Annotated in this window: 84 protein-coding genes and 1 tRNA gene; 43 read left to right on the plus strand and 42 right to left on the minus strand. The window is 32.0% G+C overall.

Annotated features, from left to right (window positions below; all coding sequences use genetic code 11):
* Together VDP25_RS15860 and VDP25_RS15865 are read left to right on the plus strand one after the other, a co-directional pair.
* Positions 1–327 (plus strand): OmpA family protein (locus VDP25_RS15860; protein WP_334471408.1); only part of this gene is annotated, 327 nt, incomplete at its 5' end.
* 146 nt (positions 328–473) lie between these two features.
* A complete protein-coding gene (locus VDP25_RS15865; protein ID WP_334471410.1) occupies positions 474–686 on the plus strand; it encodes a hypothetical protein in 213 nt (70 codons plus the stop codon).
* 226 nt (positions 687–912) lie between these two features.
* Here the strand turns inward: VDP25_RS15865 and VDP25_RS15870 are convergent, their stop codons facing one another.
* The 5 genes from VDP25_RS15870 to VDP25_RS15890 all read right to left on the minus strand — a co-directional run bounded on the left by VDP25_RS15870 (position 913) and on the right by VDP25_RS15890 (position 5,500).
* Positions 913–3,330 carry a protein-disulfide reductase DsbD family protein gene (locus tag VDP25_RS15870; protein WP_334471412.1) on the minus strand — a complete coding sequence of 806 codons (2,418 nt, stop codon included), beginning with the start codon at positions 3,328–3,330 and terminating at the stop codon, positions 913–915.
* A gap of 135 nt (positions 3,331–3,465) precedes the next feature.
* Positions 3,466–3,879, minus strand: a complete 414-nt coding sequence (locus VDP25_RS15875) for a rhodanese-like domain-containing protein (RefSeq protein WP_215924505.1) — start codon at positions 3,877–3,879, stop codon at positions 3,466–3,468.
* A 17-nt stretch (positions 3,880–3,896) separates the two neighbouring features.
* On the minus strand, positions 3,897–4,214 hold the full coding sequence (locus VDP25_RS15880; RefSeq protein WP_215924506.1) for a rhodanese-like domain-containing protein: 318 nt from the start codon (positions 4,212–4,214) through the stop codon (positions 3,897–3,899).
* A gap of 130 nt (positions 4,215–4,344) precedes the next feature.
* Positions 4,345–4,956, minus strand: a complete 612-nt coding sequence (locus VDP25_RS15885) for a thioredoxin family protein (RefSeq protein WP_334471415.1) — start codon at positions 4,954–4,956, stop codon at positions 4,345–4,347.
* A gap of 7 nt (positions 4,957–4,963) precedes the next feature.
* Complete coding sequence (locus tag VDP25_RS15890) at positions 4,964–5,500, minus strand: TlpA family protein disulfide reductase (protein WP_334471416.1); 537 nt, start codon at positions 5,498–5,500, stop codon at positions 4,964–4,966.
* A gap of 102 nt (positions 5,501–5,602) precedes the next feature.
* Here VDP25_RS15890 and VDP25_RS15895 point away from each other — a divergent pair, with 102 nt between their 5' ends.
* The 11 genes from VDP25_RS15895 (at position 5,603) to VDP25_RS15945 (ending at position 15,955) form a co-directional block, all read left to right on the plus strand.
* The gene (locus VDP25_RS15895) at positions 5,603–6,061 is read left to right on the plus strand and encodes a MarR family winged helix-turn-helix transcriptional regulator (RefSeq protein WP_215924509.1); all 459 of its coding nucleotides are present in this window, start codon (positions 5,603–5,605) and stop codon (positions 6,059–6,061) included.
* Between the two features lie 2 nt (positions 6,062–6,063).
* Positions 6,064–6,633 (plus strand): YceI family protein, encoded by a 570-nt coding sequence (locus tag VDP25_RS15900; RefSeq protein WP_334471418.1) that lies wholly within the window; start codon positions 6,064–6,066, stop codon positions 6,631–6,633.
* 328 nt (positions 6,634–6,961) lie between these two features.
* Positions 6,962–8,362 carry an anthranilate synthase component I family protein gene (locus VDP25_RS15905; protein WP_334471420.1) on the plus strand — a complete coding sequence of 467 codons (1,401 nt, stop codon included), beginning with the start codon at positions 6,962–6,964 and terminating at the stop codon, positions 8,360–8,362.
* 40 nt (positions 8,363–8,402) lie between these two features.
* On the plus strand, positions 8,403–8,975 hold the full coding sequence (locus tag VDP25_RS15910) for an anthranilate synthase component II (RefSeq protein ID WP_334471422.1): 573 nt from the start codon (positions 8,403–8,405) through the stop codon (positions 8,973–8,975).
* Between the two features lie 319 nt (positions 8,976–9,294).
* Entirely contained in the window at positions 9,295–10,287 is a 993-nt protein-coding gene (gene trpD, locus VDP25_RS15915) for an anthranilate phosphoribosyltransferase (protein ID WP_334471423.1), read from the plus strand.
* Positions 10,284–11,078, plus strand: coding sequence for an indole-3-glycerol phosphate synthase TrpC (trpC, locus tag VDP25_RS15920; RefSeq protein WP_334471425.1), 795 nt, complete (start codon positions 10,284–10,286; stop codon positions 11,076–11,078). Before trpD ends, trpC begins: the two co-directional genes overlap by 4 nt.
* Positions 11,079–11,131: 53 nt before the next feature.
* Positions 11,132–11,746, plus strand: a complete 615-nt coding sequence (locus VDP25_RS15925) for a phosphoribosylanthranilate isomerase (protein WP_334471427.1) — start codon at positions 11,132–11,134, stop codon at positions 11,744–11,746.
* 328 nt (positions 11,747–12,074) lie between these two features.
* Positions 12,075–13,256, plus strand: coding sequence for a tryptophan synthase subunit beta (gene trpB / locus VDP25_RS15930; protein WP_334471429.1), 1,182 nt, complete (start codon positions 12,075–12,077; stop codon positions 13,254–13,256).
* A gap of 237 nt (positions 13,257–13,493) precedes the next feature.
* On the plus strand, positions 13,494–14,177 hold the full coding sequence (locus tag VDP25_RS15935) for a cell division ATP-binding protein FtsE (protein WP_215935056.1): 684 nt from the start codon (positions 13,494–13,496) through the stop codon (positions 14,175–14,177).
* Positions 14,178–14,180: 3 nt separating this feature from the next.
* The gene (locus VDP25_RS15940) at positions 14,181–15,035 is read left to right on the plus strand and encodes a glycosyltransferase family 2 protein (protein ID WP_334471433.1); all 855 of its coding nucleotides are present in this window, start codon (positions 14,181–14,183) and stop codon (positions 15,033–15,035) included.
* On the plus strand, positions 15,035–15,955 hold the full coding sequence (locus tag VDP25_RS15945) for a glycosyltransferase family 2 protein (RefSeq protein WP_334471434.1): 921 nt from the start codon (positions 15,035–15,037) through the stop codon (positions 15,953–15,955). Before VDP25_RS15940 ends, VDP25_RS15945 begins: the two co-directional genes overlap by 1 nt.
* On the opposite strand, the gene VDP25_RS15950 is transcribed toward VDP25_RS15945, so the two are convergent.
* Positions 15,952–16,389 (minus strand): sugar 3,4-ketoisomerase, encoded by a 438-nt coding sequence (locus VDP25_RS15950; RefSeq protein ID WP_334471436.1) that lies wholly within the window; start codon positions 16,387–16,389, stop codon positions 15,952–15,954. The genes VDP25_RS15945 and VDP25_RS15950 overlap by 4 nt on opposite strands.
* Positions 16,368–17,459 (minus strand): glycosyltransferase, encoded by a 1,092-nt coding sequence (locus VDP25_RS15955; protein WP_334471438.1) that lies wholly within the window; start codon positions 17,457–17,459, stop codon positions 16,368–16,370. Before VDP25_RS15955 ends, VDP25_RS15950 begins: the two co-directional genes overlap by 22 nt.
* A 108-nt stretch (positions 17,460–17,567) precedes the next feature.
* Between VDP25_RS15955 and VDP25_RS15960 the strand changes: the two genes are divergently transcribed.
* Positions 17,568–18,707, plus strand: coding sequence for a glycosyltransferase family protein (locus VDP25_RS15960; RefSeq protein ID WP_334471440.1), 1,140 nt, complete (start codon positions 17,568–17,570; stop codon positions 18,705–18,707).
* A gap of 2 nt (positions 18,708–18,709) precedes the next feature.
* On the opposite strand, the gene VDP25_RS15965 is transcribed toward VDP25_RS15960, so the two are convergent.
* The 10 genes from VDP25_RS15965 to typA all read right to left on the minus strand — a co-directional run bounded on the left by VDP25_RS15965 (position 18,710) and on the right by typA (position 30,988).
* On the minus strand, positions 18,710–19,999 hold the full coding sequence (locus VDP25_RS15965; RefSeq protein WP_334471442.1) for an O-antigen translocase: 1,290 nt from the start codon (positions 19,997–19,999) through the stop codon (positions 18,710–18,712).
* A 13-nt stretch (positions 20,000–20,012) separates the two neighbouring features.
* Positions 20,013–21,320 carry an O-antigen translocase gene (locus VDP25_RS15970; RefSeq protein ID WP_334471444.1) on the minus strand — a complete coding sequence of 436 codons (1,308 nt, stop codon included), beginning with the start codon at positions 21,318–21,320 and terminating at the stop codon, positions 20,013–20,015.
* The gene (locus VDP25_RS15975) at positions 21,321–22,448 is read right to left on the minus strand and encodes a DegT/DnrJ/EryC1/StrS family aminotransferase (RefSeq protein ID WP_334471446.1); all 1,128 of its coding nucleotides are present in this window, start codon (positions 22,446–22,448) and stop codon (positions 21,321–21,323) included. It lies immediately after the preceding gene.
* Between the two features lie 12 nt (positions 22,449–22,460).
* Positions 22,461–23,378, minus strand: coding sequence for a hypothetical protein (locus VDP25_RS15980; protein ID WP_334471448.1), 918 nt, complete (start codon positions 23,376–23,378; stop codon positions 22,461–22,463).
* Positions 23,379–23,380: 2 nt separating this feature from the next.
* On the minus strand, positions 23,381–24,826 hold the full coding sequence (locus VDP25_RS15985; protein WP_334471450.1) for an MBOAT family O-acyltransferase: 1,446 nt from the start codon (positions 24,824–24,826) through the stop codon (positions 23,381–23,383).
* A gap of 31 nt (positions 24,827–24,857) precedes the next feature.
* Positions 24,858–25,775 carry a GNAT family N-acetyltransferase gene (locus tag VDP25_RS15990; RefSeq protein WP_334471452.1) on the minus strand — a complete coding sequence of 306 codons (918 nt, stop codon included), beginning with the start codon at positions 25,773–25,775 and terminating at the stop codon, positions 24,858–24,860.
* A gap of 233 nt (positions 25,776–26,008) precedes the next feature.
* The gene (locus VDP25_RS15995; RefSeq protein WP_334471454.1) at positions 26,009–27,502 is read right to left on the minus strand and encodes a hypothetical protein; all 1,494 of its coding nucleotides are present in this window, start codon (positions 27,500–27,502) and stop codon (positions 26,009–26,011) included.
* Positions 27,499–28,878 (minus strand): class I SAM-dependent methyltransferase, encoded by a 1,380-nt coding sequence (locus VDP25_RS16000; protein ID WP_334471455.1) that lies wholly within the window; start codon positions 28,876–28,878, stop codon positions 27,499–27,501. Before VDP25_RS16000 ends, VDP25_RS15995 begins: the two co-directional genes overlap by 4 nt.
* Positions 28,868–29,080: a hypothetical protein gene (locus VDP25_RS16005; protein ID WP_334471457.1), complete on the minus strand. Its 213-nt coding sequence runs from the start codon at positions 29,078–29,080 to the stop codon at positions 28,868–28,870. The genes VDP25_RS16000 and VDP25_RS16005 overlap by 11 nt, the downstream gene beginning before the upstream one ends.
* A gap of 108 nt (positions 29,081–29,188) precedes the next feature.
* Positions 29,189–30,988 (minus strand): translational GTPase TypA, encoded by a 1,800-nt coding sequence (typA, locus tag VDP25_RS16010; RefSeq protein ID WP_334471458.1) that lies wholly within the window; start codon positions 30,986–30,988, stop codon positions 29,189–29,191.
* Positions 30,989–31,199: 211 nt separating this feature from the next.
* On the opposite strand from typA, the gene VDP25_RS16015 reads away from it, so the two are divergent.
* The 4 genes from VDP25_RS16015 to VDP25_RS16030 all read left to right on the plus strand — a co-directional run bounded on the left by VDP25_RS16015 (position 31,200) and on the right by VDP25_RS16030 (position 33,876).
* On the plus strand, positions 31,200–31,559 hold the full coding sequence (locus tag VDP25_RS16015) for a hypothetical protein (RefSeq protein ID WP_215924531.1): 360 nt from the start codon (positions 31,200–31,202) through the stop codon (positions 31,557–31,559).
* A 120-nt stretch (positions 31,560–31,679) separates the two neighbouring features.
* The gene (gene kdsA, locus VDP25_RS16020; RefSeq protein ID WP_334471544.1) at positions 31,680–32,483 is read left to right on the plus strand and encodes a 3-deoxy-8-phosphooctulonate synthase; all 804 of its coding nucleotides are present in this window, start codon (positions 31,680–31,682) and stop codon (positions 32,481–32,483) included.
* 70 nt (positions 32,484–32,553) lie between these two features.
* The gene (locus VDP25_RS16025) at positions 32,554–33,411 is read left to right on the plus strand and encodes a hypothetical protein (protein ID WP_334471462.1); all 858 of its coding nucleotides are present in this window, start codon (positions 32,554–32,556) and stop codon (positions 33,409–33,411) included.
* Positions 33,412–33,876 (plus strand): GNAT family N-acetyltransferase, encoded by a 465-nt coding sequence (locus VDP25_RS16030; RefSeq protein ID WP_334471464.1) that lies wholly within the window; start codon positions 33,412–33,414, stop codon positions 33,874–33,876. It abuts the gene before it with no gap.
* Between the two features lie 19 nt (positions 33,877–33,895).
* On the opposite strand, the gene VDP25_RS16035 is transcribed toward VDP25_RS16030, so the two are convergent.
* Positions 33,896–34,495, minus strand: coding sequence for a DUF1684 domain-containing protein (locus tag VDP25_RS16035; RefSeq protein ID WP_215924534.1), 600 nt, complete (start codon positions 34,493–34,495; stop codon positions 33,896–33,898).
* A 115-nt stretch (positions 34,496–34,610) separates the two neighbouring features.
* Here VDP25_RS16035 and VDP25_RS16040 point away from each other — a divergent pair, with 115 nt between their 5' ends.
* Positions 34,611–35,582 (plus strand): YpdA family putative bacillithiol disulfide reductase, encoded by a 972-nt coding sequence (locus tag VDP25_RS16040; RefSeq protein WP_334471467.1) that lies wholly within the window; start codon positions 34,611–34,613, stop codon positions 35,580–35,582.
* 21 nt (positions 35,583–35,603) lie between these two features.
* On the opposite strand, the gene VDP25_RS16045 is transcribed toward VDP25_RS16040, so the two are convergent.
* Positions 35,604–36,047, minus strand: a complete 444-nt coding sequence (locus VDP25_RS16045) for an Lrp/AsnC family transcriptional regulator (RefSeq protein ID WP_215924536.1) — start codon at positions 36,045–36,047, stop codon at positions 35,604–35,606.
* A 117-nt stretch (positions 36,048–36,164) separates the two neighbouring features.
* Here VDP25_RS16045 and VDP25_RS16050 point away from each other — a divergent pair, with 117 nt between their 5' ends.
* Entirely contained in the window at positions 36,165–36,560 is a 396-nt protein-coding gene (locus tag VDP25_RS16050) for a hypothetical protein (protein ID WP_334471469.1), read from the plus strand.
* 54 nt (positions 36,561–36,614) lie between these two features.
* On the opposite strand, the gene VDP25_RS16055 is transcribed toward VDP25_RS16050, so the two are convergent.
* The 4 genes from VDP25_RS16055 to VDP25_RS16070 all read right to left on the minus strand — a co-directional run bounded on the left by VDP25_RS16055 (position 36,615) and on the right by VDP25_RS16070 (position 42,162).
* Positions 36,615–37,229, minus strand: coding sequence for a DEAD/DEAH box helicase (locus VDP25_RS16055; protein WP_334471471.1), 615 nt, complete (start codon positions 37,227–37,229; stop codon positions 36,615–36,617).
* Between the two features lie 54 nt (positions 37,230–37,283).
* On the minus strand, positions 37,284–37,823 hold the full coding sequence (gene sigZ / locus VDP25_RS16060) for an RNA polymerase sigma factor SigZ (RefSeq protein ID WP_334471473.1): 540 nt from the start codon (positions 37,821–37,823) through the stop codon (positions 37,284–37,286).
* 245 nt (positions 37,824–38,068) lie between these two features.
* Complete coding sequence (locus tag VDP25_RS16065) at positions 38,069–38,542, minus strand: OsmC family protein (RefSeq protein ID WP_334471475.1); 474 nt, start codon at positions 38,540–38,542, stop codon at positions 38,069–38,071.
* A 206-nt stretch (positions 38,543–38,748) separates the two neighbouring features.
* The gene (locus tag VDP25_RS16070) at positions 38,749–42,162 is read right to left on the minus strand and encodes a methylmalonyl-CoA mutase family protein (RefSeq protein WP_334471477.1); all 3,414 of its coding nucleotides are present in this window, start codon (positions 42,160–42,162) and stop codon (positions 38,749–38,751) included.
* A 145-nt stretch (positions 42,163–42,307) separates the two neighbouring features.
* Between VDP25_RS16070 and purU the strand changes: the two genes are divergently transcribed.
* The 3 genes from purU (at position 42,308) to VDP25_RS16085 (ending at position 44,305) form a co-directional block, all read left to right on the plus strand.
* Positions 42,308–43,162 (plus strand): formyltetrahydrofolate deformylase, encoded by an 855-nt coding sequence (gene purU, locus VDP25_RS16075; protein ID WP_334471480.1) that lies wholly within the window; start codon positions 42,308–42,310, stop codon positions 43,160–43,162.
* A 143-nt stretch (positions 43,163–43,305) separates the two neighbouring features.
* Complete coding sequence (locus VDP25_RS16080; RefSeq protein ID WP_215924543.1) at positions 43,306–44,016, plus strand: DUF4197 domain-containing protein; 711 nt, start codon at positions 43,306–43,308, stop codon at positions 44,014–44,016.
* Positions 44,017–44,107: 91 nt separating this feature from the next.
* Positions 44,108–44,305: a Lacal_2735 family protein gene (locus VDP25_RS16085; RefSeq protein ID WP_334471482.1), complete on the plus strand. Its 198-nt coding sequence runs from the start codon at positions 44,108–44,110 to the stop codon at positions 44,303–44,305.
* A 331-nt stretch (positions 44,306–44,636) separates the two neighbouring features.
* Here VDP25_RS16085 and VDP25_RS16090 read toward each other — a convergent pair whose 3' ends face one another.
* Genes VDP25_RS16090 through prfA form a run of 3 tightly spaced genes read right to left on the minus strand, consistent with a single transcriptional unit; the run spans position 44,637 to position 47,396 of the window.
* Positions 44,637–45,410 (minus strand): ABC transporter substrate-binding protein, encoded by a 774-nt coding sequence (locus tag VDP25_RS16090; protein WP_334471484.1) that lies wholly within the window; start codon positions 45,408–45,410, stop codon positions 44,637–44,639.
* Positions 45,411–45,470: 60 nt separating this feature from the next.
* Entirely contained in the window at positions 45,471–46,286 is an 816-nt protein-coding gene (gene pyrF / locus VDP25_RS16095) for an orotidine-5'-phosphate decarboxylase (protein ID WP_334471486.1), read from the minus strand.
* Positions 46,287–46,319: 33 nt separating this feature from the next.
* A complete protein-coding gene (prfA, locus tag VDP25_RS16100) occupies positions 46,320–47,396 on the minus strand; it encodes a peptide chain release factor 1 (protein ID WP_215924547.1) in 1,077 nt (358 codons plus the stop codon).
* Between the two features lie 412 nt (positions 47,397–47,808).
* Between prfA and VDP25_RS16105 the strand changes: the two genes are divergently transcribed.
* Positions 47,809–48,474 carry an ABC transporter ATP-binding protein gene (locus tag VDP25_RS16105; protein ID WP_334471489.1) on the plus strand — a complete coding sequence of 222 codons (666 nt, stop codon included), beginning with the start codon at positions 47,809–47,811 and terminating at the stop codon, positions 48,472–48,474.
* A gap of 17 nt (positions 48,475–48,491) precedes the next feature.
* On the opposite strand, the gene VDP25_RS16110 is transcribed toward VDP25_RS16105, so the two are convergent.
* The 5 genes from VDP25_RS16110 to VDP25_RS16130 form a co-directional block, all read right to left on the minus strand.
* Positions 48,492–49,496, minus strand: coding sequence for a DUF3078 domain-containing protein (locus VDP25_RS16110; protein ID WP_334471491.1), 1,005 nt, complete (start codon positions 49,494–49,496; stop codon positions 48,492–48,494).
* Positions 49,497–49,509: 13 nt separating this feature from the next.
* Positions 49,510–50,688: an AIR synthase related protein gene (locus VDP25_RS16115; RefSeq protein WP_334471493.1), complete on the minus strand. Its 1,179-nt coding sequence runs from the start codon at positions 50,686–50,688 to the stop codon at positions 49,510–49,512.
* A gap of 46 nt (positions 50,689–50,734) precedes the next feature.
* A complete protein-coding gene (locus VDP25_RS16120; RefSeq protein ID WP_334471495.1) occupies positions 50,735–51,409 on the minus strand; it encodes a Curli production assembly/transport component CsgG in 675 nt (224 codons plus the stop codon).
* A gap of 175 nt (positions 51,410–51,584) precedes the next feature.
* Entirely contained in the window at positions 51,585–51,722 is a 138-nt protein-coding gene (locus tag VDP25_RS16125) for a hypothetical protein (RefSeq protein WP_334471497.1), read from the minus strand.
* 225 nt (positions 51,723–51,947) lie between these two features.
* A complete protein-coding gene (locus VDP25_RS16130; RefSeq protein ID WP_334471499.1) occupies positions 51,948–54,134 on the minus strand; it encodes a glutamine synthetase III family protein in 2,187 nt (728 codons plus the stop codon).
* Between the two features lie 178 nt (positions 54,135–54,312).
* Between VDP25_RS16130 and VDP25_RS16135 the strand changes: the two genes are divergently transcribed.
* Positions 54,313–55,338: a glutamine synthetase beta-grasp domain-containing protein gene (locus tag VDP25_RS16135; protein WP_334471501.1), complete on the plus strand. Its 1,026-nt coding sequence runs from the start codon at positions 54,313–54,315 to the stop codon at positions 55,336–55,338.
* 58 nt (positions 55,339–55,396) lie between these two features.
* On the opposite strand, the gene VDP25_RS16140 is transcribed toward VDP25_RS16135, so the two are convergent.
* The gene (locus tag VDP25_RS16140) at positions 55,397–56,347 is read right to left on the minus strand and encodes a calcium/sodium antiporter (RefSeq protein ID WP_334471503.1); all 951 of its coding nucleotides are present in this window, start codon (positions 56,345–56,347) and stop codon (positions 55,397–55,399) included.
* A 165-nt stretch (positions 56,348–56,512) separates the two neighbouring features.
* Here VDP25_RS16140 and VDP25_RS16145 point away from each other — a divergent pair, with 165 nt between their 5' ends.
* Positions 56,513–56,872 (plus strand): BlaI/MecI/CopY family transcriptional regulator, encoded by a 360-nt coding sequence (locus VDP25_RS16145; RefSeq protein ID WP_334471505.1) that lies wholly within the window; start codon positions 56,513–56,515, stop codon positions 56,870–56,872.
* A gap of 1 nt (position 56,873) precedes the next feature.
* Positions 56,874–59,129, plus strand: a complete 2,256-nt coding sequence (locus tag VDP25_RS16150; protein ID WP_334471507.1) for a M56 family metallopeptidase — start codon at positions 56,874–56,876, stop codon at positions 59,127–59,129.
* 76 nt (positions 59,130–59,205) lie between these two features.
* Here the strand turns inward: VDP25_RS16150 and VDP25_RS16155 are convergent, their stop codons facing one another.
* A complete protein-coding gene (locus tag VDP25_RS16155) occupies positions 59,206–61,167 on the minus strand; it encodes an endonuclease (RefSeq protein WP_334471509.1) in 1,962 nt (653 codons plus the stop codon).
* Positions 61,168–61,733: 566 nt separating this feature from the next.
* Between VDP25_RS16155 and VDP25_RS16160 the strand changes: the two genes are divergently transcribed.
* Entirely contained in the window at positions 61,734–61,886 is a 153-nt protein-coding gene (locus tag VDP25_RS16160; protein WP_215924558.1) for an SsrA-binding protein, read from the plus strand.
* Positions 61,887–62,107: 221 nt separating this feature from the next.
* A complete protein-coding gene (locus VDP25_RS16165; protein WP_334471511.1) occupies positions 62,108–62,536 on the plus strand; it encodes an organic hydroperoxide resistance protein in 429 nt (142 codons plus the stop codon).
* Positions 62,537–62,688: 152 nt separating this feature from the next.
* On the opposite strand, the gene VDP25_RS16170 is transcribed toward VDP25_RS16165, so the two are convergent.
* A tRNA-Arg gene (locus tag VDP25_RS16170) sits at positions 62,689–62,762 on the minus strand.
* Between the two features lie 85 nt (positions 62,763–62,847).
* On the opposite strand from VDP25_RS16170, the gene VDP25_RS16175 reads away from it, so the two are divergent.
* The 6 genes from VDP25_RS16175 (at position 62,848) to VDP25_RS16200 (ending at position 67,081) form a co-directional block, all read left to right on the plus strand.
* Entirely contained in the window at positions 62,848–63,483 is a 636-nt protein-coding gene (locus VDP25_RS16175) for a Crp/Fnr family transcriptional regulator (protein WP_334471513.1), read from the plus strand.
* Positions 63,484–63,541: 58 nt separating this feature from the next.
* Positions 63,542–64,099 carry a YeeE/YedE family protein gene (locus tag VDP25_RS16180; RefSeq protein ID WP_334471515.1) on the plus strand — a complete coding sequence of 186 codons (558 nt, stop codon included), beginning with the start codon at positions 63,542–63,544 and terminating at the stop codon, positions 64,097–64,099.
* A 2-nt stretch (positions 64,100–64,101) separates the two neighbouring features.
* Positions 64,102–64,518, plus strand: a complete 417-nt coding sequence (locus VDP25_RS16185; protein WP_215924562.1) for a DUF6691 family protein — start codon at positions 64,102–64,104, stop codon at positions 64,516–64,518.
* Between the two features lies 1 nt (position 64,519).
* Entirely contained in the window at positions 64,520–65,323 is an 804-nt protein-coding gene (locus tag VDP25_RS16190) for a sulfite exporter TauE/SafE family protein (protein ID WP_334471518.1), read from the plus strand.
* A 70-nt stretch (positions 65,324–65,393) separates the two neighbouring features.
* Entirely contained in the window at positions 65,394–66,800 is a 1,407-nt protein-coding gene (locus VDP25_RS16195) for an MBL fold metallo-hydrolase (protein ID WP_334471520.1), read from the plus strand.
* Between the two features lie 11 nt (positions 66,801–66,811).
* On the plus strand, positions 66,812–67,081 hold the full coding sequence (locus tag VDP25_RS16200; RefSeq protein WP_334471521.1) for a heavy-metal-associated domain-containing protein: 270 nt from the start codon (positions 66,812–66,814) through the stop codon (positions 67,079–67,081).
* A gap of 68 nt (positions 67,082–67,149) precedes the next feature.
* On the opposite strand, the gene VDP25_RS16205 is transcribed toward VDP25_RS16200, so the two are convergent.
* Entirely contained in the window at positions 67,150–67,422 is a 273-nt protein-coding gene (locus tag VDP25_RS16205) for an ATP-dependent Clp protease adaptor ClpS (protein ID WP_334471546.1), read from the minus strand.
* 63 nt (positions 67,423–67,485) lie between these two features.
* Positions 67,486–68,319, minus strand: a complete 834-nt coding sequence (prmA, locus tag VDP25_RS16210; protein ID WP_215924567.1) for a 50S ribosomal protein L11 methyltransferase — start codon at positions 68,317–68,319, stop codon at positions 67,486–67,488.
* Positions 68,320–68,391: 72 nt separating this feature from the next.
* Here prmA and VDP25_RS16215 point away from each other — a divergent pair, with 72 nt between their 5' ends.
* The gene (locus VDP25_RS16215) at positions 68,392–69,594 is read left to right on the plus strand and encodes a porin (protein ID WP_334471522.1); all 1,203 of its coding nucleotides are present in this window, start codon (positions 68,392–68,394) and stop codon (positions 69,592–69,594) included.
* A 115-nt stretch (positions 69,595–69,709) separates the two neighbouring features.
* Here the strand turns inward: VDP25_RS16215 and tpiA are convergent, their stop codons facing one another.
* The 4 genes from tpiA to VDP25_RS16235 form a co-directional block, all read right to left on the minus strand.
* The gene (gene tpiA, locus VDP25_RS16220) at positions 69,710–70,459 is read right to left on the minus strand and encodes a triose-phosphate isomerase (RefSeq protein WP_334471523.1); all 750 of its coding nucleotides are present in this window, start codon (positions 70,457–70,459) and stop codon (positions 69,710–69,712) included.
* 85 nt (positions 70,460–70,544) lie between these two features.
* Positions 70,545–71,621 (minus strand): ABC transporter permease, encoded by a 1,077-nt coding sequence (locus VDP25_RS16225; protein ID WP_334471524.1) that lies wholly within the window; start codon positions 71,619–71,621, stop codon positions 70,545–70,547.
* Between the two features lie 147 nt (positions 71,622–71,768).
* The gene (locus VDP25_RS16230) at positions 71,769–72,863 is read right to left on the minus strand and encodes a BT_3928 family protein (RefSeq protein ID WP_334471526.1); all 1,095 of its coding nucleotides are present in this window, start codon (positions 72,861–72,863) and stop codon (positions 71,769–71,771) included.
* A gap of 95 nt (positions 72,864–72,958) precedes the next feature.
* Positions 72,959–73,501 (minus strand): DUF1599 domain-containing protein, encoded by a 543-nt coding sequence (locus tag VDP25_RS16235; RefSeq protein ID WP_334471528.1) that lies wholly within the window; start codon positions 73,499–73,501, stop codon positions 72,959–72,961.
* Between the two features lie 180 nt (positions 73,502–73,681).
* Here VDP25_RS16235 and folP point away from each other — a divergent pair, with 180 nt between their 5' ends.
* From folP to VDP25_RS16260, 5 genes are all read left to right on the plus strand, one after another.
* Positions 73,682–74,509, plus strand: coding sequence for a dihydropteroate synthase (folP, locus tag VDP25_RS16240; RefSeq protein ID WP_334471530.1), 828 nt, complete (start codon positions 73,682–73,684; stop codon positions 74,507–74,509).
* A gap of 3 nt (positions 74,510–74,512) precedes the next feature.
* Entirely contained in the window at positions 74,513–75,217 is a 705-nt protein-coding gene (locus VDP25_RS16245; protein ID WP_334471532.1) for a hypothetical protein, read from the plus strand.
* A gap of 107 nt (positions 75,218–75,324) precedes the next feature.
* Entirely contained in the window at positions 75,325–76,107 is a 783-nt protein-coding gene (gene cdaA, locus VDP25_RS16250; protein WP_334471534.1) for a diadenylate cyclase CdaA, read from the plus strand.
* On the plus strand, positions 76,107–76,898 hold the full coding sequence (locus tag VDP25_RS16255; RefSeq protein ID WP_334471536.1) for a DUF3667 domain-containing protein: 792 nt from the start codon (positions 76,107–76,109) through the stop codon (positions 76,896–76,898). The genes cdaA and VDP25_RS16255 overlap by 1 nt, the downstream gene beginning before the upstream one ends.
* Complete coding sequence (locus VDP25_RS16260; RefSeq protein WP_334471537.1) at positions 76,895–77,677, plus strand: DUF3667 domain-containing protein; 783 nt, start codon at positions 76,895–76,897, stop codon at positions 77,675–77,677. The genes VDP25_RS16255 and VDP25_RS16260 overlap by 4 nt, the downstream gene beginning before the upstream one ends.
* 10 nt (positions 77,678–77,687) lie before the next feature.
* Here VDP25_RS16260 and VDP25_RS16265 read toward each other — a convergent pair whose 3' ends face one another.
* Positions 77,688–79,457, minus strand: coding sequence for an ABC transporter ATP-binding protein (locus VDP25_RS16265; RefSeq protein WP_215924578.1), 1,770 nt, complete (start codon positions 79,455–79,457; stop codon positions 77,688–77,690).
* Between the two features lie 53 nt (positions 79,458–79,510).
* Complete coding sequence (truA, locus tag VDP25_RS16270) at positions 79,511–80,260, minus strand: tRNA pseudouridine(38-40) synthase TruA (protein WP_334471538.1); 750 nt, start codon at positions 80,258–80,260, stop codon at positions 79,511–79,513.
* 100 nt (positions 80,261–80,360) lie between these two features.
* Between truA and VDP25_RS16275 the strand changes: the two genes are divergently transcribed.
* Both VDP25_RS16275 and VDP25_RS16280 read left to right on the plus strand, forming a co-directional pair.
* Positions 80,361–80,852 (plus strand): metallophosphoesterase family protein, encoded by a 492-nt coding sequence (locus VDP25_RS16275; RefSeq protein ID WP_334471540.1) that lies wholly within the window; start codon positions 80,361–80,363, stop codon positions 80,850–80,852.
* A gap of 21 nt (positions 80,853–80,873) precedes the next feature.
* A complete protein-coding gene (locus VDP25_RS16280; RefSeq protein WP_334471542.1) occupies positions 80,874–81,080 on the plus strand; it encodes a hypothetical protein in 207 nt (68 codons plus the stop codon).
* The last annotated feature ends 86 nt before the right edge of the window (positions 81,081–81,166 follow it).

The raw sequence follows: 81,166 nt of genomic DNA on the forward strand, positions 1-81,166 counted from the left end.
AAGTCTAACATTACAGCTCAAGCTGCTTTTGAATTAGATAAATTAGTTCAGATTATGAAAAAATATCCTGAAATGGTTATTAGTGCAACATCACACACAGATGAAAGAGGTCCTGAAGCCTACAACACAGGTCTTTCTGATCGTAGAGCAAAAACAACAGTACAATACGTAATATCTAAAGGTATTGATGCCTCTCGTATTTCTGGTGTTGGTAAAGGTGAATCTGAACCTAAAATAGATTGTTCTGCAGGTTGTACTAAAGAACAACATGCCGAAAACAGACGTTCAGAGTTCCTTATTGTAAGTGGTACTCCAATGACCGAATAAAAAAAACATTAACTGAAGCGCAGAAATTAAATCTTAAGTTTTTGCATCTAATTGAGGTTATATTAATAGCTATATCTCTGCGCTTCTTTATAAAAAAGAAAACTAATTACACCGTATTTAATTAAATACATCATAAACAGTTTATTGTGAAAAAGACGTTATCTCCTAATACTATTATTCACCAAGATTCATTAAAATTTGAATTAATAGAGTTCTGCAAAAAAAACCAACTATTAACTTATGGTAGCAAAATAGAATTGGAAAAAAGAATAACAGCTTTTTTAAATGGACAAATAGAAAAAGACAAAAGCATACCTTCTCTTAAATGCAAAAGAAGAATTATAAAAAAAGTTATCTAAAATGTAATTTGTATCGGTTTTCAATACAAAATAACTAAACCTAAAGAATTAACCTGCATTTTATAGTTCGCATTTATATTTCTATAACACTACACTAGCCTATTAAGGTTAATATCAATTCTATAAAACAATAGAGAATAGCACACATTAGAAAAACAAAACACACTTACAAAATCATTGTAAAAAAATGCTCAAAAAGAGAGCATTCTGTTTTTAGTTTCGTGCTTTAATCTTTAAAATTTGCAATACCTTCTTTTAACCAAGCATTATAATCATCAATATTTGGGGTATAAGCAACCGGTTCGTTTAGGTTTTCTTCATTATGATCCATCAACACATAATAAGGCTGCGTATTAGTTTTGTATTTAATAGTTTGCATTTCGCTCCATAGCTGTCCTTTATTTTTCAGTTTTTTACCTGGTCTTAATTTTGAATCTGGCGCTTCTCCTTCAGGAAAATCTATTTGTTCATCAACGTATAAAGAGATAAGTACAACTTCGTTTTTAAGCTTAGACAAAACCTTAGGATCTACCCAAACATTTTGCTCCATTTTACGACAGTTGACACAAGCCCAACCTGTAAAATCTAACATCACAGGTTTTCCTACTTTTTTGGCATAAGCTAATCCTGTTTCATAGTCATTAAATGCTAAAATATCATGTGGTGCTAATAAATGGGCTCCTTCAGGAATATCAGTTGAACTTACAGAACCGCCACCTTTAGAATTCCCTACTCCATATGGTGATTCAGAATAATCCAATGGAGGCGGAAAAGCACTTATAATTTTTAAAGGAGCTCCCCAAAGTCCAGGAATCATGTAAATGGTAAACGTTAGCGTTAGTAAACCAAATAATAAGCGTCCTACTGAGATATGCTTTAATGGTGAATCGTGTGGTAATTGTATTTTCCCAAAAAGGTACAACGACAGTGTTCCAAAAATAGCAATCCAAATAGCAATAAACACTTCACGTTCTAAAACATGTAATTGCAGCACTAAATCGGCCTGCGACAAGAATTTAAACGCTAGGGCTAATTCTAAAAATCCTAAAACGACTTTCACAGTATTTAACCAGCCTCCTGATTTTGGTAAAGAATTTAACCAACCCGGAAAAGCAGCAAATAAAGCAAACGGTAATGCGATTGCAGATGAAAAGCCTAACATACCAATAACTGGAGCTATTCCACCTTTAGAAGCTGCTTCCACCAAAATAGTTCCTACTATTGGTCCTGTGCAAGAAAACGACACAATGGCTAAAGCTAAGGCCATAAAAAAGATGCCAACAAGTCCACCTCTATCAGCTTGTCTATCGGCTTTATTTGCCCAAGAATTTGGTAATACAATTTCAAAAGCACCTAAAAAAGAAATGGCAAAAACCACTAATAGTATAAAGAAAATTAGGTTAAACCAAACATTTGTGGCTAAGGCATTTAAAGCATCCGCCCCAAAAATTGCTGTTATGATTGTACCTAATAAGACATAGATTACAATAATTGATAATCCATAAATAATAGCATTTCTAATTCCTTTAGCTTTAGACTGGCTTTGTTTTATAAAGAAACTTACCGTCATAGGTATCATTGGAAATACGCATGGTGTTAATAATGCGACAAAGCCTGAAAAGAAAGCAATAATAAAAATAGACCATAAACCTTTACTTGACTCGTCGTCTTCTGTCTCAGAAGCTATCATATCTGTTGTTGCTGCAACAGTTTGAGTTAAATCGTATTCTAAATCTATATAGGTTGGCGCTGTACACTGAGTATCATCACAAGACATAAAACCAACCTCTGATACGACTTTAGAAATTGTAGCGTCTGAAATTTTAATTTTCTGCCTGAATTGCGCCTTATTTTTAAAGTATTTAATCTTCATATCGAAGACCTTGTCTATACTTTCATTCCCTTTTTCTTCGTTGGTAGATCCCACTAAAGTAACACCTTCTTTTAAGGTATAGTCAAAACTTGTTGGAATTGGTCCACCATCAGCAACATTTTGTGAATACAATTTCCATCCTTCATCTATTGTTGCTGTAGAAACCAAAATCAATTCGGAATCATTTATTTTTTCAACAGAAGTACTCCATTTTACGGGCTCTAAGATTCCTTCTAAACTACCCATTGCGTTTGTAGTAGCACCTGTTAAATCCAGAGACATTTCTGCAGAGTTAGCTTCTACAACCTCAGCGTCCTTTAAATTATACTGAAGGTCTATATAGCTTGGCGGCAAACATTTTTCATCGTCGCAGACCATAAACTCAACCTCCCCTTCTACTAAGGACAATTCCTTATTTAAAACTTTAATACGTTGTCTAAATTCTGCTTTACTATCGAAAAATTTAATTTTCATCTGAAAAATAGGATCATCTACTGTCTGACCTTCATCTTCAGAAGTTTTACCAACTAATTCAAAATTTTCATTTTCTGTATATGAAAAACCTGTGGGAATAGGCCCATTGTCGGGTACACTTTGTGAATACAAATGCCACCCAGAATCAATAGTTGCTATAGAAATAAGGTTATATTCTGTATCGGAAATTTTTTCAACTTTGGTTTCCCATTTTACGGGATCAAAAACTTGAGAGAATAAATTAAATGAAAAACAAAATGCAAAAAGGCTAAGTAGTAGTACTTTTTTAATCGTCATAAATAAAGCATTAAAACACAAAAATAATTGAAGTGTTTTTATTAATAATTAACAATCTACTAATTTATAAAAACCTTAGGAATTTCGTTTGTTTTTACAATAAAAAAACCGAACTAGATGTTCGGTTTGTTTGTTTTAAGATTTAACTTCAATCTTTATTTTATCGGAATGCTTCCATTTGGAAATTCCTCCTTCTAAATCGTATATTTTTTCAAAACCAGCATCTTTCATTTTTTTAGCACATTTAGCACTTCTCCCTCCTGACTTACAATACAATATTACGGGTTTCTTTTTATCTAATTTATTAATGTCTTCATCAAAAGTTGGAGACATAAAATCTATATTTTGAGAATTGGCAATATGAATTTGTTCGTGTTCTTTTGGAGTTCGCACATCAACTAATTGAACATCTTCCAACTCTAGAATAGATTCCATTTCTTCAGCCGTTACTAACTTTACTTCAGTAGTATTATCGAGTTTTTTATCTAAACAGCTTACATTAAAAACCATTGCTGTAAAAAGACAACAGATTACAAATACTTTTTTCATAATTATTTGAATTAAAATTAGTCTTTAAAGGCAACATCTCCTTGCCATTCACTAAATCCTCCAATTAAATTATAAGCGTTATTAAAACCTAATTGATTCATTATTGCACAAGCCTGACCACTTCTACCACCAGATCGACAATACACATAATAGTTTTTAGTTTTATCTAACTCTTCAAGCTCATAAATAAAACCTTGACCTTTATAAATATCTATATGAATAGCATCAGTAATTATACCCATATCAACTTCTTCTTGTGTTCTAACATCTAAAACAACTGAATTATTGTCTTCTTCAAGTTGTTTTTTCCAATCTTCTTGGGATAAATCTGCCATAGTCTTCTTAATTATTAGTGCAAAATTAACATTTCATTGTGATATAGACGTAAAAAAACCCGAAGTGTTACATAACGGGTTCATTTTTTAACATATCTAATCTAAAAAGCACAAGCTCATGTCTATCTAATTACACTTTAATAGTACAACCTATTGCTTTTGTTTCCTTTACTTTAACGTCTTCTCCTTTTAATAAGGCATCAACCGCATTTTCTACATATTTTACTTTTACAGCTTTCGCATCTTGGTAATTATCGTCTATCGCCCCAATATATTTTACTTCGTTACCTGCTGTTGTTTTTTCTAAAATGTAAATATGTGGTGTCTTAGTTGCACCATATTGCGGATAAATTTTCTGACCTTTATCTGTTAAATAAGGAAACGTAAAGCCTTTAGATTTTGCTCTTTCTTGCATTGCTTTCATGTTGTCACCAGGCATAACATCTGTATTGTTTGGCATAATAGCAATAACAGGAAAACCTTTAGAAGCATATTTTTTATTTAAAGCCTCTATTCTATCTTCATAAGCTACAGCATAAGGACATGTGTTACAAGTAAAAGTCACAATAAAGCCTTTTGCATCTTTATAATCTGAAAGTGAAACCATATTGCCATCAATATTCTCTAGATTAAAATCTGTAGCCATATCTCCAACGTTATACCCCTGACCATTTAATTTTGTTGTAACAGCAGATAGTGTAACTAACACTACCATTACCGTTAGTAATTTTAATATCTTCATCTGTTTATTATTTTAAAAATTGTTTGAGTTCGGTTTCTAATTCTTGTTGCGTGAATGATTTTTCGTAAAACTGTCGTTTGTCATTATTGTAAATAATTGTCGCTGGTATTGCACCAGACCATTCTTCTGCTATTGCTGGAATCCATCGGTTTTGATCAACATCATCTAAAGCAACAACCTTAGCTTTTAAATTATTCTTTTCTATAAATGGCTGTAAGGCAGTGTCGTATTTATTTGGAAAATCTAAACTCACCAATAATAGCTCTACACCTTTGTCTTTATACTTTTCATTGACAGCCTCAAAATAAGGCAATTCTTTAATACAAGGTGCACACCAAGTTGCCCAAAAATTTACAATATGAACTTTACCATCCGTTTTATTAAGTAAAGGTGCTAAACCATCATAATCATAAACCTCAAATTGACGATCTGCCTCTAATTGTGCTACATTAGGTACGACCTCAGGTTTTATAATCTCATTTGTAGTAGATGTATCCTTACACGACATCAAGATTAATAAAACTAAAACTGCTACTTTTTTCATCTTATAAATTTATTAATCAAAGTCTTTAACTTTATAAATTTAACAAAATATTAATTTTATATATCAAGAAAAGCTATACATTTGTATATACAATTGTTGTATATGAAAGAATTGAATGACATATTAAAAACAAAAGCTGATTTACCGATATCAAGAGCGACAGTAATTAACATTTTTCATACCACCACTTGGATAAAAGATGATTTGTTATTGGAGCTAAAACCTTTCGATTTATCCTTAGAACAATTCAATGTGCTTAGGATTTTAAGAGGTCAAAATGGAAATGCCATAAACTTACAAGACATACAAGAACGTATGGTAAATAAAATGAGTAATACCACTAGATTGGTTGATAAGTTGATAAAGAAAAAATTTGTAAAACGTACGATTTGCAAATCCAACAGGAGAAAAGTTGAAATCGTTATTACAGATTTAGGTTTAGAAACGCTAAAAACAGTAGACCCAATTATAGATCACACAGAAAAAAACATTACAAAAAACTTAACTCAAGACGAGTTAACACAATTGAACACCCTTTTAATAAAACTTAAAAACAAATAATTATGAAAAACAGAAATTCAAACATTGCCATGCTATTAGTTTTAGCATTATCATTTATGTCTTTTACGACATTAAAAGACAAAACCGTAAAAGTTGAAGAGAGCTCAGTAATATGGAAAGGCTATAAAGTAGGTGGAGAACATACTGGAACGATTAATCTAAAAAGCGGTACTTTATCATTTGATGGCAAAACGTTAACTGGTGGAAATTTCACTATAGATATGACCTCTATTAATACCACAGATTTACAAGGAGAATACAAAGGAAAATTAGATGGTCATTTAAAATCTGATGATTTCTTTGGTGTAGAAGAATTTCCTACAGCAACTTTAGAAATTACATCTGTGACAGGTAAAAATGGTACTTTTAATGTAAATGCAGATGTTACTATTAAAGGAAAAACGGAAGCGATCTCTTTTCCAATGTTAATTAAAGGCAACACAGCAACCGCAAGTTTAAAAATTGATAGAACAAAACATAACATCACTTACAAATCGCCTTCTCTTTTAGAAACCTTAAAAGATAAAGCTATTTATGATGACTTTGATTTAAATGTAACCCTTAAGTTTTAATCCCCCAATAACTAAATTTAGTAACATTTAAATTTTGATTCCTGTTTTAGTAAAAAAAACTAATACAGGAATCTTTTTTTCTTAAAGTGTTTGAAATCCGAAATTTGATTTCTATCTTTGATGTTCAGATGAAAATAAATACAAATCATACTTGGTGGTGGAATTTCTCAAACTTACGTTCGTGAAATAATCCTTGGTATGTAATACTTAAATAAAAAAAGGCTTGTCATTCACGACAAGCCTTTTTTTTTATTTAACAAGGCTTCAGAAGCTATTAAATTGAAACCTATCTCTGCCTAAAGAGATATCAAATTGAATTTGACATAAAATGAAAACATTTAGTTTAAACACACATTATAAAAAAATCTTAGCAGACACCATTACTCCTGTGAGTATTTATCTAAAAATTAGAGATAAATTCCCCAATAGTATTCTTTTAGAAAGTAGTGACTACCATGCTAACGACAACAATTTTTCTTATATATGTTGCAATCCTATTGCTTCTATAAAAGTTGAAGGCAATACAATTTACCAAACCTATCCCGACGGTAGTTCTAAAAATAGCCTTATTGAAAGCGACGGTGTTGTTGAGGAAATTCACAAATTCACACAACGTTTTAAAGTGGATTCAAATAAAGAATTCAAATTTATTAATAATGGAATTTTTGGATACACCGCATATGATGCTATTAAATATTTTGAAGACATTGAGATTTCAAAAAAAGACCATTCAGTGTCTATTCCTGAAATATACTATGCTGTATATCAAAACATCATCGCTATAGATCATCAAAAAAATGAAGCGTATATTTTTGCGCATTGTTTTCATAGCGAAAATAATATTGACGACATTTTACAATTGATTCAAACCAGACAATACGCTTCTTACGATTTTAAAACGAAAGGCAGTATTGAGTCAAATCTTACAGACGACGAATATAAAGCACACGTAGAACTGGCAAAAAAACATTGTGGTCGCGGAGATGTCTTTCAATTGGTACTGTCTAAACAATTCTCGCAACAATTTAGTGGTGATGAATTTAATGTTTACAGAGCCTTAAGAAGTATTAACCCTTCCCCTTACCTATTCTATTTTGATTATGGGAATTTTAAAATATTTGGTAGCTCACCAGAAGCACAATTAGTGGTTAGTAATGGTAAAGCCGAAATTCACCCTATTGCTGGTACTTTTAAACGAAGTGGAAACGACCTTAAAGACGCGCAATTAGCTGAAGAATTAATAAAAGATGATAAAGAAAACAGTGAGCATGTCATGTTAGTTGACTTAGCCAGAAACGACCTAAGTAGAAACGGAAGCAATGTTACTGTCGAAAATTATAGAGAAGTACAATTCTTCTCTCACGTGATACATTTAGTAAGTAAAGTTACAGGTACAATTCACAAAAACACCGACACCATGCAAGTGGTTGCAGACACATTTCCAGCCGGAACTCTAAGTGGAGCACCAAAACACAAAGCCATGCAGTTGATTGAAAAGTACGAAAAAACGAGCAGAGGTTATTATGGTGGAGCTATCGGTTTTATGGATTTTAACGGTAATTTTAATCATGCCATTATGATTAGAACATTTTTAAGTCAGAATCATAAATTATTTTGGCAAGCAGGAGCAGGAATAGTTGCCAAATCTGAAGCTGAAAGTGAATTGCAAGAAGTTTATAATAAGCTTGGTGCTTTAACAAAAGCGATTGAACAAGCTGAAGAGATTTAAAATATAATTAAAAAGATACCTGCTTTCGCAGGCATTTAAGATGAAAAAAATATTAGTCATAGACAATTACGACAGTTTCACATACAATCTCGTTCATTATTTAGAGGACTTAGATTGTGAAGTCACCGTAAAACGAAACGATAAACTAACGCTAGAAGACGTCGATGCTTTTGAAAAAATTGTGTTGTCTCCAGGACCTGGTATTCCAGATGAAGCTGGTTTATTAAAACAGATTATAGAAACTTATGCACCAACCAAAAGTATCCTAGGTGTTTGTTTAGGGCAACAGGCTATTGGAGAAGTTTTTGGTGGTTCATTAGAAAATTTAGATAATGTGTATCATGGTGTAGCCACTAGCATTACACTTTCAGTGGATGATGAATCCCTTTTTAAAGGCTTAGGTAAAACTTTTGAAGTGGGCAGATATCATTCATGGGTCGTTAATGCCAATTTACCAGATTGTTTAGAAGCCACGTCTTTTGACGACAACGGTCAAATAATGTCATTAAGACATAAAGTTTACGACGTTAAAGGTGTGCAATATCATCCGGAATCGGTGTTGACGCCAGATGGAAAGCGGATTTTAGAAAATTGGGTAAACAGTGAGAAGTGAGAAGTGAGAAGTGAGAAGTGAGAAGTGAGAAGTGAGAAGTGAGAAAAAATTAAAATATAATTTGGGAAGAATATAATATTTAGTAAAAATTAATGTCCCAAATTTCGACATCGTCGGAAACATCAAAAATCAGAAATAATGAACGAAAGAACGAAGATGCGAGGCGTAGCCTCAAGCACGAAGTTCTGAAAGTGAATGATGCTTTAGCAATTTCCTATTTTTGATTGTGATTTTTTGGTTCGTTTTGTATCAAGACAAAATGAACAGAACTAAAAAAGATATTTAATTAAAAAGATATTCCGTTTTACGGAACATTGATATGAAACAATTATTAAACAGACTCATTAACCAAGAAAGCATCTCTAGTGAAGAAGCAAAAAACGTCTTGGTGAACATATCCGAAGGAAAATATAATCAAAGTCAAATTGCATCATTCTTAACCGTTTATATGATGCGAAGTATCACCACGGAAGAACTTCGCGGTTTTAGAGATGCATTATTAGAGTTATGTATTCCTGTAGATTTAGACAATTACGAGACTATCGATTTATGTGGAACCGGAGGTGACGGAAAAGATACTTTTAATATTTCAACCTTATCTTCATTTGTGACAGCAGGTGCAGGAGTCCATGTTACGAAGCATGGTAATTATGGTGTGTCTTCGGCTTGTGGGTCTTCAAATGTTATGGAATATTTAGGCATAAAATTCACAAGTGATACCGACTTTTTAAAACGTAGTATAGATGAAGCCGGAATATGCGTTTTACATGCACCTTTGTTTCATCCTGCAATGAAAAATGTAGCCCCAATCCGAAAAGAATTAGGTGTAAAAACCTTTTTCAATATGTTAGGCCCAATGGTCAATCCTGCATTTCCAAAAAATCAAATGGTTGGTGTTTTTAATCTTGAATTATTGCGATTATACAGTTACTTATATCAAGAATCGGATAAAAACTATGCCATAGTTCATGCTTTAGATGGTTATGATGAAATCTCGTTAACAGGAAAAACGAAAGTGATTTCTAATACTTCAGAAACCTTATTTGAACCGCATGACTTAGGCGTGAACCAAATACAACAATCTGAAATTTTTGGCGGAAACAGTATCAAAATGGCTGCCGAAATTTTTAAAAGCGTTATCAATTATAAAGGTACAGAAGCACAGCACAATGTGGTGTGTGCTAACGCTGGACTAGCCATTGCTACGGCCAAACAAATTTCACATAAGGAAGGATTTGAATTGGCCAAAGAATCGCTTGTTAGTGGAAAAGCAAAACAGAGTTTAGATAAACTAATTGAATTAAGCAAATGAACATCTTAGACAAAATAGTAATAGACAAACGCAAGGAGGTTAATCTTAAAAAAGAACTAATTCCTATTAAAGCTTATGAACAACTACCTTATTTCGGAATGAAAACAAGGTCTTTGTCTGAAAAATTAAGAGCAAGTCAGACTGGTATTATTGCAGAGTTTAAACGTAAGTCACCTTCTAAATCCATTATAAATGATACTGCTTTAGTTGAAGATGTTGCCTTTGGTTACGAAAACGCAGGAGTATGTGGCATGTCTATTTTAACGGACGAGATTTATTTTGGTGGCTCCATGGACGACTTAATGATTGCCCGAGAAAATTGCGAATTGCCCTTGCTTCGAAAAGAATTTATTATTGATGAATATCAGATTATTGAAGCCAAAGCCATTGGTGCAGATGCTATTTTACTAATTGCAGCCATATTAACTAAAGCTGAGATTAAGCAGTTTTCTGAATTAGCCAAAAGCCTAAATCTAGATGTGTTATTAGAAGTCCATAACGAAGACGAATTACACAAGTCTATTATGCCTTCTTTAGATATGCTAGGTGTAAACAACAGAAATCTAAAAACATTTGAAGTCAGTTTAGACATCTCAAAACAATTGAGTGCATTGATACCTAACGATTTTGTAAAAGTATCAGAATCAGGTATTAGTTCTGTGGACGCCATCAAAGAATTACAGCCTTATGGCTATAAAGGTTTTTTAATCGGCGAGAATTTTATGAAAACAGATAATCCTGGAGCAAGTGCTAATCAATTTATAAAAGACCTAGCAGGTCTCAATACATAATAATTTAAAAAAGTCGAATGCGTGATGAGATTCCCGCTTTCGCGAGAATGAAGATGAAACTAAAAGTCTGCGGAATGAAATATAAGGAGAACCTAGAAGCTGTGGCTAATTTGCTACCAGACTATCTCGGTTTTATATTTTATAAAAAATCAGCCAGACATTTTGATTCTAGTATTCCTGAATTGCCAAAATCAATTAAAAAAGTTGGTGTTTTTGTGGATGAAGAACTAGAAATAGTGAAAGACACTATTAAAAAATTCAACTTACAAGCCGTGCAATTACATGGTCACGAATCGCCAGAATATTGTGCAGCAATAAACACTGTTGAAGTTATAAAGGTGTTTAGCATTAAAGATGAATTCAACTTTGATGTGCTTCAACCTTTCGAAAATGTCTGTGATTATTTTTTATTCGATACCAAAGGAAAATTACCAGGCGGAAACGGTTACACGTTCAACTGGAATGTATTAGAACAGTATCCATCCACCAAACCTTATTTTTTAAGTGGTGGTATTGGATTACATGAAATTAAAAAAATAAAAGAATTCAAAGAAAGTCCGGCTTCAAAGTTCTGTTATGCTATTGATGTGAATAGTAAATTTGAAATAGAACCTGGATTGAAGAATATTGAAGAATTGAAATTATTTAAAGATAAATTAATAGTATAGTTTTAATGAGAAGTGAGAAGTGAAAAGTGAGAAGTGAAAAAAAATTAAAATATAAATTGGGAAGAAAACAAAATTCAGCAAAAATTAATGTCCCAAATTTCGACTGCGTCGGAAACATCAAAATTCAGAAATAATGAGCGAAAGAATGCAGGTGCGAGGCACAGCCTCAAGCACGAAGTTCTGAAAGCGAATGATGCTTTAGCAATTTCCTAATTTTGATTGTGATTTTTGGTTCGTTTGCATCAAGGCAAATGAACAAGAAAAAAAAAGAAACAGATTGCCACATCACGTAAAAAACGTGATTAGCAATGACGATAATAAAACAATCATGAGTTACAAAATCAACGAAAAAGGTTATTACGGTGAGTTCGGTGGAGCATACATTCCCGAAATGCTTTATCCTAATGTAGAAGAATTGCGTCAAAACTATTTAAAGATTATGGCTGAACCTTCGTTTCAAGAAGAGTTCAATCAACTTTTAAAAGATTATGTGGGTCGTCCTTCTCCACTCTATTTTGCGAAACGTCTTTCAGAAAAACACAATACCAAGGTCTATTTAAAACGTGAAGATTTAAATCATACTGGCGCCCACAAAATCAACAATACCATTGGTCAAATTCTAATGGCAAAACGTTTAGGTAAAAACAGAATTATTGCCGAAACTGGAGCTGGTCAACATGGAGTTGCAACCGCTACCGTTTGTGCTTTAACAGGTATTGACTGTGTGGTTTATATGGGAGAAATTGATATTGCTCGTCAAGCCCCAAACGTCGCCCGAATGAAAATGTTAGGAGCCAAAGTGGTTCCAGCATTATCTGGTAGCCGAACGTTGAAAGACGCTACTAATGAAGCTATTCGCGATTGGATTAATAATCCGGTTGACACCCATTACATTATTGGTTCTGCTATTGGACCTCATCCGTATCCAGATATGGTGACGCAATTTCAGTCTATAATTTCCGAAGAGATAAAATGGCAATTAAAAGAAAAAGAAGGTCGAGAAAACCCAGATTATGTTGTGGCTTGTATTGGTGGAGGAAGTAATGCCGCAGGAACCTATCATCATTTTTTAGATAATGAAGATGTTGGTATTATTGCTGTAGAAGCTGCTGGAAAAGGCATTCACTCAGGTGAAAGTGCCGCGACTTCTGTTTTAGGAAAAGAAGGTATTATACACGGTTGCAAAACCTTATTAATGCAAACCAAAGACGGACAAATTACAGAGCCCTATTCTATTTCTGCAGGGTTAGATTATCCTGGTGTTGGGCCGTTACATTCGCATTTGTATAAAACAGGTCGTGGTGAATTTTATTCAGCAACCGACGATGAAGCTATGAATTCTGGTTTAGAATTAACGCAATTGGAAGGTATTATTCCGGCTATTGAAAGTTCGCATGCCTTGGCTATTTTTAAACATAAAACCTTTAAACCTAGCGACGTTGTTGTGATTAGTTTATCTGGTCGTGGTGATAAAGATTTACAGAATTATATCAATTATTTTAAGCTGTAGAAGTTGAAATTGAGTTTAAAAATGAAGTTAAAGTTGAATGTTTATTTTTGATTACATTTTATAGTTTTTATTAAAAACACCACTAAGAGCTACGTTCGGTAATTTCTAATCAAAACATATTTTGATTCTTATTAGCCTCAAGGAGACAATTTGCTATTGAAGAATTTGGCTTTTTCAATTTGTCATTTGAAATTTTAAGCAATACATTTACAGTTACCAATTATTTATATTTAAAATATGTCCGAAACGGTTTTAGAACTTAGAGATGCTACGATTTATCAAGGTGACAGTATGGTGCTGTCTAAGGTGAATTTTGAAATGAAGAAAGGAGATTTCGTCTATCTTATTGGGAAAACAGGAAGTGGGAAAAGTAGTTTCATGAAAACGCTTTATGGTGATTTACAACTAACAGAAGGTGAAGGCTCTGTTGTTGATTTCAATTTAAAAACCATGAAAGAAAAAGATATTCCGTTTTTAAGACGAAAATTAGGTATTGTTTTTCAAGATTTTAAATTATTACCAGATCGTACGATCATAGGCAACCTAGAATTTGTATTAAAAGCAACAGGTTGGAAAGAAAAAGACCGTATTAAAGATCGTATTGATGTTGTTTTAGATAAGGTAGCCATGAAGACTAAAGGTTTTAAATACCCTCATGAACTTTCTGGTGGCGAACAACAACGAATTGCTATTGCACGTGCTTTGTTAAATGACCCTGAATTGATTTTAGCAGATGAGCCTACCGGAAATTTAGATCCTCAAACCAGTATTGAAGTCATGGAAGTATTGCAAGACATTAATAAAAATGGGAATACCATTTTAATGGCCACACACGATTATGCTTTACTTTTAAAATATCCGAGTAAAACTTTAAAATGCGACGAAAATAAAGTGTTTGAAGTTGTGCAACGTAAAAGTTAGTCCATGCTTTCAATCTTAATTCCTTGCTATAATTACGACATACTTCCCTTAGTAAGTGAATTACACCAACAAGTTAAAGCCCTACCTATTGAGTTTGAAATCTTGGTATATGACGATGCTTCAAATTCTAAATTTAATAAAACCAATGCTTCAATTAACAACTTAGAAGGCTGCTGTTTTAAAATACTTTCTAATAATATCGGTCGGAGTAAAATAAGAAATCTACTAGGTAATGATGCCTCTTATGAGAATTTGTTATTTATGGATGCAGATACATTTCCTCAACAAAAGAATTTCATCAAAAATTATCTCAGTCATGAAAATGAAAAGGTTGTTTATGGTGGTATAACAAATGAAGTTGAAGTACCTGAAAAACCATACAAATTACGATGGCTTTACACAAAAAAGAGGGAAACGCAATCTATATGTTCTTCTAACTTTTTAATTAAGAAGTCTGTTTTTGTATTAAACCAATTTGATGAGACCTTAACAACATATGGTTATGAAGATGTTGTCTTTTTTGCTGGCTTAAAAGAGAATAACATCAAAATAAAAACGATACAAAATTGGGCTGTTCATCGTTGTCAAGAAACTGCTGACAACTATATTTCTAAATTAGAAACTGGTCTTCAAAATTTATTATACCTTATTGAAGGCAATAAATTAGCACAAGACGAATCTAAACTTCACAAGTTTTATGCATTAGCTCGAAAATTTGGAATGGTCCCAGTTGTGGTTCTTTTATTTAAAACATTAAAAAAGGGTTTAATTAAAAATTTTAATTCGTCCCATCCTTCTATAATTTTGCTCGATTTTTACAAACTTGGTTACTTTTGTCTTTTAAAAACTAAAAAATAATGTCGTTTTTCTCAGTTATAATAACAGTTTACAATAAAGCTGAGTGTATTAAAGACACAATAAATAGTGTTTTAAATCAGTCTTATAAAGATTTCGAAATTATTATAATTAACGATGGTTCTACTGATAAGAGTGAGGACATTATTAAAACTTTCAACGATCAACGTATCAATCTTATAACAACAAAAAATCAAGGAGCGTCAAAAGCAAGAAATATTGGTATTGAAAAAGCTACAGCGACATATATTGCTCTTCTTGATGGTGATGATACTTGGGAAATTGATTATTTAAAACACATACATAACGCTATTTCGAAATTTCCCGACATAAAAATTTTCACAACAGGAATTTCCCATAAATACGACAATAAAACGGTACCAGTTAGTTATAGTTTTAAACAAAAAGAACTTTATAAAATCCGCGATTTTTTTCAGTCAAGTTTAGACTTTCATTTAATTACTAGCTCTAGTGTTGTCTTTGATAAGTCCATAATTAGCAAAACCGGACTTTTTGATCCTTCTATTATTTCTGGTCAAGATACAGATCTATGGATACGTTTTGGCTTACACTTTAAAATTCTATTTATAAATAAACAACTTGTTTACTATAATTTTGATCCCACAAGCTTATCTAACACAACTTTTAATCTTAGTAAGAAACCAAAGTTTGACAATTATTTTAATGAAGAAAAAAACAATATATATCTAAAAGTATTTTTAGACAATAACAGGTATGCAATGTCTATTCTAAGCAAGCTGCTAAATGATAAAAAACACTTTTTATATTACACATCACATATAAATCCTAAAAATTTAAACTTTAAACAACACTTCTTGTTAAAAAGCCCAAAATGGCTCTTAAAACTATTGCTTAAAGTAAAGTCTTTAAAAGGTGAAAAGGTATATTATCCTAATACCTAAATCTGAGATTTAAAAACCTCATAATCTCGGATATATTCTCCTTCATTATACTCTGTAGATGCTAGAACCAAACAGACTGAACCTGAGGAAAAATTATCTATTTCTCTCCATATATGTGTTGGTATATACAACCCTTGGTTAGGTTTATTAAGCATGATTCGTTTTTTGGTTTTACCATCATCTATAACAACTTCAAAACTGCCACTTAATGCAATAATAACGGATTCTTGTTCTTTATGAGCATGTCCTCCTCTACTGCTTTCTGTAGGCACATCATACAGATAATAAACACGTTTAATACTAAAGGGAATGGTGTCTTTTTCTATAACCGCTAAAAAACCACGTTCGTCATGAACTTTAGGAATATCAATTAATTTTACACTATGTATTGTATTCATGTTATTGTTTTCATTTACTTTAAAATGGATTGCCATTGCATTGCAATCTTTGCACTAGAAAATTGAGTAACACTTTGTTGTGCATTAGACTTACATTGCAAGTATAAATCTTTATCATTAATTAAACTATTCATTGCCTTTGCTAATGCAAGTGGATTATGATTTTCTACCAAAAGACCGTTGTATTTATTTACAATAACCTCATTAGGTCCCGACTTGCAATCTACCGCAATAACAGGCACATTAAGCGATAAAGTTTCAGGAATTACCATAGGAAACCCTTCGTACCTACTACTTAGGACCATAAACAAACTCTTTTTTACAAACGGGTATGGATTTTTTTCAAACCCTCGAAATATTATAGAATCTAAAAGTCCGATGCTTTGAACGTACGATTTTAAACGTTCTTCATCTAATCCACTGCCTAATACGAGTAGTTTAACTCCATTACTTGAAAGTTCAGATAGTTTATAAGCATCAAACAGTAATTTCAAATTTTTATGTTCATCATCCAATCTACCATAAAAGATAATGTATACGCCAAGGTTTATTTCAACATCCTGACTTGCTTTTGTTTTAATATCACTAAAATTAAAGCCATTATAAATAGTGCTTATATTTTTAAGTTGGTATAATTCTCTAAATTTTATCTCGGCTGCTTTAGAAACAGCAACCATAATTTCATTCTTGTACAAATACTTATTCAACCACTTGTATGCCGTAAATGTTTTTTCAGTTTTATAATTGTGTATTACATAAACTGTAGGTAATTTATAAATGAATTTTGTAATTACAAATTCTCTATAAGCCTGTGTTCGTGCTCTTCCATCTATAATAACATCAATTTTATTGGTTTTTAAGAACTTCTTAAAGATTCTAAGTCTATTTATTCTACCTAAAAAGGTATCATCCTTCAACTTTATATTACCAAGATTTAACAAAGTGCCTTTGTATTTATAATCTACAAATTCTAAAATAGTAACGATATAAACGTCATATCCCAAATCACTTAACATAACAGATAATAAAGCCGAAGATTTTTCCGCACCTCCTTTTCCTAAAGAAGAAGCCACAATACAAATTTTTTTTTTATTAGCTTTAATCATTAACGAGTATCTTTGAGACAAATGTAACATCCATATTTTAATTATAAGCACTCAGTAAGAGTATTTAGAAGGTGTTCTATCATAAATTAAAATTACAAGTTATAACGTATGAAAATTTTATTGGTTGGCGAATATAGCAGGCTTCATAATTCTTTAAAAGAAGGATTAGAATTACTTAACCATGATGTTACAATTGTGGCTGCAAAAGATGGCTTTAAGAATTATGATGTGGACTTCCCTATTTATAAAACATATGAAAAAGGATTTCTAAGAACATTCAAAAATCTTATTTATAGATTTACTAAAATTGACCTTGAATCAATTCAAATTAAAAAACAAATCATTAATCTGAAACCCAAACTCAGTGATTTTGATGTTGTTCAATTTATTAATGAAGCCTCATTTTTATGTACTGCCACTATTGAAAAAGAGATTTTCGATTTAATTTCAACTTGGAATAAAAACGTTTTCCTATTGTCTTGTGGTACCGATTACATAAGTGTGAAATATGCGTACGATAAAAAATTTAGATATTCAATTCTAACTCCTTATCTAAATGGAAAAGATCAAATTTTAAGCTCTTATGGTTTAAAATATTTAGAGCCCGATTTTGTAGAACTTCACCATCATATTTATAAATCTATCGTTGGAGTTATAGCATCCGATTTAGATTATCATTTACCTCTATTAAATCATCCTAAATATTTGGGACTCATTCCAAATCCGATAAACACGGAACAATTAGAGTTTAAACCATTAAAAATTGAAGATAAAATCGTCATATTTCATGGTATAAATTCAAATAACTATTACAAAAAAGGGAATGATATTTTTGAAGAAGCCTTAGCGATTATAAATCAAAAATATGCAGATAAAATAAAAATTATAACTGTAAGAAGCTTGCCTTATAACGAATACATAAAAACCTATAACGAAGCACATATAATGCTCGATCAAATTTATGCTTACGATCAAGGGTTTAATGCTTTAGAAGCTATGTCCAAAGGGAAAGTTGTTTTTACAGGTGCAGAAAAAGAGTGGCTAGAGTATTATAATATTAAAGAAGATACTATTGCTATAAACGCTTTACCAGATGCTAAAACCATTGCAACTAAATTAGAGTGGTTAATTCTTAATCCTGAAAAAATTCTTGAAATTTCGATACAAGCTAGACGCTTTGTAGAAACACATCATGATTATAAAACTTGTGCTGAGAATTACCTAAAAACGTGGCAAAATCATATTTGAAACTACTCCGTTTTTGAGGCCGTTTGATTGTAATAACCTCTAATTACAAAAACTACGACTATAAAGTAGATGATATACCTTACGAAATGCGCAATAACAATGCCTTCTGTACCATAGTACTGAATAAACACTTTTGACAATACAAAAAACAATCCTAGAGAAATTATTTCAGTAAACACAAAACTTTTTACGAGTCGTTTAGCTAAAAACTGATGGGATAAGACTAAGGCGCCTAATCTTACAAAATCACCTAATAATTGCCATTTAAACAAAGGTTTCATTCCTGTAAAATCTGGGTAGATAAAGAGAATAATATAATCTTTCAGAATATAAACTAAAAGCATTCCCAGTCCAAAAATTGGCAAAATGGTTTTATAAATATTAAGTACTTCAATCTTAAACTCATGCTTATTATGGATACTCGCGAATTTTGGTAACACATACAGCGTAAATAATCCTGTGGCAAACACCATATAGTTTTTAGAAATAAATGTAATTGCGGTCCAATACCCAGCTTCATTAATGTTTATTTCATCTGTGACCAAGGTTCTTATATTCAACTCTATATAATTCAACAAAAATGAAGATATAAAAGACATTAATGTAAATGCCAATAACTTATTTTTATAAATAAGGCTAAGCGTTAAAGACTTAAACTTTACATAGGTTTTTAACGTTTTTCCAAATACAAATGCCAAAACAACTAACTGAATCACTGGTGCTAGTACAATGGCTATAATTACTCCTTTTAATTCTGAAGTATATAAACCAATAACAACAGCAACGGTTGCTAAAAGATAACTAATGAGTTCTATTTTAGCATAGCGTTTATAATCTGACAAACCACTAACTACAGCATTAACCACACGGCTTCCAGCAACAAAAGGCACAATAACCGCTAATAACTGAAAAATATAAATATACTCCTGAGAATGAAAAAGGTAGTTGGACAAATACGAGGCCCCAAAAAATAAAACAGCTGCAGAAACAACGGAACCAATTATAGCAAAAATGGTTACAGTTGAAAATACTTTTGAAAGTTCTGGCTGATTGTTTTTAAATTCAGCGACATACTTTACAACACCATTAAATGTTCCTAAGGTAGATGTACTTGTGAGCATTGCTAAAACATTCCTCACCTGACCAATACTAGCATAACCAGCTTCTCCAACAGTAACCGCAAGTAAACGCTGAATAAATGCAGAAACTATTAACCTAATAGTAATAACCACTGCATTAAGTGATGTAATCTTAAGCACTATATTATTACTAATAAATTTTGGAAGCTTCACTTGTTGGTTTTTATTAATTATCTAGGCCTTCTTCGGTAATAACCCCAAACAAAGAACTGCTAAAAAGTAATAGTATTATTCCAAAGTACATAAAATAGCTTAAGCAGTGTCCCATTACTGCGCCTTTAAGTCCAAATTCATCAATAAGATAAATACTAGAAAAAAACATAACAACAAATAAGAACACTTCTAAAATAAGAAAGTGAGCAAACATCTTTTTTGCCAAAAATTGGTAAGCAATAACCATAGAAAGTACACGTGCAATATCTCCTAATATTTGGTAACCAAATAAATCTTCAACAGGTTTAAAGTCTTCAGTAAACAATAAGTTTACTAACAGAGATCTACTAAGGTAAATAATAAGTAACAACACTAAAAACACAGGCATTATGGTTTTATAAAAGCTAAAAACTTCTTTTCTAAATGCTGTTTTTGAATTGATTTCAGAAAATCGAGGTAAAATATACAGTGCCATTAACGAATTAATAAACATGAGATAATAATCTGAAACTCGAGTCATCGCTGTCCAATATCCAGCAGATTTTATTCCTACCTCATCAATGAGATAATTCCTAATTATAATCATAACAATAGGTAAAGCAATAGCACTAACCAAAGCCATTATCATATATGGGCTCAGTTTATTTAAAATAGACAAACTTACTTGAGTAATCTTAATTGAAGACACTAAGCTTTTTCTGAATGCGATACCTACAATAGTAATAAGTAAATTTAATGCTGGTGTTATAACAATAGCCAATAATGCGCCATCAATATTCTCTTGATAAATAAGAATTAAAGTCACTAAAAGCCCTAAAATTTGACTAAGAATATTAATAAGCAGTAAAAATTTATGCTTAGAAAACCCATTCATAATGGAAAACGCAAACATGTTTAAAGCATAAAACGGTAAGACAATCGCCAAGGTTTCAATGACATAAATATAGTTGTAGTTTGAAGAAAATATAATATCGTTTATAAAGCCTGCATTGAAATAACATACAAAAGCCAAAAACACAGAAGAAAAGAATCCGAAGTAAAATACTGTAGATAAAGTCTTGGTAAGCTCAACTGCATTATCTTTAAATTCATTAACAAATTTAACGACACCTTTGTAAAGACCTGAAATTGCTAAGGATTGAATGGCACTTAAGAAATTTCGTAAATTCCCAATAAGGGCCATACCTTGTGGACCTATGTAAATAGCTATGAACTTAGAAATTAAAATTCCGGCAATAATCCTAAGACTAAGATTAGCCATATTTAAATTCGCAGCCTTTACTAAAACTTCGTCATTTATGTAATTAAAAAGCTTTTTCAATTAGTAGATATTTAAAATGTCTATAACAGTTTGAATGTCTTTATCTGTCATTACAGGACTTATTGGCAAACTTATAATTCTTTTATGAATCTTTTCTGTAAGCGGCAGATTAAAATACGAAAATGTTTGCAAGGCTTTTTGCTGGTGTGGTGGAATTGGATAGTGGATTAACCATTCAATAGCATTTTGATCTAAAAACTTAGTAAAATCTGCTCTATCCTCAACCTCAACAACAAATGCATAAAACACATGATTCTGAGAGCCATCGTAAAACGGAAGTTTAATTTTTAAATTATTAACTCCTTTTAAATAAGCTTTTGCAATTGTACGTCGTCTTTGATTGTCTTTATCTAAAGTTTTCAGTTTGATACTTAAAAAAGCTGCTTGCATATCATCTAAACGGCTATTGTATCCCACAATTTTATTGGTGTACTTTTCCTCGCTTCCATAATTACGTAGCAATTTTATAACTTCAATAAGTTCTGAATCATTGGTTGTAACTGCTCCTCCATCTCCGAGTGCACCCAAGTTTTTACTAGGATAAAAACTAAATGCTGCGGCATCTGAAAGGTTACCTGCTTTAGGTGAAATTGAAGTTGAAGTTGAACTGTCCTTTTTAGAATTTAAAATTGCTCCATGTGCTTGAGCTGCATCTTCTATGAGCAATAAGTTAAAATCAGACGCTATTTGCTGTAATGCTTCAACCGAAGCTAATTGGCCGTATAAATGTACCATAATAACAGCCTTAGCTTCTACAAATAAGCTGTGATCAGTCTCTACTGAGATATTATAAGTCTCAGAATTAGGCTCAACTAAAACAGGAATAAGTTCGGCATGTAAAACCGACAAAATTGTGGCAATAAAAGTATTTGCAGGTACTATGACCTTATCTCCTTTTTTTAATTTTCCGAGACGTATATACCCTTTTAATATCAATGTGAGGGCATCTAATCCATTTGCTGTACCTAAACAATGTTTAGTTCCACAATAAGTAGCAAATTCATTTTCGAATTTAGAGACATTATTACCTAATATAAAATGAGCATCGTCCAAGGATTTACTGAAAGATGCTTGAAACTCATCTCGAAAACGGTTGTTGATTTTATGTAGGTCTAGGAATTTAATCATATTCTAAAGTAATCAATTATAAGTTTGTTTTATAAAATCATCTAAAAACAAACTTAACTTTTTTGCACCATTTGTATTTAAATGGTCTGCATCGTAAAAGTCATCTGTATTAAAGCTTTCATTTGACATTAAATTTAAATAACTGCAATTATTATAGCTGTTATCCATTTTTAAACCCGTTGAAATTACCTTATCTAATTGCTCCTTATTTAAGTGCGCTATGTAACTTTTATAGGCGGGCAAGGTAACAATTATCACTTTAACATTTTGAGCATTACAGAGATTAACTATTTTCTCTAGATACTCGATATTTTCTATAACTAAATTATCATCCTCCGCAGTATGTTTCTGCGCAACTATTTGCCCTAATTCTTTTAAAGATTTACCTCCATTAGACTTCTTTAAAAAAGCCCAACCAGAATTCTCTACAGATATAGGTACTTCGTCTTTAATATAATAATTCTTAAGACGTTTAAGGTTGTTTTCTAGCTTTACACTAAGTACTTCACTATTAAATTTCAACTTATTAGACACTTTTAAGTTATAGTATAAATTATAATCCTTAAGTCTCCATGCTTCTTTAGTTTCACCAAGTTGTTCATGCAATGTGGTATATGACAAACGTATTACAACCGTTTTTAGTTTAGGCAATTCGTCTATATATTTCTGCAACAATAAATAATCTAAATCTATACTTTGCGAAACATGAGCTAAGTTGTAGGTTTCGTCTAAAAAATATTCTGGATTAATACCATACAAACTATGAGAACTCCCAAGAATAAGCGTCTCAACAGCTTCCTTTTTTAATTCTATTTGTTCGCTTTTTAATTTATAATCATTAGGAATTTGTCGTAACGAAAGTTCCATACTAATAATTATGATTATCACAGGACATATAAAAAACAAGGTATATATTATGAACTTTTTCATATCTAAAACTGAAAGTAAATAAATTGTTGTTCTTCACCATTGAAATAGAAGATGAGAAACACTAATACATAATAAAACGCAATACGATATTGTCTTTTATAGCTTGAAAAAATATGTTCCAAAGCATGTTCTTTAGCCCTACCAATCCATTCAATCATAAAAAAGAATGCTATCAGAATTAACAATATTAGAGCATCAGAAGCATTAGATAAATTTGGAAGACTAAACACTGAAAATGAAAAAATACCAGACAAAAACGCTACTGCACTTGTCAATGAATCTGCCCTAAAGAAAATCCTAGCAAAAACTAAAAACAGAAAGGTATGAAACATACCAAACAGCTCTTTACTATCAGGAAACCACCGATTATTTGCAATAACTGACGTATACTTTGTGTTTTTACCTTTAATAATATAAGGTACAAAATGCAAGGCATTAATAAATCCATAAACAACAAATTTCCAATGTGCGCCATGCCATAGACCAATAACTAAAAATATAGCAAAGGTATTGCGTAATTGCATCCATTTACTTCCTCTACTTCCACCTATAGGAATATAAAAATAGTCCTTAAACCATGTTGTTAAAGAGATATGCCAACGCCTCCAAAATTCTGCTATGTTTCTAGAGAAATATGGAAAAGCAAAGTTTTTCTTCAAGTTAAATCCAAACAATCTTGACACTCCAATAGCAATATCTGAATATCCCGAAAAATCACAATAAATCTGAATAGTAAACAAAAAAGCGCCAAACAACAACGTACTCCCTGAATAATTAGCATGGTTTTCAAAAATATCATTTACAAAAACAGCACAATTATCTGCAATTACCATTTTTTTAAAAAGTCCCCAAAGTATTTGTTTTAACCCATCTGTGGCTTTTATATAATTAAACACACGTCGCTTTTCTACTTGAGGCAAAAAGCTCGAAGCACGTTCTATAGGACCTGCAACCAATTGAGGAAAGAAACAAATAAACGAAGCAAATGCAACTAGATTAGTTGTTGGCTTTATTTTGTTTCTATAAATATCTATAGAATAACTCATTGTTTGAAACGTATAGAAACTGATACCTACAGGTAAAATAATATTGAGGTAATTGAGGTCTAAATCTCTTCCAAAAAGCTGAAAAGCAGCATTGAAATTTTCTATGAAGAAATTATAATATTTAAAAAAACCTAGGATACTTAGATTTAGTAAAATACTCAAAGTTAAATAAGCCTTTTTAGATTTTAAATTGGTTTGTTTTTCAATTGCTAAACCAATGCTATAATCTATTAAAGTACTTACTATTATTAGTCCTAAAAAACGCCAATCCCACCATGCATAAAACACGTAACTGGCAATTATTAATAAAACATTTTGAGATTTTAAAGACTTAAAAACAAACCAATATAGTATAAATACAATGGGTACAAAAATTGCAAAATCTATGGAATTAAATAGCATTATTTTTTATTCAGTATAATAAAAGTTAAAATCATGCTTTTACTATTTGAAGCGACTTATGAGCTGCTGTTTCAACAATATACGTATTTGCAGTATGGCTACGAGCACCACAGCTTTCTTTCCAGAAGATAAGACCTTCGTTTATTTTTAGACCATTATCTTCACTTGATATATTAAAGTCGAAATAACGTTTATCCTCGCACATTTTATTAATAATATAATCGTACGCTAAATCTAAACTTCCAAATGAGTTTTTATCCACATTACCAGAAACATATTGCGGATGCACTGTGGTTTCGGTTAAAAAAACGGTTGTGCCTGCAACCACTTTATGATCCTTATAAATATTTACTTGTTTGATATTATCTGGAAAACGTGACGCTAATAATTCTATTTCTTCTAATGTATGTACAGGTAAAATGTTGTGTTTACTTTTTAAATTAGGAATTAGTACTTCATTCCAAAACCCAGCAAAATTAGAATCAACTTTTAATTCTAAATTTGCTCTTATGGCTTTATTAATGCCTTCTCTTCTGTTTTTTTGAAAACGTAATTTATGAGCATAATCAATAACCATTAAAACATCTTTCTTAATTAGTCTAGCATTTGCTTTATAGAGAAAATAATCTAATTCATCTGATGGCATTTTATTATAAAAAGTTGGAATCACCTTAATTTCCAATATTTTTAAGCCTTCATTTTCATAAAAAGCTAGCATAGTTTTAAAAGCTTCAAAAGCATAGAAAAACTTGGATGTATCTTGAAGCACAAAACTCCCATAAGTTAATCCTTGATGAGAAATCACTGTATCACCTACAACATTTGCAGGCAACAATGCATAAAGTTTATCTTCTTTATAAATCAATATAGAGCAATCTTCAAAACGATCACTGTGATAATCCATAAAACTGCGCTGAAACAAGAACGTTGCATTTTTTGCTGTTTTCACAAACGCATCCCATTCTGATTGTAACGCTGGTTGGTATTTTTTTACTGAGAAAATAATCTTTGCTTTTTAATTGGAGACTAAGGTAAATAAAAAACTACGAGTGATATTAATTATGATGGGTAATTGTTTAAAATAGGAGTTCTTGTAAATAAAAACTTTTAGAATTAGTTTTATATTACATTTATTTAAACTCAATAACTTATTACGTTATCAATATAAGTTAACTAAACTATTTAGTCTGTCAAATTATTGAAAACAAATCTCCCGTTATCATCAATATATTCGTAGTAATTAGCACTTCCACTTTCTTTTAAAGGTAAGAAGCTAGAATTCGCTACAGAATTAATAAGTAAATCTTCATTTTTACTTAGTGTATAAAATATATATCTAAACAAGTTAACATTAGATTTATACATTAAATCCTCTGAATCAACATCTTTTGGCCACTTTATACTTAACATACTACTAAATGCCGATTTGATTTCTAAATTATTTTGCTTTCGCTCTATAGACTCCAAAGTATAATCTAGACCAACATATCCACCGTGATCTGCAACAATAATAATTAAGGCTTGCTCATCAAATTGATTTATCTGAGATACGATTGATTTTAACCAATCATTGGCTATTTCTAATTTATCTAAATACTTCGTTCGCTCTATAACTTTACCTTCAGATATATCTTTTCTATGGCTTATATGACCTGGAACGGTTTTTTCAATAAAAAAGAAATTTTTAGATTTTGATAAGGTATCTAAAACAGTTTTAAAATCAGACAACATATCGACATCATGGAGGACACCGCTTTTATAAAATGAAGTTTGAGAAGGTTTAATATTACAATAATCAAAAAACATCGGTTCTCTATCGATTAGAAAATAGGAATTATCGGTTATTAAGTGCGACTTATAGTTGTTCGCTTTAAGAATGTTTAGCACATTATTATTTTCACCTATAATTGCGTTGTTAGCACCATGCGTTTTTAAGGTTGCTTTATCTGTATTAGAATAGTAATGATGTTGCATGGTAAACATCGATGCATTAGAAGTATATGTTGAGTAGTAATTACTTCTAAAGTTACTGTAATTAGTAAAACCCTCTAATCCCAACCAAGCTTCAAATACGGAATTATCATAACGATATGGTTCTTTGTTTATTTCTGAAAAATTGACGTAGCCATCGGGTTGAATTACAAAAATATTAGGCGTTTTTACAAATGTTGTATTTAATTCTTCTGGAGATAGCTTTGCCCAAGTGCTGTTGTCTTGTTGCATTTCAAACATTAATTTTGGCACTAAACCAATCATACTGATTACAGCAAGTAACATCTGGATTGCAACTATTTTTTTGAGGTGTTTTGCAATTACAAAACCTAATACAAATGCGATTATCAAAAGGAGAAGTAACATTTTTCTATTTAGGCTTAATACTAAAAAACCTATAAGCCCAAAAAACATAACACTATTTAAGATAGATAAACCATAAGGTCTCATCGGTTTAAAAAGCTTCATTTTATAACAAACGGACCAAATAAAGCGTAACACCAGTGGTAATACAATGCAAATACCTGCAATAAACAACAATTGCTGCCATGATGCTGCTATGGCTAAATTATTGTTGTAATACTGAAAAAACGGATACAAACCAGCAGCTACAACCACAAGAGTAGCGTATTGCTTACTATTCTTTAAAAAATTTTGAATTGGTCCTGTTATTTTTGAAATCATTTCTTTTTCAGTAAATACAATACACGTTCAGAGTTTTGGATTTCTTTTTTCTCTACAAGTTCAAAATAGTTTAAATAAGAAGATTCAAAATTATAAATATTGTAAAATTCAAAATAATGTTTAAAATCTGCTTTATTATTTAATAGTCGTTGTACCCAAGAATCGTCTCGTTTCGGAAATTCAATAATTAAATATTTAGAAAAAGAACTAAAAAACTTAGCCGACGCATTAAAAGGTACATTACCAGATAAAGACATGTGGTGAATTACAGCTAGTGCAAAAACAATATCTGGTTCAAAAGCTTCTATTCTCTTTAAAAAAGAATCGCGTTCTGTATTGTTTAAACCAATGGCTGGTGAAGGATTTAAAACATCTAATAAAAAAGCCAACATAAATTGCTCCTTTTTTAGTTTCGAGGTTTTATGGTTAAAATCTACCGCGTTATTATCGATATCACATACCAAGGCAATTTCAACCGAACGCTCTAATTTTCTAACAAATGTACCATCATTACCTCCTACATCAATGAGTCGTTCTGGTTTTAGCGTATTTACCCAAGTATTTATAATGTCTGATTTTTTTACAAAAGCATCATTAGTATAGTTGATTTTATCGTAATAATTTCCCCATTCCGAATGTTCCTTTAGGTCGATTTTTTTTATATAATCGTAAAGGCTTTGAATGATATTAAGTTGCCCTTTTTTAGATAAGGTGGCTTGTTTTGCTTCTCCTTTATAATCTTCGTTGTGCTTATCTTCTAATTTTGCCAATAAATGAATATTAGAATACAAAACAGGACTTAACTTAGTTTTCAACGGTAACATAGAGCTAATCATTTTTACAGGAATACCATCCATAAAATTGCTCAATAATTTTAATTGCTGAGCTCCATGATAATGTGCTAACACTAACGGTCCAAAAAAATGGGTAATGAATTGCTTATAGGCTCTCCAAGGGGAATCCTCAGTATAAAAGTCGAATGATAATGTGTCGATAAATACGGCTCTACCTTTATGGAATGTTATATTAAAAGCAGAAGCATCTTTTAAGGAAAAACCGTGTTCTAAGCTATACTTTTGAAGCTTTAAAGTGAGTAAAGCGGCTTCTTTATACATATTGAAACTCCATTCGTAAGGATACGTAACATATGGAATTTTTTCTGCTTGAATTATTATCTTTTCGGGAGTATTTGAAAGCTCTTCATGCGGAATTAATAAATTATTTTTAAACAAGACGTCATAAAACCCACTATCTGTTAGTGCTTTATATTGTTTAAAATATATAGGATTTATAACTCTTTTTATGTTTCCATTCTCCACAAAAACATAACCAGAAGGATCCCTAAATGAAGAAGGATGCGCGTTTTTAACGTTCACTAGAGTTTCGGTTTTCTGTATCTGAATCCTTAACCTCAATATCATCAAAAACATCATCTTCCATAGGCTTTGCCAACCCTAAAAACAATTTGATCTTATACATTAAATTCTTAGAAAAGAGTACGACTCCCGCAACTGCAGCTATAATAGCTTGTATAATCATAGCTCCTAAACCAGGATCGAAATAAAGTAAATGATGCATTTGGATTCTTTTTAGTAAATATACAAAACTTATAATATTATGATGTAAATAAAAAAGAGAAACACTTTTCAGTATTTCTCTTTTATAAATCTATCAATTAATTTGTAATTACATATTCTTATTACGCTTACGATCTACTTCTTTTAAATAGATTTTACGTATTCTTAAGTGGTTAGGCGTTACTTCTACATACTCATCTTTCTGAATATATTCTAAAGCTTCTTCTAATGAAAACTTAATAGCTGGTACAATCTTAGCTTTATCATCTGCTCCAGAAGAACGTACGTTACTCAACTTTTTAGTTTTAGTAACGTTAACTGTCATATCATCTCCACGAGAGTTTTCACCAATAACCTGACCTTCGTAAATATCTTCACCTGGATCTACAAAAAACTTACCTCTATCTTGTAATTTATCAATAGAGTAAGGAATGGCTTGTCCGTTTTCCATAGATACTAAAGACCCATTTTGACGTTCTGGAATTCCACCTTTTAACGGTTTGTAATCTGTAAAACGGTGTGCCATAATAGCCTCACCTGCAGTTGCAGTTAATAATTGATTACGTAAACCAATAATACCACGAGAAGGTACTATAAATTGACATACCATACGGTCGCCTTTAGCTTCCATACTTATCATTTCACCTTTACGCATCGTAACCATTTCAATAGCTTTACCTGAAACATTTTCTGGCAAATCAATAGTCATTTCTTCAAAAGGCTCACATTTAACTCCATCAATTTCCTTGATGATTACTTGCGGCTGTCCAATTTGAAGTTCATAACCTTCACGACGCATTGTCTCAATTAAAACAGACAAGTGTAATACACCACGGCCAAAAACCATAAATTTATCTGCACTATCTGTTTCTTCAACACGTAATGCTAAATTCTTTTCTAACTCTTTAGTTAAACGGTCTTTAATATGACGAGATGTTACAAATTTTCCGTCTTTACCAAAGAAAGGCGAATCGTTAATAGTAAATAACATGCTCATTGTTGGCTCATCAATAGCAATGGTTTTTAAACCTTCAGGATTTTCAAAATCGGCAACAGTATCACCAATTTCAAAACCTTCTAAACCTACAATAGCACAAATATCTCCCGTTTGTACTTCTTCTACTTTTAAACGTCCTACACCTTCAAATGTATGTAGTTCTTTAATCTTACTTTTTACAATTGAACCATCTCTTTTTACTAATGAGATTTGTTGGTTCACTTTTAAACTACCTCTTGTTAAACGACCAATAGCAATTCTTCCTGTAAATGAAGAAAAATCTAAAGATGTAATTAACATCTGAGTTGTTCCTTCTTCAAATTTTGGTTCAGGGATATGCTCAATGACCATATCTAATAAAGGCTCAATATTTTCAGTTTCATTTTTCCAGTCATCACTCATCCAGTTGTTCTTTGCAGAACCATATACTGTAGGGAAATCTAACTGCCACTCTTCAGCACCAAGTTCAAACATTAAGTCAAAAACTTTCTCATGTACCTCATCTGGTGTACAGTTTTCTTTATCTACTTTATTTACAACCACACAAGGTTTTAAACCTAAGTCAATTGCTTTTTGTAGTACAAAACGCGTTTGAGGCATTGGTCCTTCAAAAGCATCTACTAAAAGTAAAACACCATCAGCCATATTTAATACACGCTCTACTTCTCCGCCAAAATCGGCGTGACCAGGTGTATCAATAACATTGATTTTAGTGTCCTTATATATAACAGAAACGTTTTTAGAGGTAATTGTAATCCCTCTTTCACGTTCTAAATCGTTGTTATCAAGAATTAAGTCCCCTGTGTTTTCGTTCTCACGAAACAATTGACAGTGGTACATAATCTTATCTACCAATGTGGTTTTACCGTGATCGACGTGCGCAATAATTGCAATATTTTTAATCTTAGCCATAACTGATGCTGATTTTTAAGCGTGCAAATGTACGGTTAATTCTGCTTTTTTCGTTAATTAAATGTTATATTTTAATTATCAAGCAATTTGAGTTCATATCTTTAGTTAAATAATTGATTTACAATATAAAGCCTATCTGTAAAAACCAATCGTTAATTAGGCGTTTATAACTGTAGTTTTAAAACCCATTTAAACCTTTAATTATTAACAAATGCAAACCATTAATAAATTCACCAAGTTTATCCCTTACCTCTATTTTTTATCGGTAATTACCTATTGGTTTACTACTATAAATAAAACGGAAGGTATTTCTGCTTATCCTATTTTATTATTTGGAATTCCTTTTTTATGGCAACTTATTACGCCTAATAGGAAGCTAAACTTCTCATTAGGAATTGTTTTTGTTTGCTTATCTTCTTACCTAATACTCGCTTATCTTTTTAACTTACTCAATATTATTCATTGGACAGATACAGCAAGAAAACTACTTTTCTACGGTGGTGTTTTAGTGGTTGGTAATTTTGTAATGTCGCTTTGGATGATACGAAATAGTATAAAAAAAGCATTTTAAATATTAAAAAAAGCCCTGAATTTTATACTCAAAACACAAATAACTAAAAATCTTGGTCCCAACTAAACATTCATAATCGTATCTTTGCACCTTAATTTTAAGTTTAAAGCTTTGATAACAATCCCAAAATTAAAACACACGAAATCCAATAATTTCTTTCTACTTTGTGGCCCTTGTGCTATTGAAGGCGAAGACATGGCACTTCGTATTGCAGAAAAAGTCATAAAAATTACAGACAAACTGGAAATTCCTTACGTTTTTAAAGGTAGTTTTAAAAAAGCGAATCGAAGTAGAATTGATAGTTTTACAGGAATTGGGAATGAAAAAGCTTTAAAAATACTAAGAAAAGTTTCTGAAACTTTTGATGTTCCAACAGTGACAGATATTCATGAAGCATCTGATGCGGCAATGGCAGCAGAATATGTAGATGTATTACAAATTCCTGCATTTTTGGTGCGACAAACCGATTTGGTTGTTGCGGCAGCTAAAACAGGTAAAGTTGTTAATTTAAAGAAAGGACAATTTATGAGTCCTGAAGCCATGAAACACGCTGTACAAAAAGTAAAAGATGCGGGAAACGAAAAAGCATGGATTACAGATAGAGGAACAATGTTTGGCTACCAAGATATGATCGTAGATTTTAGAGGTATTCCAACCATGCGCCAATATGCACCAACAGTTTTAGACGTTACACACTCATTACAACAACCTAATCAAAGTATTGGTGTTACAGGTGGACGACCAGATATGATTGAAACAATTGCTAGAGCTGGCGTTGTAAATAACGTAGATGGACTATTTATTGAAACCCATTTTGATCCTGCAAACGCCAAAAGTGATGGAGCAAATATGTTACATTTAGATAATCTAGAAGGTTTACTAACTAATTTGGTGGCCATTAGAAAAACTATCAATTCATTTTAATTTCATTTTCTAGACATATTTTGTAAGCAATCTTATTTGATTGTGACTATCTCTTTTTTACTCCAAGCTTATGACAATTAACTTTAATAGGGCCTTAATTATTGGGGTTACGCTTTTTTATTCAACCTTAGGTGCACAAACACAAGAAAGTCCAAAATACACGTCTTCTAATAAAGGTAAATTCTTTATAAGTTGGGCCGGAAATAGAGATTCATATTCAAAGTCCGATATAAGGTTTAAGGGAAAGGATTACGACTTTACAATTAAAGATGCTACAGCTAAAGACAAACCTAAAGGCTGGCATGTAGATTATATAAATCCAACACGGATAACTATTCCGCAAACTAATTTTAAGCTCGGGTATTTTATTTCTAATCATTATATGGTTTCATTTGGAATAGACCACATGAAATACGTAATGAACCGAGACAAATACAGAACTGCAGATGGTTATATCAATTTACCTGAAGATGAATTAGGAAGCACCTACAATGGAGTTTACAATAACGAAACCTTATTTGTTTCTTCAGATTTATTAAAATTTGAACACACAAACGGTCTTAATTATGTCTATACTGAATTTGCCCGATACGATGATATATCCTCAATCTTCGGAATTAAAAATACGGATACCTTTCAAATAAATATCACAGAGGGATTGGGTGCAGGTGTGCTTTATCCTAAAACCAATACTACACTTTTACAAAAAGAGAGGTACGATGAGTTTCATGTATCTGGCTATGGTTTATCTGTTAATGTTGGATTAAATTTTACTTTATATAAACACTTTTTTGTTCAATTAGAGGCAAAAGGTGGTTATATAGACATGAATGATATAAGAACCACAAATGATTCTGCAGATAGAGCAGAACAGCACTTTTTATTTTTTCAACGTATAATTGCTTTTGGTGGCATTTTTAGAATATAAATGATACAGGTTAGACAAGCACAAATAAAAGACAGTCTAGAAATTAGATCAATTTTTAGAGATACTATTATTCATGTTAATGCAAAAGATTACTCAGAAAAACAGATTGCTACTTGGGCTTCTGGTGCTGAAGATATTGAACAATGGGAAGAACGCATTAATACACTCTATTTTATTGTTGCTGAAATAGAAAATAACATTGTAGGATTTGCCTATTTAAAAAATGGCAATTATTTAGATGGCCTTTTTGTTCATAAAGATTTTCAACGTCAAGGTATTGGATCAAAATTATTACGAATTGTAGAATCTCAGGTTATGATGAATGATTTTGAAGTTATTAAATCTGATGTAAGTAAAACGGCTTTACCTTTTTTTGACAACAAATATTACGACGTAATCAAAAAGCAAAAGAAGAATTATAAAGGCCTTGTTTTTGAGAATTATTTGGTTGAAAAACTATTTTAACCAAACTAAAATTCTGTAATTATTTTACAAAATCCTTAACTCCTGCTTTAATTTCTATATCAACATAATTAACTCTTGGCACTATTGGACAAGAAAATTTTTCATTGTACACACAAGCTGGATTGTAGGCTTTGTTAAAATCAATTTCTAAAGTATCTCCATCAGGTATTTTTAAATCTAAATAACGCCCCCCTCCATAAGTTGAATCTCCATTGGTCTGATCTAAAAAAGGTAAAAACAAATAATCTTCAAAACCTTCCGTCTGCATTAATTCTTCACCTTGATACACGTTTAATTGAAATGATTGTCCTTTTATTTCAAACATTACAACACCATAAATACGCTCCTTAGAAAGTCTATCATCTGTTGTTTTCATATTAAACCACTCACTATCTGGTGTACGTTTTAATACCGCTTTTACAACAAACGTAGAATCAAATTTAAAAAAGTCTAAACCTTCAAATGTTTTTAAATCTTTTGCTTTTAAGGGAGATTTTGAAGCATCCTTAAACTCTGCATTCATTTTTTTCTGAAATGGCGTTTCGTCAACAATCCTTTTTTTACTTTCAGAACAACCAAACGTAAAGATGACCAAAAAAAACAATACCAAATTCTTCATTTCAAATTAATTTAAACTTCAAAAATACAACATATAGAATTTCATTTTAGTTTTATGAGATATTTAATAGTATACATTTTATAATTATCTACTTTAAATGTAATTTTAAACACTTATGAAAGAATTAGATTTAGACGTTTTAATTATTGGAGCAGGCCCAATAGGAATTGCCTGTGCTTTAGAATGTAAAAGGCGAAACTTAAATTATGTTGTACTTGAGAAAGGTGCTTTAACCAACTCATTATTTAATTATCCGTTAAACATGACCTTTTTTTCAACGTCTGAAAAATTGGAAATTGACAACATTCCTTTTATCAGTAACAATCCCAAACCAACACGAAACGAAGCTTTAGAATATTACAGACGTGTTAGTACTTCTAACTTATTAAAGATTCATCTTTATGAAAAGGTAACAGAACTCAACAAAACACCAAACGGGTTTACTATTCAATCTAACAAATCATTATACAATGCTAAAAATGTTATTATAGCGACTGGTTTTTATGACATCCCTAACCTCTTAAATGTAGAAGGTGAAGATTTACCAAAAGTGTTTCATTATTACAAAGAAGCACACCCTTTTTCGCTACAAAACATTGCCATTGTGGGCGCCAGTAACTCATCTGTAGATGCCGCTTTAGAAATTTATAGAAAAGGCGGAAACGTTACCATGATTGTTAGAGGTGATGGCATTGGAGAACGCGTAAAATATTGGGTAAAACCAGATATTTTAAACCGTATTGAAGAAGGAAGTATTAAAGCCTATTTTAATTCTGAAATTAAAAGCATAAAACCTTCCGAAATTATTATAAATACTCCTGAAGGTGAAAAAATAATAGCTAACGATTACGTTATTGCATTAACAGGCTACAGACCCAACTTTGAATTTTTAGAAAACGCTGGAATTGATTTTTCAAAAGATGGCAAATCCATTCCAAATTACAATCCAGAAACCATGGAGTCTAATGTAAAGGGACTTTATTTAGCCGGAGTGATTTGCGGAGGAAAAGAAACCCATAAATGGTTTATTGAAAACTCTAGAATACACGCGAAACGGATTACTAAACATATAGATAAAAACAGATAAATTTAGATTTACCTAAAACACTTATTTTACAGGTTTTATTTCACTGTATTTTATAACATGAGACAGCACAATTTGAGTCTTTGTTTCTCCGTATGTTATAAGCTGATCTATAAAAGCTTCTAAGTGTTTTTGATTTTTTAGAACAACTTCCATTACAATGTTTTCATTTCCTGTAATTCGGTAGCAATTCACAACCTCATCATAAGTTTTAACCTTAACCAAAAACGGTTTTAGCATTCCCATAAATGCACGTAATGTAATTAAAGCTTTGAGTTGATAACCCGCTTCAAAAGGAGACACAAAAGTGGTATAACCTTGAATAATTTCGGCATCCTCCATTTTTTTTATACGCTCAGAAACCGCAGGCGAACTAATACCTACACGTCTTCCGATTTCGGCATTAGACATACGTGCATTTTCTTGCAAGCACTTTAAAATCTTCCAATTTAAATTATCTATATTCATTTAAAGAAACTAAGGTAAAATAACATCAATATTAAAGTAAATATACAAAACGACTTTAAATATTAAAGTTCAATTTCATTTTTAGTGCTTAAATTCGTGTGTATTGCTATTAAAATTATGAGTTACCACCTACCATCGCATTTTTCCGAATTGCCTGTTTACCAAAAGGCTATGGACATTATTGTACTTTCACGAAGTATTTCAACCTACCTCAATCAAGATTTATCATATTTGAATGCTGATGGTTCAGAGGATGAACATATTTATTTTACAGGAGATATTATACAGCAATCTACTAATCTGGCGCCTCAAATTATTAGCGCAGAACAAGAACGTTGTTCTCACAAAAAAAGTAAACATTTAGAAAGTTTAGATCGCCTAACCACTCGGTTATATAGTAATTGTAGGCGGTTAGAAAAATCGAATAGTAATGGAAGGGATTATTTACCTATTCTTAGAGGTGAATTAAAAAAGTTTAGAAAACTAAAGCGTCATTGGATGATGACCTTGTAATGCGCCATAACGCAGCTCTGCTCATGTCCTCTCGGAATTAATTCATCGTTTATATTATTTGCTCTTTATTAGGTGCGCATTACTCATAAAAGCATTTTGGTAGTTCTTTATTCTAGAATTCATATCATCTGCAATAATTACAAACTGACATTTATTAAGACTCTCTGATAATCGTAAAATATGATTATAAGCATTATTTCGACCTAAATAATCGGCATCTTCAATAGCAAATAGCTGAACTTCTCCTAAATGAATTCCATTTAAAAAATAAAGTTTACTCAGACGAGACGGAGTTGCGATTACAATATCTTGCCCATAATACACTTCTGTTTTCTGCTTTTCAATATCGTATTCATCATAAAGCGCATAAATTCTTAAATCTGTGTTTTTGGTAAATCTTTCATACTCCTCCATTAATTTTAGAACATCAGCTTTATCTTTTGCAACAATAATTGCACGCGGAGAATCCTCATAAGCAGCTGCTTTTAATTTATGAATAGCAGTAATTATGAGTGCCGTACTTTTACCACTTCCTTTTGGTGCAATGACATAAGCATCTGATCCCCCTTTTAAAATGGGTAATACTTTTTTCTGAAGCGGATTTGAAGTTTCATAACCAGCGTTTTCTAAAGACTCTTTTAATAAAGGATGTAATTTTTTGAAAGACATGTATGCAATTTTTAATAGTAAATTAAAGATTTACTAATGGCTGCAAAGATACCATTAATGACAGACTTTACAGTCGGCTTTGTCTTGTATTTCTCCAACTAAATGGCCGTCTTCGTTCATTTTAAAACCACAGCAATCCATAAAACCTTGTGCAATCTGTTTTCTTGCACGTTGAATTTGAGATTTCACTGTAGGTAATGATAAGTGTAACTGATTGGCAACCTCTTGTTGTTTTAAACCTTTAATATCGGATAAAAACAAAGGGTCTCTATATTTTTTAGGCAAGCTTTTTATAATACCTCTAAGGCAATCTTGCTCAGAATGCTGATGAGTTTCTGGTTCTGATGCTACTTCTAAATCATCTACAGGAAGTTCTTTTTTACGCTCTCTGAAATAATCTAAAATGGTATATCTAGCAATTGAAAACAACCATGATTTTAGCTTGTCTTCATCTTTTAAAGTATGCAGTTTCGTATGAACTTTAATAAAGGTCTCCTGAAGAATATCTTCTGTAATCACAGAATTCTTAACCTTACTTAAAATAAAGTGTCTTATATCTTCTGCATAAATACCCCAAACATCTTTCGTAGTCATATTCTAAAGTAATTAAAATTAGTTCGGACACAAAACTTTGCATCCGAACTAACACTAATTTAACAATTGCAATTTGTACATGTACAATTATCGCATGTACAGTTTTGACAATTTCCTTTTGAGCAACCTTCACAATTGCAAGTACAATCTTTATTTTTCATGATATCTGTTTTTTATGTTCATATAATAGACGAGATAATCCTAAAAAAGATGCAAAAAAGATGATAATATTTATTAAAGTTGAATTATTTTACCAATATCAATGCATCATGAGCAATTGGAAAATTACAAGAATTGGCTATAAAGCACAAGCTGTTGGCTTCTTTATGTAAACTTAGTGCTAATTCTTTTTGATTAATATCCTTTATAGTCACAACAGGTTTTAATCTTACGGTCTTAAAACTTCCGCTTCCCGAAGCATTCACTTCTAAATCACCTTCAGCACTATCGGTATAAGTTAAAACTTCAATGTTATTTTGAGCACAAACGTATAAATAAGACATCATGTGGCACGATGTTAAAGCAGACAATAATAAATCTTCTGGATTGTATAATGCATCATCACCTCTAAATGGTTTCGCTGCTGAAACGTTTAATGATGTTGCTTTATTAGCTATTGACACTTCATGATTCCGACTGAAAGCTCTAGGGTTTAGCGTGCTTTCACCATCATTGATTTCCCAGTTAACAGTGGCTTTAAAAGTGTGTTTGATAGACATATTATTTTTATTGAATATAAAAAAGCGTTTCATTTTGAAACGCTTTTTTATCTTATTATTATTTATTGAGACTCAAAAACCAGTTTGAGATAAGCGATTCACACACTTTTTGCAAAAGGTAAAAAGTGGCTCTCTGAGATCCCAAAAACCAGTTTGGGATAAGCGATTCGCACACTTTTTACGAAAGGTAAAAAGTGGCTCTCTGCTTACATATTACGTCTATATTGTCCTCCTACTTCAAATAATGCCGAGGTAATTTCTCCCAAGCTACAGACCTTACATACTTCCATTAAAGCTTCAAATATATTTTCGTTGTTTATGGCGCGTTGTTGTAAGTCTTTCAGCAATGCTTTTGTATCGTTTGCTGCATGAAGGTTCGCTAAGGTTTTAATCTGAAACTGCTTCTCTTCTTCCGTTGCTCTAATGACTTCCGCAGGCACAACTGTTGGAGACCCCTTACTACTTAAGAACGTATTTACTCCAATAATTGGGAATTTTCCGTTGTGTTTTAAGGTTTCATAATACAAGCTTTCTTCTTGTATTTTACTACGTTGGTACATGGTTTCCATGGCACCTAAAACACCACCTCTTTCTGTAATTCTGTCGAATTCTAAAAGCACAGCTTCTTCTACTAAATCCGTTAATTCTTCAATAATAAATGAGCCTTGGATTGGATTTTCGTTTTTATTTAATCCTAATTCTTTATTGATAATTAATTGAATTGCCATCGCACGTCTAACCGATTCTTCAGTTGGTGTTGTAATAGCCTCATCATACGCATTAGTGTGTAATGAGTTACAGTTATCATAAATAGCGTATAATGCTTGAAGCGTTGTACGAATATCATTAAAGTCAATTTCTTGAGCGTGTAAACTACGTCCAGACGTTTGAATATGATATTTCAACATTTGTGCTCTTGCATTGGCGCCGTATTTGTGCTTCATGGCTTTTGCCCATATTTTTCTGGCAACACGACCAATTACAGCATATTCTGGATCAATTCCGTTTGAGAAAAAGAATGATAGGTTTGGACCAAACTTATTAATGTCCATACCACGACTTAAATAATATTCCACGTAAGTGAAACCATTAGATAAAGTCAACGCTAATTGCGTAATTGGGTTTGCTCCTGCTTCTGCAATATGATATCCAGAAATTGATACCGAATAGAAGTTACGAACGTTATTCTCTATAAAATACTCTTGAACATCTCCCATTAAACGCAACGCAAATTCTGTAGAGAAAATACATGTGTTTTGTGCTTGATCCTCTTTTAAAATATCTGCCTGAACCGTTCCTCTAACCTGAGCAATGGTATTCTTTTTTATTTCTGCGTAAACGTCTGCTGGCAATACTTGATCACCAGTGACACCTAATAACATTAAGCCTAAACCATTATTCCCTTCTGGTAACTCACCATTATAAGATGGACGTTCTTTGCCTTTATAAAGCTTCGCTATTTTAGCCTCTACTTCTTTTTCCAGTCCATTTTCTTTAATATACAATTCACATTGTTGGTCAATGGCAGCATTCATAAAGAAACCTAATAACATTGGCGCAGGACCATTTATCGTCATACTTACCGAGGTCATTACATTTGCTAAATCGAAACCAGAATACAGTTTTTTAGCATCATCTAAACAACAAATACTAACTCCTGCATTACCAATTTTTCCGTAAATATCCGGTCTTAAATCGGGATCGTTTCCGTAAAGCGTTACACTATCAAAAGCAGTAGATAAACGTTTGGCTGGTAAGCCTGCACTTACATAGTGAAAACGTCTGTTAGTACGTTCTGGTCCGCCTTCTCCTGCAAACATACGCGCAGGATCTTCGCCTGTACGTTTAAAAGGATACAATCCTGAAGTATATGGAAATTCACCTGGTACGTTTTCTTGCAATGTCCAACGTAATAAATCTCCCCAAGCTTGATACTTTGGTAAAGCAACTCGTGGAATTTGTAAATGCGATAACGACTCAGAATGTGTTTCTATTTTTATTTCTTTATCTCTTACCTTAAAGCTATAAATTGGATTTTTGTATTTGTTTACTTTCTCATCCCAACCTGTAATCACTTCCCAATTGTAAGGATCTAAATTTAATTTTACACGGTCGAATTCGCTAACTAAAAGTTTTACAAAATCTTCATTACCGGCATTTTCCGAGATAGATTCTGAAGCAATTCCTGCTTTGTCTAATTTTGGTGTTACTTCTAAAACAGATTCTAATGTTTTATAAATACCGTATAAACGTTGTGCGACTTCAACTTGCGCATCAGCTGTTTTATCGTACGCGCGATTATTCTCAGCAATTTCAGATAAATAGCGTGTTCTTGACGGTGGAATCACAAAAATTTTCTCACTCATTTCCTTAGAAATTTCGAAAGTCGATTTTAATTCTGAGTCTGCCTTTTCAACCAATTTATCCATAATGGCTTTATAAAGCGTATTCATTCCTGGATCGTTGAATTGTGAAGCTATGGTACCATAAACAGGCAAATCGTCTTGATGCACATCCCAAAGATTATTGTTACGCATGTATTGCTTTTTCACATCACGCAACGCATCTAAAGAACCACGTTTATCAAACTTATTAATAGCTACCAAATCTGCAAAATCTAACATATCGATTTTTTCAAGTTGTGTCGCTGCACCAAATTCTGGTGTCATAACGTATAATGCCACGTCTGAATGTTCCATGATTTCAGTATCAGACTGACCAATACCAGACGTTTCTAATATGATTAAATCGTATTCTGCAGCTTTTAAAACTTCAATAGCTTCGTTTACGTATTTTGATAAGGCTAGGTTAGACTGACGTGTTGCTAAACTACGCATATACACTCTTGAGTTGTTAATCGCATTCATACGAATACGATCCCCTAAAAGTGCTCCTCCTGTTTTACGCTTAGAAGGATCCACTGAGACTAAACCAATGGTTTTTTCTGGAAAATCGATTAAAAAACGACGCACTAGCTCATCGACTAAACTGGATTTACCAGCTCCACCTGTTCCTGTGATACCTAAAACTGGTGTTTTAGACGTTTTATTTTTAATATGAATTTTGTCTAATGTCGCTTTTGCAACTTCAGGGAAATTTTCTGCTGAAGAAATGACTCTAGCAATTGCTTTTGGGTTTTTAGTAGGAAGTAGATCTACCTCGTTACTTAGTGTATCTCCTATGGCAAAATCGGATTGTTGTACCAAGTCATTAATCATGCCTTGTAAACCAAGTGCTCTTCCATCATCTGGAGAATAGATTCTGGTAATTCCATAATCCATTAATTCTTTAATTTCTTCAGGGAGAATAACTCCACCTCCACCTCCAAAGATTTTGATATGACCAGCTCCTTTTTCATTGAGCAAATCATACATATATTTAAAATACTCGTTATGACCACCTTGGTAAGAGGTTAATGCAATCGCATTTGCATCTTCTTGAATCGCCGTATTCACAACTTCCTCTACACTTCTATCGTGACCAAGGTGAATGACTTCCACTCCTGTAGATTGAATGATACGACGCATTATATTTATAGCAGCATCATGTCCATCAAAAAGAGATGCGGCTGTTACTATACGTACTTTATATTTTGGTTTATAAGGTGCAACTTGTTCCATTCTTAAAAATCTTGCTTATTTGAGTGGCAAATTTAAGGAATATTCAAAAATCTAAAGCAATAATCATCAATTATCTAAAACTTAAAGAAAGTCAGGTTCACGCGGAATTTTAATTAATTTTAACAATTCATTAAAGATCAATTTTATGCAAAAAATCACATTACTTATTCATTGTGAAGACCAACCCAACATTATTGCATCTGTAACTAATTTTATAGCTACCAATGATGGAAACATCGTTTATATAGACCAACATGTTGATAGAGAACAAAATATCTTCTTTATGCGTTTGGAATGTGAATTTGCATCTAACACATTTGCTCTAGAAAACTTCAAACAGCTTTTCAGTACAACCTTAGCTCAGAAATTTCAACTGAAATGGAAAATTTTCGCTGCTGAAAGAAAACCTAAAATGGCCTTGTTTGTTTCTAAGTACGATCATTGTTTATACGATATTTTAGGACGTTATAATTCTGGAGAATTGTTTCTTGAAATTCCATTCATCCTGAGTAATCATCTCGATTTAAAACCTATAGCAGACAGTTTTAATATTCCGTTTTATCATGTTCCGATAACTGCATCTACAAAAGATGAAGCCGAACAAAAACAATTAGAGCTATTGGAATCACACGCTATTGATTTTATTGTTTTAGCGCGTTATATGCAAATTGTATCTAAAACTTTAATTGATAATTATCCTAATAAAATAATTAATATTCATCATTCCTTTTTACCTGCATTTGTTGGTGCCAAACCTTATCATTCAGCTTATAAACGTGGAGTAAAAATTATAGGAGCAACCAGTCATTATATTACAGAAGTACTAGATGCAGGACCTATTATAGAGCAAGATGTGGCACATGTGTCCCACACGCATTCTATAAAAGATTTAATTGCCAAAGGTAGAGACTTAGAAAAAATCGTTTTATCTAATGCTATTAAGCTTCACACAAAAAGAAAGGTTATGGTATATAACAATAAGACAATTATATTCTCTTAAACACTAAAACACATACATTAAAACAAAAATTAAAGTGACTATTCATATTAACAAGTGTCTATAAATTAAGAACAATTTAGCTTTAAAATTTAAAGCATTTTTACCTATAAGAATTATCTTTACCAACAATTAAAACTACAATCATGATTAAAAGAATTTTTGCCCTACTAATTATTTTCAATTTAACAGCTTGCGCCGAGTTACAACAGGTTGTTGATTCTTTACCACAAGGCACAAGTGATGTTATAGGCAACGCTGATATCGCAGCAGGATTAAGAGAAGCGCTAGACGCAGGTATTGAGAAACAAGTAAGCAAATTAACCGCTGAAGATGGATTCTTTAAAAATGAATTAGTAAAAATAGTTTTACCAGAAGAACTACAGAAAGTAGACAGTGCACTTCGTAAAATAGGATTAAGCAGTTTAGCTGATGAAGGCTTAAAAGTATTAAACAGAGCTGCTGAAGATGCTGTATCGGAAGCTACTCCAATTTTTGTAAATGCCGTAAAAGATATCACTTTTGATGATGCTAAAAATATTCTTTTAGGAGAAGATAATGCGGCAACATCATATTTAACATCAAAAACGCAGACCGAACTTTATAGCAAATTTCAACCTGTTATTAATAATTCGTTTAGTAAAGTTGGAGCAGATAAAATCTGGTCTAATCTAATTACTAAATACAATAGCCTTCCATTAACTAGTGATGTAAACCCGGATTTAACGGATTATGTCACTGGCGAAGCTCTAAAAGGTGTTTATACAATGATTGCTGTTGAAGAAAAAGAAATTAGAACTAAAGTCTCTTCTCGAGGAACGGATTTATTGAAAAAAGTATTTGCTTTACAAGACTAAAACGTTAAAGTCATTATTTTTTGCTACAATTTTCTGTATTTTTAAAAGATAAATCACTAACTTTCAACGACTAACTAATATTTTTTTCGTTGTGGCCCATATTGATAAACTTCTAAATAAAAGGAAAAGGCTAAATCATAAATATAAGCAGCTTATTGAAGATGCTTATAATTTAAGACAAACAGACCACGCATTAAGTGACTTTTCAGAATACAAAGCCACAAAAGTTCTCAATAAACTTAACAAGCTTAAATTTGTTGTTGGAGATGCGAAATTGTACGCTAATTAATTAAAAACCTTAAGTGATTAAACTACATTTAATTATATCCTAATATTAGCATAACATTTAACTTATAAAATATCAGCATCTTTGTAATGCAAAAGATTGAGATAGTAATAATTTTAATTGAAATTATTAATTAAAAGTCGGTATTTAATTAAATACCGACTTTTCTATGTTATAGTATTTTACATTTAATCATATCCTAATATTAACATAACATTCAACCTAAAGAATATCAACATCTTTGCAGTGCAAAAAAGATTAAGTTAGTTAAGTTTTAAAGCAGTTAGTTAGTCAGAAGTCGATATTTAGTTAGGTATCGACTTTTTTATGTTTATTAATGAAGTGTTTGAAAATAGCTATAAGACTTTAGTAAGCGACTACCATACCAAGAGAACAACTCTCCATCTACAATTTTTATCGTTTTTTCTGGAAATTTTGATTGCAACTCCACAACATGAGCTTCTTTAAACGGAAAAGGTTCACTAGAAAGAAAAATCAGATCGGCTTCTTTTAATTTTGGATCATTTAAATCGATTTCAGGATAGCGTTTTTCATTGCTATAACTATTAATAAATCCTGCTTCCGTAATCATAGCATCTATAAAATTGTCTGATGCAGCAACCATCCACGGTTTTTTCCAAATAAAATAAGCCACTTTTAACTTATCTATATCTTGATATTGAAGTTGAAATGCTTCGCGTTCTAATTGAATATTGGCCACTAAAGTTGACGTGGTTCTTTTAATATTAAAAATCTCCCCATACATGGTAATGAGCTCAAAACAATCTTCTAAATTATAAATATCGCTGACGTGAATAGGTGCGATAGCTTCTAGGCTTTCAATAATCTCCTTCGTATTTTCTTCTTTATTGCAAAGAATAATATCTGGACGAAGTGCTTTTATTTTTTCAAGATTAATTTGTTTTGTACCACCAACAACAGCTTTAGATATTCTAAGGTGCTTTGGATGTACACAGAACTTAGTCACACCTACAATTGAAGCTTCCAAACCTAAATCTACCAATAATTCGGTTTGCGAGGGCACTAACGAGATAATTCGTTTGGGTGTTTTTTTGAATTGAATTTCTCGTTTAAGTTGATCTTTCATTTAATTTCACTTTCTAGTCACAGTTTACAAGCTAAAACACACTGAAGACTGTGATTGAGATTATAAACTCAGAATTTCTGACATCTGCAACTGTAATTCTTCAGCTTTTTGAGCTGCAGCTTCTGCAAAATCTCCATCTTGAGATGCATAAATAATGCCTCGAGATGAATTAATTAATAAGCCAATCGATTTATTCATACCATACTTACAAACCTCTTGAAGGTTTCCACCTTGAGCACCAACACCAGGCACCAATAAAAAGCTCTCTGGAATAATTTTTCTAATATCTGCTAAAAACTCAGCTTTAGTGGCACCAACTACGTACATTAAATTTTCAGCATTTTTCCAAGATTTAGACGTTTCTAAAACCTGTTTATACAACTCTACTCCATCGACTGATTTTGTTTGAAAATCAAAAGCTCCTTGATTAGAAGTTAAGGCTAAAAGTATGGTGTGCTTATCTTTAAAAGCTAAAAAAGGTTCAACTGAATCTTTTCCCATATAAGGTGCAACCGTAACACTATCAAACCCTAAGTCCTCTAAAAAAGCTTTAGCATACATGGTGCTTGTATTACCTATATCACCTCGTTTTGCATCTGCAATGGTGTAAATTTCTGGGTGATTTTTATTAAGATAATTGATGGTTTTTTCTAATGCTTGCCATCCTTTTATACCGTATGCTTCGTAAAATGCTGTGTTTGGTTTATAAGCTACGCAAAGATGGTGGGTTGCCTCTATAATTGCTTTATTGAAAGCGAAGATAGGATCCTCTTCTTTTAATAAATGCTTTGGGATTTTATTTAAATCGACATCTAAACCTATGCAGAGAAAGGATTGCTTTTTTTTAATTTGGTCTATAAGCTGTTGTGTGGTCATAGTATAAAAAAAGCCTCAAAAAGAGGCTTCAATTTAAATTACATCATCGTTCGCCTTTAACAACTCAGTGTTTTCAGCTAACATTAATTCGTCTATTATTTTTTGAATATCACCATTAATGATATTTGATAAATCATAAAGGGTTAATCCTATTCTATGATCTGTTACTCGTCCTTGAGGATAATTATAGGTTCTAATCTTAGCAGACCTATCACCAGAACTCACCATACTTTTACGTTTTTCAGAATCGGCAGCTTGTTGTTTTGCTAATTCTAAATCGTATAAACGCGAACGTAATACTTTTAAGGCTTTTTCTAAGTTTTTATGAGATGATTTCTGATCTTGACAACTTACAATCATACCTGTTGGTTCGTGATGTAACTTAATAGCCGAGTACGTTGTATTTACTGACTGACCACCAGGACCTGTTGATGTGGTACGCTCTATACGTACTTCCGTCATGTCTAATTCATAATCAAACTCTTCCGCTTCTGGCAATACCATAACGGTTGCTGCACTTGTATGTACACGACCTTGAGTTTCTGTTTGTGGTACACGTTGCACACGGTGTACACCAGCTTCAAACTTTAATGTTCCGTAAACATCTTCTCCAGAAACTTCAAAAATAATTTCTTTAAAACCACCAGATGTTCCGTCACTCTGACTTACCACATCGACTCTCCAGCCCTTATCACTACAATATTTAGAGTACATTCGGTATAAATCACCTGCAAAAATACTCGCTTCGTCACCACCTGTACCTGCACGTACCTCAACAACAACGTTTTTAGCATCATCAGGATCTTTAGGAATCAACATAAAACGAATCTCCTCTTCAAGTTTATCAATGGTTTCTTTTGATTCTTCAAGTTGCATTTTAGCCATATCTACCATTTCGGCATCAGAACCATCTGCAATAATTTCTTCAGCTTCAGAGATATTATCTAAGGCCTCCTTGTAAACTTCTCCTTTGTCTACAATTAATTTTAAATCCTTGTATTCTTTCATCAGCTTCGTGTAGCGTTGCTGATCTGATATAATATCTGGTTGAATGATAAGATCATTTACCTCATCAAAACGTTGTTTTATTATCTGTATTTTCTCTAACATCTCTCTTCAAAATTGGATTTCAAAAATACGATAAATTATGGATTTTGAAACGTTGGATATCAGGACATTTTAACTTAAAAAAAATAAAACACATAAAACATACGTTATCTATCAAGTATGTATCGATTCCTAGCTATACTTGCATTTTACAGACCGTTTGTGGTTTGGTCTTTTATTGCGAATGCTATTATCGGATTTTTCAATCCTATTATAGCACCAGCCTTAGTAACCAAATTATTTCTTACGATTTTTGCATGGTATTATGTGAGTGAAACCAATAATAAGCGAAAATTAACCTTTTATAAAAATTTAGGTATTTCTACTTTAAAGCTTTTTTCCGTTATATTTATTCTAGACTGCATTTTAACCATTATCTTTCTTACAATATTTAAGGAATTCACTTGATAACAAAATGATATTTGAATTAGACAATGTAGAACTTTACTTTAAAAACAAACGCATTTTAAATGGTATTTACTTAAAAGCTGAAACAGGAAAAGTAACAGCTATTTTAGGTAGAAATGGCTGTGGTAAAAGTTGTTTGCTCAATATTGCTTTTGGGAATTTGAAACCGAAATACAAATTGGTAAGACTAGACAACAAACCGCTTTTAAAGCCTTTATTTTCTACAAAAATTGCCAAATATTTACCACAATATAATTTTATTCCTAGCGAAATGAAGCTTTCATTTGTTTTTAAACTATACGCTATAGACTGGACTATTTTTATTGAAAATTTTGAAGCATTCGCCATCTATAAAAACTCAAAATTTAAAGCTCTATCTGGTGGTGAAAGGCGAATTATTGAAACTTATATTATTTTGAAAGCAAAAAGTAAGATTGTATTTTTAGATGAACCTTTTTCGCATTTGTCTCCATTACATATTGAAACCGTAAAACAACTTATTGAAGAAGAAAAAAAAGAGAAAGCTATTATCATTTCAGATCACATGTATCAACATATCATTACATCTTCTGATATTATATACTTACTAAAAAACGGTACTACAAAGAAAATTGAAAAACTTACAGAGCTTGAAGATTATAAATACTTAAGTGAAGGTAGCCTTAGAAGCTAAACATGTAATACACTCATCTAAGACGAGCCATTTGATTTTATAATATTATCTAAATCTACAACCACACCAACACCTAAAATTTGTTTCCACTGTAACTTTGGACCTTCAATTACAATTTCTTCGTTGGTCATTTCATTGGTTTCAACTTCAACTTTTATATCATCATCGTATCTGATATGCGACCCTAAAGTCGCTTTAACATACCTATTGACTTTCATGTCTAGGTTAAGTTCCCATTCAACATCTATATTTCCAAAACTATTTATATAATCTGTATATAAACGCAATAGACTGGTTATTTTAATATTCTCAAAGACCTCTTCTTCGTACTGGTTGGTCAACAAAATACCCAATTCTTGTCTAACTCTTTTTCCATCTCTAAGGATATTACCATCTAAATCATAAATTGCAGGATCTACACCAAAAGACCCTTTGTCTGCCAAATCTTTATCTAAAACAAATGTGGTTTTTAAGGTAAAAGGCGAAGCATAAAAAGACAAACGTTCTATATGTCTACCATATTCCATTCCCAATCCAAAAAACATATAACCAGGTGCTAAAAATCTTGATATAGGCTCATCTCTATTAGGATAATTATATCCATTAGCTAACTGCGTGTTAAAACTAAACTTTGCCGAATAAAACCAATTACTTTTAGGATCTAATTCTAGGCCTGCATTAGAAATTACCTCAAAAACATCTTCGGTTTTTCTAATGTCTTCAGCTTCTTGCTTGTTTAAACCATAACGCACGTTAAGATTAGAGTTCCAAAACCATTTTTCTTGTTTGTATTTTGCTATTGCTTTTCCTGTTACGATTCCAGAAATAGAGTTTGTTCCTCCCGAATTCCAATTTGTAAACGAAACTTGATTAAGTGTTAAACCTACCTCTTTTTTTGTTCTCCACCCCAACTCTATAGGTTGGTCCTTTTTCTTCTGAAAATACAAAGAATCAGGCTGCGCAAATAGCATGCTAGAACACAACACAAAAATGCTAAAAAGAAACCACGAATAGTTTTTCATGCTTAAAATAAAATTAATATGTAAATGTTCCGTATGTGCTTTTTATAGTCAGTGCCTTTTGATCTGAAGCTTCTACTCTACCTATTATTTTGGCTTCTACATTAAAAGATTTAGAAATCTCAATAATAGTCTTAGCTACTTCTGGTTTTACATACAATTCCATACGATGTCCACAATTAAATACTTGATACATTTCTTTCCAATCTGTTTTAGATTGTTCTTGAATGAGTTTAAATAACGGAGGAACATCAAACATATTATCTTTAATGATATGAAGATTATCTATAAAGTGAAGTATCTTAGTTTGCGCACCACCACTACAATGCACCATCCCATGAATATCATCGCTTGTGTAAGTATTTAAAATTGCTTTTATAATTGGAGCATACGTTCGTGTTGGCGATAGCACCAACTTACCTGCATCTATTGGAGAATTTTCAACAGGATCTGTAAGTTTCGTTTGCCCAGAATATACTAATTCTTCTGGCACTGAAGCATCGTAGCTTTCCGGATACTTTTCGGCTAAATATTTAGAAAACACATCATGTCTTGCCGATGTTAAGCCATTACTTCCCATGCCGCCATTATATTCGGTTTCATAAGTTGCTTGCCCAAAAGATTCTAAACCAACAATAACGTCACCATCAGTAATATTTGCATTATCAATAACATCGCTTCGTTTAATACGAGCCGTTACTGTAGAATCTACAATTATAGTTCTTACTAAATCCCCAACATCTGCAGTTTCACCTCCTGTAGAATGAATAGTAACTCCAAAGGACTTTAAATCTTCTATTAATTCTTCTGTGCCATTAATAATTGCAGATATAACTTCGCCAGGAATTAAGTTCTTATTTCTTCCTATAGTCGAAGACAACATAATATTGTCTGTTGCACCAACACAAAGTAAGTCATCAATATTCATTATTAACGCATCTTGTGCAATGCCTTTCCAAACTGAAATATCTCCGGTTTCTTTCCAGTACATGTAAGCTAAAGACGATTTAGTACCTGCACCATCTGCATGCATAACAAGGCAGTAATCCGCATCATTAGTTAAATAATCTGGAACTATTTTACAGAATGCTTTAGGGAACAAACCTTTATCAATATTCTTTATCGCATTATGAACATCTTCTTTAGATGCTGAAACACCTCTTTGCGCATATCTTTTACTCACCGAATTACTCATAAAACTATTGTATTTAACATTGGTGTTGCAAAAGTAAGAATTGCGTTTAATTATATGGAATGATTAGATTGGAATTAATTACTGTTTTCATTTTTCTGCGTAATGCTTCTTTTTTCTTTTGGCCTCCAAAGTAGATATTAAGGCCTAAACCCATCCTAAAGAGTAAATCATCTGTTTCTCCTTCTATAAATCCGTCGAGTTCATCGGTAAGCATATAATTATACTCTCCAAAGAGTTTTATACCTATACCTTCTCTAAAAATAAACTCAAACCCTAATCCGCCTTGAGCTTTTGTAGCTGTTAGTTTAAAATCATTAGATGCATTATAACCACTTCCGGCATATAAATAAGGCGAAAATTTTGTGTATGGACTGAATAGAAATTCTAAATTTAAATCAAAAGACATAAAACCTTCGTTATAAATATCTTTTATAACAACGTTATATTTATTGTACGTAAAATTAATATTTAGATGACTTGTAATATGATGTTTATAGCCAATTCTAAAATACACATCAAACTCAGATTCTGGATAATCTCCATCTATTATTGCTGAACCAGCTGCTAGATCAACAGCATTGGAACCTCTATAATCAAAAAAAGCATACCTACGATTAATAGATTTCTCACTACGTTCGTCGGTTTCTTGAGAAAATGAAAAATTAAAACTAACAATAGTCATTGCTATGCTTAATACAATAGCATTGATTTTAGGAATCATATACCTCTAATTAGAAGATAAGTCTATTTTCAGTGTAGATTTTTAAGGAGGTGTGCAATATAAAAAAATATTAATGATTTCATCGAAATCAAAAAAAATATAGGAATAAAAAAAAAGGATAAAATCAAATTATTGATTTTATCCTTTTATCTTAATAACTGTGAATACTTAATTTTTAAGATTCAGCTTGTAGTGTAGATTGTATGTTTACAACATCTTCATTAGTCACTTCATTTAAATCATCAGAATTATCTTGTGAAAGAATTAAAGTTGCTCCAACAAGGATAGCTACACTAAGTAGTAACTTTTTCATTTTTACAAATATTGATTAATAGCCCTACAAAAATACAACATAACCGCATTATGGAAATAGCTATTTTGTTTTTTTTAATGCAAAACCACTACCTTTTCGACAACTAGTTTGAAGTCATCGACAAACGACACAAAACAGATTTTGTTCATATCATTTTATACGTAGAACTACGTATATATTAAGCGTAATTTCACATTAACACCAACTTAAATACCTGTAACGTTACTATTTAGTAAACAAAAGTTCTCTGTATTTTGTTAATGGCCACAATTCATCATCTATCATTATTTCTAACTTATCACAATGGTATCTTATCTCTTCAAATAAAGGTTTTACTTTATTACAATACCCATCTGCCTTCTTTTCTATATTAGCTTGTTTATTGTAAACTTTTCGTTCCTCTGTCATTTTAGTTACTAATGAATTAATAGCTTCTATATGCTGTGATATTTCTTCTATTAATGCCATCTGTTCTTTAGCAAAATCTTTAAAACGATCGCCATAAATAGCTTTTAATCCTGTAACATTTTCTATTAAAATATTTTGATATCTAACCGCTGTTGGTACCACATGATTTCTAGCAATATCTCCAACAACTCTACTTTCTATTTGGATATGAAGAATGTAATCTTCCATTTCAATTTCGTAACGCGCTTCGCATTCTACTTTATTCATCACTCCTAAATCATTAAAAAGCTTTAAGGTTGTTTTATCCATTTTTACCTTCAAGGCTTCAGGAGTTGTTTTATTATTGCTTAAGCCACGTTTTTTAGCTTCCTTTTCCCATGCTTCACTATAACCATTACCTTCAAAAAGAATTGCTTTTGACGTTTTTATATATTCTCTCAATACATTGAAAATGGCATCATCCTTTTTCATGTTTTTCTTATCAATCAATTCATCAACTTCAATTTTAAAGTCCATTAATTGTTTAGCAACAATAGTATTTAAAATCGTCATTGGGTTAGCACAGTTAGCCGTAGAACCAACAGCTCTAAATTCAAATTTATTACCTGTAAAAGCAAAAGAAGAGGTTCTATTTCTATCCGTATTATCTAATATTACTTCTGGTATTTTACCAACAACATTAAGTTTTAAGTCGGTTTTCTCCTTTGGTGATAATTTACCTTTAGTAACTGTTTCTAGCTCTTTTAAAACTTTAGTGAGTTGTTCCCCTATAAATACTGAAATTATTGCAGGAGGCGCTTCATTTGCACCCAATCGATGATCGTTACTTGCAGATGCAATGGCAGCCCTTAATAATTCTTCGTGTGTTTGAACCGCTTTTATAGTATTAATAAAAAAGGTTAAAAACTGAAGATTACTCATTGGTGTTTTTCCTGGCGACAACAAATTGACTCCTGTATTTGTACTTAAGCTCCAATTATTATGTTTTCCCGAACCGTTAACACCCGCAAAAGGCTTTTCATGCATTAATACTGTAAAGTTATGACGCTTAGCTATTTTCTGCATAATATCCATAAGCAAAGTATTATGATCTACAGCTAAATTTGCCTCTTCATATATAGGAGCTAATTCAAATTGATTTGGCGCGACTTCATTATGTCTCGTTTTTGCAGGAATACCAAGTAACATACAATGATGTTCTAGATCTCTCATATAAGCTAATGCTCTCGCAGGTATGGTTCCAAAATAATGATCATCTAACTGCTGTCCTTTTGCTGGGTGATGACCAAAAACGGTTCTCCCTGTAAGCAAAATATCGGGTCTTGAAGCTGCTAAAGTACTATCAATTAAAAAATACTCTTGCTCCCAACCTAATGACGCAGATACCTTTTTTACGTTTTTATCAAAATATTTACAAACGGCAACTGCAGCAGTATCAACTGCTTGCAAAGCTCTTAAAAGTGGAGTTTTATAATCTAGTGCCTCACCTGTGTACGATACAAAAACGGTAGGAATACACAAGGTATCATCATATATAAAAGCAGGAGATGTTGGATCCCAAGCAGTATAACCTCGCGCTTCAAATGTATTTCTTATCCCTCCGTTAGGAAAACTAGAAGCATCAGGCTCTTGCTGCACTAGCTGATCACCTCCAAATTTCTCAATTGCAAGCCCATTTCCTATGGTTTCAAAAAAAGCATCGTGTTTTTCTGCCGTAGCTCCTGTTAATGGCTGAAACCAATGCGTATAATGAGTTGCTCCTTTTGAAATAGCCCATTCTTTCATACCTGTAGAAATATGATCTGCTACTAGACGATCTATTTTTGTACCTTTTTCTATAGCCTCTAACACGCTATTTAATGCTGTCTTAGTTAAATATTGTCGCATTGCTGCTTCATTAAATACATTAGACCCAAAAATCTCTGAGCGTCGTTTGTCTATTTTAATCTTTAATGGTTTTCTGTTTATAGATGCTTTTACAGCATGAAATCTTAGTGTTGACATATTAATAAAATTTTAAGGCAAAAATACGAAATATTTAAAATATGCACATATACCCACTTAAAAATAGGGTTGTTGACAATAATTAGAAACATTTTATCTAAAATACCCTATTTTTTTTGACCTAATAAAAAAAAAAGCAATATTTGTATCCTATTTAGATATAAACAAACAATTTATTATGGCAAAAATTAAATTAGAATACATTTGGTTAGATGGCTACTTCCCTACTCAAAACATGAGAAGTAAAACCAAGGTAGAAGAGCACGAAAACTTTAAGGGCACAATTGAAGAGTTAAGTATGTGGTCTTTTGACGGGTCATCAACTAGACAAGCTGAAGGTGGAGCTTCTGACTGTTTATTAAAACCTGTAGCAATTTACCCAGATCCTGATAGAATTAATGGATACTTGGTAATGACAGAAGTTTTAAACGCAGATGGCACACCTCACGTTTCTAATGGTAGAGCAACTATTGATGATGATGACAATGATTTCTGGTTTGGTTTTGAGCAAGAATATTTCATTATGGATTCAAAAACACAATTACCTTTAGGATTCCCTATTGGTGGTTATCCTGCTCCACAAGGTATGTACTACTGCTCTGTTGGTGGAAAAAACACACATGGTAGAGCTTTAGTTGAAGAGCATGCTGATTTATGTATTGATGCTGGTTTAAATTTTGAAGGTATCAACCAAGAAGTTGCTTCTGGTCAGTGGGAATTCCAATTATTTGCTAAAGGTGCCAAAAAAGCAGGTGATGAAATATGGATTGCAAGATATTTATTAGACCGTTTAACGGAAAAGTATGGCTACTATATTGAATACCACCCAAAACCTTTAGGTAAAGATATGGACTGGAATGGTTCTGGTATGCATGCCAACTTCTCTAACGAAGTATTGAGAACATGTGGATCTGAAGAAACTTACGGAAAAATCTGTGAAGCTTTCCGTCCTGTTGTAAAAGAACATATTGAAGTTTATGGTGAATTTAACGACCAACGTTTAACTGGCTTACACGAAACAGCATCTATTAATGATTTTTCTTGGGGAATTTCAGATAGAGGAGCGTCTATTCGTATTCCTATTATTACTGTAGAAAAAGGCTGGAAAGGCTGGTTAGAAGACAGAAGACCGGCTTCTAATGGTGACCCATACAAAATTGCTGGTAGAATTATTAAGACCGTAAAAAGTGCTGATATTTCTTAATTAGTAATGTTATAAATAAAAAAAGCCTGTATTATCTACAGGCTTTTTTTTGTGCTTATTATTTTAAAGCCACATATATAAAAACTAAATAAGCTCCAAACAATAACATCCCTTTTAACCTTCCTATCTCAAAACGTTTTGGAATTATAATCAATGGAATTAAAATGGCCGCAAAACCAATCATCCACCAGATATTAGTTGATAATATTTCTGGAGTTGCCGGATTTACAGCAATTGGTTTAATAACTGCAGTTAAACCCAAAACAGATGCAATATTAAAAATATTAGAACCAATAAGGTTTCCTAACGATAATGCTTTCTCTTTTTTTAATGCCGCAATAACAGAAGCAGCAAGTTCCGGGACACTTGTACCAATAGCTATTACAGTTACAGAAATAGCATAATCACTAATTCCTATAGTCGTAGCCAATTGCTTAGCCCCTTCAACTAACCAATCTGATCCAAAATATAATCCCGCAGCACCAATTAGCAACCACATTACAATTTTAAAGTTTGAAACTACTGCGAGCGCATCATCGACTTCCTCCATGTTTGCTTTAGTCGATTTTCGAGAGCTTTTAATTAAAACAATTAAAAACACAATTAAAGCTATAAATAAAATTGCTCCTTCTATAGCTGTAAGGATATTATCATTCCACAAAAAATAATATAACACAAAGGAAGATAGCATCATCATTGGCCAGTTTAATTTATAGAAATCTTTATCAACTGCCAAAGGAGAAATTATTGCTGTAATACCTAGAACTAACCCAATATTTGCAATGTTAGAACCAATCACATTTCCCAATGCAATGTCAGATACTCCATCTAAAGCAGCCTGTAAACTCACCAACAATTCTGGTGCAGAAGTCGCAAAAGACACAACCGTCATACCTATCACTAGCTTAGACAACTTAAGCTTAAAAGACAAACCAACAGCAGCTCTTACCAAAAAGTCCCCACCAACAACCAACAACGCTAAACCCGCTATTACTAGAAATACACTCATCCCTTATATCTATTATTTATTGACTTAATTTATTAAAAACGCAAAGATAACACTTCATTGTACAGAAACTAAAACTATTTTTTTCGTTAAATAACTACAATTTTAGTTATGTAACTAAAAAAATAGTTATATTTGAATTCAACTAGAAAAATGCACCATACTCCTATGCAAAAACTAACAAATAAAGAAGAAGAGATTATGCACATTTTATGGAAGCTAAACAAAGCTTTTGTCAAAGATGTACTAGCAGAAATAAAAGTAGATAAACCTCATTACAATACACTCTCTACAATTATTAGAAATCTAGAAGAGAAAGGATATGTAAGCTATAATGCCTATGGAAAAACACACCAATACTACCCAATTATATCTAAAGAAGATTACAAAACCAAGTTTATGAATACCGCTATTGAAAACTACTTCAATAGTTCGTATAAAAACGTTGTATCCTTTTTTGCTAAAGAAGAAAAAATTAGTGTTGATGAGCTTAAGGAAATAATTGAGCTAATAGAAAACAAGAAATAATATGGAATATCTTTTAAAAGCCTCCATGGTAATTGCTCTATTTTATTTATGTTTTTTTAGTCTACTAAAGAAAGAAACGTTTTTTCAACACAACAGAGGGTTTTTGTTAATAGGTTTAATAATCGCTTTAGTATTTCCCTTAATAGTAATTCCTGTTTATATCCCCATAACACCCTCAACAATAAGCGAAACTCTATTTGTTCAACCGACAGTTTCAAATTATAACACCTTAAAACCCGCAAACATTTTGGATTGGACAGCTCTTATTCCTATGATATATAGCGTAGGGTTAATGGTCTTTTTAATTCAATTTATATTTCAATTTGGATCATTAGCGCTATTGCTATTTAAAAACCCAAAAACTACAGATAACATTTACACCTATGTTATTGTAGAAAACAAATTATCACCTTTTTCATTTTTCAAATGGATAGTCTACAACCCTAACTCCTATAAATCAGAAGAACTCGATCTCATTCTTACACATGAAAAAGTACATGTTAACCAATGGCACTCCATAGATATTTTATTTACTCAATTAACATGCATTGTATTTTGGTTTAACCCATTGGTATGGTTATACAAAAAAGAAGTAAGACAAAACTTGGAATATATCGCCGATGCTCAAACACAATCAAAATCTAACACAAAAAAAGAATACCAGCACTTATTATTAAAAACAAGTATCGCTAATCACGATATTTTACTAACAAATAATTTTTACAATTCATCAATCAAAAAACGAATTCTTATGTTAAACAAATCACGATCAAACAAAAAAAATCAATTGAAGTACCTTTTAATTCTTCCTCTTTTAGCTGGTTTACTAATGAGTATGAATACGGAAACTGTTTATATTGAAACACAAAACAACAGCATTAAAAACACTAGCACTACTGATTTTATTGACACCAACACCGCTACTAAAAATTCCTTCACAACTGAAAGCATCAAGGTTAAGTTCACGAAAAAGATGACCGACAATCGCTTAAGTGAAATAAAAACATGGTTAAAATCTAAAAATATCACCATGATTATAAAACATATAAAGCGAAACAGTAACAACGAAATTTCGAATCTAAATATTGATTTTATTACAGAAAGCGGCACCACAAATTACCATGTTAAAGACAAAAATGGCATCTCTCCTTTTGAATTTAAAATGGATGATGACGGTAGTTTTGGAGTTGAAGTCGGCCAACCAAATGAGCAAAAGAAAACAACCTTTATAATCGAAGAATTACGTGATAGCTTAGATGTTATAGTTGAAGACTCAACCTATATTGTCACTCAAATACCAAAACACGAAACATATATTAGAAAATTAAATACTAGTGCAGTTTCAGATACTATTTATTTCTCAATGGATTCTTTAGAGATTAAGAATCAAATCAACACAAAACCTGATTTTTATTATGAAGATGGCTCTAAACCCAAAATTATAAGTCAAGAAGTCATCATTCATAACCCAACCAATAAGGCAATTTATAACTCACGTTATGATTCGCAGAATCCAAAACCATTAATAATTGTTAATGGTAAATCTTCTACACCAGAATATTTAAAAACTATCGATGCTAATGCTATTGAAAGCATGACTGTTTTAAAAGGAGAAGACGCACTAGATGCTTATGGTAAAAAAGGAAAGTATGGTGTTATTACTCTAACAACAAAACCTCATCAAACATACAACAACACTGAAATCCAATTTTTAAATGAAAACAACTTTTTATACATTCTAGATGGTAAAGAAATATCTAAATCAGATTTATTAAAAGTATACTCTAAAGAAACGGTTTCAAGTTTAACAGTTTTAAAAGGAAAAGAGGCAAAAGAAAAATATGGTAAAAAAGGTGCCAATGGAGTTGTAGAAGTGATTTCTAAAAACAGCAACAAATTTACTCAGAGTAAAACCATTAAAAAAGATAACCCATGGAAAGTCGTTGGCAAACCAAAAATAAATAGCTTGACTTATATTGACGATGAAGATGCTTCAAAAAATGGATCCATTGCTTATATTTCAAAATCTACACCAGATCAAATTTTAGATTCTCACGTAAATGAACTTAAAAGAATTGGAATCACGGTTAAGTATTCCAAATTAAAACGAAACAAAGAAGGTGAAATTACAAGTATAAAAATTAGCCTCGAAGATAAAAACGGATATAAAAGTAGTGCGACCTGGAAAACAACTGATGGTATTCCGAATATAGAATTTGGAAAATCAGAAGGTTCATTAATAGCGAGAACTCGATAGAAAAGCCATAAACATGAAAAAAGCCAAACTATTTAAATACAGTTTGGCTTTTTTTTTATTGAAGTAATATTATACGTTAATCAACAATAATTTTCTTGATTACAGAACGATTTTCACTTGTAAACTTCAATAGATACATGCCAGACGTAACATCTAAATCTATATAATCTGCAACAAATTGCGATTGCTTTAGACGTTTTCCGTCTACAGAATAGACTTCAACTTCTGCATTAACAGTTAACCCAGAAATATAAACACGCCCTGTTGTAGGATTTGGAAACACACGAACATTAAGTTCTGTATCATCATTTACACTTAAAGGTTGGCTCCAATTTTCGCCAATCATATTTCCCCAAATATATTCTACCATATCTGGCTGATCTATAAAAGGGTTCCTATTTTTCTGCCAATTGTAAACCACATTGTTTCTATTCATTTCAAAATCATCAGGCGGATCATTTCTATGCCAATCTAACAAGGTTGCCAAATCTCCAAATTCACCAACATTACCATCAGGAAAACCATTTACTATTTCTAAACCATTGTAACGAACAGCCATATAAAATACGCTTCTTGCCACATCACCTTTAAATTTCCCTAAGGTACCAACTGGTCCATTATATTCACCATAAAACTGATTATTTCTACTACTATTCTCTGGTCCATCAGCAGCTCGTAAAGCGTGTGCATCAGAGTTTCCATGACGTAAAGAATCGGCTTTAGTTGTCCAATAGATATCAATACCATCTGCAATTTCATCCTCTTCTATACTATCAAATCCACCTCGAGATCTAGGAAATGTATGCTCTCTATTCCATTTACCTGTACTCAAAGAACTTGTTTGGTAATCTAATTTTGATCTTCCTTCTTCCAAATACACCAACCAAACCTGATTGCTGTTTTCTGGATTTTGATCTGCTTCTTTTAAAATATCAATAACATCTGTATACGTCTGTGCTCTAACTGTACTTGGATCTGCAATTATATCCTGCATTGCCTGTCTTAACGCAACATCTGCCAACCCGTCTAAGCTATCATAATAGCCATCTGGCTGTGTACTTTGTACCATACCATAAGTAGGCTCCAATGGTGTTCCCCATGCTGCAACGGTATAGTCATTATCTACTACCCTAACCTCAACAGCTCCGTTAGATGCCACTATAGGCTCTACTAAATCTAAAAATCTAATTTTTAAAACCTCATCACCTTCATCATCAGTATCATCAACTAATGTAATAGTTGTGCTTGTTGTATTTTCACCAGATAAAATAGTAAGATCCGTGTTTCCGGTATAATCTGATGTATTAAATCCATCATTATCTAAACTAATAGTAAAATTAAGATCTGAAGTCACATTGGTTTCAGCAGTAAATGTTATATCAAAAGTAGCACCTTCATCATATTGCGTTTCTGCAATTGAAATTTCAATAGGGTTGATAGAAATACCTGAACCATCATTTTCTCTTCGAGGGGTTGGAGGCTCTGCAGAAAAGGTTACACTGCCCATACCATCTACAAAACGCTGAATTGATTTAGGATTTGCATTAGTTCCATTATCATTATGCTGTATAGTTTGCCCTAACTTGGTTAATAAACCTGTTGCATCTGAATCATTAGTACCATAAACCATTGCATCAATTAAATTGGTTTGAGACGCCACTGTTTCCTCTGGAAAATCATTTATCGAAGCTTGATAAATACCCACTGCATCTGGCCCATTTTGTATTACATTTTCTGCCATTAACGACTGCGGAAAAGGAGAAACATTTGTACTACCAACAACTAATAAACCATTAATATCTGTTGTTAGACCATTTAAATCATATACAAAATAACTAGCATCGCCACCACTACTAGAGCCATTAAAAAACACCAATATATAACCATCTGTTGAAAAATTGGGTGTTGCCGATTTTAATTCAATAAACTCATGAGTATCTATACTAGGAGTATCCGCATCTAACTCATTAATAACCAAAATTTGAGACCAACTAAATCCCGAAATCAATAGTAATACTATAAAAGTAATTTTTTTCATCGCTTTATTTTTCACAAAGATAGTTTATTATTAAATCTAAATGTTAAATGCCTATTAATTACAAAAAACACCTTAAATAAAACATGAAATTTATCATAAAATAAATTTCGAAAAAAGATGAATTCTTAAAATTGAGCCCTTATAAAGACCAAAGCCCTCTACGATTTCGAAAAGCACTCCAAAAAAGCCCTACAAAAGTTACAATATAAAAACACAAAAACCACTTTATGTATTAAATTAAAACTTAAACTAAGACAAGTCACATAATATTATAACAATTATTATCTTTTTAGTTATAATTTAGAATTCAAATTTGTCGATTTACACAAAAACATTTGGAACATAATGAGTTGAAAATATATATTGAAAACTCAATCAAACAAACAAATCATTTTATTAACCCTAAAAACCAAAAAACTATGATGACATTAGCAAAACTGATTATTGAAATTATATTAGCAATATTTTAAAACCGACCAAAACAAAACCACCAATCAAAAACAAGTAAGACTTAGTTCTAGAATAAGTTTTACTATTTTTGCTAAAGATTTATTATTCAACCTCTAATGAAAAACAAAATCTTTAGAATTCTGGCTCAACTAAACAAAGCCATACTTCCATCTTACTCCAAAAAACAATTAGACCTTAGCAAAGCTTCTAAGCTACAACTTGCCATAATAGCTTGGCGTGTTTATGTAACTAAAAATGCACTTAGTTAATTAAAGACTTAGTGTTTGCCTATTTGAATTAAAAATCCATACCATTTATTGCACTACGCAATACAAGCTTTATAGTCATTTCATTAGCTCTTAAGTTAAAGAAAGGCTATTACAATAATGTTCTAAAACTTTCCAATTTTATGAGAAATTTAAGACTGTAAATTTCATCAAACTATTGCATGGTCTTATATTTAGTACATTAACCTTAAAAATAAAAAACAATGAAAACATTATATGAAGCAACCACAAAAGCAGAAGGAGGCAGAACCGGACACATCACATCAGAAGACGGTACTCTAGATCATAATTTATCGGTACCTAAATCTATGGGAGGTGACGGTGGAAATGGCACAAACCCAGAACAACTTTTTGGTGCTGCCTATGCAGCATGTTTTGGTGGCGCATTGCAATCTGTTGCTAAAAACGAAGGTATTAAAATTGATGATGACGCATTAAGTGTCACAGCTATTATTGGCTTTTGTAAAGATGAAGATGGCTTTTTCTTAGAAGCGACTTTAGATTGTTACATCCCTGGAGTTGATTTAGAAACTGGTGAAGATTTGGTAGAAAAAGCACATGAAGTCTGTCCGTTTAGCAAAGCTACACGCGATAATATTACAGTAACCTTGAATTTATTACTAGACGAATAAGGCTCAGCTATTTTTAGCTCGCCAATAATCTAATTAATAAACCACGTTTATCGTTATGATTTGCGTGGTTTTCGTGTTTAATGGAGTAAATTTTCTGCAAATAAAAAAAACCAACACTCTCAAAAATCGTTTGAAAGTATTGGTTTTAGTAGTGACCTCGACAGGATTCAAACCTGTAACCTCTTGAGCCGTAATCAAGTGCGCTATTCAGTTGCGCCACGAGGCCTTTTTAAGTGGGTGCAAATATAATACATTTATTAAATGATTGCCAAACTATTTATTTCAAATTTTTAAATTACTATTTTTGAAGTATGATTTCTAAAGAACTACTCCAACCTTTTAATTACTTATTCGATTCAGAAATAATCGATAGTATAGCCAATGTTGCGTTTCTTAAAACCTTTAAAAAAGCGGATATTATTATAGACATAGGTCAAGATTTAAATTTTATTCCGCTTCTAATTAAAGGTAATATTAAAGTTTTACGAGAAGACAACGATGGTGATGAACTTTTATTATACGTTTTAGAAACGGGAGATACTTGCGCCATGTCATTAACCTGTTGCATGGTTAAGTCTGTAAGTAAAATACGTGCCATTGCTGATGATGATGCCACTGTAATAATGATTCCTATAGAATACATGAAACTATGGTTTAGTTCTAATGAGAGTTGGAGAAATTTTATCTTACAAAGCTATCAAATTCGTTTTGACGAAATGTTAGAGACCATTGACACACTCGCCTTTATGAAAATGGACGAGCGCTTATTTAAATACCTTACAGATCAGGTAAAGCTATCTGCTTCTACACATTTAGAAATGACACATCAAGAAATTGCAGAAGACTTAAATACATCTAGAGTCGTAATTTCAAGACTATTAAAACAACTCGAAAGAGAGAAAAAAATAGAACTTGGTAGAAACAAGATTAGTGTTTTAGAATTTTAGTCACATTTATTACATTACCTAAATAACAGAACTTTATTTTTGTCTTATAATTAATTTTATGGAATATATTTTACAACCTTGGCCTTGGTATGTCTCAGGTCCATGCATTGCTATTGTCATGTTTCTTCTCCTCTATTTTGGAAGAACATTTGGCATGTCCTCCAATCTCAGAACCTTATGTGCTATTGGTGGCGCAGGCAAACGTGTAGCGTTTTTTAAATTTGACTGGAAAAGTCAACGATGGAATCTCGTCGTTGTACTTGGTGCTATTTTTGGTGGTTTTATTGCACATTATTTTTTATCAAATCCTATACACATGGATCTTAGTGAAGCAACAGTTAAAGATTTAACAGCATTAGGTTTTAATGATATAGGACAAAGTTTATTACCACCAGAACTATTTAGTTGGAATTCCGTTTTTAGTCTAAAGGGAATTCTAATACTTATCGTTGGAGGTTTTCTTGTTGGGTTTGGTACACGCTATGCAGGCGGCTGTACTTCTGGCCATGCCATAACAGGCCTAAGTAGCTTACAATTACCTTCACTCATTGCTGTTATTGGCTTCTTTATTGGCGGTTTAATTATGATTCACCTTGTTTATCCAATACTCTTTTAATTATGGGAAAATATATCAAATTCTTTATTGTCGGAATATTCTTTGGAATAGTACTCGTTAAATCAGAAGCAGTTTCATGGTATCGTATTTTCGAAATGTTTAAATTTCAATCCTTCCATATGTATGGCATTATTGGAACAGCTGTTGGAACAGGAATTCTACTACTATTACTTTCTAAAAAAAACAACGTAAAAACCATTAAAGGTACAACCTTAAACGTCCCTTTAAAAGAACGTGGCTTTACACGTTATATCATTGGCGGAACTATATTTGGCTTAGGTTGGGCTTTATGTGGTGCCTGTCCTGGACCAATGTATATTTTGTTAGGTACAGGAGCTTTTTCTATTATAATTGTCATTATCGCAGCATTATTAGGTACTTACACCTATGGATTACTAAAAAACAAACTTCCACATTAATATGGAATTAATTGAAATACTAGGCTATATAGGTGCTTTAATTGTTGGACTTGTTTTAGGTCTTATAGGCGGAGGCGGTTCTATTTTAACCGTTCCTATTTTAGTATACTTTTTAGGATTTAGTCCAATCGTTGCTACAGGCTATTCGCTTTTTGTTGTAGGCAGCACCGCATTAGTAGGAACCATACGAAACATCAAAAAAAATACAATAGATTTTAAAACAGCTATAGTATTTGCAATTCCTTCAATAATTACGGTTTTTATGGTGAGAAGTTTGGTTATACCAAATTTACCCGAAGTCATATTTTCTATTGGAAACTTTAAACTTACTAATTCACTTTTCATCATGTTGCTATTTGCCATCATTATGCTTTTAGCTGGTTGGTCAATGATTAAATCTAAAACCATTAATAGCGACAATGTCATTAAAACATTTGACAACACCCATTATTTTGCCATTGGTACTCAAGCCATAGGTATTGGAGCTTTAGCAGGTTTAGTTGGTGCTGGAGGCGGATTCTTAATTGTCCCTGCACTAGTGCTATTGGTAAAACTCCCTATAAAAAAAGCCATTAGTACGTCATTATTTATAATCGCCATACAATCGCTTATAGGCTTTTTAGGAGATTTAAAAACGTTACAAATTGATTGGCAATTTCTAATCACGTTTACTGGAATCTCAATTGCTGGGATTTTTATAGGATTAGCACTTTCTAAAAAAATCAGTGCAAAAGGATTAAAACGAGGATTTGGCTATTTCACCATATTTATGGCCATTTATATTATATTCAAGGAGCTCTTTTAACAGACTTTGTGATAATTATCACATTTCAAAAAATGAAGTTTCGTAAATTTGCAATACAAACAAATAAAGAATGAAAATAGAACAATTATATACAGGCTGTTTAGCACAAGGTGCTTATTATGTTGAATCTGAAGGTGAAGTTGCTATAATTGATCCGCTTAGAGAAATCCAACAATATGTTGATAAAGCCAAAGCTAATAACGCCAAAATTAAATATATTTTAGAAACGCATTTCCATGCTGATTTTGTATCGGGACATGTAGATTTAGCCAATAAGACTGGTGCAACTATTGTTTTTGGACCAGGGGCTACTACAAAATATGACATCCATTCTGCTAAAGATGGAGAGGAACTAAAAATTGGAAACATAACTATTAAAGTCTTGCATACACCAGGACACACTTTAGAATCTGCAACCTATTTATTAATTGATGAAAACGGAAAAAATCACGCTATTTTTTCTGGAGACACACTATTTTTAGGCGATGTTGGAAGACCTGATTTAGCTATTAAATCTGATTTAACTAAAGAAGATCTAGCTGGAATGTTATTTGATTCTCTTCGAAATAAAATTATGCCTTTAGCCGATGACATTATTGTTTATCCTGCTCATGGAGCAGGCTCTGCTTGTGGAAAAAACCTAAGCAAAGAAACTGTTGGTGTTTTAGGAGAACAGAAAAAAACAAACTATGCTTTACGTGCAGATATGACTAAAGCTGAATTTGTAAAAGAAGTGCTTGATGGTATTGCACCACCACCACAGTATTTTGCAAAAAATGCTATGATGAACAAAATGGGTTATGATGCTTTTGAAACCGTTTTAAAAACGGGTGATGTGGCACTTAATTCTGATGAATTTGAAGCTATGGCCAATCACGAATCTGCTTTAGTATTAGATGTACGACCACAATCCGATTTTATAAAAGGCCATATTCCAAATTCTATTTTTATTGGACTTAATGGGCAGTTTGCCCCTTGGGTTGGCGCCTTAATTAAGGATATTAAACAGCCAATAGTATTAGTTGTTCCTGAAGGCAAATCTGCAGAGGCCGTGACAAGACTTTCTCGTGTTGGTTATGATAATACATTAGGCTATCTTAAAGGTGGCTTAGACGCATGGAAACAAGCAGGAAAAGAAGTAGAAACATTAGATTCTGTTTCTGTTGAAGAATTTGCAAAAAGAGCAAAAGCAAATCCCATAAACATCTTAGATGTTCGTAAAGATGGAGAATACCAATCGTCTCATATTATAGATGCACAACATTTATCATTAGATTTTATTAATGAAAAGATGAACGAAGTAAGTAAAGATAAAACCTATTACGTACACTGCGCAGGAGGTTACCGTTCTGTTATTGCTGCATCTATTTTAAAAGCCAGAGGCTATGATAAACTTATAGATGTTGATGGCGGCTATAATGCAATTAAAGAAACGGATATAAAGACAACCGATTTTGTTTGTCCTTCAACTTTATAAAGTCAAAAATTATGAAAAACACACTTAAAATACAAAACTTAAAATGTGGTGGCTGTGCTAATACTATAGTAACACAGTTATCTAAACTCGACGGTATTTCTGAAGTTGTTGTAGATAATGACACAGACGAAGTAAGCTTTCTTGCGTCAACAGAAAACGACATAGAAGCTGTAATAAGTAAATTATCTCATCTAGGTTATCCCATTCTAGGAGATGCAAACTCTTTACCTAAAAAAGCGAAATCTTTTGTGAGTTGCGCTGTAGGCAGAATGTCTAAATAAGATCAATAATTCTACATTACAAATAAGAATTACAAATAAAAAATCCCACTTTGAAGTGGGATTTTTTATTAAACTATTTCAGCACTGAGTCCTGCTTGTAAAAGCTTGGAACATCGTGGCTCTAAATCTTCATAAGAGCCCGTTTTTACAGTACACTTCCCTTTATAATGCACTAACAAAGCACATTGTTCTGCTTGTTCTGGCATATGATCGCAAGCGTAAATAAGGGTGTCAATAACATGGTCAAATGTATTTACATCATCATTAAACAATACGATTTCATTTTGTTTTAATTCTTCTTCTTGCAGAAGTAGCTCTACGGCATGTTTTTCTTTTGTCATAGTGGATATCTTTTTAAGTGCTTCTAGAGTACTCAATGTGACAGGCTCTATTTTTAATTACTACTAATTTATAAATTTTAACGAAACCCACTGCCCTTTTTGTATAGTTTCCTCCAATTTTAACATCTGCTTATTGCATTCTGCTTCAATTATTGGAATATCTTCTTGGTAAAAACCACTTAAAAATAGTGTTCCGTTAGGATTTAAACACTTAGCATAACTTGCTATATCTGCTAACAAAATATTCCTATTAATATTAGCAATGATACTATCGTATTGTTTTCCTTCTAGTAAAGCTACATCACCTTCATAAACCGAAATATGCTTACAATTATTTCGATTGACATTTTCTAAACTATTCAAATAGCACCAATTATCAATATCAATAGCATCGAGTTTAGTTGCTCCTACTTTTTCTGCTAAGATTGCCAAAACACCAGTTCCGCAACCCATATCTAAAACAGTCTTATTCTTAAAATCATTTTTCAAGATATGCTGAATCATCATATGAGTCGTTTCATGATGCCCAGTACCAAAACTCATTTTAGGCTCAATAATTAAATCGTATTTTGTGTTTGGTTTGTCATGAAAAGGTGCTCTAACAGAGCATACATCATCAACTATAATTGGGTTAAAATTCTTTTCCCATTCTTCGTTCCAATTCGTTTGCTCTATTTCCTCTGAAGTATAAGAGATTTCAAACTCATCTGATTTTAAAACGTAAACATCGTCTAAAATAGTTTCACTCCACTCCTCTTTTTGAATGTAAGCCGTAACCCCGTCTTCGGATTCTACAAAACTTTCAAAACCAGCATAACCTAATTCTGCTATTAAAATCTCAACTGCAGGTTGTAAAGGACTTACCTTAAATGTATAACCTAAATATATTTCAGACATTTATTTCTTTTTTTTACAAATTTACTAATCATTAATTTAGTTACTATTACTTTTGTTGCAAATTAAAATATTATGAACAAATATATTGTTGCTATTCTTTTTTTGGTTTTTTCTCAAATATCTATTGCCCAAGACAATAATGATATAAAACTATCTGCACTACCTTATTATAGTTATGGTAAAGGTTTAGGCATTACCTCTCCTGACAGTATTTTTAAATTAAATATTCGTTTTAGAATGCAAAACCGATTTACCTATTTAAATAACGACGATGAAGATAATGGATACGAAGCCATGATTAGACGTCTACGTTTACGTTTTGATGGTTATGTTGGGGATCCTAGTATAATTTATGTCATTCAATTATCATTCTCTCCAAATGATGTAGGAGCAATTGAAGACGGCGACAACCTTAATATAATTAGAGATGCAATTGTATTTTACAGACCTGATGAGCATTGGAATATTGGTTTTGGACAAACCAAACTCCCAGGAAACAGGCAGCGTATAAATTCCTCTGGTGCTTTACAGCTTACAGATCGCTCAATAAACAATTCCCGCTTTAATATTGATAGAGACTTTGGACTACAGGTCTATTATTTAAATGAATTAGAACATAAATTTTCGTACAACATTAAAACCGCCATAAGTACTGGTGAAGGTAGAAATTGGACCAAAGAACCTGATACTGGATTAGCTTTTACAGGCCGTTTAGAACTGTTTCCTTTTGGAGCTTTTAAAAGTAACGGAACATTATTTGAAGGCGACTTAAAACGCGAAAAAACGCCTAAACTAATGCTTTCTGGCGTTTATCATTACAATGATGATGCACGAAGAACTCGTGGTACTATTGGAGATGATTTATTTGAAAAACGCGACATACAGTCCCTATTTTTAGATGCCATTGTAAAATACAATGGTTGGGCGTTTCAAACGGCTTATATGAATAGAACAACTGATGATGCTATAACCATTAACCCAGATGATGCTTCAGAATCAAGATATGTTTTTGCTGGTAGTGGTTTTGACACACAATTAAGTTACCTTTTTAAAAGTAATTACGAGCTTGTAGGACGCTTTTCTTACCAAGAACCACATAAAGACATTGAAATGTTAACACCACAAACCAACCAATATAGTTTAGGAATAACTAAATATATTTGGGAACACGCATTAAAATTACAAGCAGAAATTACCAACAGTGAACTAAACTATTTTGATTCTAGTAAAGCCAATGATTGGTATTTACGATTTCAAGTAGAAATTGGTATTTAACTCTTGATATAACAATAGTTTTAAGCGTTTCTTTAAACGCAAAAAAAAAGTCCTTAAATAACGGGTTGTATTCCATTATTTAAGGACTTTTATTATGAGTCGTACTAAACGATATTTAGAAGGCGTTTACAATTGCATAAAAGTCTTCTGCTTTAAGCGCTGCACCACCAATTAATCCACCATCAACATCTGGTTTAGAAAAAATCTCTTTAGCATTTGCTGGTTTCACACTTCCGCCATATAATATTGAAACAGAATCTGCAACGTCGTTTCCATATTTATCTGCCAAAGTTTTTCTAATGAAAGCATGCATATCTTGAGCTTGCTCTGGACTCGCTGTTTCACCTGTTCCAATGGCCCAAACGGGTTCGTAAGCTAAAACAATGCTTTTAAAAGCATCTGCACCTAAATGAAACAATGCGTTTTTAATTTGCCCCTCCACAACAGCTTCTTCATTTCCGGCTTTTCTATCTGCTAATTCTTCTCCAAAACAGAAAATAACGCGCATATCATTTGCTAAAGCCGCGTCTACTTTTTTAGCTAATGATTCATCCGTTTCGTTGTAATATGCTCTACGTTCACTATGCCCAAGAATTACTGTTTTAATTCCGATACTCTTTAACATACTAGCACTAACCTCACCTGTGTAAGCTCCGTTTTCTGCAAAATGCATATTCTGAGCAATAACCTCTATAGGTTCTTGGCGTAAAGATTCAAACGCTTGCCATAAATTTGTAAACGTTGGTGCAATCATTACCTCAGCATCTGATGTTTGATTTTGCTTTAACAAATCTGTTATTAACAGTTCTGTTTGAGGTAAATCATTATTCATTTTCCAGTTTCCGGCTACAATATGTTTTCTCATAATATAAGTGAATTGATTTTTTAATTTTAATGCACAAAAATAACACAATAAAGGTGAAAGTAAATTGACAATTATCAGTATTTCATTAAGATAACTTTACTCTAGGATCTAACCAAGCATAAATAATATCTACAAAAATATTAATGGTTATAAAAATGATGGCTATCACTAAAACAGCTCCCATTATTACAGGTAAATCTAAAGTGTTTAATGCATTTACAATTTCTTTACCTAAACCATTCCATCCAAAAATGTACTCTACAAAAACAGCTCCTGCCAACATAGACGCAAACCATCCTGAAATAGCTGTAACTACAGGATTTAACGCATTTTTAACTGCATGATTTTTTATCACCTGAAACTCACTTAAACCTTTAGCTCTTGCTGTTCTAATATAATCTTGATTTAAGACTTCTAATAATGAATTCCGCATCAACTGAATCACTACGGCCAATGGCCTAATTCCTAAAACAATGGCTGGAAGTATTAAATTTTTCCATTTAATGGTCATTTTCTCACCAAAATCATCAAGTTCGTATAAGCTTCCTGTCATCTCTAAATTGGTGTACTTATGTAGTACAAAACCAAACAACCAAGCGAACAAAATAGCGCTAAAAAATGATGGCACACTCATACCAAACGTGCTTAATATTTGAATGGACTTATCGATCCAAGTATCTTTGTACAATGCTGAAATGATACCAAAAACAACACCTAAAATAATCGCAATAACAATAGCTGAAATTGCTAAAACAAACGTATTTGGAATAGTTTCCCCAATTACTTGAGTTACTTTTTTGCCTTGCTTGGTAAAAGATTCTCTTAAATAAGGTGCTTTTACAACCGTAGTTGTATTACCTAAAGTAAAAAGCGTTGTTGCAGTATATTTATTAGGACTCAAATAAGTATAATCTTTTGGTGTATTTGAATGAAATGAAATGGGCGACAAATCATTTAAATAATATAAAAACTGAGTTCCTATAGGTTTATCAAAGCCATATTTTTGTTTTACCGCTTGTACTTGTTCTGCCGTTTGATTTTGACCTAACATCATCTTAGCAGGATCGCCAGGTAAAATTGTAAATAAAAAGAAAATGACAGTTATAACGCCAATTAAGGTGATACATGCGTAGCCAATTTTATGAAATAAATACTTTATCAAAAACAGATTCTTTTTTTAATTTCAAAATCTAACTATTGAAAACTATTACACAAAGAATATCTAAAGTTTTTCAAAAATTATTTTAGTTAGCATTTAACACCAATCTCAAATTCACGTTAATATTATTAACCACACAAAGGTTACAAACTACAATTCAATAGCTTCAATATCATTCCAATGTGCCTTGTTTACCACTGTTCCACTATTTAAAATAATGACACCTGGATTTGCCCTAACGATAGTTTTTACAACTTTCTCGTCACATAAGTAAAATTCAAAATTAAGATTGTAATCTTTTTTTAGTTGTGCTTTATCTGCAGAGCCAGAAGATGTTAAACCAATTACAGTATACCCTTTTTTCATCGCTTCGTCTGTAAACGATTTTAACTTTGCTACACCTTCAGCTTCACCTTTAGTAACATTATACATCGTAATCATTATTAACTTTTCTTTTTCTAAGAAATATTGGGTTAAATCTTCATCATCAGATTCTATAGATAAATCCTGAATTGGAGGCACATAACCTTCATCAATAACTTTAGTTTCTACACCTACATACTCACCGTCTACTTTTGGATAACTTCCATTGGTTACAAATTGTTGCTCTTCGCCATTAACATTAAATGTCCATGTATATTCTGTAATTGCTTTTGGTGCACCTTCTGGAGTCACCATTTGTTCCGGTAAATTTTTACCAATCGCATAAGCTCTAAAATCTATTGATGGTAAATGCATTAAAACGTGATAACCAAACCAAAGTGACAATACAAAACTTAATAGAGCAATTATAGTTGTTGGCAATTTTGTAAAAATAGGTTTAATGTGTTTTATACCTACAAATAGAATTAAAACAAGCACTAACAGAATCACATCTTTAGTAAAACTTTCCCATGGTGTTAGTTTTAAAGCATCACCAAAGCAACCACAATCTTTTACTTTGTCGAAATAAGCAGAATAAAAAGTTAAAAATGTAAAAAAGATAATCATTAACAATAAACTCCACACCGTAAATTTTGGTTTATAGCCTATTAATAGAAAAACGCCTAAAACAACCTCAAACACTACGACAATAACAGAAATCCCTAAAGCATAAGGAATTAAAAATTCAATATTTAAAACATCTGAGCCAAAGTACTCTTCAAGTTTGTATGAAAATCCGAGTGGATCATTCAATTTTATAAATCCAGAAATAATGAATAATATTCCGGTGAATATTCTGCTAAGGTTTACTATGTATTTCATATGCTTATTGTATTCCTTTTGTTCACTAAGAGTCGTCTAAGTGACATTAAATATATGTTATTTTAATAGATTCCTGTCTTTACAGGAACAACAAGTTAATTACCTTCGTTTAAATGAATTAAAGCAAAAACCGCATAATTTATCATATCTTGATAATTCGCATCAATCCCTTCACTAACAATTGTTTTTCCGGCATTATCTTCAATCTGTTTTACACGTAATAATTTCTGTAAAATTAAATCTGTTAATGAGCTTACACGCATATCGCGCCAAGCTTCACCATAATCGTGATTTTTATCTAACATTAATTGCTTTGTTACGGCAATTTTTTCATCGTAAAGTTTAGTAGCTTCTTCTGTACTTAAATCGGGTTGTTCTACAACTCCCTTTTCTATCTGAATTAGAGCCATAGCACAATAATTAATTATGCCTATAAACTCACTAACTTCGCCTTCATCTACTTTTCTAACTTCGTTTTGCTGCAACCCTCTTATACGCTGGGCTTTTATAAAAATTTGATCGGTTAATGATGGTAATCTTAAAATTCTCCATGCACTACCATAATCACTCATTTTATTTACATAAAGAGCTCTACATTTGGCAATTACGGCATCATATTGTTTTGAAGTATCTTGCATTGCTATAAATTAAGGTTCCGAAAGAATAAACTCTTGGATTAAAAACGATTCAAATATAAAGCCATGCCCTATATATTAATCTCGATTATCGCGTAAAATTTCCGTAAATTTCGCATAAATAAATTAGAAGTTCAAGATTTGAGGTTTAAAGTTTTCTTAACGTTTTTTTTAGATTAAATTATGAATATTAACTGCAAAGGCAAACTCATAGATTTATCCACACCTAAAGTGATGGGTATTCTTAATGTTACACCAGATTCGTTTTTTGACGGCGGAAAATATAATAACGAAACTGCTATTTTAAATCAAGTTGAAACCATGCTAAGCCATGGAGCTACTTTTATTGATATTGGTGGTTACAGCTCTCGGCCAAATGCTGATGATGTTAGTGAAACTGAAGAATTAAACCGTGTCATTCCTATTATTAAATTAATCTTAAAAGATTTCCCTGAAACTTTAATTTCTATTGACACCTTTAGAAGTCACGTTGCGAAAAAGAGTATTGAAGCTGGTGCGGCCCTAATTAATGATATTTCTGCCGGAAAGCTAGATAACAATATGCTTACTACGGTAGGAAAATTAGCTGTGCCTTATATCATGATGCACATGAGAGGAACTCCTAAGACCATGCAACAGCACACTCAGTATAATGACCTAACAAAAGAAATTATCTCTTATTTTGCAGACAGAATTGCAGAAGCTCACAAAGCAAAAATAAACGACCTTATTATAGACCCAGGTTTTGGGTTTGCAAAAACCACAGAACAAAACTTTGAATTGCTCAATACACTAGAATTACTACAACTAATAGACCAACCTATTCTAGCTGGAGTCTCTCGAAAATCTATGATTTACAAAACATTAAATTCAACTTCAGAAAATGCTCTTAACGGCACCACTGCTTTACACATGGTTGCTTTGCAAAAAGGAGCAAAAATTTTACGTGTACACGACGTAAAAGAAGCTTCAGAATGTATTACCCTTTATAACCAATTGCAATCTAATTAACCTATGCGCTATATATACTTACTTATCATTTTAACATGTTTTAGTTGTAACAACGAACGTGTTTTATACTTACCCGAAATTGAAAAAGCAGAAGTTACAGAAGTTTTAGATGTATCACCTGCTTATATTTTTTATGATGAAACACAAGCTGATTCGACTTTATTAAATCGAAAAAATCTGATTATCTCTACAAATTGGCTAGTTAATGTAGATAAACGATTAACATTAAAACAAGCCATTCCGCATATAAAATTTATGCAAGACAAAAAGCGAAATGCCGAAATGCATAAAAATGAAGATGCTAAAAATTATTTTACTTGTAATGATACGAGTATTGGCAATTTGGGATTTTTAGAATTTACAGATGTTTTCTATGAATTTTCTGAACCAATAGACACCTCTATAAATCTACAAGATCTCGTAGCAGAAAAATTAAAAAACAACCAAGCCTCAACAAGTACTTTTTTAGAAATACCATTAGACATAACTAATAACAATAAAGATAAGATTCAACAAAAACTCCAATCTTATATAGAATTATTAGCTCTTAGTACTTCAATTTCTGAAGACATGGTAATAAACGGATATGTTATTGATCTTTATTTTGAAGGACGTATGAGCTTTCAAGATTACATTTCAGTAAAATCAAAATTATCAAAAATTAAATCCGATAAAATTATAATTACCAACAACGAGTTTATATACTAAAATAGCCCCCTTTTGTCTTTTTTAAAACCCAAAAAGACTTAATTATTAGATACGCATTTTCTTTTCTACTAAACATAAATTAGTAAATTAGCAGAAACACTAGCCATTTGGAAAACTTACAACTTTGGGATTTTAGATTTATAGACTTCGTGGATGTCTTCCTCGTAGCTATTCTACTCTATTACATCTACAAGCTTGTAAAAGGCACCGTTGCCATCAATATCTTTATTGGTATCCTTGTCATTTATTTTGCTTGGAGATTAACAGACTTCCTCAACATGCAGATGCTTTATAGCATTTTCGATGGATTTATGAAGGTTGGAATTATTGCTTTAATTGTCGTTTTTCAACCAGAAATTAGAAAATTTCTTTTAATGGTTGGCTCTACTAATATAGGTGGTAAACGAAATCTTTTTAAAAATTTTAAGTTTCTTAAAAATGATGATCAAACTTCTACAGACGTCGATGCTATTATTAATGCTTGCAACAAAATGGGGGCAACAAACACAGGAGCTTTAATTGTTATTGAACGCAATAATAATTTAGATTTTCTAACAGATACAGGAGACGAAATGAACATCTTAGTCTCACAACCTATTATAGAAAGCATCTTTTTTAAAAACAGTCCGCTTCATGATGGAGCTATAATAATAGACAAAAACATTGTAAAAGCAACACGAGTTATTCTTCCTGTGAATAATGAAAAAAACATTCCAGAACGTTTTGGGTTACGACACAGAGCTGCCATTGGTATTACAGAAAAAACAGATGCTTTAGCACTTTGTGTAAGTGAAGAAACAGGACAGATTTCTTATATTAAAAATGGCGAGTTCGAAATGTTTAAAAATACAGATGAACTTAGAGAAAAAATTAAGCAAGATTTAGGCTAATGAATTGTAAAAATTGTAATAACACGCTTAGAGCATCACAAAAATTTTGTGATGAGTGTGGTGCAAAAATTATTCATAATCGCCTAAAGCCAAAAGTATTGGCTCAACAAATAAACGAACAATTTATTTCCATTGATAATAAATTCCTACGCACATTTATTGATCTTTTTAAACAACCTGAAACCGTAATTATAGGCTATATTGAAGGGACTCGAAAAAAATATATAGATGTACTTCAATATTTTGCGATTGCCCTAACTTTAGCCGGAATTCAGGTCTTTTTAATGACCACCTTTTTCAAAGAAGCTTTAGATTTTGGATCAGCATTTATGGAAGGTTTTAATTCTGCTACATCACAAACAAAAAATCCTTTTGCAGATTTTAATTTCGATATTTTCACTAAATATCAAGGTCTTATATATATCATTTCTGTACCTTTTTCTGCTTTAGGCACATGGTTAGGTTATTATCTACTAGGTGAAAGACGCTATAATTTTACAGAACATTTAGTGATTAACCTATACTACTCTGCCCAAGTCATTATTGTTTCGGCTGTTTTAACAATTTTGTTTTTAGTATTCGGATTAGACTATCTAATTGTTTATAGCATTATTGCCATACCAAATTTTGTTTACTTTTTCTACGTTCTCAAACGCATATTTAAAGGGCCTTTTTGGGAAGCATTTACACGATTTATTTTTGTAATGATTACCTATTTTATATCATTCTCTATTGTAGGACTTATTTTCTTTATCTTAGGTATTATTATTGCAATAATGGCACATAATTGAATTGTAAAAACTGTCATATAACGCTTGAAGAATACGATGCCTATTGTAAAAGTTGCGGTGCTAAAGTGATTAGAAACCGATTGACGATTCGTAATCTTTTTGAGCATATTAGCGAAACCTTCTTTAACTACGATAATAAATTACTCCAAACGTTTATTCAACTTTTTAAACAACCTGAAGACGTAATAGTTAGTTATATAAATGGTGTACGAAAAAAATATGTTAATCCTATTAGTTTCTTTGGATTGGCATTAACCTTAACTGGACTTTCAATATTTTTATTGAAGAAATTTTACATGCAGCATTTAGACTTTTCTAGTCTTTTTGGCGACATTAACCTTTCACAAAATGCGTTTGACTCATCGTTTAGTTTTGGCTTAGAGTACAATTCCTTAATTTATGTTGCATTTATTCCAATATCGGCAATTATTTCATGGATTGTTTTTATAGATAAAAAATACAATCTCACTGAGCATGCTATAATTTACTTATACTCCATGTCTTTTTTAATGGTACTGATGTTTTTTTTAGCACAAATCGCATTACTCGTTACGCCAAGCAATTACATGCTCTTTAGCCTCCTATTATGGCCATTAATGTTTATATATCATTGCTATATTTTAACACGAATATTTAAACTATCGTTAGGAAGTTTAATTATGAAATCTATGCTGTTTTTTATACTATTCTTTGTGACCTATATTGGTGTTTCAATTTTAGTATTTGTAATAATGCTGATTACAGGCGTTGTTAATCTTGAAGATTTCGCCCCAAAGTAAGGGTCTTTTACTAAACCTCTTCAGCTTTTAAAAACTGCACTTCGTAAAGGTTTTTATAATATCCTGTTTCTTTTTCTAAAAGCGTTTTATGTGTCCCAATTTCAACAATTTCTCCAGCTTCCATAACTATTATTTTATCAGCTTGCTGTATCGTTGCCAATCTATGAGCAATAACAATAGACGTTCTTCCTTTAGTTATTTTATCTGTAGCATCTTGTATTAATTGTTCGGAATATGAATCTACAGAAGATGTTGCTTCATCTAAAATTAAAATACTAGGATTGGTTACATAAGCTCTTAAGAAAGAAATTAATTGACGCTGACCAGAAGACAACATTACACCACGTTCTTTTACATTATAATGATAACCATCAGGTAAACTAGAAATAAACTCATGAATGCCTATTGCTTTTGCTGCATTAACAACATCCTCTTCTGTAATAGCATCGTTATTTAATGTAATATTATTCAGAATTGTATCTGCAAATAAGAATACATCTTGCAATACAACAGCTATTTGACTTCGAAGAGAACTTAAAGTCATATTTTTAATATCTGTATCGTCAACTTCAATAGTTCCTGAATTGATATCGTAAAAACGATTCAGTAAATTTATAATTGTAGATTTTCCTGCACCTGTTGCACCTACAATAGCTACAGTTTCTCCTGCTTCTACATGAAACGATATTCCTTTGAGAACCTCTTCCTCTTTAATATAAGAGAATCGCACATTTTTAAACGAAATATTACCTTTAAAGTGATTAGCTTCAATAGTCCCAGAATCGTCAATATTAGACGTAGTATCTAAAACTTTAAAGACACGATCTGCAGCCACCATTCCCATTTGTAGCGTGTTGAATTTATTGGCTATTTGATTTAAAGGTCTAAACAACATAGGAATAAACATAGTAAAGGAAATTAAATCCCCTAATGTTGTGTCAGGGTTTTCAGAAATAGCATCAAAGCCACCAACTAAAATAACCATTGCCATAGTTAATGATGCTAAAAATTCTGCGATTGGAAAGAAAATAGAATTATACCAAACCGTTTTTAACCACCCTTTTTTGTGACGCTCATTTATCTTCTTGAAATTTTTGTATTCCGTATCTTCACGTGTAAATAACTGTAAGATTTTCATACCAGTTACACGCTCTTGAACAAATGAATTTAGGTTAGAAACCTCTGTTCGTACATCTTCAAATGCACGTTTCATATATTTTTGAAAAATCTTAGTCGCAAATAAAACAATAGGCATTGTTATAAATACAATAAGACTCAACTTTATATTTATAAATGCCATAAAGCCAGCAACCACTAGCATTTTTAAGACATCACTAAAAATCATAAACAGCCCTTGTCCAAAGATATCGGCAATACGCTCCATATCTGTAACAGCTCTTGTAATTAAAACACCAACTGAAGATTTATCGAAGTACGTCATTTTAAATTTGAGCATGTGCTTAAATAACTTCACACGTATATCTCTAACCACAGATTGCCCTAACCAACTCGCATAATAAATAAACAGTAATTGAGAAACAACCTCAAGCACCAATAAGGCTAGCATGATAAGCATGTATAGCACAAAACCGTTGTATTCTTTATTCGCAATTTTAACATCAATAGCTTCCCTTAACACATAAGGTCTAAATGCACCAAACAATGCCAAACCTATTACACAAAATAAGGAAATAACAAAAACTGTACGATAGGGTTTTATGTAGTGCAACAATCGTGTAAACAACGATATATCAAATATTTTTTTTCCTTTTTCTGCCATTTTATGCCGAACTTGTTTCGGTATCTTTTCCGTTACAACGGAAATTTAATTTATTAACTCTCTAATTTAATTGTTTCAGGATAAACTATTTTAACCAAATACAATCCATGAGCAGGAACTGAAAATCCAGCTTCACTTCTATTCTTTGATGCAATAATTTTATGCAAATCTTCAGATTTCAGTTTACCTAAACCAATATTTACCATCGTCCCAACGACAGCTCTTACCATATTCCTTAAAAATCGGTCTGCAGTAATTGTAAATATGAGCTGATTAGAGTGTTGGGTCCAAAAAGCTTCTTTTATATCGCAATTATACGTTTTTACTTCAGTATTACTTTTAGAAAAACATTGAAAATCTTTATACTGAAATAATATTTTGCAAGCCTCGTTCATAGCTTCAACATCTAAAGGCTGTTGAACTTCGTAAGCAAAATCGTAATCAAACACATTTTTTGATGTCGATATTTTATAATGATACGTTCTACTTACGGCATAAAACCTAGCGTGTATTTCTGGCTTAACTTCAAACACAGAAATCACAGCAATATCTTTTGGTAAAAAAGAATTCAGTTTATAAACTATATCAATATTTTTAAAGTCGCCTTCAAAATCAAAATGTGCAAACATTTGTGATGCATGAACACCTGCATCTGTTCTACCAGCTCCCATTATAGCTATTTCGTTTTTCAGTATAGTAGAAAGTGCCTTTTCTACAACTTCTTGCACAGAAATAGCGTTAGGCTGATTTTGCCATCCATGATAGGCTTTACCATTATATGAAAGTTCAATAAAAAATCGCAATAGAAATCTTACTTTTGTTAAAGTGCAAAGTTACTGTTTTAGTTGCTAAAGAAATCCTAAAATATAAAGTTATAGTTTAGCGATTTCTCTAAAAATAAATATGAAAAAAATACTCCTTTTATCAGACACTCATAGTTACATAGACGAGGCCATTCTTAAACACGTAAAGCAGGCTGATGAAGTTTGGCATGCTGGAGATATTGGTGATTTACAAGTTACCGATAAAATTAAGAACCTAAAACCCTTACGAGCGGTTTATGGCAATATTGATGATGCCAAAGCACGAACAGAATTTCCTCTTCACAACAAATTTATGTGTGAAGACATGAGTATATGGATAACTCATATTGGTGGCTATCCTCCAAAATACAATAACCGTGTGAAAGAAGCATTAACGGCAAATCCACCAGATATTTTTATCACAGGACATTCTCATATTCTAAAAGTGATGCCAGATAAAAAACTAGATTTATTACACATGAATCCTGGCGCTGTAGGTAAACACGGTTTTCATAAGGTGAGAACAATGTTACGGTTTAAAATTGAAGGAAAAACAATTAAAGATTTGGAAGTAATTGAGTTTGATTCTTAATTATAAAAAAACAAAAGCATCATGAATACGTTTAGTCCAAATTATTTTTTACGATTATTCATAGCATATAACAACCCTAAATCTGCCGTACCTACACCAATGAAGATTGAAGTAACTATAGGAAACGCAGCTAATTTATACTACAAAAAAATTAAAGCCAAAGCGGCTAATACATGTAAAAAAACTTGTTTTTTCGGGTCATTGCTAAAAGTTGTGTGTGATGATTAAAAAAAGATTCTGATTTTTGTAAAAAAAAAGACTTTTGGACAATTATCTAGAACTACTGAAACTTATTCTTCCTGAATTTTTAATAG

It is taken from the genome of Winogradskyella sp. ECml5-4, from assembly GCF_036903175.1.
GTDB classification, from domain to species: domain Bacteria; phylum Bacteroidota; class Bacteroidia; order Flavobacteriales; family Flavobacteriaceae; genus Winogradskyella; species Winogradskyella damuponensis.

Bases quoted from the DNA above. Each gene is read 5' to 3' on its own strand.
- VDP25_RS15870 (WP_334471412.1), bottom strand. From the start codon at position 3,330: ATGACGATTAAAAAAGTACTACTACTTAGCCTTTTTGCATTTTGTTTT.
- VDP25_RS15875 (WP_215924505.1), bottom strand. From the start codon at position 3,879: ATGAAAAAAGTATTTGTAATCTGTTGTCTTTTTACAGCAATGGTTTTT.
- VDP25_RS15880 (WP_215924506.1), bottom strand. From the start codon at position 4,214: ATGGCAGATTTATCCCAAGAAGATTGGAAAAAACAACTTGAAGAAGAC.
- VDP25_RS15885 (WP_334471415.1), bottom strand. From the start codon at position 4,956: ATGAAGATATTAAAATTACTAACGGTAATGGTAGTGTTAGTTACACTA.
- VDP25_RS15890 (WP_334471416.1), bottom strand. From the start codon at position 5,500: ATGAAAAAAGTAGCAGTTTTAGTTTTATTAATCTTGATGTCGTGTAAG.
- VDP25_RS15895 (WP_215924509.1), top strand. From the start codon at position 5,603: ATGAAAGAATTGAATGACATATTAAAAACAAAAGCTGATTTACCGATA.
- VDP25_RS15900 (WP_334471418.1), top strand. From the start codon at position 6,064: ATGAAAAACAGAAATTCAAACATTGCCATGCTATTAGTTTTAGCATTA.
- VDP25_RS15905 (WP_334471420.1), top strand. From the start codon at position 6,962: ATGAAAACATTTAGTTTAAACACACATTATAAAAAAATCTTAGCAGAC.
- VDP25_RS15910 (WP_334471422.1), top strand. From the start codon at position 8,403: ATGAAAAAAATATTAGTCATAGACAATTACGACAGTTTCACATACAAT.
- trpD (WP_334471423.1), top strand. From the start codon at position 9,295: ATGAAACAATTATTAAACAGACTCATTAACCAAGAAAGCATCTCTAGT.
- trpC (WP_334471425.1), top strand. From the start codon at position 10,284: ATGAACATCTTAGACAAAATAGTAATAGACAAACGCAAGGAGGTTAAT.
- VDP25_RS15925 (WP_334471427.1), top strand. From the start codon at position 11,132: ATGAAACTAAAAGTCTGCGGAATGAAATATAAGGAGAACCTAGAAGCT.
- trpB (WP_334471429.1), top strand. From the start codon at position 12,075: ATGAGTTACAAAATCAACGAAAAAGGTTATTACGGTGAGTTCGGTGGA.
- VDP25_RS15935 (WP_215935056.1), top strand. From the start codon at position 13,494: ATGTCCGAAACGGTTTTAGAACTTAGAGATGCTACGATTTATCAAGGT.
- VDP25_RS15940 (WP_334471433.1), top strand. From the start codon at position 14,181: ATGCTTTCAATCTTAATTCCTTGCTATAATTACGACATACTTCCCTTA.
- VDP25_RS15945 (WP_334471434.1), top strand. From the start codon at position 15,035: ATGTCGTTTTTCTCAGTTATAATAACAGTTTACAATAAAGCTGAGTGT.
- VDP25_RS15950 (WP_334471436.1), bottom strand. From the start codon at position 16,389: ATGGCAATCCATTTTAAAGTAAATGAAAACAATAACATGAATACAATA.
- VDP25_RS15955 (WP_334471438.1), bottom strand. From the start codon at position 17,459: ATGATTAAAGCTAATAAAAAAAAAATTTGTATTGTGGCTTCTTCTTTA.
- VDP25_RS15960 (WP_334471440.1), top strand. From the start codon at position 17,568: ATGAAAATTTTATTGGTTGGCGAATATAGCAGGCTTCATAATTCTTTA.
- VDP25_RS15975 (WP_334471446.1), bottom strand. From the start codon at position 22,448: ATGATTAAATTCCTAGACCTACATAAAATCAACAACCGTTTTCGAGAT.
- VDP25_RS15980 (WP_334471448.1), bottom strand. From the start codon at position 23,378: ATGAAAAAGTTCATAATATATACCTTGTTTTTTATATGTCCTGTGATA.
- VDP25_RS15985 (WP_334471450.1), bottom strand. From the start codon at position 24,826: ATGCTATTTAATTCCATAGATTTTGCAATTTTTGTACCCATTGTATTT.
- VDP25_RS15995 (WP_334471454.1), bottom strand. From the start codon at position 27,502: ATGATTTCAAAAATAACAGGACCAATTCAAAATTTTTTAAAGAATAGT.
- VDP25_RS16005 (WP_334471457.1), bottom strand. From the start codon at position 29,080: ATGCATCATTTACTTTATTTCGATCCTGGTTTAGGAGCTATGATTATA.
- typA (WP_334471458.1), bottom strand. From the start codon at position 30,988: ATGGCTAAGATTAAAAATATTGCAATTATTGCGCACGTCGATCACGGT.
- VDP25_RS16015 (WP_215924531.1), top strand. From the start codon at position 31,200: ATGCAAACCATTAATAAATTCACCAAGTTTATCCCTTACCTCTATTTT.
- VDP25_RS16025 (WP_334471462.1), top strand. From the start codon at position 32,554: ATGACAATTAACTTTAATAGGGCCTTAATTATTGGGGTTACGCTTTTT.
- VDP25_RS16030 (WP_334471464.1), top strand. From the start codon at position 33,412: ATGATACAGGTTAGACAAGCACAAATAAAAGACAGTCTAGAAATTAGA.
- VDP25_RS16035 (WP_215924534.1), bottom strand. From the start codon at position 34,495: ATGAAGAATTTGGTATTGTTTTTTTTGGTCATCTTTACGTTTGGTTGT.
- VDP25_RS16040 (WP_334471467.1), top strand. From the start codon at position 34,611: ATGAAAGAATTAGATTTAGACGTTTTAATTATTGGAGCAGGCCCAATA.
- VDP25_RS16045 (WP_215924536.1), bottom strand. From the start codon at position 36,047: ATGAATATAGATAATTTAAATTGGAAGATTTTAAAGTGCTTGCAAGAA.
- VDP25_RS16050 (WP_334471469.1), top strand. From the start codon at position 36,165: ATGAGTTACCACCTACCATCGCATTTTTCCGAATTGCCTGTTTACCAA.
- VDP25_RS16055 (WP_334471471.1), bottom strand. From the start codon at position 37,229: ATGTCTTTCAAAAAATTACATCCTTTATTAAAAGAGTCTTTAGAAAAC.
- sigZ (WP_334471473.1), bottom strand. From the start codon at position 37,823: ATGACTACGAAAGATGTTTGGGGTATTTATGCAGAAGATATAAGACAC.
- VDP25_RS16065 (WP_334471475.1), bottom strand. From the start codon at position 38,542: ATGTCTATCAAACACACTTTTAAAGCCACTGTTAACTGGGAAATCAAT.
- VDP25_RS16070 (WP_334471477.1), bottom strand. From the start codon at position 42,162: ATGGAACAAGTTGCACCTTATAAACCAAAATATAAAGTACGTATAGTA.
- purU (WP_334471480.1), top strand. From the start codon at position 42,308: ATGCAAAAAATCACATTACTTATTCATTGTGAAGACCAACCCAACATT.
- VDP25_RS16080 (WP_215924543.1), top strand. From the start codon at position 43,306: ATGATTAAAAGAATTTTTGCCCTACTAATTATTTTCAATTTAACAGCT.
- VDP25_RS16090 (WP_334471484.1), bottom strand. From the start codon at position 45,410: ATGAAAGATCAACTTAAACGAGAAATTCAATTCAAAAAAACACCCAAA.
- pyrF (WP_334471486.1), bottom strand. From the start codon at position 46,286: ATGACCACACAACAGCTTATAGACCAAATTAAAAAAAAGCAATCCTTT.
- prfA (WP_215924547.1), bottom strand. From the start codon at position 47,396: ATGTTAGAGAAAATACAGATAATAAAACAACGTTTTGATGAGGTAAAT.
- VDP25_RS16105 (WP_334471489.1), top strand. From the start codon at position 47,809: ATGATATTTGAATTAGACAATGTAGAACTTTACTTTAAAAACAAACGC.
- VDP25_RS16110 (WP_334471491.1), bottom strand. From the start codon at position 49,496: ATGAAAAACTATTCGTGGTTTCTTTTTAGCATTTTTGTGTTGTGTTCT.
- VDP25_RS16115 (WP_334471493.1), bottom strand. From the start codon at position 50,688: ATGAGTAATTCGGTGAGTAAAAGATATGCGCAAAGAGGTGTTTCAGCA.
- VDP25_RS16120 (WP_334471495.1), bottom strand. From the start codon at position 51,409: ATGATTCCTAAAATCAATGCTATTGTATTAAGCATAGCAATGACTATT.
- VDP25_RS16125 (WP_334471497.1), bottom strand. From the start codon at position 51,722: ATGAAAAAGTTACTACTTAGTGTAGCTATCCTTGTTGGAGCAACTTTA.
- VDP25_RS16130 (WP_334471499.1), bottom strand. From the start codon at position 54,134: ATGTCAACACTAAGATTTCATGCTGTAAAAGCATCTATAAACAGAAAA.
- VDP25_RS16135 (WP_334471501.1), top strand. From the start codon at position 54,313: ATGGCAAAAATTAAATTAGAATACATTTGGTTAGATGGCTACTTCCCT.
- VDP25_RS16140 (WP_334471503.1), bottom strand. From the start codon at position 56,347: ATGAGTGTATTTCTAGTAATAGCGGGTTTAGCGTTGTTGGTTGTTGGT.
- VDP25_RS16145 (WP_334471505.1), top strand. From the start codon at position 56,513: ATGCAAAAACTAACAAATAAAGAAGAAGAGATTATGCACATTTTATGG.
- VDP25_RS16150 (WP_334471507.1), top strand. From the start codon at position 56,874: ATGGAATATCTTTTAAAAGCCTCCATGGTAATTGCTCTATTTTATTTA.
- VDP25_RS16155 (WP_334471509.1), bottom strand. From the start codon at position 61,167: ATGAAAAAAATTACTTTTATAGTATTACTATTGATTTCGGGATTTAGT.
- VDP25_RS16160 (WP_215924558.1), top strand. From the start codon at position 61,734: ATGAAAAACAAAATCTTTAGAATTCTGGCTCAACTAAACAAAGCCATA.
- VDP25_RS16165 (WP_334471511.1), top strand. From the start codon at position 62,108: ATGAAAACATTATATGAAGCAACCACAAAAGCAGAAGGAGGCAGAACC.
- VDP25_RS16175 (WP_334471513.1), top strand. From the start codon at position 62,848: ATGATTTCTAAAGAACTACTCCAACCTTTTAATTACTTATTCGATTCA.
- VDP25_RS16180 (WP_334471515.1), top strand. From the start codon at position 63,542: ATGGAATATATTTTACAACCTTGGCCTTGGTATGTCTCAGGTCCATGC.
- VDP25_RS16185 (WP_215924562.1), top strand. From the start codon at position 64,102: ATGGGAAAATATATCAAATTCTTTATTGTCGGAATATTCTTTGGAATA.
- VDP25_RS16190 (WP_334471518.1), top strand. From the start codon at position 64,520: ATGGAATTAATTGAAATACTAGGCTATATAGGTGCTTTAATTGTTGGA.
- VDP25_RS16195 (WP_334471520.1), top strand. From the start codon at position 65,394: ATGAAAATAGAACAATTATATACAGGCTGTTTAGCACAAGGTGCTTAT.
- VDP25_RS16200 (WP_334471521.1), top strand. From the start codon at position 66,812: ATGAAAAACACACTTAAAATACAAAACTTAAAATGTGGTGGCTGTGCT.
- VDP25_RS16205 (WP_334471546.1), bottom strand. From the start codon at position 67,422: ATGACAAAAGAAAAACATGCCGTAGAGCTACTTCTGCAAGAAGAAGAA.
- prmA (WP_215924567.1), bottom strand. From the start codon at position 68,319: ATGTCTGAAATATATTTAGGTTATACATTTAAGGTAAGTCCTTTACAA.
- VDP25_RS16215 (WP_334471522.1), top strand. From the start codon at position 68,392: ATGAACAAATATATTGTTGCTATTCTTTTTTTGGTTTTTTCTCAAATA.
- tpiA (WP_334471523.1), bottom strand. From the start codon at position 70,459: ATGAGAAAACATATTGTAGCCGGAAACTGGAAAATGAATAATGATTTA.
- VDP25_RS16230 (WP_334471526.1), bottom strand. From the start codon at position 72,863: ATGAAATACATAGTAAACCTTAGCAGAATATTCACCGGAATATTATTC.
- VDP25_RS16235 (WP_334471528.1), bottom strand. From the start codon at position 73,501: ATGCAAGATACTTCAAAACAATATGATGCCGTAATTGCCAAATGTAGA.
- folP (WP_334471530.1), top strand. From the start codon at position 73,682: ATGAATATTAACTGCAAAGGCAAACTCATAGATTTATCCACACCTAAA.
- VDP25_RS16245 (WP_334471532.1), top strand. From the start codon at position 74,513: ATGCGCTATATATACTTACTTATCATTTTAACATGTTTTAGTTGTAAC.
- VDP25_RS16255 (WP_334471536.1), top strand. From the start codon at position 76,107: ATGAATTGTAAAAATTGTAATAACACGCTTAGAGCATCACAAAAATTT.
- VDP25_RS16265 (WP_215924578.1), bottom strand. From the start codon at position 79,457: ATGGCAGAAAAAGGAAAAAAAATATTTGATATATCGTTGTTTACACGA.
- VDP25_RS16275 (WP_334471540.1), top strand. From the start codon at position 80,361: ATGAAAAAAATACTCCTTTTATCAGACACTCATAGTTACATAGACGAG.
- VDP25_RS16280 (WP_334471542.1), top strand. From the start codon at position 80,874: ATGAATACGTTTAGTCCAAATTATTTTTTACGATTATTCATAGCATAT.